The following is a 111,717-nucleotide window of genomic DNA, read 5'->3' on the forward strand; positions in this document are numbered from 1 at the left end:
ACACCTTCATGGCGATGGGGCGGGAAGGTTGGCAACCGCTCAGGCACGCTTTGTTCAAGCTTCTGTCCTCGACCGTGGATGCAGCGACGCAGGAGAAGGTGCGCGCCTGCATGCTGCCTTTGAGCGAGACCACCATGAAGATGCCGGTGGAGGTCCGCAACTACACGGACTTCTACACCTCCAGGCACCACGCGGTGAACGTCGGCCGCGTGATCCGACCTGAGAATCCGCTGACGCCCAACTTTCAGTGGTTGCCGATCGCCTATCACGGTCGGGCGTCGAGCGTGGTGCTGAGCGGAACGGGATTCCGCCGGCCCAATGGCCAGTCACGAACAGCCAACAACCAACCCCCTGCGTTTGGCCCATCTCGACGGCTCGATTTCGAGCTTGAAATGGGCTTCTTCGTTGGACCGGAAAACATGCTCGGGGAGCCCTTGTCGGTCTCGCAGGCACGCGACCGCATCTTCGGCATGTGTCTGCTGAACGACTGGTCGGCACGGGATCACCAGTTCTGGGAAATGGATCCGCTCGGGCCGTTCCTGGGGAAGAACTTCTGCACCAGTATTTCCCCATGGATCGTGACGATGGAGGCTCTGGAGCCGTACCGCGCAGCCTTCGATCGTCCCGCAACCGAGCCGCAGCCCTTGCCCTATCTGGATGACGCCACCGATCGCGCCAGCGGAAGCATCGATGTGCGTCTCGAGGTGTCGGTGCAGTCGCGGCGGCATCGCGCGCAGCATCTTCCGGGCGACCGCATCACTGCCACGAGCTTCCGCCATCAGTACTGGACCGTGGCTCAGATGCTTGCACAGCACACCGTCGGTGGCTGCAACCTGCAGAGTGGCGACCTCATGGGCACCGGCACCATCTCCGGTCCCACGCCGTCCGAAGCGGGTGCACTGGTCGAACTGAGCGTGGGTGGCACGCGCCCCGTGTCGCTTCCTGGAACCGGTGAGACGCGGACGTTTCTCGAAGATGGTGACAGCGTATCCATCAAGGGCTGGTGCGAGAAGCCAGGCTTCGCACGCATCGGTTTCGGCGAATGCCGGGGTGAGGTCTTGCCAGCAATCGACTTTGGAATGGCGTGAGCAAAGCTTATGAAATCGATCTTCGACAACGACCTGCCCAAAACGCCCGCCAACCACACGCCGCTGACGCCCATCGTTTTTCTCGAACGTTCGGCGGAGGTGTATCCGCAGCATCTCGCCGTTGTTCATGGGGACCTGCGGCAAACGTGGGCGCAAACCTACGAGCGATGCAGGCGCCTGGCCAGCGCGCTGCGGAAACGGGGGATCGGGCGCAACGACACCGTGGCGGTGATGCTGCCGAACACGCCTGCGATGGTGGAGGCGCACTTCTTCGTACCGATGGCCGGTGCCGTGCTCAACACGCTCAATACACGACTTGACGCGGAAACGATTGCCTTCATGCTGGATCATGGCGAGGCGAAGGTCGTCGTCGTTGATCCGGAATTCGCAGCGGTGATGGACGAGGCCATCCGTCTTCGCAAGAGCGTGAAGCCGCTGCTCGTGATCGATGCGGCAGACGCACTTTTTGCAGGACCGGGCAAGCGCATTGGCGATCTGACCTATGAGGACCTGGCTGCGGAGGGCGATCCGGCTTACGCATGGGAGCTCCCCGAGGATGAATGGGACGCCATCGCGCTCAACTACACGAGCGGGACCACGGGAAATCCCAAGGGAGTGGTCTATCACCACCGTGGCGCCGCTGCAAATGCGATCTCCAACATCCTGGAATGGGACATGCCCAAGCATCCGGTCTATCTCTGGACGCTGCCCATGTTTCATTGCAATGGATGGTGCTTTCCCTGGACGCTGGCAGCGCGCGCCGGCGTCAATATCTGCATGCGCCGGGTTGAAGCCACGGCGATCATCGAGTCGATCACGCGCCACGGCGTCACGCACTACTGCGGCGCTCCCGTGGTCCACAACCTGCTGGTGAACGTGCCCCAGGATCTGATGCGCGATCTGCCCCGCGGCGTCAAGGCCATGGTGGCCGGTGCAGCGCCGCCGGCTTCGATGATCGAGGGCATGGAACGCCTGGGCTTCGATCTGACGCATGTCTATGGGTTGACCGAGGTCTATGGCCCGGCGACTGTGTGCGCCAAGCACGACCGTTGGGACAGCATGGACATCGGTGAACGGGCTCAACTGAACGGTCGACAGGGCGTCCGCTATCACTTGCAGCAGGCCGCAACGGTGATGGACCCCCTCACCATGAGTCCAGTGCCTGCAGATGGCCAGACCATCGGTGAAGTCATGTTCCGCGGAAACATCGCGATGAAGGGCTATCTGAAGAATCCGGCGGCCACGCAAGAGGCATTTGCCGGCGGCTGGTTTCACACCGGGGACCTCGCGGTTCTGTATCCCGATGGGTACATACGGATCAAGGACAGGAGCAAGGACGTCATCATCTCTGGCGGTGAAAACATCTCGTCCATCGAGGTGGAAGACGTTCTCTATCGGCATGCCGATGTCCTGGCGGCGGCAGTCGTTGCCATGCCGGACAAGAAGTGGGGGGAGACGCCATGCGCGTTCGTTGAAGTCAAGGCCGGTTCGAGGTCGACACCGTCCGACATCGTGGCCCATTGCCGGAAGCATCTGGCAGCGTTCAAAGTACCCCGCACGGTCATATTCGGCGAGTTGCCCAAGACGTCCACCGGCAAGATTCAGAAATTCGAGTTGCGCGCCAAGGCTGGCTCGGTCAAGGCGATCACGGCTTCGGAGTCAGACACATGACGACACCGCTGCCATTTCACGCCCTTGATCCTTCGCTGTTCGAGCGTGCGCAATCTCTGCTCAATGAAGACTGGCTTGATAAAGACGCCGATCTGGCGTCTGTGCTTCCTGTGGTGCTGGCGCGTGGTGTCGGGCAGGACTGGCACAAGGCCGGCACCTTCCGTCACCACCTGGTGGGTGTGGCACGTTCGCTCTCGCAATGGCAGCAGCCGCGCGACGTGCGTCTGCTGGGGCTGCTGCACAGCGTGTATGGCAACGCGTTCGTCGACCTGGTCAAGTTCGACGCCGGCAGCGAGCGTGGCCGACTGCGCGAACGGGTGGGTGATGCCGCCGAGCACCTGGTTTACCTGTTCTGCACCGCCAGCCGTGCGCAGTTCACACAGCGCGTACTGGCCGGTGAGATCGATGCAGATGGCAGCGTGACGGTCGAACGCATCGGCCAGACCCAAGGCACCGTGCGCCTTGGCGCTGACGAAGTGGCGGCCTTTGTCATCGTCACCATGGCCGACTTCATGGAGCAGTGGTTTAGCTGGCAGGACGACATCTTCTCGGGCTTTCCGCAGGTGGCTCACCGGCCGCAGGCCGTGCACTGGATGGCATCGCTGTGGCCCGGGCCCATGCGGCCGAGTGCGCGCATGGTGCATCAGATCTCGCGGCTGGGCGAGGCACTGCAACACCCCGCGCTGCGCGACCTGTTGCCGCTGCCGCCGGTGTTCGCCGGCTGTACGCAGGGGCTGTCGGCGGCCGACGAAGCCGCGGCCACATCGCTTTACTGGTCGGTGATCCAGCAGGACCAGCCACTGGTGCAAGCCGACGCCGCCATCGCCGTGCTGGAGCAGGCCGTGCGCCACAACCCCTGGGTGGGTGAACCGCAGATGGTGCTGGCCCAGCTGTATCTGTCGGCCGGGCGTCGCGATGAGGCGCGTGTGGCCGCCGAAAGCGCGCTGCAGCTTTTCAGCCAGTGGGGCAACGCCTGGGACAAGCGCGTGCAATGGGAGGCCTGGGTGTCGTGGACGCGCATCCTGCTGCAGTCGGCCATCCACGACACATGGCCCGGGCGGCTGGACAAACTCAACAACCTGGCACTGCGGGGTTAGGGCATGTCTGGTCGGGCGGCAATCCAAAACCTCACCATCATCACGGGCGCCTCCAAGGGCTTGGGTCTCGCGATGGCCATGAGACTGCTTGGCCCCGACCATGCCTTGCTGTGCATCTCGCGCAGCACCAGCGGCGCCCTGGCTGCAGAGGCCGCGCTGCACGACGCACCACTGCAGCAGCTGTCTCTCGATCTGTCCGATGCCCGGGTCGCCGCCACGCACATACGCGCCTGGCTCGAAGCGCAGGAGCTTGGGTCACTGTCCACCGCGACGCTGATCAACAACGCCGGAACCGTGGGGCGGCCAGGACCGCTGGAGCAAGCCGAATCCGATGACCTGGTGCGCAGCCTCCGAGTCGGCCTTGAAGCGCCTCTCGTCCTGACGGCGGCGTTCCTCCACGCGACGCGGTATTGGCGGGTGCTTCGCAGGGTTCTCAACATCTCTTCGGGCCTGGGCAGGCACGCGATCGCAGGCCAGGGGTCGTACTGCGCGGCCAAGGCCGGCATGGACCATTTTTCCCGTGCGGTAGCCGCCGAAGAGGCAGCCAAGGCGCATGGCGCACGGATCGTCTCGCTGGCTCCCGGGGTGATCGACACGGATATGCAGTCGGTGCTGCGGCAGACGGACGCTGCGCTGCTGCCGGACAGGTCGCATTACGAGAGGCTCAAGGCGGAGGGACGACTGGATACGCCGGACAGCGCGGCGGAAAAGGTGCTCCGTTTCCTCTACAGAGCGGACTTCGGTAGCGCCGTGGTGGCCGGTCTGGGGGATGCGTGAGCCAAAACTCTTCTGTTTCTAATTTTCAACTCTCGAAAGATCCGATATGCCCATCGACGCACCAGGCAGAACCATCCCCGGCGCCATTCATCACCGTATCGCGGTCAACGGCACGCACCTTCACTGTGTGTCGCTCGGCTCCAGCGGTTCACCGATCCTGCTGGTCCACGGTTTCCCCGAGACCTGGTGGGCCTTCCATAACGTGATGCCGCTGCTGGCCGAGCGCCACCGCGTCCACGCGGTCGATCTGCGTGGCTTCGGCGATTCCGACCTGGCCGACGGCGGGTTTGACAGCACGGTCGCCGCTGAAGACCTCTACCAACTCATTGCGGCACTCGGCGAAGGGCCGGTGCACCTGGTCGCGCAGGACATCAGCGGCACGACCGCCTTTCGTCTCGCCGCCACGCATCCAGACGCTATCGCGAGTTTCACCGCCATCGAGTTTGGCCTGCCCGGGTTCGGCCTCGAAGCGTTTGCCGATGTGACCAACGGAGGTGCCTGGTACTTCGGCGTCATGGCCGCGCCAGGCATTCCGGACATGCTGCTGACCGGGCGGGAGACCGCGTTCGTGGGTGGTTACATGTTTCCGTCGTTGTGCGTGGTGAAGGACGCGATCGATCCCGGCGATGTCGCCGAGTTCGTGCGCACGTACGCGCGGCCTGGGGGGTGGAGCGGCGCAACCGGTCTCTACGCCTCAGTGCTCAGGGAAGGCGAAAAGATCGCTGCGCTTGCGCAGACCGGTTCGATCCGAGCGCCGGTGCTGGCGATCGGCGCCAGTGGCGGGTCCTTCACCGAACACACGATGAAGCGGGCCGCCCCCGGTACAACCGTTCGCTCAGTACAAATCGACGATGTCGGCCACTACGCTGCGATGGAAGCTCCCGAACGAGTGGCGAGCGCTATTCGCGACTTTGCAGAAGACGTGGACGGGGGCCGCGCGGTGCCCGCGTCCGCCGCCTGACGGCTTGGATGGCGTGCTCATTTAGAGGTTTCCACTGTTGAAACGCATCCTCAAATTTGAGGATGACTTCCTGCCGGCGGGTGCCTAACCTTCGACGGGGGAATCAATCGAGGAGTCGACAATGCCGACCGCCGTCTACGGGTTCGCTGTTGCCGTGTTCGAACGCGGCTGCCGTGCATGGCTGCTTGGGCTCGCCATGAGCCTGGTGGCCGGTTGCTCGGTACTGTTCATCTCTCCCCACGATCAGGCGGCCGTCGACCGTGTCGACCAGATCTCGAAATCGGTGCTCGGTTTCTACCAGGGCCTGTTGGACACCGCGCCTGCGCAGCGAAAGACGGCACTGGCATCCACGCTGGGCAAGTCGCAAGGCGACATAGAAACACAGATGCGGCTGCACCTGCTTCGTGAGCAGGCCAGAACGAAGAACGAGGACAGCGTTCGTATTGCATCGAACATGCTGGAGTCCTGGCAGAAGTTTGCTTCCAGCCATCTCGGCAGTGATCCAACCGCACTGACCAACGCAACGCTTGGCGTTGAGCGCATGGTCATGGAGCGCCATCTCGCTTCTGCGTTCAAGGCAGAGGAAGCCAAGAAATTCGGCGGAAGCTGATCGAAAGGACCGGCACCATGGCGTTCGATTTCGGTGACATCTTCAAGACGGCACTTCAGGCGGGGCTCAATGCAGCCAAGCCCGGCGGAAAACTGGCCGAGGATTGGGTGCGCGAAAGTGCGCAGGCCAACAAAAAGACGCTGGAGGCGATCGTGGTCGGCGTCGCGACGCGTCAGATCTCAAAGGAAACCGGCGCGATGCTGCTCGAAGAGAGCAAGCGCGCGCTTGAATCGGAGGCGGCAGCGCTCAAGGCCATCCTCAAAGCCTCGGCGCAGGCCGGGCTGAACGCCTTCTTCAAGTCCTTGACCGATGCGCTTTCAGCCGCGCTGAAGATCGCACTTTGAGTCGCAAGGAGCACGCCATGGCAACCGCCCAAGACTTGCTGAAACTGGCCCACCGCCATCTCAACGAAGCCTACGTTCTCGGCGCTTTCGCACCCAAGGACAACCCGAACTGGAAAGGTCCCTGGGATTGCGCGGAATTCGTCTCGTGGGTCATGTTCCAAACCACGGGCTTGCTGCTGGGCTGCACCAACAATTCCGACAACCCTTCGCGTGCCGATGCCTATTCAGGCGCGTGGGCGCGCGATGCCGCCGCTGCGAACCGGCCGGTGAGCATCGGCCAGGCCAAATCAACACCGGGCGCGGTGCTGGTGCGCAAACCGGCACCCAAGGCCATCGGTCATGTCGCGATTTCGCGAGGCGATGGCACGACGATCGAGGCGCACTCCGCCAGGCTCGGCGTCACGAATCAGAGCATCGACGGCCGGCGCTGGGATGCAGCCATGCTGCTTCCATTGATCGAGTACGCCGAGTTGCCCGAGCCGGCGGTGTGGTCGCCGCCAGCGGGCATCGTGTTGCGGCTGACGTTTCCACCCATGCACGGCGCACTCGTTGTCAAGTTGCAGCGAGCGCTGAAGAAACGGCGTTTCGATCCGGGCGACATCGACGGCGTGTTTGGTCCGCACACCGAGGCGGCCGTCCGCGCGTTCCAACTGAGCGAGCGGCTGGTGCCCGATGGAGAAGCCGGGAAAACGACGCTCGGCAGGCTGGGTGTGAAGCCTTAGCGGCTCAAGATCAGGAGGACGCGTGACATCACCTGACCCGAAAACCGAGCGCTGGACACAAGAGCTCGACAAGCTCAAGAAGGTCGCGAACGGTGATTACGCCGAGGCCAACCGCGAATGCGCAGAGCGCGTCCTGCTTGGTGTGGGGCCTGACAACTCGGCATTGCATCCTGCCGCCGGCGCCCGCATGGTCGTCAACATGCCTGCCGCACATGTGCCGGATTTCTGCGCCGCTTCGAAGCGCCCGGGCGTCAAGGCATACCTCAATACCTACGATCGCACGAACCCGAACCCAAATACGTCGAATAAACGCAAGCTGGTCGACGCCGCACTGCCGTTGCCGCAGGGTGTCAATTTTGAGGACATCTATTTCGGGGCCCTCGAACTCAATGGCTGTGGCGTTCGCTTTTACGGTGACATCACCCTGGTGCTGCGCGTCGAGAAAATCGATGCGAAGACGGTCATTCTTGATCGCAACTCCTACGATGTGACGCGCGCGCCGGCAAGTAATGACATCGCTGACGTGCCCGAGGACCAGCAGGCGCAGAAGCGGAAGTCTGTGCTGGCGTCCTGGAGCGGCGAATGGGCCCAGCATCTCGGCACCATGGCCACCATCAAGGTGATGCAGGCCATCGGTTCGACGGACAGACGCTGGACGACCGGACAGATATCTCAATCGCTGTGCAATGACGAGGACTACATCGAGGTCCTCAAGCAAGGTTCCTTCGGTGCGAGTGATCTTCAGGAAGCGCGCGTCAGCGCGGCCGACGCAGCGCACGACGCGTTGATCGCCAGCCGGATGTTGCGCCAGCCTGCGCCCCGCCTGGAATCGATGATCTGGCGAACTCGACGCCGGCGTGCCGAGGCCGCATTGCGTGCCGAAGGCGTGCCGGTGCGCATCGTGACCACCGAAGGCCGCGTGCGGGGCTGATGCCATGGCAACCCTCGACATGGATCGCCCCGGCGCTGAAAGTCATTGGCGTCTGGAGGCGCACGACCTGCGTGGTGGCTTTTCGTTTGCCACCTGTCGAGCGGCCGAGGGTTTTCACAGCGGGGGCAGCGACGACGCAGCGTATTTCATGGCTGCGCCGTCTTTCCTGCCTGAGCCCGTGACGGCAAGCACGGTGGCGCTGGCGGCAACGCGCGGTGGCTTTGAACATGGTCTTTTCCTGGCTGATGAGGTTGAAGCATCGTTCGAGAGTCTGTCTGCCGTGGTCGAATTTGTTCGCCGGGCCTATGTCGCCAGTTCAGGTGGCGATGAGCCCGACGGCAACGAGCCAGGGTCGCCCCGGCCCGAGCCACCGAACGAACCGTCGCGCGACGACATGGAGTGGCCCTCAGGGTCTCCCTCTGACGAAACGGTCGAATTTTCGCGACAAGCGTTGCTTCAAACGCTGTACTGGCAGGCGCATCAGATCGAAGTCGCCACGCCCGGCCAGTCATTTGACGCCGGGGAATATGCGTTGGGAGGCATCGCTTCGCCAACGAGTCTGGTGAGGGGATTTCTCGACGTATTTCGTGAGGTTCGGGAGCGGCAGCCTGGCGAGGGAGCCCCCTACGAGGTGATCTGGTGGGAGCAGTGGCAGCTTCTGGGATGTTGCATCAACCTGCTTGGACTGCGTCCTGCCTTGATCGAGCCGTCCACATGGCCGCATTGGAAGCCGGTGCGTGTCTACTTCGATCGCTTTGTCCGGAGTGCTCCCTGGGTGATGCCATTGCTCTCGGCAGGGATCCACGATGGATTCGATTTGATCGGTGCGCTGCCCGTGCCCAGGAGATTCATGCGGCTGCTCCCTGAAGGCCTCGATCGGTCTGCCGCAACGCTCCGGCATCTGCTGGTGGTTTTCGTTTCGTCACCCCATGTCGTGCTCGCGTTGAGTGACGAGGAGCGGGAAGCGGTGCTCGATCTTGTCTGCTTTGCTGCGGCGTGCGTGGTGGCGCCGACCCGGCTGCGCAGATCGCCTTGGCGCGGGCCTTGGAATACACAAAGGGACATGTTGCCCATCGAATCTGCGCAGCTCGCTCAGCTCGTCGCGGACGCGATGGCGTGGCTCGAAGAGCACCTGCCCACCAGGGTTTACGAAAGAAGGCTTGAAGACCGCATCCGCTCCATCGGGAATCAGCGGAGTCAGCGATACGAGCGGGTGGCGTGACGCAGCTCGGCAGACACTTTGGAGGACACAGATGATGCAACGCCTGTTCAGAAATCCCCGCAGCAATTCCGCTGCCGATGCAACCCCGCCGATGCCATCGGAAAACCGAATCGACCCCGAACAGGCCGACCTGCAGACCGCCAACCAGGCCTTGCTGCCTTTGCTGCTGCTGGGGTTGCTGGCTGCGGTGGGGCTGGGCTGGGTCTCCAACGCCATGAGCGCGGTGCTGTTGTGGTGCGTCGCCTGTCTGGCGGTGGGTGGAGCGGTGGGCTTCCTGTTTGGCATTCCGAAAGCGGGTTCGCAGGCAGCCGGCAAGCCCACCCATTCCGCAGGGCCAGAAGATTCCAGCAACGGCAGAAAACCGCGAGACGGCTCGGACAGGACACGACCGAACACGAACCTCGAGGAAGTCTCTGACTGGCTCACGAAGATCATCGTCGGTCTCACGCTCGTGAATCTCGGTGAGATACCCGACAAGGTGGGAGAGATCAGCAGCAACGCCGCAGCCATGCTGGGCACGGGGACGAGCGATGCTCGCTTTTCTGCCGCCACGGCGCTGATCGTCGGGTTCTCCGTGATCGGATTCCTCCTCGGGTACATCTACACGCGCTTGTTCCTCCAGGGGGCCTTCGGTCGATCCGATCTGCGCTTGCGAGACCACTTCGAGAAGGTGCTCGCGCAGGAACAGGCGAACGTGACGCCACCCCCGAAAGATATGAATCAGGCCGCCATGGCGCCGTCCGCGTCAGAAAGAGAATCCGCGGAGCGTGTCGCTCGCGCTGTACCCTCGGGTCAACCTGAGGCCGTGCTCGCACCGATGCGCGCACTCGCGGCAGAGTATGCGCAGGTGCGGCGCGAAATGCCGTTCGGGCCTGATCGCACGCGCCGCATGGCGGAGATCGCACAACGCATGCGTCAACTGGCCCTTGCCGCCAGGCCCTACCTGTCGCTGCTGATGCAGAGCAACGAACCCGGCGAGCGGCTGGCCGCCGTGGTTTGCCTCGAGATGGCCTTCGATCCGCAGCAGATCACCTGGTTGGCGGACCGCATCCACGAGGAAGCGGCATTCATTGGCTACCGGGCTGCGAGCTTGTTGCTGGGCCGTGCGAAAGTGGCGGGCCCACCCGAGCGCAAACGGATCAAGGAGGCCGTTGAAGCGGCGCTGAGCAAAGGCGTACAAGCCGAGGGAGAACGAGACAAGAAAGTGGAAGAACTGATGAAGGAGCTATCGCGCTGACCTGGCCAGGAACGCGGCCGACCCCGCGGGCGCGGCTTGGTGAAACAGGATGCTGCGCGCTTCCGGGGTCAGGGTGGAAGCACGGAGTTCCTTTCCAAGGGCCAGCCCTTTCCTGACCGCCGGCCGCTCCAGAAGCGCGTCGTGCCAGCGCTGCACATGGGGGAACCGTTGCAGTTCCACCTGTTGTGCCTTGTGGATGCGTATCCAGGGAAAGATGGCGATGTCGGCAATGGAATAGCTGGAACCCACCACGTAGGCGCCCGTGCGCGCCAGTTGTGCGTCGAGCACGCCATACAGGCGATCCACTTCGTTGCCGTACCGTTGAATGGCATACGGCATGGCTTCTGGGGCATACAGGCGAAAGTGGGCGTTTTGTCCGGCCATGGGCCCGAGCCCTCCCATCTGCCACATGAGCCACTGGAGCGTTTCGCAGCGCTTCCTGAGGTCGTTCGGCAGCAGGCGGCCGGTTTTCTCGGCGAGGTACATCAGGATGGCGCCGCTTTCAAAAACCGTCACGGGGGCATCACCATCCCGGGGCGCCTGGTCCACGATGGCCGGCATGCGGTTGTTGGGGCTGATGGCCAGGAACTCGGGGCTGAATTGCTCACCTTTCCCGATGTTCACGGGGATCAGCTGGTAGGGCAGGGCGCACTCTTCGAGCATGATGGAAATCTTCCACCCGTTCGGCGTGGGCCAGTAGTAGAGATCCACCATGAAACGTCCTTTCCGAGGCGGGCCTGGCGGTCATGTTCAGATGCCCAGGTGCTGTTGCAGTATTTCAGGCTGTGCATGCAGTTCGGCCGAACTGCCGTGAAACACCACCTGGCCCTTGACCAGGATCACGTTGCGGTCGGTGATCTGGGTGACGTGCTTCCAGTTCTTGTCGACGATCACGCTGCTGATGCCGCTCTCGCGGATCAGGCCGCAGATGCGCCAGATTTCGCGGGCGATCAGCGGGGCAAGGCCTTCCGTGGCTTCGTCCAGGATCAGCACGTCGGGGTTGGTCATGAGCGCGCGGCCGATGGTGAGCATCTGCTGTTCGCCGCCGCTGAGTTGCTGCCCGCCGTGGTTCAGGCGCTCGGCCAGGCGCGGAAAGATCTCCAGCACGCGCTCGAAGGTCCAGTCGCGCTGCCCCTGGTTGCCGGCGCGCGCCGACATCACCAGGTTCTCACGCACGCTCAGGTTGCCGAAGATGCCGCGCCCCTCGGGTACGTAGGCAATGCCCAGGCGTGCGATCGCGTAGGGCGATCGGCCCGTCATCGGCCGTCCCGCAATCGACACACTGCCGGAGCGCGGCTTGACGATGCCCATGATGCTTTTGAGCAGCGTGCTCTTGCCCATGCCGTTGCGCCCCATGAGGCCAATGGTCTCGCCGCGGGCGATATGAAAGTCGATGCCGCGCAGCACGTGGCTGGCGCCGTAGTAGGTGTGGATGTTCTGCGCGACCATCGGGAGGTCGCTCGACGGTTGAAGGCTGCTCATGCATGTTCCTCGCCAAGGTAGGCGGCTTGTACGCCCGCATCGGCGCGAACCTGGGCGGGCGTACCGCTGGCGATGATCTGGCCGTTGACCATCACGGTCAGTTGGTCGGCCAGTGTGAAGACGGCGTCCATGTCGTGTTCCACCAGCAGGATGCCGTGCCCCTTCTTGATGTTCAGGAGCAGGGCGACCATGCGCTCGGCCTCGGCAACGCCCATGCCGGCCAGTGGCTCGTCGAGCAACAGCACCTGCGGGGAGGTGGCGAGGGTCATGGCAATCTCCAGCTGGCGCTGCTCGCCGTGGCTGATGGTGCCGGCGATGCAGTGCTTCCGTGCCTGCAGGCCGGTCATCTCCAGCGCCTCTTCAGCGCGTGCCTGGATGTTGGCCAGCGTGTCGGCGCGTCGGAGCCAGCGCGCGGCGTGAGGCTGGCGCGATTGCGCGGCCAGGCGCACGTTTTCCAGGACGCTGAAGGGCAGGAAGATGTTGGTTTTCTGGTAGCTGCGACCCAACCCCTGGCGAGAGATTCTTTCGGGTGCCCAGCCGGTGACATCGGTGGCGCCGAGCCTGACGCTGCCCGAGGTGGGGAGAAGGTCGCCGGAAAGCAGGTTGGTCAGCGTGGACTTTCCCGCGCCGTTGGGGCCAATGACCGCGTGGATGTGGTTGCGCCAGAGATCGATGGAGACCGCGTCGACCGCCGCGAGTCCCCCGAACTTCTTGGTGAGCCGGCTTGCGCTGAGAAGGGCTTCAGCCACGGTCTGCCTCCCCGTGCCGCGTCCACTTCTGTACCAGGCCCAGAATCCCGCGCGGTGCAAACGACACCATCAGCACGATGAACAGGCCCATCCAGAGCTGCCAGTGTTTGCCGAAGCGGACACCGCCGATGGAGGGCAGGTCCTTGAAGACGTGCAGCAGGTATTCGAACGCAAATGCCCCGACGATGGCGCCGGCGAAATTGCCCGTGCCGCCCAGAATCACCATCATGATGGCGTGTGCGCTCATGTGAAATCCCATGAGCTCGGGATTGATGTAACCGGTCTGCGTGCCCCACAGGTATCCCGCCAGTCCCGCGAGGGCACCCGCCAGCGTGAAGGCCGAGAGCTTGTAGCCGAAGGTGCCGTAGCCCATGGCGCGCATGCGGTGCTCGTTGACGCGGATGCCCGCCAGCGCTCGGCCGAAAGGACTCCAGAGCAGACGGCGCAGGAACGCATACACCAGCAGCATCACGCCCAGTGTGAAGTAGTACAGCGTCCCCGTCATGTCGAGGTCAAAGGGCTTCCAGCCAAGGATGGCCGTGTCGGGCCTGAAATTGACGTAGAGGCCGTCGGAGCCGCCCAGGGCCTTGTTGTCGAAGAACAGGTAGAACACCATCTGCGCGAATGCCATGGTGACCATGATGAAATAGATGCCATGGGTGCGCACGACAAAGAATCCGATGACGAGCGCGGCGGCCCCGGAAGCCAGAACTGCCACAGGCAGCGACCACCACAGACTGATGGGTTCTCCCTCAGGCGTCAGAAACGCCATGGCATAGCCTGCCAGTCCGAAGAAGGCCGCATGGCCCAGCGAGACCAGTCCGGTCACACCTTGCAGCAGATCCAGGCTCATGGCAAAAATGGCCATGATCATCATCCGCGTGACCATCTGGGCGTAGAAGTCGGAGCCGACGAAGGGGAGGGCAACCAGGGCCATCAGGCCCAGGCCCAGTGCAACCTGCACGCCACGCGGCAGGATTTCGAGATGGGATTTTGTCGAACTCATTGTTTGAACAGGCCTTCTGGTTTCCAGAGCAAAACGGCCGCCATCAGCATGTAGACCAGCATGCCGGCCACGGAGGGCAACAGCACTTTTCCGAAGGTGTCGACAAAGCCGACGAGCAGGGCCGCGATCAGGGCGCCGCGCACCGAACCGATGCCTCCGATGACCACGACCACAAAGCACATGATGAGCACTTGCGATCCCATGTTGGGATAGACGCTGGCGATGGGCGAGGCGATCATGCCGGCGGTGGCGGCAAGGCCCACGCCGAGTGCAAACACCACGGCGTGGATCAGGTTGATGTTGATGCCCAGTGATTCGGCCATCTCGCGGTTGAAGGCACCCGCCCGGATCTTCATGCCGAGCCTGGTTCGCGAGATGAACAGGTAGAGGCCCACCGCCAGCGCAATGCATGCGCCCGACATGAAGAGCCGGTAGACCGGGTAGGAAAGAATGCCCGTCAGTGGCACCGAGGCGGCGAGTGCCTCGGGAATCGCCACGCCATGCACGTCGTCACCCCAGAGGATGGAGCGCAGTTCCTCGAAGATGTAGATGAGGCCGAAGGTGAGCAGCACCTGATCCAGGTGGTCGCGGTGGTAGAAGTGGCGAAACAGCAGCCGCTCCAGCGCCAGGCCGAAAGCGACCGCCAGCACGGCGCCGCCGATGATCGCCAGCGTGAAGCTGCCGGTCAGGCTGCTGAGCCACCAGGCCAGGTACGCACCCAGCATGTAGAAGCTGCCATGCGCCAGGTTGACGACACCCATGATGCCGAAAATCAGCGTCAGGCCGGCGGCCAGCATGAACAGCAGCAACCCGTATTGGACGCTGTTGAGCAACTGAATGAGGAAGTTGGCGAAGTCCAAGGTGCTTGAATGAAATGAATGACGGGTTCTTCTCTGGCCAGGGCGCGGCCCGCACCTTCGTGCGTTGACCGCGCGCAGCAGATGGTCAGGTCACATCGTGCAACCGGCACCGGAGTCGGCCAGCGCCTTGGCGGCAATGCCGATCACCTTGTTTTCCTTGTTCTCGACTCTGCGCAGATAGATGTCCTGCACCGGGTTGTGCGAGCGGCTCATGGTCCATTTGCCGCGAGGGCTGTCGATCTCTGCGGTTTCCAGGGCTTTGTACAGGGCTTGCTTGTTGCCGAGGTCGCCTTTGACGGCGTTGGCTCCCCGGATCAGCAGCAGCCCCGTGTCGTAGCCTTGCATGGCATAGACATCCGGCTGCATCTTGAAAGCCTGGGCATAAGCCAGGCGAAACTGCTTGTTGCGCTGGGTGGGCAGCACGTCGCTGTAGTGCATGGTGGTGATGATGCCGTCGGCGGCAGGTCCAGCGGCATCCAGCACACCTTCCGTCAGGAAGCCTGCGCCGTACAAGGGAATCTTGTCCTTCAGACCTGCGGCCGCATAGTCCCGAATGAACTTGGCGGCTCCACCGCCCGCAAAGAAACAGGCGACTGCGTCCGGCTTGATGGCCGCGATCTCGGTGAGAAGTGCCTGGAATTCGACTTGGGGAAAGGGCAGGCCCAGTTCCTTGACGATGGTGCCGCCCGCCTTGGCCAGTCCTTCCTTGAACCCCTCGAAGATTTCGTCGCCCCCCGCATACTTCCAGGTGATCCACACCACCCTCTTGTGGCCTCTTTCCACCATGGCAGGCCCCAGGGCAAGCGCAGATTGGGCGTTGCTGAAGGAAGCGCGGAACACATTGGGCGCGCAGAGGTTGCGTGTGGCGGCATGCACACCCGCGTTGGGAATCAGGTTCAGCACCCCGGTGCTTCGCGCCACGCGTTGAATGCCCAGCTGGACGCCGGAATGCACCGTGCCGACCAGCACATCGACCCTGTCACGCTGCACCAGCTTGTTGGCGTTCTCGATGCCTTTCGAGGGGTCCGACTCGTCATCGACCTTGAAGTATTCGATCTCGCGGCCGCCGAGTTTGCCGCCCTGTTCGTTGATCGCCAGACGGAAGCCGTTTTCAATGGCCACGCCGAGCTGTGCAAAGGTGCCGGTGTACGGCAGCATGAAGCCGACACGTGTACTGCCGGTTTGGGCGCGGACGAGGGCGGGCAGCAAGATGCCTGTGGAAGCGGCGCCAAGGACGGCAGCACTGCGAGTGAGGACGGTGCGACGGGAGGGGGAAGGGGCGGTCATGGGAAGGTCTCCTTTGTAGAAATGAGCATGGGTCAGGAAAAATAGAAGGGGGCGCAACACACTCCCTCCGGACTGGGCGCGGTATCCATCAACCGATACCAGGCGACGCCGTTGGCATCGTCAGAACACGCAACGACTTTCTGATGAAGCAAAAAATTCAGGCAGGCGATGCTTTCGCCAGTGGCCAGACCCAGCAACGCTCCATCGTTGTGGGGGATCGGCCGGGAAAACAGCGCTCCGAACACATCCACCGCACGCATGGGCTCTCTCAAAAGTTGTTTGAGCCGCTCAAGCGCCTGGTCCTGGGCGGCCAGCAGCGCATCGATGCGCGCGTGCAGTCCCCGAAAGCACTCGTTGTGCGCAGGCAGGACCAGCACGTCATCGGGCACCTCTCGCCGAATCTTTCTCAATGAGCGGTACCAGTCGGCCATCGGATTCGAGTCGGGCTCAAGGGGATAGACCGACACATTCGATGAGATCCTGGGCAACACCTGGTCGCCCGATATCAGGAGCTTGAGTTCCCGGCAATAGAAGCAGGCGTGCTCGGGCGAGTGACCGCTGCCAACGATCACACGCCAGCTGTGATCGCCAATCTTCAGTTCCTCACCATCCTCCAGCCGCCGGTAGCTGTCGGGCAGCGCATGGATGTGCTTGCCGAAATCCCCGAAGCGCGCGCGGTAGGTTTCGATGGCGGCTTCGCCCCAGCCGGCTCGGCGGTAGAACGCCGTCGCATCGATCGGTGCTTCTCGACCCGTGTCGGAAACAGTGACTCGGCAGGAAAGGTACTCCAGGCGTGTCATCCAGAGACGCACCTGGAACTTGCGGGTCAGCCAGCCGGCCATGCCAACGTGGTCGGGGTGCATGTGGGTCACCAGGACGCGGGTCAGGGCGTGGGCCTCGCCGGCGCTGGCGAACACGTCGCGCCATGCCTGCGCCGTCTCGGGGGAGCGCACGCCGGTGTCCACAAGCGCCCATCCTGCGCCATCGCTGATGGCCCAGAGATTGATGTGATTCAACGCATAGGGCAATGGCATGCGAATCCAGTGCACGCCCGGCGCGACCTCCATCGCCCGCGCATTCTCCGGCGGGCGATCGAACGGATAGGTGAGTGCCTGCATGAGTCAGGTGGCGCCAGGTTGATCGGCGGCACGCAGCCGGAAGCGCTGGATCTTTCCTGTCGCCGTCTTCGGCAGGTCAGGCACGAACTCGATCCAGCGCGGGCACTTGATGTGCGCCAGTTTCGAGCGCAGCAATTGGCGAATCGAATCCTGCAACGCCCCGTCCGGCACGTAGCCGCTGCGCAGCACGACATAGGCCTTGGGCTTGATCATCTGACGCTCGTCCGGCACCCCGATGACGGCGCATTCGAAAACGCTTTCGTGCTCCGCGAGGACGGATTCGATCTCGCCAGGAGACACCCAGACACCGCCAACGCGAAGCATGTCGTCGATGCGGCCGACATAGAAAAAGTTGCCTTGCGCGTCCTGGTAGCACTTGTCGCCCGTCAGCACGCCCCCGTCCCACATCGTGGCCAACGTCTTTTCCGGCTTGTTCCAGTAGGTCTGGGCAGCGGTGGGTCCTTTGACAAACAGGTTGCCGATCTCACCGATGGGCAGGGCCTGGCGTTGGTCGTCGAGGCATTGCGCCTCATAGCCCTTCACCAGCCTTCCGCAACTGCCTGGAACGACCGAGCCCGGCAGGTTGATCATGTACATGTGGGTCAGCTCGGTGGTGCCGACCCCATCCATGATCTCTTTGCCGGTGAACTCGAGCCATTGCCGGTAGAGCGCGGGTGGCAGCAACTCGCCCCCGCTGATGCAGTAACGCAGACGACTGCAAGCGGCCTTCACGGCATCCTGGTTCATCGTGCGCATCAGCTCCAGCATGCCGGCATACAAGGTGGGCACGGCCATCAGCACCGTGGGTTGCCGGGAAACAAGATGGTCAAGCACCACCTGTGGCTTGATGGCGTCTGGTTCGACGACGATCGCTGCGCCCACGCGCAGGGGAAAGTACACCTGGTTGCCCAGTCCGTAAGCGAAGAACATCTTGGGCGGGCAAAGAATCAGATCGGACCGCGCCAGGCCGAGCGTGCCCACTGCAAAGAGTTCCGTGGCCCAGTAGATGTGCTCGTGCGTGTGCACCACTCCCTTTGGGGCACCGGTGCTGCCGGAGCTGTAGAGCCAGAATGCGGCCTCGGCCGGGCTTCGCGGGCAGGTCTCGAGCGTCGTGGGCATCGCATCGACGGCAGGTCCGAAACTTCGATATCCCTCTGCATCGCCGTTGGCGACAAAGAGAAGGTTGGGAAAATCGTTGGCGTGCCGGATCTCGTCGATGCGCGCGACGAGTGACTGGTCGACGATGAGCGCCCGCGCTCCGCTGTCCCTGACGTAGTAGGCGTAGTCCGAGGCCTGGAGAAATGTGTTGATCGGGAGGCTGACCGCTCCAATCTTCATGGCGCCGAGGAAGGTCGCGACGAAGTCGAGTCCATCCAGCACGCTGAACATCACCCGGTCGCCCGGTCCGATGCCGTGTGACTGCAGCAACCGTCCAACCTGGCAGGCGCGTCGGTAGACATCGCCGAAAGAGAAGTTTCCGTCGCGCGTGATGAGGTAGGGCCGCTGTGCTTCTTCAGGCGCCATGCGCAATTCGAAAAGATAGTCGACAACGTTGCCCTTCAGGCCCGTTTCGAGCCTTTCCTGTTCTATGACTGCATTCATGGGGTCTCCATATCCTTCGTGGGTTGTTGCGGTTCGTGCTCTTTCGTCAGCACAGGTCTCACGGCAAGGTCGCAAGAAATCTTCGAAGCGCGTCCCGGCATGGCTCGGGTTGCTCCAGCTGCAGGAAATGGCCGGTTCCTGAAATGGCTTCGTAGCTCACAGCCGTTTCCTGATGGAGGCTCAACGATGCGAAACTCGGTACCTGCGCTGTGGAGAGACAGGGGTCTGAGGAGATCAGATGAACGGGGCAGGGCGGTCCGGCCACGGCATCCCAGGCGAAACGGCTGAGATTGGTCTGATAGATGTGCGCCTCGCGCTCCGGTGCGCAGTTCAACACCCAGGCGCCGCTGGTGAGATCGTGATGCAATGAGGCGCGCGCCATGTCGAGGGGGGCGGAATCGCGCCAGGCACCAAACAGCGAGCTGCGGCCAAAGCGTTCGGCCAGATCCTCAGGGCTTTCGTACGACGGCCGGCGATGGCGGGCTTTCTGGGCCAATGCCTGCACCTCCATCAGATGCCGTGCATCCAGCGGGTGACCCGGAGGAGGCGGAACGGGTGGGTCGAACAGCACGAGGGCGTCCCAGCGACGGCCGTATCGATGAGCCTGCAGCAGGCTCGTCACGGCACTCATCGAGTGAAAGACGCCGACGGTTTGGTGCTTTCCGCGGCGCTGTTCCAGCGTGCTCCACAGGCTCTCCAGGTCCGTCACGAGTTGTGGCCAGTGGTGCTGCTCTGCCGCACCGGGTTGACTCATGCCGTGACCACGAAAGTCAAAAGCGATGATCTCGAACTCGGCTCGCAATGCTTCCCAGAAGACGCGGTAGCCAAACACGGCCAGGCCATTGCCGTGGCTGATCACCAGGCGGTATTTCGCCTGAGCGTTCGGGAAGACCCGCGCGGCCAGAAGCGTGCCGTCGCTGGCCACGACAGACAACGGCTCACCGATGTCTGTCGTGTGTTCCGGTTGTGCATTCATGAGGTCTGGAACCGACAAGGCTGGGCTCATGTTCACACCTCGGAGGACAGGGCAGGCACGAACTTGTCGCAATAAATGTCCGCCGGAGAGAGCCCGCTGCGCTCCAGGACCGCCGTGGCCAGATCGACCATCGGCGGAGGACCACAAAGATAGGCCTGGGCGCCGAACTGCTCGCCCAGCTCGCTCTTCATGGCGTCCACGACCGTGCCGCGCCGACCCGTCCAGTCCGAGTTCTCGGGTTCTTCCGACAGCACCGGAATGAATTGCAGTTGCGGGTATTGCCCCGCCCATTGCTGCAGCTTTTCAGCACAGCCCAGTTCCTGCTTGTTGCGAGCGCCATAGAAGAGGATCAGTTGGCGCGAGGTTTCGCTCGCGAGCGCGGATTCCACGATGGACTTGATGGGTGCGAGGCCGGTGCCACCGGCCACAAAAATGGCCGAACCGGGATCGTCGGGGTTGAACACGTAGCTTCCAAAAGGACCCCGCAGACTCACGATGTCTCCGGCCGCCAGCTCGTGCCGTTGCAACAGTGAACTCACCTTGCCGCCAGGGTAGATGCGCACGAGAAACTCGAGCTGGGTGCTGCCTGGCAGATTGGAGGCTGAGTAGGATCGCGCACTCGACGTCCCGGGGGCAAACCACTCGAAGTACTGCCCACTCCGGAAATCGATCGGCGTGGGACACCGCATGGTCACTTGCGCAGTGCGCTCGCCAAACCAGGTGACTCGCTCGATCACCGCATCGAAGTGCTGAATCTGCGGCTGGCTGGTGGCGCGCAGCGGGACGTTGACGACGATGTCCGTTTCGGGATAGCACATGCACGTGAGGATCAGCCCATCACGACGCATCTCGTCACTGTAGATGGCCGGATCTGCGCCGGGCAGTTCGCGCACCTTTCCATTGACGAGGCGAGCCAGGCATTCGCCACACTCGCCAGACCGGCAGTTGTAGGGCAGAGGAACACCCTGTGTCAGGCACGCATCCAGAAGGGACTCCTCCTTGCGTGCTGCCACCACCTGGTCTGTGCCTTCAATTGCCAGAGAAAACATGCGCTGCTCCATTGCCTTGCAAGTCGTGTCGTCCGTGTTCGGGATCACCTTGCTCAGTAGGCGCGATCGGTGTCGTCCTGGTCGTCTCCCGAGGGTGACCAGATTTCCCGGAAGTCCTCCGGCAGTGGGATGCCCCAATCACCGGTGATGAAGGCGCGCACCTGCTGCCAGTAGATCGCGCGCATGTTCTCGTTGGTGTCCTGCTTGATGCCCCAGTGCCGGTAGCGCTCGTTCTTCGGCGAGTTGTCACCTCCGAAGGATTGCAGGCCCACCGGCAGCCATTTGCGCACGGCGGCCTCGACCTCGGCGCGCCCCTCTTCGCTCTGGAGCAGGTGCTTCACGGCGTCCATGCCGAGACCGACGTGGCCGTATTCTTCCTTGAGGGTTTCCTGCGCCGCGATGCGAAAGGGTTCGTATCTGCATTGCACGAAGTGCCGGAACTGATGTGCTGCCGCACGGTCAACGATCGCCAGGAACACGGCCTGGTCGGCCCATGATTCCATCGGCGTGTCGAAAGTCGAGAGGTGGCCTTTCTTGCGGGCGTATTCCTGCCAGTCGAGCCCGAGGTCGTCCATCAGTTTGCGGTAGCGCAAGTGATGGCCGTATTCCTCCATCACGGTGCGCGCCATCCGCAGCTTGAACTCGGGTGTTGGTGCGCGCAGGATGCTGCGTTCGAAGCAGTCGCCGCCGTACAACTCGCTGACGACGTGGATGTTGATGAGGTTGAGCAGCAGCTCGCGATACTCGGGGTCTCCGGACCAGAAGGCCTGGACGGCATCGGTCTGGGCAGCACCTGCGGGTGCCTGACTGGGGTTGGGGGAAGCAATGGCTTGCATCATGAATCCTTTGTGAGCAGGGAGTTGGTGGGTGTGATCGACCGTGCGCGACCGCTCAGTCGTAGAAATTGCGCCACGTGGTGCCAGCGTCAACGATGACGTTCTTGACCTCGGTGAAGTCGAACATCGTTTCGAACGCGTCCTCGCGCCCGAAGCCGCTGGCCTTGGAACCACCGAAGGCGGCGCCCGAGGGAAAGAGGTTGTAGCAATTGACCCAGACGCGGCCACTCTCTATGGCCTGCGCTGCGGCATGGGCCTGGGCCAGGTCGCGCGTCCAGACGCCAGCGGCCAGGCCCTGCTCGACGCCGTTGACCTCGTCGAGCATGGCGCGCTCGTCGCTCCACTCCGAGAAGGTGGCAACCGGGCCAAAGATCTCTTCGCGTTGCACGCGCCCGGCCGGGTCGAGGTTCTCGAACAGCATCGGCGCCATGAAAAGGCCTCTTGGGTACTTCTCCACGCGCACCTGGCGTTCGGCCGCAACCAGCTTTCCGCCCTCTTGCCGTGCGAGCTCGACATAGTCGTGCACCCGGTCGAAATGCACCTTCGAAGCGAGCGTTCCCATCTGGCTGGTGCTGTCGAAGGGATCGCCGATGCGCAGGCGGGCAATCAAGTCACGCAGACGGTCCTTCAACCCGGCGGCGATGCTGCTGTGCGCCAGAATGCGGCTGCCCGCCGTGCAGACCTGGCCCTGGTTGAGGAACGCACCCAGCGCAATGGCCTGCGCCGCGCGGTCCAGGTCGGCGTCGGGGTAGACGATCTGGGCGTTCTTGCCGCCCAGTTCCAGGGTCAGGCGCTTGAGTGTCGAGCTCGCACCCTCCATCACGCGACGGCCCGTCGCCGTCGATCCAGTCACCGAGATCTTGCGCACGCCCGGGTGCGCGACCAGCGCTGCTCCGGTCGATGTCCCGCGCCCGGTCACGACGTTCACGACGCCGGCGGGAAGGATCGCGGCCAGCAACTCGGCACTTTCCAGTGTGGTGAGGGGCGTGCTATCCGCCGGCTTGTAGACAACGGTGTTGCCTGTCGCGATCGCCGGAGCGATCTTGCCGATGAACATGTTGAGCGGGAAGTTCCAGGCGCCGATGATGCCGACCACGCCCAGCGGCGTGCGCTGGCCGTAGCTCGTGATGTCGCGCGTCACCGGCAGCAGCGTGCCTTCGAGGACGCGGCAGGCGCCAGCGTAGTAGCGCAACCGCTCTGCCGCCACCAGCACGTTGGCATGGCTCTCTCGGAAGGGCTTCCCGCAGTTGGTGGTCTCCAGCCAGGCAAGGCGATCGACGTTGGCGACCAGGGCATCCGCGCAGGCGTCCAGCAATGCCTGGCGCTTGCGTGCCGGAACCTGCGCCCAGGTCACGAAAGCGCGCTGTGCGGCCTTGACGGCGCGGTCGACGTCTTCGGCATCCGCGTCAGGAAAGCGGAACAGGCTCTCTTGCGTGAGTGGGCTGATGCACTCGAGCGTTTCGCTCGAGTGAGCGGATGTCCGCACGCCATCGATGAAGAGGTCGTAGTGCGGGCGAATGCTGAATTCCATGGACTTTCCTAGCGATGAAGAATGTGAACGGTGGCGACGGCCGAGTCGTTGCCCAGCAACCCTCCAGCCATCTGAGCGAGTCCTACCCGGGCGCCGTCGACCTGGGCGGCGCCCGCGCGTTGCATGAGTTGACGGCCGACCTCGACCAGCTGGGCAACGCCAGTGGCCCCGACCGGGTGGCCTCGGCTCGCCAGGCCGCCTGAAACGTTGACAGGCAGGCGTCCGCCGAGTGAGGTGTCGCCGCGTTCCACGTAGTCGACAGCTTCACCGCGGCCGATGAGGCCGATGTCTTCGATGTCGAGCAGTTCCTGCGGCGCAGTCGGGTCATGTACCTCGGCCAGCGACACATCGCCAGGCCCGATGCCCGCCGTCTCGAAGGCGAGGGAAGCGGCACGGGCAGTGGCGTTCGGCGCCATCGCATCGGCACCTGCTCCGCGCTGTGGCATGCCCCCCACGACGGCCGACGCGGCGATCACCGGTCCGCTGAGTCCATGTCGGCGCGCAAAGGGCCCACTGACAAGCACGAGAGCCGCTGCGCCATCGCAGATGCCGCCGCACATCGATCGCGTCAGCGGCGTCACCACGACACGATCGGCAAGGATTTCATCCACGCTGATCGGTTGGCGTTCTGCCGCTTTCGGATTCAGCCCCGCGTGGCGCCGATTCTTGGCGGCGGTCATCGCAAAATGGAACGCCTTCGCCTTGTGTTCGGCCATGTAGCGCAGGGCGCGCTCGGCGTTGAGATCCATGAACACCGAGCGCTCCGGACTGGTCGGCCGGCGATCAGAGGCGCTCGCCAGCGCGCTCATTGCCCGACTGCGATCGCTGTGAGTCATCTTCTCTGCGCCCAGCACCAGCACGCAGTCGTATTGACCATAGGCAATCGCGCTCCAGGCGAGCGACACAGCGTCGGACCCGCTCGAACAGGCGTTCTTGATGTTGTGAACGGGGATCGAATCGATGCCGGCATCTGCCAGGAGGACCTGGCCCAGCATCGTCTCTTGTCCCTGGATGAGGCCTCCCAATCCGTTCCCGACGAAGGCCGCCTGCAAGTCCTGGTGCTGCACGCCCGCATCTTGCAAGGCGGCATGGATCACCGGACGCGTCAGCGCTTCGAGAGTCGTGTCGATGAAGCGGCCGAAAGGACCAACCTCACCGCCTGCCAACAGCACTGTCTCGCGCGTGCCACCCGTCATGATGGGGTAACCTCCGCGGTGCCGCGTGCCGTCACCGTGCCATCGGTCTTTCGTGCGACCAGATCGATGCGAAGCACATCGGGGCTGGCCACATCGGCGACGGTCGCGATCAGTTGCAGCGGCTCGAGTGGAAACACGGGGGCGCTGAAGGACACATCCAGGTTCCTCAGCCGCGTGCTGCCGAACACACCGACCAGCAGCCGGGCGAACTGCGCCGTCGTCATCGGTCCTTGCTGGATCACCTGAGGAAAGCCGCAGCGATGGGCGAAGGCGTCGTCAACATGAATGGGATTCGGATCTTCGGTGGCCGCGGAAAACAGCGCGATCGTCTCGCGCGACGACCCCGGCACCTCGACATCGAACACAACGTCACCCGGCTTCATGACGCGCTCCGTTTGATCAGGCGCGTGGTTTCCCGCACGGCCAGCTCGCCACTGTCAGCGCGCCGATAGTCGTAGACCACGTCAGCGAACCACAGCACGCCGGACCTGCTGGCTTTTTCCGTGACCCGCTCTATGCGCACGCTGACGTCGAGAGCATCGTTCCAGCCGACAGGCTGGAACCACTCATAGCGCTGGCCGCCGTGCAGGGCCTGATGGCGAGGGATGTCGAGATCTCGGAACAGGTCGACACCGAGCTTCTCGCCGCGGAGAAAGATGAGATAGGTCAGCGGTACTTCGGCTGGGGCCTCGTCGAGGCCCAGCGCCTTCCAGTATTCGCGGCCGACCTGACGGTCTGGCGTCAGTCGATAGGGAGGGTAGCTTCGACCCTCATGTTGCTTTGAGATCACCGTGGTTTCTCCTTGATTTATTTACGACATCGTAAAAAATCAAGAGAGAAAGGTCAAGCGTTTTTTACTCGATCGTAAAATTATTCTAGAAACCGCCGGGGATTGAAGCGATCCCGTGGAGCGCGCACCTGGCGGTGGAGCGCTCGCGTTTCAGGCCGACATGTGCTCAACGTCTTGTGCGCTTTGAAGCCGTCGATGACTTCGCGTTCCGGGGCTCGAGACCCATGCTGAGCATGCCGAAGTAGGTGTCGATGATCTCGTCGATGGATGCCGACTTGCGTGGGTTGTACCAGCGAGCGAGCCAGTTGCACATGCCCAGAATGCCAAAGGCGACCATCTTCGGCTCGCCAGCCAGGGCCAGCTCTCCCTTTTGCTGCCCGGCTTCGATCAGGGCTGTCCACAAACGCTCGTACTCCTTCCAGATGCGCTGCATTGCAGCGCCGACCTCGCCGCCGCTGGTGATGCCATCGCGCAGGCTGATGGTCATTTCCAGGCAGTGCCGGTCGAAGCGTTTCAGGTGATTGTGGATCGCGGCGCGAAGCTGTTCGAGCGCGGGAGCATCGGTTGCCATCACTGCCTTCATGCCTTCTATAAGCCCTTCGGCTTGGGGGCCGATGATGGCGAGCAGGATTTCGGCACGGCTGCGATAGTAGTAGTACAAGGCTTCGCGCTTGATCCCGATGGCTTGCGCCACGTCGTCCAATGAGGTGTTGGTGTAGCCCTTGCGGTCGAAAAGCTCGGTGGCAGTGCGGAGAATGGATTCTCGTCGCAGGTCGGACTTGCGTGGCTTCGATGGAGGAATGTCGCCTGCCGGCGGGGTGTCGGCGATCTGCTTTTTGCGGGTTCGAGTGGAGGGGCGCGACGTTGTGCTCATAGAGAATCTGGGAGATGGCGGATTGCGTTGGCCTGAGATATTTTTATACAAATGTAAAAAAATTAGAAGAAGCTTGCTTGCAATGCGTCAATGTATTCTGAGGCGAGGTGGGTGGCCGGATGGGATGTGGGCAGCGCCTCTGGCTGGCAAGAGGAGGCAGGAGACGGTCGTACCGCGTTGGATGTCCTTATAACTCGCTTTGCGCGCAGATGCCTCGCAGGAAACCAGGGCCCGTTCACACTTTTTTCATCTTGGAAAAATGGAGTGAGCCCAGCCGATAAGCTGCATGAACCCTGGTGGATGCATGCGGCGCTGGCTCGCCGTTCCCGCGCGGCGCTTTTTCTTGAGTCGCCAGCGATCAACCCACTTCCACGGCCGAGTCACGAGTGCCTGGCAACCTGCTCTTGAAAGGCGGCAGCAGACGCTTGCAGGGATTTTCCGAGAATCTTGTAGTCGATGGCGTGGATGAAGAATCGGTGGCCTGCATCGATGCCAGCTGGCAGCTCGTCCATGCCATGGATGTAGGCACCTGTTGCGATGTGGCGATGCCGAGCTGCGCGCAGTGTGGCCTCCATGGCACGCAAGACCGTGGGATGTTTCAGTTCACCAGGCAGCCCGTACGAAGTGGCGAGGTCCGCGGGTCCGGCCATCACCCAGTCCACTGGACTGGTGTCAAGCACGTGGTCGATGTCTTCCACGATCTCACGGTCTTCCACCAGCCCCAGCGACAGCAGCGATGCGTTGGCGCGTTGGGCATACGTGGGAAAAGGGTCAAGGCCGAAACCCGCAGCCGCCACGCCCGTGCAAGTGGGCCGTGTGCCCTGCGGTGCATAGCGCATGGAGGCGAGCGCTTCCGCCACGCCCGAGCCAGCAAGGCCCAGGTGCGGGAAACATATGCCCTGCGCACCGCCGTCCAACAGGCGCGGCACGTCGGCCAGATGGCTCGCGCCCACGCGCACCAGCGCCGCAATGCCGGCCGCAGCGCACGAGCGCAAATGGGCTTGTATGCCGGGCAGGCCATTCAGGCAATGCTCCATGTCGAGCACCACAAAGTCGTAGCCCGCCTTCGCGTAGATGGCCGGGATGTTGGTGTCGGACGAAAACACGAACCCACCCAGAAGGAAGGGCCGAGCCGCTGCCAGGGCTTTGAGATCGAGAGGCGAGGCATTCATCGCGCCGTGATGCCACCGTCGACCGGAAGCATCGCACCGGTGATGGCGCTGGCCTGGTCGCTGACCAGGAAAGAGGCGGCCTGCGCAACTTCCTGAGGTTCGACAAAACGGCCCATGGGCACCCCCGCCATGTACTTGCTGGCGACCTCGGCGGGGTCGCTGGCGATGTGGCGCGTGCCATCGCGGAACAAGCGCGTGTCCACCGGACCTGGGCACACCGCATTCACGCGGATGTTTTCCGGCGCCAGTTCCAATGCCAGACTGCCAACCAGGCCGCCGATGCCGTGCTTGCTGGCGCCATAGGCGGTGTAGCCGGGCCGCGCGATCAGCGATTGCACAGAGGCGGTAAACAGGATGGCGCATTGCCGCACCCGGGCCCTTGCGCGCAGTGCCGGCAACGCTGCCTGCACCATGAGGAAGGGGCCCAACAGATTGACGCGAAGCACCTCCTCGATGCGCATGGCCTTCATGTCGCCGATGCCGCCTTGCGCGATCGTGCCGGCGTTGTTGTAGAGGATGTCGAGCTGGCCGAAGGCCTGCAATGTGGCATCCACTGCGGCCTGGTTGTCGGCTTCTGCGGTGTGGTTGCCCTGCACAAATCGGCAGGCATCGCCCAGATCTCGAGCCAAGGCTTCGCCGGCATCGCGGTTGAGGTCGGTGAAGGTCACGCGCGCGCCTTCCTCCACCCACTGCCGGACCGCGGCAGCGCCTATGCCTGCGGCGCCCCCGGTCACCAGCGCCACACGACCCTGCAACCGTTTCAATGATGTGCTCATGGTGACCGCCTCACATGGCCTGTATGGAGCCGGGAACATTGCGCTCCAGCTTCACCGCCCAGGGCGCCGAGCTCGTGCGGCGGAAATCCGGCGGCAGGATGCAGGGCGAGGTGTCAAAGCTGGCGAATTTCGCCGCCTCACCACGCACGATCTCGCCACACTGTTCGTTGGGCACAGGATTGGGCGTGTAGGGAAAGGAGTCGGCCGACGAATACACCGGCAACAGCAAGGGGCGCGGATGGTCGGATTCATTGGCTGCTGAACCGTGCACAACGCGACAGTTCACCAGCACGGTGCTGCCTGCCACGCCGGCGGCCAGCACCACGGACGATGGCGGTGGCCCATCGAGCGCGTTGGTGTCGATGCCGGTGAAGGTGCCTTTTTCGTCGTACATGGGGTGCAGCGCACCGCGGTTGCTGCCGGGGATGAAAGCCAGCGGCCCTTGCTCCAGGCCGCAGTCTTCCAGATAGATGCCAATGGTCACGGGGCTGAAGTCGGTGTGCGGCCAGGCTGGAATGTCCTGATGCCACTTGAAGCCGCCACTGCCCTTTTCGGACTTCACGTTCAGCTTGGCATGGTGGAACTTCACATCGGGGCCCACCACATCCGCCGCGAGGTCGGTCATCAGAGGATCGTTGAAGAATTCCCAGAACGCCGGATGACGGGCTTGCGGGTTGGCGATGCGATGCAGGCGCGGGTGCTCCGCGCTGTGGTTGGCGTCCAGCACGAAGGTGCCGTCGGAGCGCGTCACGTGGCGGCTTTCTTCGATCAGTTCGATCATCGCAGTTCGCAGGCGCTTGAGCCAGGCGGGCGGCACATAGGCGGGCAGGATGGCGTAGCCCTGCTCGAAGAAAGACCTGCGTTGCTCAGAGCTGAGTACTTTGCAGGCAAACGCCGTGACGTCAGATTCCTTCATGATGCGCTCCTGGATGGGTGGCGAAAGAATGCTGCCGCAGCGATCAGGACGGCAGGGGAGTGTGCGAATACATGGGCCGTCCGGGCGTTTCAACTTCTGCACGGAGGATGGTGCCGGTTTGCGACTCGGTGATGTACAGGTGGCGTCCGTCGGGACCGCCGAAGGCCACATTGGTCGTCAGGTGTCCGGCACAGGAATTCACCCGGTACAGCGGTTCGCCCATTTCGCTGAAGATCCATACGGCGCCCATGCCGGCGTGTGCCACCGCGAGTTGTCCGCGGGTATCCAGCGCCAGGCCATCCGGACCCGCGTGGCCGCCTGACATCTGGATGAAGACGCCAACCTTGCTGACACCGTTGCCCACCAGTGGCAGGCGCCAGATGGCGTTGGCGCGGGTCACTGCCACAAAAAGGCGCGTCTCGTCCAGGTTCATCACCAGGCCATTGGGGCTGGGAATGCCGCCCAACAGCAACTCCGGGTCCTGGCTTCCATGGCGGATGCGGAACACCCGGCCCGAAGGATCGTGCAGGCCGGACTGGCCCTGGTCCGTGAAGTACAGGTCGCCATTGGAGGCGAATACCAGGTCGTTGACGCCCTTGAAGCGCTCCAGCCGGTAGTGCGTGCACCACGGCTCGATGCGGCCTGTGGAGACGTCAAGCACCATGATGCCGTGGCGATAGTCGGCCACGAACGCGCGTCCATCGGGTGCGAATTTCAGACCGTTGGGCCATCCGTCGTACTCGACGACCGTGCTGAAGTCGCCTTGCGACGTCACGCGGAAGACGCGTCCCCAGGGAATGTCCACGCAGTAGAGATTGCCCGCGCGGTCGAAGGACGGTCCTTCGAGAAAGCAGTCGGCCTGGTGGCCGGAAAACTGCACGTTGTTGAACTCGCACACCTGGCCCGTCTTGCGCAAGTGATCGGGTACGCGCGCGAAGACCTCGGTGGCGACGTTTTTCGGAACAGCAAACAAAATGATGTCTCCTTGGGAACTACCTGAGCATCTGCTGGGGCAGCCAGAGGGCGATCTCGGGCCACATCACCAGCATGCCCAACAGGACAAACATCAGGATGTGGAAGGGGATGGTGCCCATGACCACATCGATGAATTTGCCGTCCCAGATGCTCTGGATGACAAACAGGTTGATGCCGATGGGCGGGGAGATGGCCCCCAGTTCAATGAACAGCACCAGCACGATGCCAAACCAGACCGGGTCCACGCCGTAGCTCTGAAGCACCGGGTAGAGCAGGGGCACGGTGATGACGATCATGCCCAGGCCCTCGACCAGACATCCCATCACCGTGTAGAGCACGAACAAGGCCAGGAAGAACTCAAGCCGCGAGAGATTGAGATCCACCAGGAACGCCGTGAAGTGTTCGCCCACGCCGCCTACGCTGATCGCGTAGGAAAAGACGTAGGCGGCAAACACGATGAACAGGATGTTGCCCGAGGCCTTGGCGGTGCGCGTGGTCGCTGCACGGATCACCTTCCAGCTGAGCTGCTTCATGAACGCTGCCAGGACGAGCACCAGAACGCATCCCAGTGCGGCGGCCTCGGTGGGCGTGACGATGCCTGCGTAGAGCGATCCCATGGTCAGCAATATGAGGATCACCACCGGAAAAATGTCCACCAGGGCGGTCCAGAGTTCTCGCGCGTCGAGCACGCCCTGTTCCACGGGTGCAATCTCGGGTTTGGTGATGGCGCGCACGGCGATGTAGGCCATGAACATGGCTGTGAGCAGCAAGCCTGGCACCACACCTGCCATGAACAGTTGTGACACAGAGGTCTCGGTGAACGAGGCGTAGATGATCATCACCAGGCTGGGTGGCAGCAGGATGCCCAGGGTGCCGCCAGCGGCCAGCGAGCCAGCGGCCAGAGGCCGGTCGTAGCCCCGCTGGATCAGCTGTGGCAGCGCAACACTGCCGATGGACGATGCAGTAGCAACGCTGGAACTGCTCATGGCACCGAACAGTGCGCAACCTGCAATGTTGGTTTGCAGCAGGCCGCCAGGAACACGCGAGACGAGTCTGGACAGGCCTCGGTAAACCCGTAAAGTCATGCCACTTTCCTGCATCAACTCGGCCATCAGCAGGAACAAGGGAATGGCGGTGAGGATGAAGCTGTTCATGCTTCCCCATGACACCAGCCCGAGTCCCTTGAGCGCGTCCAGTCCCCCCAGCATCATCAGGTAGACGATGCCAGGCGCGGCGATGGCGAAAGGAATGGAAACGCCCACCGCCAGCAAGGCCAGGAACAGCGCGAAGACGACGATGATCTGCCATTCGGGGCTCATGGCTTGACCTCCGGCTGGACGGGTCCGCGCAGCCAACGCCAGCCAAAGCGCAAGGTGCGCAGCAGCGACCAGGCGAGCCCGGCAAGTCCGATGACGACCACGCTCTGCGGGATCCACAGTTCGATATCCAGGCCGTTTTGCGACATCTCCCCGGAGCGCCAGCTGTTGCCAACCAGGCGCGACATCTGCCACAGCAGAACACCGGTGCAGAAAAGGCAGAGCAGGTCGAAAGCGATCGTGCTGCGAATCCGATCGCGCAGAGACAAGCGCGCCTGAATGAATTCGACCTGATGGAACACCTTGTGCACGTGGCAGGCAGCCAGGCTGAGAAAGGTCAGGGCGATCAGCAGGTAGCCGCCGATCTCGTCGGCCAGGCCGAAGGAGTGGTGGAAGAGCGTGCGCGCCACGACCTCGGAAAACGTCAGAACCATCATCGACCACAAGGCCAGTTCGCTGGCGCGAAGCAGGGTGGTCTCCACCCAGCTGGCGGGCACCGACGGCGCCAGATGGCCGATGTCTTGCGCCGCCCCAGGGGAGGCGCTGGCCGCTGGAACGGCCTCAAGCGGGGGTCGCTCCATGTCAACGTCCCAGCGCTGCACGTACCTTGGCCAGGGCTTCAACCGCTTCTGGTCCTTTGGACTTGGCCCACTGGTCCCAGTAGGGTTTGATCGCCGCCTCGGCCTCGCTGACCTCTGCGGCGGTGGGCACCACGAACACCATGCCGTCCTTGGCCATGGTCACCGCCCGCTCTTTTTCGTCCAGCAAAAATTGCCTGGACAGGTTCTCGGAAATTTCCGTCGCCTTCTGCTTCATCGCGGTCTGAACCTCGGGCTTGAGTTTCATGAACTCGGCCTTGTTGGCGATGATGTGGCCGTTGATGTGGCCCGTGGGGAGCTGGTAGTTGTACTTGAGCTGGTCTTTCCACATGTAGGCTCCGCCCGAGCTTGCGGTGAGCGAGCCGTCGACGACACCGCGTTCCAGTGCCGTGGAGACCTCCGCGGTCCCCATGGTGATGGACACGCCGCCCAGGCGCCTGGTGAGTTCGCCCAGCTCGGGGCTGGGTGTGCGCAGCTTCTGGCCTCGCACGTCCGCCAGGGAGGCGATCTTCTTGCGCGACCAGAAGGTTTGCTGCGGCCACACGTAGGTGCCCAGCATGACGATGCCGCGCTTGTCGTAACCGCGCTCGATGTACGGTGTCATCACGGCCAGTGCCTTCTGCAGATCGGATTCATCGCGGATCATGAGCGGCAGGCGCAGCAGATCCCCAATGGGCATGGCGCCAGCCATGAAAGCGTCGTCGCCCATCTGCACCACGTTGTCGGCCACCGCGGCGCCGATGTTGGCGGCGTTGATTTGCAGCGTGCCTCCCAGGTGTACGCGGATCTTCAGCTCGTTGTTCGTGAACCTGGCCATTTCCTCGGACAGCTTCATGTTGGCTTGCGCTGCCGAGTTGGCGGGCACGCTCATGTAGGTGTAGAGGTTCCAGGCCTGCGCGGCGGCAAGCTGAGGCAAAACCGCGCCCACCGCCACGGCGAATGTGGCCATGAGGGTTTTCGATGTCGTCTTCCATCCGTTCATGTCTTGTCTCCTGTTCTTCAAAAGAAGTTGATCACACGCTGCTTACCCATCCGTTGGCGACCCACGCCTGCGGAATTTCTATCTGCTGTTCCAGCAGCATCTGGCCGTGGGCCTTGCCCTGCGGGTCGTAGCGCAGCGATGCCACGCCACCGCCGCCCAGGGCCTCATGCAGCAGGAAGTTGAAACCATGCACGCCCGGCCAGTCGAAGCGTTCCACCTTGCCTTTGACCAGCTTTCGCATGTGCTCGGCCACGGAAGCTTCCGTCAATTGGCGCTCCAGTTCGGGAAAGAACTCTGGGCGGCGCGCGATGACGGAGATGTTGGAGATGTCTCCCTTGTCGCCGCTGCGAGCAAAAGCCAGTGCCACCAGTGGCACGCTCACGCGCGGACCCGCAGGCGTTTCCGCGGGACGGCCCGCAGGCTTGGTGGTGGCAGGTGCGGGGGATGATGGCGCGGGCACCCACGCCGCTGGCACGTCCAGGGTCCGGCCCTCGAAGTGGATCTGCACCTGGTGCAGCGCCTTGGGCACGAGGAAGGAAAACAGCCGGACCATGGGTTGCACTTTCGGCCGGCCGCCGAACACGCCGGCAACGCCCTGCACCGTACCCGTGGAAGCGGGATAGATTTCCTTGGAGAAGATCTCCAGCGCGCGAGCCTGAGGGTGGCGCACCGCCACTTTCAGCACCACCTCTCGGCGGCCGGCCTCGGGCGGTGCGTCGGCATACGATTCCTCCGCGCCCAACAACTCCACGGAAGTCTCGGCGTATGCGCCCAGGCCTTCGCGCTCGAAGATGTTCGACGTGCGCTGGAGGATGGCTGCGCCGACCGCGCGCGCCTTGGGCACGGCCTCGCGGCCCTTGATCAACAGGGTGGCCAATGCGCGGTAGCCGTCCTGCCATGTGCCGCTGACCTTGTAGTAGGGCGTTGGGGGCTTGCCCTTGATGTTCGTGACGTCCACGGTCTGCGCGTCCACCTGGCGCAGTTGCACCTGGGTGAGATCGCACACGACGTCGGGCAGGATGTAGTTGGCCGGGTCACCTGTTTCGTAGGTGATCTGCTCGGCCACCGTGGCGACACTGACCAGACCACCCGTGCCAGGGGGCTTGGTGACCTGGAACGAGCCGTCGCTGCGGCATTCGGCAATCGGAAAGCCGATGTTGGCCCAGGAGTCCGCCACTTCACGCCAGTCGGTGAAGAAGCCGCCAGTGCTCTGGGGGCCGCATTCAATCACGTGGCCGGCCAGCGTGCCACCGGCCAGGGCATCCAGGTCCTGTGCGGTCCAGCCGAACTCATGGATCAACGGGCCGACCGCAAGGGCGCTGTCGGCGCAACGGCCGGTCACCACGATGTCTGCGCCTTCTGCCAGGGCCTGGGCAATCGGGAAAGCACCCAGGTAGGCGCTGGCCGTCAGCAGGGGGGGAATGGGCTGGCCGGTCGTCATTTCCACCACGCCCTTGTTGCGCAGATCGTCCAGGAATGGCATGGCATCGTCGCCCACCACCGCAGCGACACGCAACGCCACACCGCGGCGTTTCAACTCTGCCTCGATCGCGTCGCAGCAGGCATGCGGGTTGACCCCACCGGCGTTGCAAACCACCTTGACGCCACGGCTCTTGAGTTCGGAGGCCAGCGGTCCCACCACCTCATTGACGAAGTCGGTGGCATAGCCGAGCTCGGATTTCCTGGACCGCGCGCGGGCCATGATGGACATCGTCACTTCGGCCAGATAGTCCAGCGCCAGGTACTGGATGTTGCCCTGGGTGACGAGCTGGCGCGGCCCTTCGGCGCTGTCGCCCCAGAACCCGGAGCCCCCACCGATGCGAATGGTTTTTTCAGTCATGTGTGGCGATCTTCGTAAACGTTTTCCAGAAAAAGAAGGGTGGGAAGCTCAGGCGCCTGTCCATCGCGGGGCGCGCTTTTCCGCAAAGGCACGCGGCCCTTCCAGGGCATCGGCGCTGCGATAGACCGGCTCGAACAGATCCGTGGCCGCGCGCGCAGCCTGTGCGCTGGTCATTTCGGTCGACATGCGGACCATGGCACGGCAGGCCTTCACACTCAGCGGCGCGTTGGCTGCGATCTCGTTGGCCAGTGCCAGTGCCGCATCCATCAGCTGAGGCCCGGGCACCACCTGGTTGACAAACCCCAGCTCGTGCAGGCGTTCGGCGCTGAAGGCTCGGCCGGTCATGAGAATCTCGGCCATCACGCGTTGGGGCAGCATGTGAGCCAGCGGCCACGCCCACGGCGCACCACGCCCCACCTTGACCTCCGAGATGGCGAATTTCACACCCTCGGCCGCCACGCACAGGTCACAAGCCTGGGCGAACCACCAACCTCCGGCCATGGCCACGCCGTTGACGGCCGCGATCGTGGGCTTGCTGACGGGAACGGTGTCGCCAGGAATGGGAAAGTAGCCAGGCGGCGGCACACCCAGCGAACGCTCGCGCGCCTCCTTCAGGTCCATGCCGGCACAGAACGCCTTGTCACCCGCCGCGGTCAGAATGGCCACCCGGGCCTCGGGATCGGCTTCGAAGCGCCGCCACGCATCGAAAAGGCCACTGCGCATGGCCTCATTGATGGCGTTGCGCTGGTCAGGCCGATTCATGGTGATCACCACCACCTGCCCGCGCACGTCGTAGAGGACGGCATCGCTCATGGTGTCACCGCCGCGCCTTGCGCACCTTGCAGTTGATCGATCTGCTCCGCCGTCAGACCAGCCTCTGCCAATACCTCGCGCGTGTTTTCCCCCAGCCGCGGCGCATGGCGGCGCACCTGGAAAGGTGCCTTTCCAAAACGCACCGGTGCCCGCACCACACGGTAGCTGCCCTCGGTGGGGTGCTCCCCCACTTCAAAGAGGCCGACGGATTTCACATGCGGATCCTCATGCATGCGGTTCAGGCTGAGCACCGGCATGCAGGGAATGCTCACCCCATCGCAGAAATCGACCCACTCGCTGGTGGTGCGCCTGGCCGCCTCACGCTCGATCAGCGTGTAGAGGACTTCGACTTGCTGAGCGCGGTCCGCATGGGTGCGGTAGCGCGGATCGCCTTTGAAGTCCTGATGGCCCGTGAAGTCGAAGAAGTCGTCCCAGTTGCGGTCGGAATACGGCAGGATGCACACATGGCCGTCCAGCGTGCGGAAGGGTTTTCGGAACCGGTTGAGCACGCGGTGAAAGCCGATGCCGCCAATGGGGGGGACGAAGGCGCCGCCGCCAAAGTGCTCAATCAGCATGAATTCGATCGAGGTCTCGAACATCGGGACCTCCACTTCCTGGCCGCCACCGCCCATGGCACGTTGGTAGAGTGCAGCGCTCACGGCGTAGGCGATGGCCTGGCCCGCCAGCTTGTCGCAGACCACGGTGGCGGCATACGCCGGTTCGCCGTGGATCTGTCCCGCAAGATCGGCCAGGCCGCAGCAGGCCTGGATCATGTCGTCGTACGCGGCCTTGTCCGAGTACACGCCGCCGACGCCGAAACCATAGGCACCGCAATAGATCAGTTGCGGATTGAGCTTTTGTACGGCGGCGTAGCCGAAGCCCAGGCGTTCGATGGCCTTTGGCCGCATGTTGTGCACCAACACGTCGGCCTGTGAAATCAAAGTGCGCAGCGCATCAGCGCCTTCGGGACTTTTCAGGTCCAGCACGATGCTGCGCTTGTTGCGGTGCAGGTGCATCACCTGCCCGGACATGCCATGGGTTCGCAGCGGCCGGTAGTTCCGCAACACATCGCCTTCCGGGCTCTCGACCTTGATCACGTCGGCACCGAGGTCGGCGAGGATGTGCGTTCCGAACGGGCCCATGATCACGCCCGTCAGATCCAGCAGCTTGACGCCCGTCAGCGGCCCGTGCGCAAATTTCTCGGTCATTGAATCATTGCTCCAGTCTTGAAGTTCGAAGTGCTTCAGTAGGATTTGGGAAGGCCCAGCACGCGCTCGGCAATGAAGCAGCGGATGAGCTCCGGACTGACCGGGGCGATGCGCGTGATCATCACTTCGCGCAGGTAGCGCTCCACGTGGAATTCCTTCGAATAGCCATACCCGCCATGGGTCATGACTGCTTGCGTACAGGCCTTGAACCCGGCCTCTGCACCCAGGTATTTCGCCGCGTTCGCCTCGGCGCCACAGGGTTGGCCGGCGTCGTAGAGTTCGGCAGCGCGGTCCACCATCAGTTGCGCGGCAGACAGTTCCATCCAGCATTCGGCCAAAGGGTGCTGGATGGACTGGTTCATGCCGATCGGCCGACCGAACACCACGCGTTCATTGGCATAGCGGGTCGCGCGGTTCAGTGCTGCAAATCCCAGGCCGACCGCTTCTGCAGCAATCAGGATGCGCTCGGGGTTCAGTCCGTGCAGGATGTAGCCGAATCCCTGGCCTTCTTCACCGATGCGGTCTTCCACCGGCACCACCAGTTCGTCGATGAAGACCTGGTTGGAGTCGACGCACTTGCGCCCCATCTTGTCGATCACCCGCGCTTCGATGCGGCTTCTGTCCAGATCCGTGAAGAAGACGCTGAAGCCGTCGGTTGGCCGCTTGCATTCCTCCAGCGGCGTGGTGCGCGCCAGGATGAGGATTTTTCCCGCACGCTGCGCCAGCGAGGTCCAGACCTTTCGGCCGTTGATGACGTAGCTGTCACCTCGGCGCACGGCGCGTGTCTTGATGTGGGTGGTGTCGAGTCCGGCATCGGGCTCCGTCACGGCGAAGGCCATGAGGTCTTCGCCCCGGATCATCGGGGGCAGGAAACGCTGCTTTTGCTCCTCGTTTCCAAACAACGCCACCACCTTCATGCCCCAGATGTAGGCGTGGATGGCGGAGGCGCCGCTCATGCCGGCCCCTGACTCCGCCACGGCGCGCATCATCGCCGCCGCTTGCGCGATGCCCAGTCCACTGCCGCCATAGGCCTCCGGCATGGCAATGCCGAGCCATCCTCCTTCAGCCATGGCCTGCTGGAACTCCACCGGATACTGCCCATCCTTGTCGCGCGCCAGCCAGTAGGCGTCGTCAAACCTCGCGCACAGCGCCAGCACGGACTCACGGATTTCGGCAATGGCATCGGCGTCGGGCTTCAAGAAGGTCTCCATGGCTGGTGTTTTCCGGCATTCCTTTATTGGAACGACGTTCTCTTTAAAGAATATAGTTCTGTATTTGGAATGTCAATCGAGATGCACGATAAACTTGCAGGGACTTACCCTTACACGTCCATTCATGAGCAAGCCTTCCGCCGAGATTGACGATGACGCCCGCGGCTCCGCGCCGCGCTCTCCTGTGCGCGTCATGCAGATCCTCTACACACTCGCGCAGCACCCCGAGGGTGTGGCGCTGGGCACGCTGAGCCAGCAACTCAAGATGCCCAAGACGACGCTGTTCAATCTGCTGCGTTCACTCGAGGGCGGCGGCTATGTGGCCTCGGAAGGAGGGCGGCACCGCGTGGGCATTGAAGCCATGAAGCTGGGTGCCGCGTTGCAGCACAGCCAGAGTTTCCCGGAGAACCTGCGGCCGGTGTGTGCGCGCCTGGGCACGGTGACGGGCGAGACGGTCATGATCGGCACGCTTTCCGACGACGCCACCGAAGTGCATTTCTCCATGGTGATGGAGGCGCAGAACCCCCTGCGCTTCAATGTGCGGGCGGGCCAGCGCTGGCCGTTGTACGCGTCTGCTCAAGGCCATGTCCTTCTCGCCTTCATGCCTGCCGAGAGACAGAAGGCTTACCTTGCTTCGGTCAACATGACACGGTTGACCGCCACCACCATCACCACGCGCAAGGCACTCTCGTCGGTGCTGCAGAAGACACGCACCGACGCATTGGCCATCAATGTCAACGGCATGATCGATGGCGTGATGGGCATCTCAGCCCCCATCTTTGATCGCAGCGGCAGCGTCGTTGCGGCGCTGGCAGTGACCGCGCCCACGGCACGCCTGCAGTCCAAGCAGGCCGTGATCGAGCCCGCCACGAAGAGCGCGGCTGAGGAAATGTCGCGGGTTCTGGGTTACGGTGGCGTCTATCCGCCTGCCAAGACCGTCTGACGTCAGAGCGCTGCGGTCAATCCGGGTACCGCTTCGAACAGGTCGGCTTCCAGGCCATAGTCGGCGACGCTGAAGATGGGCGCCTCCGGGTCTTTGTTGATCGCCACGATCACTTTGGAGTCTTTCATGCCGGCCAAGTGCTGGATGGCACCCGAAATCCCGGCGGCTACATAAAGCTGCGGCGCCACAATCTTGCCTGTTTGTCCCACCTGCCAGTCGTTGGGTGCATAACCGGCATCCACCGCAGCGCGGCTGGCGCCCAGGGCCGCGCCCAGTTTGTCGGCCAGCGGTGTCATGACCGCGGTGAATTTCTCGTTGCTGCCCAACGCCCGACCTCCCGCGACGACGATCTTGGCGGCGGTGAGCTCCGGCCGGTCGCTCCTGGCGATCTCGGCCCCCACGAATCGACTCTTTCCCGCATCGGCGACTGCAGCCACGCGAGTCACGACGGCATGGCCGCCGCTGGCCTCAGCAGCGTCGAACCCTGTGGTCCGCACGGTGATGACTTGCATGCGATCCAGCCCCTGCACCGTCGCGATGGCGTTGCCGGCGTAGATGGGACGTTCAAAGGTGTCGGGGCTGTTCACCTTGCTGACATCGCTGATCTGGGCCACGTCCAGCCTCGCTGCCACGCGCGGAGCGATGTTCTTGCCATGGGCCGTAGCAGGGAAAAGGATGTGGCTGTAGTTGCCGGCGATGTCCAGCACCTGGGCCGCGACGTTCTCGGCCAGGCCATGGGCCAGGTGCGTGGCGTCAGCGTGGATGACCTGGGAGACGCCGGCCACCCGCGAACTTGCCTCGGCGACCGCAGCGGCGTTGTGACCCGCGACGAGAATGTGGACCTCGCCGCCGCACTGAGCCGCTGCGGTCACCGTGTTAAGCGTGGCACCCTTGAGGTGCTCGTTGTCGTGTTCTGCGATCACAAGTGCGGTCAAGTTCGTCTCCCTCAGATGACTTTGGCTTCGTTCTTCAACCTGGCCACCAGGGTGGCGACGTCGGGGACCTTGACCCCCGCCGAACGCCTCGGCGGCTCCACGACCTTGAGGACCTTGATGCGGGGCGACACATCAACGCCCAGGTCTTCAGGCTTGAGGGTGTCGATCTGCTTTTTCTTGGCCTTCATGATGTTGGGCAGGGTCACGTAGCGTGGCTCGTTCAGGCGCAAGTCCGTCGTGACGACGGCGGGAAGGTCGATCTCCAGCGTTTCCAGGCCTCCATCGATTTCCCGAGTGACCTTCGCTTTCTCTCCGACGATTTCCATCTGCGAGGCGAACGTGGCCTGCGCGATGCCGGCCAGGGCGGCGACCATCTGACCGGTCTGGTTGCAGTCGTCATCAATGGCTTGTTTGCCAAGGATGATCAGGCCAGGCTGCTCCTGGTCCATGACGGCCTTCAGCAGCTTGGCCACGGCCAGAGGTTGAAGATCTGCGGCGCCTGTGTCCACCAGGATGGCGCGGTCCGCGCCAAGGGCCATGGCGGTGCGCAAGGTCTCCTGGCATGTCGCCGGACCACAGGAGACGGCGATGACTTCCGTGGCGACTCCTCTTTCCTTCAGGCGCACCGCCTCTTCCACGGCGATCTCGTCGAAGGGATTCATGCTCATCTTCACGTTGGCGATGTCCACACCGCTTTGGTCCGACTTCACGCGGACTTTCACGTTGTAGTCCACCACGCGCTTCACTCCAACGACGACTTTCATTCGTTTTCCAGTTCGACCAGATGACCCACGCGCTCCGTGGTCTCGATGAACTCCTCGAGCATGTCGTAAATGACCTGCTTGCACGAGGTCTCGGCCGTCATGAGGCCCACGATCTGACCCACGGGGTAGGTCAGGAATTCGGGGTGGCGCGCCCGTTCCATGCGCAGGCGCGGTTCGGTGTTGAGCACGGTCTGCCATGGCATGGGCAGGGTCTTGAGCGCGCCGGGCTGTTCCCAGGCTTCCGTCAAGCGGCTGCGCAGCATGCGCGCGGGTTTGCCGGTGCGCGACCTGGTCTGCACCGCGTCTTCCGATTTGGCGCCAAACAGCAGCGCCTTCATCTCGGGCTCGAGTTCGCTCTCTTTCGTGCCCAGCCAGATGGAGCCGCACCACACCCCTTGCGCGCCGAGCGCAAAGGCGGCTGCCATCTGTCGGCCGCGTCCCACGCCGCCTGCGGCGATGACGGGCATGGGTGCCACGGCATCCACCACCTCGGGCCACAGCACCATCGAGCTTACTTTTCCGGTGTGGCCAGCGGCTTCCGTGCCTTGCGCGATCACCAGGTCCAGACCAGCGGCCTTGTGCCGGCGCGCGTGCTCCACCTTGCCGGTCATCGCGCCCACCTTGATGCCACGCGAATGCAGCAATTCCACGAAATGGGCAGGCGGCACCCCCAGCGCACTGACGAAGAGCTTGATGTTGGGGTGGCGCAGCGCCACTTCCAGCAACTGGTGCGCGTGCTCGGGTGTCATGTGCAGTTGCGCGATCTCGTGGTCCAGCAAGGCCTCTCGTTCGCCCGGTGGCAAGGGTGGAATGCCCGCTTCGTCGCACACGTCGCGCATGAATTTGACGTGCTCGGGTGGCAGCTTGCGAAAGTCCAGCTTCTCCTCACCCACGGTTTCGTAGTTGCCAGGCAGCAGCAGGTTGATGCCATACGGTTTGTCGCCCACCTGCTGGTCGATCCAGGCCAGTTCATGCTCCAGCGCCTCGGCGCTGTAGTAGGTCGTGCCGAGGACGCCCATGCCTCCGGCACGGGAGATCTCGGCCACAACGTTGCGGCAATGGGAGAAGCCGAAGATCGGCACATCGATCCCGAACATGGGACACAGAGAGGATTGCATGGTGCTTTTGCTGTTGGGTTGAAGGAATGGGGGGCGCGCTTATTCCTTGGGAATGCCAGCGGCGCGAATGATCTGGCCCCACTTCTCGGCGTCGGCGGCCGTGAACGCCAGCATCTCGGCAGGCGTGGTGACATAGCGGGACATGCCACCTGCGGTGTAAATCCGCGCGTCGGCCTCTGGTCTGGAAGCGGCGCGGACGAAGAGCTTGTTCAATCGCTCCAGCGTGGCCGGTGGTGTGCCCGCGGTGGTGGACAAGCCCAGCCAGTTGGCCAGTTCGTAGCCAGGCACACCGGCTTCTGCCATGGTGGGCACGTCCGGGAAGGTGGGAAAACGGATGGCGTTCGTGACAGCCAGTGCGTGCACGGTACCGGCGCGGATGAAGGGACCCGCTGTTCCCACGTCCACGATGGCCCATTGCACCTGGCCAGCGATCAAGTCGTTGATGGCCAGGGGGCTGCCCCGGTAGGAAACGTTCTCGGAGTTCAGCCCCGCCATCTGTTTGAGCAACTCGCCCGGCACGCGCAAGCCTGGGCTGCCGCTGGCCATGAACACCTTGCCGGGCCTGGCCTTCACATACGCAATGAACTCCGCCAGGTTCTTGACCGGCAAATCCTTGTTGACGATCAGGATAAGCCAGCCTTTGCCCAGCGGCGTGACCGGCGCCAGGTCCTTTTGCGGATCGTAGGGCAGCTTGTTGAACAGGTGAGGATTGGCCGAATGCGTCGTGGAGCCGCCGAGCAAAAGGGTGTGACCGTCTGGGGGTGCACTGGTCACGGCCTGCACGGCAATGAAACCCGATCCACCCGGCCGGTTGTCGACGATGACGGGCTGGCCCGTTTCTTCGCTCACATAGTTCCCCACCAGACGCGCGAGGGCGTCGGAGCCACTGCCTGCAGAGAAGGGCACGATGATCCGAAGCGGCTTGGTCATGAAGCTGTCGGGCTGCTGGGCCACCGCAAACGAGGTAATGGACAGGGCGCCCAGGCTTGCGAGCACGGATCTGCGTGAAACTTTCAACTCATGTCTCCTTGAAATCACCATGAATACGGGGTCTGTGCCCCGCGCCGCTATCCGAGGACGATCGATCTTGATGATCGATCAGTCGTTCCTATAAAGGAACGTCCTTCTCTTATAAGAATATCGCAAAGGACACATGACGACGTCAGGGTAAACACCGTGATCGGGAAATGCGGCGGTGCAGGGCCGTGTGGAGGTCCATCTCCTCCAGCGTGCAGTGCTCGGTTTCGATCAGGAAGTTGCCCCCGTCGGGGCTGGCGTTGCGGGCATGGATGCCATGCCCTGGCCGGATTCAGGCGCCGGCAGGACGCTGGCGACCCAGCTTGCGGTACACCGTGGCGCGGCTGATGCCGAGTGCGCGTGCCGCTTCCTTCACGTTGCCACGCGCGTCGTCCACCGCCTTGCGGATGAGGGCGGTTTCCATGTCCTTGAGCGGAATGCCGTGCGCGGGCAGGCCGCCGCGTTCGCCGTTGCGGTTCAGTTGCACCAGCACGCACAGCCGCAGGCCGGACCACAGCGGCACTTCGAACGCACCGCGCTGTGCGCGGGCGGCATCAAACAGCGCCTCCATGGGCACGGCAAAGAGGTCGCTGCAATGGCCGGGGACCATGCCGGGGCCGATGCCCAGCATCTCGGCCGCCGAGCGGTTGAGCGCGGTCACCTGGCCGTCGCCATCCAGGCCCACCAGGCCGTCGCTGTCGTCGCCGATCACGCGGCCTGGCCAGTTCATGCACAGCAGCAGGCGGTGCGGTCGGCCGAGCGTGAGCGCGTTCTCGATGCTGCGCGCCGATTGCGTCACCAGGTGCTTGAGCGCGGGCTGTTCGATCACGTTCACACCGGTCAGGTCAAGCATGCCCACGCACTGGCCGTCGGGCCCCCAGATGGGCGCGCCGGCGCAGCTGTAGACGCTGGTGTCGTCGTAGAAATGTTCACCCCGGTGCAGCCACACGGGCTGCAGTTCGGCCAGGGTGGTGCCGATGGCAGTGGTGCCCACCGCGCGTTCGGACAGATCCACGCCCACGCGGGCGATGTTCGCTGCAAGAGGGTTCTGGCGGTCCACCGGGCCGTTGACATCGATCACCGTGCCGCGCGCGTCGGTGAGGATGGAGAAGTAGCGCGTGTGCGCCATGGCGCGCGTGAGCGACTGGATGACCGGCGCGGCCGCGCGCAGCAAGGGCTGGTTGGCCTCGATGGCGTGGCGCATGTGCGCGGCGGTGACGGCGTCGAAGGCGATGTGTTGCTGGGGCTGGAACCCCAGGTCCAGGCAGCGGCGCCAGGAGCGTTCCACCCAGGGCGCGAGCAGCGGCGGTGTGAGCGGTGCACGAGACTCCAGCACCGCCTTGCGCGCCTGCTCGATCAGGGCAAGCCGTTGCTGGTGGGGAACTGGTGGCTGGGGCTGTGGGGTCACGATCGGCTTGGGGGTGGCTGGGCGGGCGGGCCGGGCTGCAGGATCGGGGGCGAGATTCTCATTAAAGCAGCGTTTGTGCGCCAGCGCACACGCCTGAGCGGGGTGCTCGGGTTAACCCGGCCAGCGCCACGACCAGCGGGTCTCTTTCACCAATGCCTCCACGTCGGCCGGGGTGTCCAGGTCGCGCGTGTAGTGCGGGTTCTCCACCGTCCACAGGCGAACCGCCTCGGGGTGCGCCGCGCGCCACTGGCGCAGGCTGGGCTGCAGCGGCGTGCCGGTCAGCGCGGCGCGCACCTGCGCGTCAAAGATCACCGGGTGACCGGGTTGTCCGTACACCATGGGCACCTGCACGCGAATGCCGGTGTCGCGCGCCTTGAAGGCGTCCAGCGCGGCCTGTACGTCCTCGCCATCCACCATGGGCTGATCGGCCAGCAGCACCACGATCTGCTTCACATCGCTGGCCAGCGCGCGCAGGCCGGCACGCAGCGACGAGGCGGTGTCGTCTTCCGGGCGCGGGTTGATGACGCAGAGGGGGGCAATGCGGTCAGGCAGCTGTGCCACGTGGGCCTGAATATCGTGCGCGTGGTGGCCGAGCACCAGCACCAGGTCGTGCCGCGCCTTGCCGCGCAGCGGCTGCAGTTGAGTCAGCAGGCGTTCCAGCAGGGTCTTGCCTTCCAGCTGCAGCAGGCATTTGGCGATGCCACCCATGCGGCGCCCGGCACCGGCGGCGAGGATGACAAAGCCCGTCTTCATGGGGAGACAAAGCAGGTGGGGGAGGAGGGTACGTTGGCTTCCTGCGAATTCTTGGCACTGGCCACGTCCATGTCGCGCGGGAGCGGCACGCCGTTCTTCACCGCCAGCACCTCGGCCATGATGCTCACGGCGATCTCGGGCGGCGTCTTGCTGCCGATGTAGATGCCGATGGGGCCGCGCAGGCGCGCCAGGCTTTCAGTTGTCTGTTCGAAGTGCTCGATCATGCGGGCATGGCGCGCTTCGTTGTTGCGCCGCGAGCCAATGGCGCCCACATAGAACGCGTCGGTTTCCAGCGCTTCGAGCAGTGCCAGGTCGTCGAGCTTGGGATCGTGCGTGAGGGCGATGACGCAACTGCGGCGGTCGACCCGGAAATCGCGAACCACGTCGTCGGGCATGTCGGTGACCAGCGTGACACCGGGCACCGACCACGCGGTGCGGTATTCCTCGCGCGGATCGCACACGGTCACGGCAAAGCCGCTGAACAGCGCCATGGTGGCCAGGTACTCGGTGAGCTGGCCGGCGCCGATGAGCAGCATGCGGTATTCGGGGCCGAAGGTGTTGCTGAGCACCCGGTCGTCGTCGATGAGTGCAGACGGCGCTTCGGCCGCACGCAGCGACACGCGGCCGGTGGACAGCTCGGTGCGCCGCTCCATCATCTGACCACCGGCCAGGGCCTGTACCAGTTCCGCGAGCGACGCGGCTTCGGGGTTGAACTCCAGCACCAGTTCCAGCGTGCCGCCGCAAGGCAGGCCGAAGCGGTGGGCTTCGTCTGCGCTCACGCCGTACTTCACGCGCTCGGGCGTGCCGTCGGGAATTTCGTGGGTGATGCCAGCCGGCACCGTGCTGCCCTGCACGGCGCCATGCGCGCGGCTGTAGCGGTAGATCAGGTCGTCTTCGATGCAGCCGCCCGAGACCGAACCCACCACAGCGCCGGTTTCGGACAGGGCCATGATGGAGCCCACGGGCCGGGGTGAGGAGCCCCACGTGCGCACCACGGTGGCGAGCAGGGCGCGCTGGCCCTTCTCGCGCCAGCCCTGTAGCGTGCGCAGCACGGTGACGTCGAGGTTTTCCAATTGGGCGTCCTTCAGTTTCTGGTAGCGAGGTAGATGGCCACGGCGCCCACCACCACGATGGCGGCCCAGGCCCAGGTGGGCAGGCCGCCCGAAGCCGCAGGTGCGGGCGGGGGGGCCGCCACCACGTCGCCGGCCGCAACCGCAGCGCTCGGGTAACGGCGCTGCAGCTCTTCGTCGAAGCGGCGGAAGAAATCTTCGGCCAGCGATTTGGCGGCGCCGTCGATCAGGCGCTGCCCCAGTTGCGCAATTTTGCCACCCACCGTGGAGCGCACGGTGTAGCTGAGTTCGCAGCCGGTGGGCGTGGGCTTGAGCGACACGCTGGATTCGCCTTTGCCGAATCCGGCCACGCCGCCCTGCGCGTCGAAGCTGAGCTTGTACGACTCGGGCGGCACGATGTCGGAGAGCACCACGCGGCCGTTGAAACGCGCGGAGACCGGGCCGATCTTGAGCGCGGTGCCCACGGCATAGGTGTTGGGTTCGGTGGGTTCGAATTTCTCGCAACCCGGGATGCAGGTCTTGAGGATCTCGGGGTCGTTGAGGGCCTCCCAGGCCTGTTGTTGGGTCACGGCGAGCGGCCGGCTGCCTTGCATTTCCACGTTGGTATCTCCTGTCAGGACGAAATGTTGAATGAAATCGGGGGCGTCAGCCGCGTTGCATGAGCGATGCCATGGAGCGCGCGAGGTCTTCGAGCCGGCTCAGGTTGTGCACCGCCAGCATGCCGTGCGCGTGGCGGTGCAGCACGCTGGCACCGCTGGCCAGTGGCGCGTAACCATCGAAACGCAGCAGGGGGTTGAGCCAGAGCAGTTGCCGCGTGTGGCGGCCCAGCCATTGCAGTTCCTGTTCAAGCACTTCGGGCGTGCCGGTGTCGAGCCCGTCGGTGATCAGCAGCACCACGGTGCGCCGGCCCACCAGGCATCGGGTGTGGCGCTCGCGCAGTTGCGTGAGCGATGCGCCCAGGCGCGTGCCACCGGCAAAGTCGTCGATGGCGGCGTTGGCCATGGCCAGCATCTCGTCGGTGTCGCGGTGGCGGAAGGCGGCGCGCAGGTCGGTGAGGTCGGTGCCGAAGGCAAATGCCGCGCGAGGGGTGCCGCGCGTGGCCTGGTGCAGGAAGGCGAGCAGCAGGCGGGCGTAGCGCTCCATCGAGCCGGAGATATCGACCAGGATCAGCAGCGGCAGCGGCTGGCGGCGCCGGCTCAGGCGAGGCAGTTCCAGCAGTTCGCCGTCGTGCCGGCGGGCCTGCTGCATGGCGCGCGGCCAGTTGGGCCGATGGCCGCGCGTGCCGGCGCGCTCGCGGCGGGAACGGAACGGCGGCAAGGGCAGGGGGATCTGCCGCACCAGTTGTTCGACGAGGCGGAATTCGCTGGCCGACAAGCCGGCAAAGTCGGCGTGGCGCAGCCGCTGCTGGTCGCTCGCGGTCATGGCGGCATCGAACTTGAGTTCGGTCTCGCCCTGGTTCGGCGTGCGCGCCTTGAGGCCAGCCACGCTCAACGCTTCCTGCACGCGCGCCTTGCGCCGCACCGGGTGGGCTTTGGCGGCCTTGGGCAGCATCTGCGCCAGCAGTTGCTGCGCGAGTTCGGGGTTGCGGAAGAAGGCGTCGAACATCTCGCCGAACACGCCGATGTCCTGCTGGCGGCTGATCAGCACGGCTTCGAGCGCCGCGCGCAGGTCGTCCTTGCGCTCCACGCCCACCGCCTGCGCCGCCGTGATGGCCAGCACCACGCGGCTGCTGTCCACCGGCACGCCGGCGCGGCGCAGGGCGCGGCCAAAGGCGGTGATGTGGTCCGGGAATTTTCCGCTGCGTGCGTCGCCGAGGATCATGGCGGGACCCTAGAGGGGTTCGGGCTCCAGCAGCTTGTCCAGCATCGGCAGTAACGCAGCCACGTCCTCGCGCTGCTTGAACAGGATGCCGGCGGTGTCCTGGATCACCTCGGGGTCGAGCGTGAGGGTGTCCAGCGCCACCAGGGCCTTGGCCCATTCCACGCTTTCGGCGATGCCGGGGCTGCGCTGGAAGGCATTGGCGAACGGCTGGTTGCGCAGGCGCGAGACGAAGCGCGTGACCTGCTCGGTGAGTTGCGCGCTGGCCTCGGGCACCTGGCTCTTGACGATGGCGAGTTCGCGTTCGCGCTCGGGGTAGTCCAGCCACTGGTAGAGGCAGCGGCGCTTGACGGCGTCATTCAGGTCGCGGGTGCGGTTGCTGGTGAGGATGGTCAACGGTGCGGCCACGGCCTTGATGGTGCCGAGCTCGGGAATGCTGACCTGGTATTCACCCAGGTACTCGAGCAGGAAGGCTTCGAAAGGTTCATCGGCGCGGTCGACCTCGTCGATCAGCAACACGGCGCCGGGCTCGGGCGTCTGCAGCGCCTGCAGCAAGGGGCGGCGGATCAGGTAGCGCGCCTGGTAGACCTCGCGCTCGATCTCGTCGGGTGTGGACATGGCCTGCGCGGCGCGCATGTGCAGCAGCTGCGCGGTGTGGTTCCATTCATAAAGCGCTTCTCGCTGCTCCATGCCGTCGTAGCACTGCAGGCGCAGCAGCGGGCGACCGAGCACTTTCGCGAGCGCCTTTGCGAGTTCGGTCTTGCCCACGCCGGGTTCACCTTCCAGCAGCAGCGGGCGTTGCAGTCGCATGGCGAGAAACACGGCGGTGGCCAGCCGCCGGGGTGCGTGGTAGCCCACGCCTTGCAGGGCGTGGGTGAGGCCGTCGATGGAATCGGTTTCGGGCAAACCGGTCATCCATTCGCCTGCCGCACGGCGGCCTGCGTCTGCACCGTGACCAGGTGCGCGCGGTAGGCGGCGCTGGCATGCAGGTCGCCGTTCATCTCGCTGGCGTCCACCTTCACGCCGGCCACGGCCTCGGGGGTGAAGCTCTTTGCCAATGCCGCTTCCAGGCCGGCGTGGCGGAACACGCCGTTGCCGGTACCGGTGACGGCCACGCGCGGACCCGATGGCGTGAGCGCCACGAACACACCCACCAGTGCGAAGCGCGAGGCCGGCTGGCGGAACTTGGCGTAGGCTGCCTTGGTGGGCACGGGGAAGCGGATGGCTGTGATGAGTTCACCCGGTTCCAGCGCGGTGGTGTAGAGGCCCTGGAAGAAGTCGTCGGCGGCGATCTGGCGCCGGTCGGTCACCACGGTGGCGCCCAGGCCCAGCACCGCGCTGGGGTAGCAGGCGGCCGGATCGTCGTTGGCCACCGATCCGCCGATGGTGCCGCGTGCGCGCACCTGGCGGTCGCCAATGCCGTTGGCCAGCGCAGCCAGGCCCGGAATCAGCTTCTTCACATCGGCGTTGTCGGCCACCTCCTGGTGGGGGGTCATGGCGCCGATCACCAGCGTCTGGCCCTCGACCTTGACGCCGCGCAGTTCGGACACGCCGCCGAGGTCGACCAGGTTTTCAGGGCGCATGAGGCGTTGCTTCATGGAAGCGATCAGCGTCTGGCCACCGGCCAGGGCCTGAGCACCGCCGGCTGCCAGGCGTTTGGCGTCGGCCAGGGTCTTGGGTTGTTCGAGCGTGAATGCGTACATGGTCGGTCTCCTTACTTCTTCGCCGATTGAATGGCTTCCCACACACGGCTGGGGCTGGCCGGCATGTCCAGTTCCTTCACGCCCAGGGGCGCGAGCGCATCCAGCACGGCGTTGATCACCGCGGGTGGTGAACCGATGGCGCCGGCCTCGCCGCAGCCTTTGGTGCCCAGCGGGTTGGTGGTGCAGGGCGTGACCACGTGGCCGAGCCGGAAGTCCGGCACGTCGTCGGCGCGCGGCATGGCGTAGTCCATGAAAGAGCCGGTGACGAGCTGGCCGGTTTCGCGGTCGTAAACGCAGTTCTCCAGCAGCGCCTGGCCAATGCCTTGCGTCAGGCCGCCATGCACCTGGCCCTCGACGATCATCGGGTTGATGATGGTGCCGAAGTCGTCCACGGCGGTGAAGCGGTCGATGCGCACCACGCCGGTGTTGGGGTCCACCTCCACTTCGCAAATGTGCGTGCCGGCGGGGAAGGTGAAGTTGGTCGGGTCGTAGAACGCGGTCTCGTTCAGGCCCGGCTCCAGCTTGTCCAGCGGGTAGTTGTGCGGCACGTAGGCGGTGAGCGCGACCTGGCCGAAAGTGACCTTCTTGTCGGTGCCCTTCACGGTGAATTCGCCGTTGGCGAAGTCCACGTCGGCATCGCCGGTCTCCATCAGGTGGGCGGCAATCTTCTTGGCCTTGGCTTCGATCTTGTCGAGCGCGCGCATGATGGCCGCGCCACCCACCGAGATGGAGCGTGATCCATACGTGCCCATGCCGAAGGGCACGCGGCCGGTGTCGCCGTGCACGATGTCGACCTGGGACGGGTCCAGCCCCAGGCGCGAGGCCACCACCTGCGCGAATGTGGTCTCGTGCCCCTGGCCATGGCTGTGCGAACCGGTGAACACCGTGACGCTGCCGGTGGGGTGCACGCGCACCTCGCCACATTCGAAAAGGCCGGCGCGCGCGCCGAGTGCACCCGCCACGTTGCTGGGCGCGAGACCGCAGGCCTCGATGTAGCTGCTGTAGCCCACGCCACGCAGCAGGCCCTTGGCCTTGGAAGCGGACTTGCGCTGCTCGAAGGTGGCCATCTCGGCCAGTTCGTTGGCCTTCACCATGCAGGCCGGGAAATCGCCCGTGTCGTACTGCAGCGCCACCGGGGTCTGGTACGGGAACTCGGTGATGAAGTTGCGACGGCGGATCTCGTCCTGCGACAGACCGGTCTCCCACGCGGCCCGGCTCACGATGCGCTCGAGCAGGTAGGTGGCCTCGGGCCGTCCGGCGCCACGGTAGGCGTCCACCGGCGAGGTGTTGGTGAACCAGGCATCCACTTCCACATAGATCTGCGGTGTCTTGTACTGGCCCGCGAGCAGCGTGGCGTACAGGATGGTGGGCACCGCGGTGGAGAAGGTGGAGAGGTAGGCGCCGAGGTTGGCGTCGGTGTGCACCCGGAAGGCGAGGAACTTGCCGTCCTTGTCGAGGGCCAGCTCGGCGTGGGTCACGTGGTCGCGGCCGTGCGCGTCGCACAGGAAGGCCTCCGAGCGGTCGCAGTTCCACTTGATCGCGCAGTTGAGCTTCTTGGAAGCCCAGGTCAGGCACACATCTTCGGCGTACAGGAAGATCTTGGCGCCGAAGCCGCCGCCCACGTCGGGCGCGATCACGCGCACCTTGTGCTCGGGCAGGCCGAGCACGAAGGCCGTCATCAGCAGGCGTTCCACGTGCGGGTTCTGGTTGGCAACGTACAGCGTGTAGTCGTCGCCGGCGCGGTTGTAGCTGGCGATGGCCGCGCGCGGCTCCATCGGGTTGGGTGCGAGACGGTTGTTGATCAGGTCGATCTTGGTCACGTGCGCGGCGCCGTTGAAGGCGGCGTCCACCGTGCCCTTGTCACCGATGGCCCACTTGTAGCAGTGGTTGTCAGCGGCGGCTTCGTGCAGCGCGGGCGCGCCTGCCTTCATGGCATCGCGCACGTCCACCACGGCGGCCAGCGGCTCGTAGTCCACGTCCACCAGTTCGGCGGCGTTCTTGGCGTTTTCCAGTGTGTCGGCCACCACCATGGCCACATGGTCGCCCACATAGCGCACCTTGCCGAAGGCCAGGATCGGATGCGGCGGCTCCTTCATCGGCTGGCCGGCGGTGTCGGTGATGAGCCAGCCGCAGGGCAGGCCATTGACCTTGTCGGCGGCGACGTCGTTGCCATCGAGCACGCCGATGACGCCCGGCGCTTTCAGTGCGGCGGCCTTGTCGATCTTGCGGATGTTGGCGTGGGCGTGCGGCGAGCGAACGAACACCGCGTGGTGCATGTTGGGCAGCACGATGTCGTCGGTGTACTGACCGGCACCGGTGAGGAAACGGTAGTCCTCCTTGCGCAGCAAGGATTCGCCGATGTGGGGGAGTTTGGAGAAGTCGGAAGCACCCATGATGTTTCTCCTTCAGGCCTTCATGGCTGCAGCACCCTGCTGCACGGCCTTGACGATGTTCTGGTAACCCGTGCAGCGGCAGAGGTTGCCTTCCAGCAGTTCCCGGATCTCGGTCGCGCTCGCGCCGGGGTTGGATTTGCACAGGCTCACCGAGCTCATCACCATGCCGGGGGTGCAGAAGCCGCATTGCAGGCCGTGGCATTCCTTGAACGCGTTCTGCATCGGGTGCATGGTGCCGTCGGCACTCGCCAGGCCTTCGATGGTGGTGACTTCGGTGCCGGCCACCTGGGCCAGCAGCACGTTGCAGGACTTGACCGCGCGGCCGTCCACCATCACGGTGCAGGCGCCGCACTGGGCGGTGTCGCAGCCGACATGGGTGCCGGTGAGCTTGAGTTGCTCGCGAAGGGTCTGCACCAGCAACTGATGGGGTGGCGCATCGACGGTCACGGCCTTGCCGTTGACCCTGAGTTGAACCTGCATGCTTGTCTCCTGTTTTGGGTGGGGGCGCCGACAGTTGAGCACGCTGGTTCCCGCCGGGTTTGCGGGTTAACCCTCAATTCGCGGGGAGGGCCTCAATCATTCTCAAATTGAGACTTGGCGCTCGGCCGGGCCTACTTGGGCCGTGGGCGCTGAAGCCTTGGCTGTACGGTCTGGAGACGGCCGGCTCGCAGATGGACCACCGCCTGAGCCACGGCAAGTGCTACGTTGCGCGTTTCGGCCTGGACTTCGGTGTCTTTGTCCAGCGTGTCGTGGCTGTTGTAGTACGGCTCGTAGTAGCCGATGAAACGGTCCAGTCGAGCTGGCGCACCGGCGTCGATCAGGCCCATCCAGTCCAGCCAGTCGCACAGCGAGCGGCGGGATCCCTCGATGCCGGCCACGTCGCCGTGCACCACCAGGCCGTAGGCCCGGCCAGCCAGGTGCTGGGGGTAGTCCCAGCCCGCTTTCTCGATGGCTTTGGCCTTCTCGGGTTTCTTGCCACCGGTGGCGGTGGGGTCCGGGTTGCCGCCATCGGCACACACCAGCCGGTCGATCATGAGCTTGAGGGGGCTCGGGCTCTGGTACCAGTAAACCGGCGTGACGATGATCACCGCGTGCGCGGCCACCCACCGTTCGTAAATCTCGGCCATCCAGTCGTGCGTCTGGTTCAGGGCGTGATTGGGGTAGCAGCTGCAAGGCCAATGGCACAGCGGCATGGCCGTGGACACGCAACCCTTGCAGGGGTGGATGTGCAGGGCGTATTCAGAAGTGATCAGGCTCAGGTCCAGCACGTCGGTCTCGATCTGCTGCTGTGCCAGCGCCTCTCGCGCGATCTCGGTGAGCCGGAAAGACTTTGAGATTTCACCCGGGCAGGTGCCGTCGTTGCGTGCGGAGCCACAGACCAGCAGCACGCGCGAAGGGGTGTCGGGCAGCGCCCAGCGGGCTTGCGCCGCGTCGATGCGCTGTCGGGTGGCGATCCATTCGGACGACAGGTCGTAGTCCGGGTCGGCGTAGCCAGGGCCGGCCTTTTGTGTCACCGGCGCCTTGCGGCCCTCGGTGTACGCGTCCCAGGCAATGGACTCCAGGCGCTCGATGCTGGCGTCCTCGGCGCGAAAGGCCGGGTCCATGAAGAAAGCGCGGTAGCGTTCGGAGAACCGCTCCCGCGACATGGGTTCAGGTGCCTGTCCTTTTCGAATGCGGGTCATGCGGAGTCCGATGCAGTGGCTGGAATGCCCACTGTGGAAGCCGTGCAGGGCGAACGTCTGTTCGCTGGCGCACCCTCAGAGCTGACCGGTGGCGCGGGTGGGCTCGGCCTGGTAGCGCAGGCTGACCACGCGGTCTTCGACGACCAGCAGGTGCACGCTGGCCCTGCGGTACGACCATTTCCGGTCGATGCCGGGGATCACGTTGTCCTGCCGGCTCCTGGTGCTGATTTCCAGCCCGTAGCGCGAGCGCAGTGAAGCGGTGAGGCGCTGGGCGATGGCACGCGCCTCGCTGGCCGTTTCTGCCTGCGACCGCAGGGTGATGCCCGTCAGCCTGTCCTGCTCGAACTCGAACGCCACCGCGAACACCGCACCCACCAGTTCATGCCGGGGAATCTCCAGCAGCACCGGGCCACGCGATGCGGGGCGCGCCTCGGGAACCAACGCCACCACTTCGTTGGGCGAGGCGCCAGCGGGCACGCCGCTCCACAGCAATTGCGCCGAGGCGGTGGGGGCCAGCAGAAGGAGGGCGGTAGACAGCAGGAACTTGAGCATGTGGGGCGTTGGACCACGCCAGCGCCACAAAGTTTTCAGTGGGCGCTGGTGGCACCGGGGATTGTGCGTTCAAAGTGCATGGTCCAGTTGATTTCCCAACTGCTGCCGCCATCGGCCGAGAACGCCTGTTCCCAGTGGGGCGTTGGCGTGTGGGTGCCAGTCCAGCGGAACCGCACGCGGATCGGGCGGCCATCCAGCACGTCGTCCGCATAAAAGGTACCCACTCCCGCATCGAATGCGCCCACCACGGGCACGTCGAGCCGGCCGGGGTGTCGGCCATCGAGCCACCAGATGGACCAGCGGCCCGTGCTCGCGTCGTGCGTGCGCAGCGTGGTGGCGCGGTAGCTGCCGTCCGGCAGGTGCAGCAGGTTGTCGTCTACATTGCCGGCACCGCCGAGCACCGGCCAGACGCTGCACTGGCCATCGAAGGTCTGCCAGTCATTGCTGCCGCACAGTCGTTCTTTCAAACGCCGGTGCGTGACCTGCCACTGGCCGTGGAGGAAATCGAAGTCGTGTGGGCTGGAGTGGGTCATGACGGGTTTCCTTTCAGAGCGTGGCGTGCAAGGCCGAGCGTGACGTGGGCACCAGGCGGTGGCCCTCGGCCGGGTGGGCGAGCCAGGGGGCGAGCGCGGGCTGGGCGTTTCGGGCCCACGCACCACTGCGGGCGAAAGCGTCGAACGCGTCGGCGTGATCGAACAGGGCCAGCCCCACCAGCACGGGCTCGCCCTCGCGCACCGGCAGGCGCCGGTAGTTGTTGGGGCTGTGTTCCGTGACATACCAGCCGATCCGCCGCGCGCCGCCTTGCCGCAGCACCGGTGACAACACCTCGCGGCACAGGGCCAGCAGATCGCTGCCAGCCGGTGCATGAAGAGGGAACACGGTGGCGTCGAGCAGGCCCGCGGGCTGGTCGGTGGCACCGGGTGCGGCGCGAGCGGATTTCGCGCCGTCGATGCCGGCGCCGGCCCACGCCGGCCGCAGCAGGAACACGTCGTCCGAATCCACCATGGTGGCGTTGGCCGCGTCGCGGTGGGCCTGCCATACAGGGCCGCCGTAGAACGCGTCCAGGCCGGCAGCGCGTTCAGTCATATCGGCAAAACCACGCAACCAGACGAAGCGGTTCTCGTCGTCGAGGTCGCGGAACTGCCCGATCACGCGCAGGCCCAGCGCTTCCTGCGTTTCGATGAATTCGCGGTCGAACAGCTCGATGAGCGCCTCACGCTGTCCGGGGTGCAGCGTGTAGCGGCGCAGTTCGACGATGGGGGATTCGGTCATGGGCGCAGCTCCTGAAAAAACGATAGGCCGATGATGCGCGGCATAACCTGACAAGGCGTGTCATGTTTAAATCCGGTTCATGCAAGCCAGCCGTCTTCTCTCCATCCTCATGCTGCTGCAGGCGCGTGGGCGCATGACGGCGGGCGCCCTGGCCGAGGCCATGGAGGTGTCCGAGCGCACCATCCTGCGCGACGTCGACCAGCTCTCGGCCGCTGGCGTGCCGCTGTGGGGCGAGCGCGGGCGCCAGGGCGGCTTCCAGTTGCGCGAGGGCTGGAGCACCCAGCTCACCGGCATGACCGAGCCCGAGGCGCACGCGCTGCTGCTCGCCGGTCTGCCGGGGCCCGCCACCGAGCTGGGCCTGGGAGCGGCCGCGGCCTCGGCGCGCCTGAAGATGGTGGCCAGCCTGCCCAGCGGTTGGCGCGAGCAGGCCGATCGCGTGGGGCAGCGCCTGCACATCGACCCGGTGGACTGGTACCGCGCGCAGGACGCACCGAAGTTCCTGCGCGAGGTGGCCGACGCGGTCTGGCGCGCGCGTCGCATTCAGGTGCGCTACGAAAGCTGGAAGGGTGAAGCCTTGCGGATGCTGGAACCGCTGGGCCTGGTTCTCAAGGCCGGTGCCTGGTACCTGGTGGCGCGCCCAGCCGGCACCACCGCGAGGGCTGATGCCGTGCGCATTTATCGGCTGGCAAGCCTGCTGGAACTCAAGCTGGGTGCGACCTTCCGGCGACCCACAACCTTTGATCTGGCGCGCACCTGGCAGGCGTCTGCTGCGCGCTTCGAATCGGAACTGCGTTCGGTGGAGGTGCGAGCCCGCGTGACGCAGCGCTGCCGCAAGTGGCTGGCGAATGCGCGCATGCCTTTCAGCGACGAGGGGGGTGACGAGGTGACGGTCCGCGTCGAATCGGTGGAGCAGGGTGCCAGGCAGTTGCTGGCCTTTGGCGATGAGATCGAGGTGCTGTCACCACCCGCGTTGCGAGAGCGCATGGAGCAGCAGGCGGCGGCGGTGCTGGCTCGGTACAGGAAGCGCTGAGGCTTCAGGTGCCTGGTGGCAGATGGATGCCCTTGAGCAACTGCCGCATTGAATCCCCCACCTCCTTGCTGCTCGGCGGGGGAAGACGGCCGCTTTCAATCAAGCGAGCCACCAGCAGCAGCAAGGTGTCCACATCGAAGGGTTTGGGCAGGAAGGCGTCGTAGTCACGGAAGACCTCGCGCACCACGTCTTCGCTGGTGGCGCTCATGAAGATGAAGGGGGTGTGGGTGAGGCTGGCATGGCGGCGCACCGCCTCACCCAGTTCTCCCCCGTTCATGGTCGGCATCATGAAGTCGGACAGGATCAGTGCGGGTTTCTCTCCTTGCAGAAGGTCCATCGCGGCCTTTCCGTTTGAAGCGATCGCCACCCGATATCCGGCGGATTCCAGCAGCATCTGCAGGACTTCCGCGTTGCCATATTCGTCTTCGACGACCAGGACCAGTTTCATCGACCCGGCCCGTTCATGCACTGGAAGGCCGGCTGTCCGACACGGCGATGTGCACGTCAACGGCAGTGCGGTTGGGATGGCTGCCCCTCACTTTGGTCATGTCGAGCATGCGCCGCCGGCCTTGCGCCGTATCGGTGGATGGACTCCCAAAGGTAAAGGCATTGTCGAACAGGCCCACGATGCCCTCAGCCAGGGGCGTGCCCGCGGCAATCGACAAGGCTGCAGGGTCGACGGTGAACAGCGAGGTCACACCACGTCGACGGAGTTCGCACAGCAGACGGCCCAGGAACCGGTAGCCGCGCTCCGGGAAAGCCAGCGTGTCGGCAAGGCCTGCAACGCCGTCGACGACCAGGCGACGGACATGAAGCTCGTCCACCAGGCGAAGTATCTTGTGCCCTATTTCGTCCATGGATTCGTCTTCCAGTCCAAGGGGTTCCATGAACAAGGCGCCGGAGTCCACCGCCTCGCCAATGGACAGGCCGAGGTTGGCTCCGGCGCGCTGCAGATCCTGGGCAACTTCCGTACCTGACATCAGAAGACCCGTCTCATTCGAGGTTGCACACGACGCGAATGCCAGGGCCACCGTGGTCTTGCCCGTCCCGCTGTGCCCAATGACAATGGAGGCGCTGCCAGCCAGCAGTCCTTCTTCCTGCAGAGCCGCATCCAGCGCGGGCAGGCCGGTCGAGACGTGCTCAATGGCCTGTTTCACGTCCCATTCGTCGAGTGGCAGGCTTTCCAGCCTCGGAAAAAATTGCAGCCCTTTGCGGGTAATGCAGAACGTATGACTGCCCCGGATGACCTGGCTGCCGCGGAATTTGCGCACCTGCATGCGCCGCTCGGCACGCCAGTGAAAGCTGTGGTCTTCAAAGGCAAAAATGCCGTCGACCATGGTCTGTTCGGCGCTCATGGCGTTGCCATTGCCGCTCGTCAGCACAAGGCAAGTGCACGACATCGCGCTCACCAGGCTCTGCAACTCGTGAACGAACTGCCGCACGGATTCATCGGCGTTCGGCGCGCCGCGGTGCACCACCAACCCATCGATGATCAGCAACGAAGCTCCGTGGCGCGCCAGTTCGGCGCGAAGCAGTCCCTTGACACCCTTCAGCCCATCCTTTTCGAGTTCCCGGTAGCCGCTGATGTAGAACACCTTCGAGTTGACCTGCTGCCGGTCGAAGAAGTCCTGCCCCTCCATGTGTTGCAGCATCCGCGAGTGAGACTCGGCGAGCATCGTGACGTACAGGGTGCGAACGTCGGTCTGTGCAAAGGTGTAGGCGATCTGATTGGCCAGCGTGGTCTTGCCGACGCCGGGAGGACCTTCAAGGATGTACACCCCACCCGCAAAGAGGCCACCGTGAAGGATCTCATCCAGGCCTCGGACCAGGGTCGGCAATCTTTTCATGCTCATCGGGAGAGGGTGATTCATGGACTTTGTTTTGGTATCAACGAAGGATACGGTACGTATCCCCTGCGCAGAGAGTATGTCCGTGCCGGACCGCGAAGTGCAGCGTCAGGCCGCGGTGAACCAGAACGCCGCTGTGCGCATGCCCACCCAGGTGAGCATCAGCGAGCCGAACAGGTGCAGCGCCGAGGTGCCGATGGCCAGGGCGAAGCGGCCGTGTTGAAGCATGGCGATGACCTCGACCGAGAAGGTGGAGAAGGTGGTGAGCGCACCCAGGAAACCGGTGATCACCGCCAGCCGCCAGACGGGGTCGATCTGTGTCTGGCTCTGGAAGAACACCACCGCCACGCCGATCACGTAGGCGCCGATCCAGTTCGCCGCCAGCGTGCCCCAGGGCAGCACGGCGGCGCCGTGGTTGAGCCACAGACCCAGCCGCCAGCGGGCGAGTGCGCCGAGCACGGCCCCGATGGAGATGGCGATGACGCTGTGCATGAAGGCAGCTGATCAGGGGTCAGAACGGCGGGCCGTCGTCGTCCGCGTCGGCGGTAACGGCTTCTCGTTCCACTGGCGGTGCGGCAACGGCTTCGGCACTGGTTGGCGCAGCGCCGAACGCCATCTCGCCACCCAGCGCCTCCATCAGTTCGGGCAACAGCTTCTGCAGCTCGCCGGTCGAGAGCGCCACATCGGCATCGAAGCCGTTCTCGTCCTCGCTGCCCCGGTCTTCGAAAACGCCTTCGAGGAAAGCGAACTTCTTGAGCTGCAGGGATTCGGTGAGCATGAAACCGATGCGGCCTTCCCAGCTCATGGCCAGGCGCGTGGGCAGCTTGCCCTCAAGGATGTGCTTGCGAACCTCGTCGGTGGCGAGGTCATGGCGCGTGAACTTCACGGCCGATTTTTCTTCGTCGGCGGACTTGAGCTCGCACTCGCGCTCCACCGCGAAGCCGCCCGGCCATTCGTCGGGCGTGGTGGCGGAGAGCCATTGCGTCATGGCGGTCTGGGGCGTCACGGCCGTCTGCAGCAGGGTGATGGCCAGGCCGTCGAAGGCGCGCACCAGGGCGGTGACCACTTCGTCGAGTTTGCCCTGGCTGCTGGCGTCCGTCACCAGCCAGCCGTTTTCCAGGTCGATCCACACCCAGGCGGAAGATTGCCGCTCGAAGGCCTGGGGCAGCAGAGCAAGCAGCGCGTCTTCACGCAGTGCCTTGGTTTCCTTTTTGCCCGGCTTGCGGCCGGTGGTGGCCTCGATGTGGTCGGCCGCTTCCTGGGCCTTCTTGCGCACCACGGAGCCGGGCACGCCCTTGGTCTCGATCATCAGCTTGAGGATGCGTTGCCCTGCCACGGATTCCACCAGTGGGCCATGGGCCTCACCGCGCGGCTCCACCCAGCCGACCGACTTGTCCTGGGTGGCGCCGCAAGGCACGAAACGCGCCGCGTCCAGAGCGGCCTCCATCGATTCCAGCGTCGCGGCCCAGCCGGGCGCGATGCGGTAGATCGTCACATTCTTGAACACAGGGATACCTTCAAAAAAACAAGCCCTGCACCCGGATTGGGTGCAGGGCCTGCCTATCTTAGAGGATGGCGTTGGCCTACATCCGCGATGGCAGCCAGCTCACGACTTGTGGGAACCACCAGAGGAGGAGGAGCGCCAGCACCATGATGAAGAAGTAGGGCAGGCACACCCGCGCGATCCAGGTGATTTCCCGCTTCGTCATGCCTTGCAGCACGAACAGGTTGAAGCCCACTGGTGGCGTGATCTGCGCCATCTCCACCACGATCACCACGAAGATACCGAACCAGATCAGGTCGATGCCGGCAGCGGTCACGGTAGGCAGGATCACGCCCATGGTGAGCACGATCATGGAGATGCCGTCCAGGAAACAGCCGAGCACGATGTAGAACAGCGCCAGCGCCAGCAGCAGCACACCGGGCGTCAGGTTCAGGCTGGTGACGAACTCGGCCAGGTGGCGCGGCAGGCCGATGTAGCCCATCGACAGCGTGAGGAACGCCGCGCCCGCCAGGATGAGCGCGATCATGCAGTAGAGGCGCGTGGCGCCCATCAGCGAATCGCGGAAGGTGGTCCAGTTCAGCGAGCCCTGGGCGGCCGACAGGATCAGCGCGCCCACCACGCCCACGGCCGCCGCCTCGGTGGCCGTGGCGATGCCGGTGTAGATGGTGCCGATCACGCCGCCGATGAGCAGGATCACCGGGATCAGGTGGCGCGATTCACTGAGCTTCTGCATGAAGCTCATCCGCGTGTCGCTCAGTGGCACCTTGTCGGGATTGAGCAGCGCCCAGACCATCAGGTGTCCGCTGAACAGTGCGGCCAGCATCAGGCCTGGCAGCACGCCCGCCACAAAGAGCTTGGCAATCGAGACCTCGGCCGCCACCCCGTAGACGATCATGATGATCGAGGGCGGGATCAGCAGGCCCAGCGTGCTCGCACCGCCAAGCGAACCCACGATCTTGTCGGGCGGGTAGCCACGCTTGGTGAGCTCGGGGATGCTCATCTTGCCGATGGTGGCGCAGGTGGCGGCCGACGAGCCCGAGACCGCCGCAAAGATGGTGCTGCCCAGGATGTTGGTGTGAAGCAGCCGACCTGGCAGGGCATTCACCCAGGGCGCCAGGCCACGGAACATGCTTTCCGAGAGCTTGGTGCGAAACAGGATCTCGCCCATCCACACAAACAATGGCAGGGCCGTGAGCGTCCAGCTGCTGGCCGAGCCCCAGATGGTGAGGGCCATGGCGTCACCCGCCGGGCGCGATGAAAACACCTCCATGCCGATCCAGGCCACGCCCGCGAGCGTGAGCCCGATCCAGACGCCGCTGCCCAGCAGCACGAAGAGCGAGACGATCAGCAGGGTGGTGATGACCACTTCATTCATGGCGCGTCTCCACACTTTCATGCGAGCGCTTGCGCCTGAGCTCCAGCACCCATTCGTCGAGCAGCGCGATCAGCAGCACGGTGGTGCCCACGCCCATGAGGATTTGCGGTATCCACAGCGGCGTGGCATCCGCCGAGGTGGAGATGTCGTGGAACTGGTGCGACTGCCAGGCCAGCCGCCAGGCGTAGACCGCCAGCAGCCCGGCGAGCACCACCGCCACCGACAGCGCCCACAACTCCAGGCCGCGCCGCGCGCCGCCGGTGAGCTTGCCGATGATCAGCGTGACCCGGATGTGTTCGCCGCTCTTGAGTGTGTGTGCCAGAGCGAGGAAACCGGCGCCCGCCATGGCGTAGCCCGCGTAGGCGTCGGTGCCGGGCACATAGAACTGCAGCGCGCGGCCCAGCATGGACAGCAGCACCATGACCAGCACACCGATCATGAAAAGCGCGGCCAGCCAGGCCGCACCGGAGTAGAGCGCGTCGAGGAGTCGGCGCATTTACTTCCTGTAGGCGTCGAGCATGGCCTGGCCTTCGGGCGTCTTCTCGAGCCATTCCTTGACCATCACTTCACCCACCTTCTGCATGTCGGCCCGCAGCGTTGCCGAAGGAGGCTCCACCGACATGCCATTGGCCTTGAGCACGGCCAGGGTGTCCGCATTGACCTTTTCGGACGCCTTCCAGCCGTTGGCCTCCGCATCGGCAGCGGCCTTGAGCACCGCATCTTGAGTGGCCTTGTCCAGCGCGTCGAAAGCGCGCTTGTTCACGATCACGGCATTCTTGGGCAACCAGGCCTGAACGTCGTAGTAGTACTTCAGGTGTTCGTAGAGCTTGCTGTCCACACCCGTCGCACCCGAGGTCATGTTGGCTTCCACCACACCGGTGGCCAGTGCCTGCGAAAGTTCGGCGGCCTGCACGGTGACGGGTTGGGCACCCACCAGTTCGGCGATGCGCGCGGTGGCCGGGTTGTAGGCGCGCCATTTGCTGCCCTTGAGGTCGGCGGCGCTGTTCACCGGCTTCTTGCTGTAGATGCCTTGCGGCGGCCAGGCGACGGCGTAGAGCAGCATCATTCCCTGCTCGCCCAGTTTCTTCTCCAGGATGGGTTTCTGCGCCTTGTAGAGCTTCATCGCATCGGCGTAGCTGGTGGCGAGGAAGGGCTGGCCATCCGCACCGAACATCTGCCATTCATTCTGATAGGCCGACAGCAGGATCTCGCCGACCTGGGCCTGACCGCCCTGCACGGCGCGCTTGATCTCGGGGGCCTTGAACAGCGAAGCGCCGGGGTGCACGGTGATTTGAAGCTTGCCGCCGGTGGCCTTGTTCACGTCAGCCGCAAACGCGGCGAGGTTGACGGAATGGAAATTGGTGGCGGGATAGGCCGCAGGCAGATCCCACTTGGTCTGGGCGTGGGCGGCGGTGCTCAGAACGAGCGCCGCGGCGAACAAACCGAATTGGTGCTTCATGGTTTCTCCGGGACAATGGTTGAATGAGAAGGAAACCGAGCATAAATGCAAATAGTGGGCCAGGTATCAGGGTGTTTTCCCCGGGGATGGCGCCGTGAACCTGCGATTCGTTGAAGCGTTTTATTGGGTGGCCTCGCTCAAAAGCGTCACTCGCGCTGCCGAGAAACTCTTCCTCACGCAGTCGGCCATGTCCAGTCGCATCGCTGCGTTGGAAGAGGAGTTGGGGGTGCTGCTGCTCGACCGGCGCGACAAACAGTTCCGTCTCACGGTGGCCGGCACCCGATTCTTCACCTATGCACAGCGGCTGCTGGAGCTGCAGCGCGAGGCCAAGGCCGAGATGGGCTCGGGCGCGCCGTTGGCGGTCTCGCTGCGCATCGGTGCCATCGAGTCGGTGCTGCATTCCTGGCTGATTCCCTGGATCGAGAAACTGCGGGCTGAGCACCCGGGCCTCGCACTGGAGCTCACGGTGGAAACCACGCCCATCCTGGTCGAGCAGGTGCAGCGCGGCACGCAGGATCTGGTGTTTGCCGCGCTGCCGGCTGCGGCCGATGGGGTGCGCAGCCGAAGCCTGCCCGCCATGGAGATGGTCTTCATGGGCCACGCCGCGCGCCACCGCAAACGCCGCTACAGCCTGGAAGACCTGGCCGCGCTGGAGCTGCTCACCTTCCAGCGTGGCTCGCACCCGCACGTGGCCTTGCTCGATCTCTACCGCCATGCGGGCCTGGAGCCTGGCCGGGTGCACACGATCTCGTCGATCTCGGCCATGGTGCAACTGGTTCAGGGGGGCTTTGGCGTGGCCACACTGCCACTCAACGCCGTGCGGCGCATGCAGAACCACCCCGATCTGCGAGCCCTGGCATGCAACACGCCGCTGCAACCGCTGCCTATCCATGCCAGCTACCGCACCGACCCAACCACAGACGCGGTGGAGACCGTGGTGAAGTCCGCGCTGGCCTTTGCGGACGCCCAGTTCGATGGCAGGGCGCGGGGTTCGCGTGCACCATCGGGGCGCACTGCGCCCCGTTCCAGAGCATCGAAAAAATCGATGAGCTGAGCGAAAAATTTTGAATTTGAACTGAACGCACCTGAACTCCACAATCCGCCCAACGTCATCACGGTGACATGCGGACAACAAAGGAGTCGCGGTGGATTCAGATTCGGACATGGCCCAGGCGGCGCGCGAAAGCGCAGGGAAGGTGCGCGAGCGCATCCGCCGGGGCCTCTGGACTTCACACACCAGCGGCCTGGCAGACGAGCATGTGCAGGGCAATGTGGTGATCCTGCCGCAGTCGCTGGCGGGCGATTTTCTTCGCTACTGCCAGCGCAATCCCAAGCCCTGCCCGTTGTTGGCGGTGTCCGAGCCCGGCGAGTTCAACCTGCCTTCGCTGGGGACCGACATCGATATCCGAACCGACGTGCCTCGCTACCGCGTCTGGCGCCACGGTGAACTGGTCGACGAGCCGACCGACATCATGCCGCTGTGGCGCGAGGATCTGGTCAGCTTTGTCATCGGTTGCTCGTTCTCTTTTGAGCAGGCACTGCTTGAGGCCGGTCTGCCGTTGCGCCATGTGGAGCAGGGCCGCAACGTGGCCATGTACCGCACCAGCATTGCCACCGACGCGGCGGGTCCGTTCAGCGGCCCGCTGGTGGTCACCATGCGCCCGCTGCGCGCCTCGGCCGTGATCCGCGCGGTGCAGGTCACCTCGCGCTTTCCCAATGTGCATGGAGCGCCGGTGCACATCGGCGATCCAACGCTGATCGGCATCTCGGACCTCGCCCGCCCGGACTACGGCGATGCGGTGGAAGTGATGCCCGATGAACTGCCGGTGTTCTGGGCCTGTGGCGTCACGCCGCAGGCCGCGATCCAGCAGGCCCGCCCCGAGTTCTGCATCACCCACGCCCCCGGCGCGATGCTGATCACCGACCTTCTCAACCACCAGCTAGCCAGTTTCTGAACCAGGAGCCACCGATGAAAAACATGATGTTCTGCCTCTCTGCCGTCGCGTTCGCCTGTGCCGCTTCGGCCCAGACCAAATGGGACCTGCCCACGGGTTACTCGGCCAACAGCTTCCAGACCCAGAACGTGCAGCAGTTCGCCAGCGAGGTGGACCAGGCCACGGGCGGCAAGCTCAAGATCACACTGCACCCCGGTGGTTCGCTGTACAAGGCCAACGAGCTCAAGCGCGCGGTGCAGACTGGCCAGGTGCCGGCGGCCGAGTTCATCCTCTCGGGCGCGGCCAACGAAAACCCGCTGTTCGGCGTGGACTCGATTCCCTTCCTGGCCACCAGCTACAGCGCGGCGCGCCGCCTGTACGAAGCCGCCAAGCCAGCGCAGGACAAGCTGCTGGCCTCGCAGGGCATGAAGGTGCTCTTTACGGTGCCATGGCCGGGGCAGTCGCTGTACTCCATCAAGCCCGTGAACACCCCGGCCGACCTGGCGGGTACCAAGATGCGGGCGTACAACCCTGCCACCACGCGCATCGCGCAGTTGCTCAAGGCGCAGCCGGTCACCATCCAGCTCGCTGAATTGCCGCAGGCGCTGGCCACGGGTGGCGTGCAGAACTTCCTGACATCCAGTGCCAGCGGTGTGGAAAGCAAGCTGCACGAACAGGTGAAGTACTTCTATCCGGTCAGCGCGTGGCTGCCGCGCAATGCCACGGTGGTGAGCCAGAAGGCCTTCGACGCACTGGACAAGCCCACCCAGGACGCCGTGCTGAAGGCGGCCGCCGCCGCAGAGCAGCGTGGCTGGGTCACCAGCGAGCGGCTCGATGGCGAGTTCATCAAGGAACTTGGTGCGAAGGGCATGACGATCGCGGCGCCATCGGACACCATCAAGAAGGAACTGGCCGCCATTGGCGATGCCATGACAGCCGACTGGATCAAGACCGCCGGGCCTGAAGGTCAGGCCGTCATCGACGCCTACCGCAGCCGCTGACGCGCCTGCGCGTGGCGGGCGCCTTCACCCGCCACGTTTTTCCGATCCGATCCTTTCAACCGAACCAGGAGCGTACGGTGGCTCGACTCGTCTCGAATTTTTACCAGGGGTTGCTCTTCCTTTCCTGCCTGTCGATGGTGGCCGCATTCTGCACGGTGCTGCTCGGCGTGGTGGCGCGCGAGGTGCAGTGGGACATTCCCGGCCTCGATGCCTATGCGGGCTACGCCATCGCGTGCTCGTTGTTCCTGGCGTTGCCGTCCACCCTTCGGCAGGGCGAGCACATCCGCGTGACGCTGGTGCTCGACCGCCTGCCGACCAGGATGCGCGCGGTGCTCGAGTGGGCCTGTCTTCTGCTGGGGCTGGCGATCGCGCTTGCTCTGGCCTGGTACGCCATGCGGCTGGCCTGGGTTTCCTGGACCACGCACGATGTGTCTGCGTCAGCCGACGCCACGCCGTTGTGGATCCCACAGCTCGGCATGGTGCTCGGCTGCATCGGCTTTGCGCTGGCGTTCGGCCAGGCCCTGCTGATGCGCTGGCGTGGCCAGCATTTCATTGCGACTGCCGCTGAAGCTGCACGCACCGAATAAATCCACTTCAAGGAACCGCCATGGATGTTCTGATCGCTGTCGCCTTGATGGCGCTGCTCTTCACGCTGCTTGGCTCCGGCCTGTGGATCGGTCTCTCGCTTCTGGGCGTCGCCTACATCGGCATGGAGCTGTTCACCTCCCGTCCGGTGGGCGACAGCATGATGCTGACCATATGGGGTGCCACGTCGAGCTGGACGCTCACGGCGCTGCCCTTGTTTCTGTGGATGGGCGAAATACTTTTCCGAAGCAAGCTGTCGGACGACATGTTCAAGGGGCTCGCGCCCTGGCTGGACCGCCTGCCGGGGCGGTTGCTGCACACCAACGTGGTCGGTTGCACCATCTTTGCCGCCATCTCCGGTTCGTCGGCCGCCACCTGCGCGACCATCGGCAAGATCACGCTGCCAGAGCTCAAGAAGCGCGGCTACCCGGACGACATCTCGGTGGGCACGCTGGCGGGTGCGGGCACGCTCGGACTGCTCATTCCACCCTCGATCATCATGATCGTGTACGGCGTGGCGGCCAACGTGTCGATCGCCAAGCTGTTTCTCGCGGGCGTCCTGCCCGGGCTGATGCTGGCTGCGTTGTTCATGGGTTACATCATGGTGTGGGCGCTGCTGAACAAGGACAAGGTGCCTGCGGCGGATGCGCCCACGACATTCCTGCAGAAGCTGTACGCCTCGCGTCACCTGATCCCCGTGGTGTCGCTGATCGGTCTGGTGCTCGGGGGCATCTACAGTGGCATCGCCACCGCCACGGAAGCCGCGGCGCTCGGTGTGGGCGGTGCGTTGCTGCTCTCGATGATCGAAGGTTCGCTGAACTGGACCCGCTTCAAGGAGGGTCTGGTGTCCGCCTGCCGCATCTACTGCATGATCGGTCTCATCCTGGCGGGCGCGGCCTTCCTCACGCTGGCCATGGGGTTCATCGGCCTGCCGCGCCACCTGGCCGAGTTCATCGGCGCACTGCAACTCTCCCCCTTTGCGCTGATGCTGTTGCTGGTGGTGTTCTTCATCGTGCTGGGGTGTTTCCTGGATGGCATCTCCATGGTGGTGCTCACCATCGCCGTGCTGCTGCCCACCGTGGAAGCTGCAGGGTTCGATCTCATCTGGTTCGGCATCTTCATCGTGCTGGTGGTCGAGATGGCGCAGATCACTCCCCCGGTGGGCTTCAATCTGTTCGTCATTCAGGGGCTCACCCGGCGTGAAGTCACCTGGATCGCGCGCACCGCGCTGCCGCTGTTCTTCCTCATGCTGGTGGCGGTGCTCATCACGTATTTCGTGCCCGATGTGGTGCTGTGGCTCCCGAGGCACATGCAGGGGTGAAGGGCTGAAGAGCCTGCAACAGCAATCAACGGTAAAGTTCCTCACCATGCAAGACAAGACATCTCCCCTGGGCAGCCGCTGGCAATTCTGGATCGATCGTGGAGGTACCTTCACCGACATCGTGGGCAAGCGGCCCGACGGTTCGCTCGTCACCCACAAGCTGCTTTCGGAGAACCCCGAGCAATACCGCGATGCCGCGGTGGCCGGCATCCGCCACCTGCTGGGGCTCAAGGCCGGTGAGCCGGTGACGCCCGAGCAGGTGGAGTGCGTGAAGATGGGGACTACCGTGGCCACCAACGCCTTGCTCGAGCGCAAGGGCGAGCCCACGCTGTTGGTGACCACAAGGGGGTTCCGCGATGCGCTGCGCATCGCTTACCAGAACCGGCCACGCCTGTTCGACCGGCGCATCGTGTTGCCCGAGCTGCTTTACAGCGACGTGATCGAGGCGCAGGAACGCCTCGGCGCCCAGGGCGACGTGCTTCAGCCGCTGGACGAATCAGCACTGCGCATCGATTTGCAGGCGGCCCATGCTCGCGGCTTGCGCAGCGTCGCCGTGGTCTTCATGCACGGCTACCGTTTCACCACGCACGAGGCGGCAGCGGCGCGCATCGCCCGCGAAGAGGGTTTCACGCAGGTGAGCACTTCGCACGAGACCAGCCCCATGATGAAGTTCGTCAGCCGGGGCGACACCACTGTGGTCGATGCGTACCTCTCGCCGATCCTACGCCGCTACGTGGAGCAGGTGGCCAGCGAGATGCCAGGCGTGAAGCTGTTCTTCATGCAGTCTTCGGGCGGACTCACCGACGCACATGCCTTCCAGGGCAAGGACGCCATCCTCTCCGGCCCGGCGGGCGGTATCGTGGGCATGGCGCGCACGGCGCAACTGGCTTTTGCCGACGCTGCTGTCAAAGGCGGTTCGGTCAAGGTGATCGGCTTCGACATGGGCGGCACGTCCACCGATGTGTCGCACTTCGCAGGTGAGTTCGAGCGCGAGTTCGAGACGCAGGTGGCCGGCGTGCGCATGCGCGCGCCCATGATGAGCATCCACACGGTGGCCGCAGGTGGTGGCTCCATTCTCGCGTTCGATGGCGCGCGGTTTCGCGTCGGACCCGAGAGCGCGGGCGCCAACCCCGGGCCAGCCAGTTACCGGCGCGGTGGCCCACTGGCCGTGACCGATGCCAACGTAATGACCGGCAAGATCCAGCCGCGCCACTTTCCCAAGGTGTTCGGGCCGCAGGCCAACGAGTCGCTCAGCCTGGACGCTGTGAAGGCGAAGTTCGGAGAGCTCGCGCAGCAGACGGGACGGGAGCCCGAGGAGGTGGCCGAGGGCTTCATCAACATCGCGGTGCAGCAGATGGCCAATGCGATCAAGAAGATCTCGGTCGCGCGCGGTTACGACGTGACCCGTTACACGCTGCAATGCTTCGGCGGCGCGGGCGGCCAGCATGCCTGCCTGGTGGCCGACGCGCTGGGCATGACGCGGGTGTTCGTGCACCCATTGGCTGGCGTGCTCAGCGCCTACGGCATGGGCCTGGCCGATCAGAACGTGATTCGCGAGCAGGCGGTCGAACTCCCGCTGGTGGCCGATTCGCTCCCCACAGTGGTGGACAAGCTCGATGCGCTCGCTGCCACGGCTCAGGCCGAACTGGGCAGCCAGCAGGTCAATGCCGGCGCGGTGCAGGTGCACCGGCGCGTGCATGTGCGTTACGAAGGCAGCGACGCCGCGCTGGTGGTGCCGTTCGGGGACCTCACCACCATCCAGGCTGGCTTCGAGGCCGCCTACCGTCAACGCTTCGCCTTCCTGATGCAGGGCAAGCGCCTGGTGGTGGAAGCGGTGTCGGTGGAAGCCGTGGTGGCAGGCGATGCGCCTCACGAGCCACGCCATGAAACCCACGAGCCGCGCGAAGTGCCCCGGCGCGAAACCGTGCGCATGTACTCGGGTGGTCAGTGGTTCGACGCCGCACTGGTGGTGCGTGAGGATCTGCGGCCCGGCGATGTGATCCCCGGCCCGGCGATCATTGCCGAAAAGAACGCCACCACGGTGGTGGAACCGGGCTGGGAGGCGGTGCTCACCGCACTCGATCACCTCGTGCTGGACCGCCGCATTCCCCGCACGACCGCGTACGCGGTGGGCACCACGGTGGACCCGGTGCTGCTGGAAGTGTTCAACAACCTCTTCATGAACATTGCCGAGCAGATGGGCCTGCAACTGCAGAACACCGCCTACTCGGTGAACATCAAGGAACGGCTCGACTTCTCGTGTGCTTTGTTTGACGCCCAGGGCAATCTGATCGCCAACGCGCCGCACATGCCCGTGCACCTGGGCTCCATGGGCGAGAGCATCAAGACGGTGATCCGCGAGAACACCGGAAAGATGCAGCCCGGCGATGTGTACGTGCTCAACGACCCTTACCACGGTGGCACGCACCTGCCGGACGTGACCGTGATCACACCGGTCTACCTCGGTTCATCAGGTCACGGCACGCCGCTGTTCTACGTGGGCAGCCGTGGCCACCATGCCGACATCGGCGGCGCCACGCCGGGCTCCATGCCACCGTTCTCCACGCGCATCGAGGAAGAGGGCGTGCAGATCAACAACGTGAAGCTGGTCGATCGGGGCGTGCTGCGCGAGGCCGAGATGGTGGCGTTGTTGCAGAGCGGTGAATACCCCTCGCGCAACCCGCAGCAGAACATGGCCGACCTCAAGGCCCAGATTGCGGCCAACGAGAAAGGCGTGCAGGAGCTGCGCAAGATGGTCGAGCAGTTCGGGCTGGACGTGGTGCAGGCCTACATGCGCCATGTGCAGGACAACGCGGAAGAGTCGGTGCGCCGCGTCATCACACGCCAGAAAGATGGTGCGTACACGCTGCCGCTGGACAACGGCGCGCAGATCCAGGTGGCGGTGCGCGTGAACACCGCGCAACGCAGTGCCGAGATCGATTTCACCGGCACGTCGGCGCAACAGCTGAACAACTTCAACGCGCCCACGGCTGTGTGCATGGCGGCCGTGCTCTACGTGTTCCGCACGCTGGTGAACGACGATATCCCACTCAACGCGGGCTGCCTGAAACCCCTCAAGGTCGTCATTCCGCCGGGCTCCATGCTCAACCCGAACCCACCCGCTTCCGTGGTGGCCGGCAATGTGGAGACCTCGAGCTGCATTACCAACGCGCTGTACGGTGCGCTCGGCGTGATGGCCGCGAGCCAGTGCACCATGAACAACTTCACCTTTGGCAACGCGGCGCACCAGTACTACGAAACCATCTCGGGTGGCAGTGGCGCCGGCGAGGGTTTCGACGGCACAAGCGTGGTGCAGACCCACATGACAAATTCACGCCTGACCGATCCCGAGGTGCTCGAGTTCCGGTTCCCCGTGCGGCTGGAGAGCTACGAGATCCGTGAAGGCTCGGGCGGTGCAGGCCAATGGAAGGGCGGCCATGGCGGCGTGCGCCGCGTGCGTTTCCTGGAAGACATGACGGCCAGCATCCTCTCCAATGGCCGCCTGCATGGCGCCTTCGGCATGGCGGGTGGTCAGGCCGGGCAGGTAGGCATCAACCGGGTGGTGCGTGTCGATGGCTCGGTGGAAGAGCTGGCTCACATCGGTCAGGCAGAAATGAAACCTGGCGATATCTTCGAGATCCACACCCCGGGAGGCGGGGGCTACGGAAAGGCGTAGTCACAGCTCCTCTACCCGGCGGGCGGGATAGCTGTCCCAGGCCTGGCAGCCGGGGCATTGCCAGAAATGCTGGCGCGCTTCGAAGCCACAGGCCGCGCAGCGGTAGCGCCGCAGTGGCGCGCTGGCTTGCTCCAACGACAGCTTCACGCGCTCCTGGGCCTCAGGGTTCGAAAGCGTTTCACCGGCCAGCCATTGCGCCGTGATCACCAGCGAGGGCTCTCGTTCCAGGTGCCTCAGGTAGTGCGCGCGCACCTCGGTGGGGTCGTTGCTCAGGCTGGCCAGGGCTTCGGTGATGTCGATCGATGGCGCGCGCGACTGCGCTTCCTGCAGCAGCAGAATCGCTTCGCTCTGTCGTCCGGTCTGGCGGGCAAGATCGGCCAGTGTGCCGGCGGCCAGTGGCATGCCTTGCGGCGCATGCTTGTGCAGTTTGCTCAGGGCCTCGAAGGCACCCTGCGCGTCGCCCCGCAGCGCCTTTTGTCCTGAGAGTGCCATCCAGCCCCGCGCGAGCTGTGGAGCCTTTTGCACGGCTTCTTCGAGCAGTGCGATGGCCTTCGTCTGGTCACCACCGCGCTGGGCCAGTTCGGCTTCTTCGCAGAGGTAGTGCGAGAGCCGGCCAGAAAAACTGCCTTGTTCGGCCTCTTCGAGTTTTTGCGCAATCTCCTTGGCGCGCGGCCAGTCGCGGGACCGTTCGTAGATGCCCAGCAGCGCCAGCAGCGCCTCGCCTTCGAAGGCCGAGCCCTCGAGCTTGTGCAGCGCGCTCTCGGCCCGGTCGAGCAGCCCCGCCTTGAGAAAATCCAGCGCGAGCGCGTGTTGAGCACGATCGCGGTCCTTGCGGCTGATGTCGGCGCGCGAGAGCAGGTGCTCGTGCACGCGCACGGCACGGTCGTAGTCGCCACGGCGGCGAAACAGGTTGCCCAGGGCGAAGTGCAGTTCGGCGGTGTCGGGGTCGCCCTGCACTGCCTCGATGAACGCATCGATGGCCTGATCCTGCTGCTCGTTGAGCAGGTGGTTCAGGCCACGGAAGTACGCCTTGGGAGCCTGACGGCTTTCCATGCGCCACTGCCGCAGATCGAGTCGGGAGGCGGCCCAGCCCATGGCAAAAGCCAGCGGAAGGCCCCACAGCAGCCAGGTGAAATCAAAGTCCATGCCGGCGGTCGTTCGTGTCAGGGAGCAGGGTGGAGTCGGCTTCGAAGGTCGTGCTGGCCAGCATGGAGTTGCTGGCCGCCTGGCGCCGCGCCTTCTTGGCGCGCAGCCAAAGCGGCAGCATCACGGCCACGCCGAGAAAGACCCCCGCCACCAGAGCGATCAGGATCACCAGCACCAGGGGTGCCTGCCAACTGGCGCCAAAGAACAGGTGCAGTGTCACGCTTTCCTGGTTGTTCAGTGCGAAGGCGAACAGCACAAAAAAAATGGCTGCGTTGAGCAGCCACATCAGGTATTTCACGTCGTCCCCTTTGTGGTGGGGCGATTGTAGCGATCAGGTTGCCCGGTCAACGGTGCCTGATTACTCCGGGTTGGCAGGATCGCGTCCCAGGATCTCTGCGGTCTTGGCATCCACCTGTTCGCGCAGGGCCTTGCCCGGCTTGAAGTGCGGCACGCGTTTTTCCGGAATCATCACGCTCTCGCCCGAACGCGGGTTGCGCCCGATGCGGGGTGAGCGGCGATTGACCGAGAAGCTGCCAAAGCCCCGGATCTCGATCCGGTGTCCCTTGACCAGGGCATCGCCCATGGCGTCCAGGATGGCCTTGACGGCGAACTCGGCGTCGCGGTGCGTGAGCTGGCCGAAGCGGCTGGCAAGGGCTTCAACGAGGTCGGAGCGTGTCATGTCAGGGTTTCAGCGAGTGGGCATCGAACACCTGGCAATGGGGCGTCGAGCAGGGGGTATCCCGCTCGACGCCCGTCGCCGGGCGTCCGACAGGCCGATCAGCCGTTGTTGTTGTCCAGCTTGGCGCGCAGCAGAGCGCCCAGGCTGGTGGTACCGGCGTTCTCACGGGAAGACTGCTGGCTCAGGCTGGCCATGGCTTCCTGCTGGTCGGCGGCGTCCTTGGCCTTGATGGACAACTGGATGTTGCGCGTCTTGCGGTCGATGTTCACCACCACAGCGGTGACTTCGTCGCCTTCCTTCAGCACGTTGCGCGCATCTTCCACGCGGTCACGGCTGATTTCGCTGGCGCGCAGGTAACCCAGCACGTCTTCACCCAGGTCGATCTCGGCACCCTTGGCGTCCACAGTCTTGACCTTGCCGGTCACGATGGAACCCTTGTCGTTGACCGACACGAAGGTGGTGAACGGGTCGCCGTCGAGTTGCTTGATGCCCAGGGAGATGCGCTCGCGCTCCACGTCGATGGCCAGCACGATGGCTTCAACTTCCTGGCCCTTTTTGTAGTTGCGCACGGCGGCTTCGCCGGTTTCGTTCCAGGACAGGTCGGACAGGTGAACCAGGCCGTCGATGCCGGCAGCCAGACCCACGAACACGCCGAAGTCGGTGATCGACTTGATCGGGCCCTTCACGCGGTCGCCGCGCTTGGTGGCTTCAGCGAACTCGTGCCAGGGGTTGGCACGGCACTGCTTCATGCCCAGCGAGATGCGGCGCTTGTCTTCGTCGATGTCGAGCACCATGACTTCGACTTCGTCGCCCAGCGACACCAGCTTGGAAGGGGCCACGTTCTTGTTGGTCCAGTCCATTTCGGAAACGTGCACCAGACCTTCGATGCCCGGCTCGAGTTCCACGAACGCGCCGTAGTCGGCGATGTTGGTGATCTTGCCGAACATGCGCGTGCCTTGCGGGTAACGGCGCGAAACGCCCATCCACGGGTCGTCGCCCATCTGCTTCAGGCCCAGCGAGACACGGTGCTTCTCGGTGTCGAACTTGAGGATCTTGGCGGTGATTTCCTGACCAGCCTGCACCACTTCGCTCGGGTGGCGAACGCGGCGCCATGCCATGTCGGTGATGTGCAGCAGGCCGTCGATGCCACCGAGGTCCACGAACGCACCGTATTCGGTGATGTTCTTGACCACGCCGTGCACGATGGCGCCTTCCTTCAGGGTGTCCATCAGCTTGGCGCGCTCTTCGCCCATGGAGGCTTCCACCACGGCGCGGCGGCTCAGCACCACGTTGTTGCGCTTGCGGTCCAGCTTGATGACCTTGAATTCCAGGGTCTTGTTTTCGTAAGGGGTCAGATCCTTGGTGGGACGGCTGTCAACCAGCGAGCCCGGCAGGAAGGCGCTGATGCCGTTGACCATGACCTTGAGGCCGCCCTTGACCTTGCTGGAGGTGGTGCCGGTGACAAATTCGCCGGACTCGAGGGCTTTTTCAAGGGACATCCAGGAAGCGAGGCGCTTGGCCTTGTCGCGCGAGAGCAGCGTGTCGCCGAAGCCGTTTTCCACGGAGTCGATGGCGACCGCCACGAAGTCGCCCACCTGCACTTCGAGTTCACCCTGGTCGTTCTTGAATTCGGCGAGTGGCACGTAGGCTTCCGACTTCAGGCCGGCGTTGACCACCACGTGGCTGTGTTCGATGCGAACGACTTCAGCGGTGATGACTTCGCCCGAGCGCATTTCGGCGCGTTTGAGGGATTCTTCGAACAGGGCGGCAAAAGATTCAGACATTGAATTTCCTAAAACCACTTGGCGTCGGTGCAACAACCACAGGGATGCGGCTGGAACGGATGCGGCGCTTGAGTGGTGTTGACGTTGCGGTGCGAAACACCGCGGGGTTGAGTGAAAGAACCATCAGGCATGCGGGCTGGGAACGCCCGGCGGTGCCGTCTGGGCCATGTGTGAGTGCGATCAAGGACTGCTTGAAAACACCGTTCTGCCTTGCCACCAGTCAAACACCCGCTGCACCGATTCCTCGATGTCCAGTCCGGAGTTGTCCAGTTCCAGGGCATCTTTGGCGGGCTTGAGGGGTGCGTGCAACCGGGAAGCATCCCGTTGATCGCGCGCCCGCAGGTCCGCCAAAAGACTGTCGATGTTAGCAGCAATTCCCTTTGAAATCAACTGCTTATGGCGCCGTTCGGCGCGCTGCTCGGCCGAGGCCGTGAGAAACACCTTGAGCGGGGCGTCCGGAAAGATCACGGTGCCCATGTCGCGGCCATCGGCCACCAGGCCCGGCAGGCGCCTGAAGCCATGTTGCAGCCCGAGCAGGGCGTCGCGCACCGCCTGGACGGTCGAGACCCGCGAGGCCGCCATGCCAGCAGCCTCGGACCGCACGGCATCGGTCACATCCTGGCCATCCAGCAAGGTGCGCTGGCTCTCAAAACGCACGTTCAGTCCAGCAGCCAGTTCACCCAGGCGCTTGGCCAGCGTGGCGTCTTTCAGATCGTCATCCGCGATGGAGAGTCCGGCCCTGGCCGCTGCCAGGCCCACCAGACGGTACAGGACGCCCGAATCCAGCAGGTGGTAGCCCAGCCGGTCTGCCAGCTCGGCCGAGAGGGTGCCTTTGCCTGAGGCGCTGGGTCCGTCGACACAGATGACGGGGATGTGCCTGGTTTCTGCCTGGCAGACCTCGAACAGCGTCTCGAAGTAGTCGGGAAAGGTCTTGCCCACGCACTTCGGGTCTTCGATTCGAATGGGCAGGCCGGCCGGGTTGAAGGCGGCCAGCGAGAAGCACATGGCGACTCGGTGGTCGTCGTAGGTATGGAGGGCCTGGGTGCGCCATTGCGACGGGTTGGCTGGTGGCGTGATGCGGATGAAGTCAGCGCCTTCCTCGACGGTGGCACCGAGCTTGCGGCCTTCGTTGGCCATGGCAGCAATGCGGTCGGTCTCTTTCACGCGCCAGCTGGCGATGTTGCGCAGCGTGGTCGTGCCCTCGGCATACAGCGCCATCACCGCCAGCGTCATGGCGGCGTCGGGAATGTGGTTGCAGTCCAGGTCGATGGCCTTGAGTGGCCAGGCGCCGCGACGGATGTGCAGGCGATTGGCTTCGCCCGAGATGTCTGCGCCCATCAGTCGTGCAGCTTCGACAAACCGGATGTCGCCCTGGATGGACGAAAGGCCCACGCCCTCGATGGTGATGCCATTGGTGCCCGGCGTGGCGGGCGCGATGGCACCCAGGGCAATGAAGTAGCTCGCGGACGATGCATCGCCCTCCACGGCGATCTGCGCGGGCGACTGGTAGCGGCTTCCCGCCGGAATGGTGAAGCGTTCCCACCCGTCGCGCCGCACCCGCACGCCGAAGCGCTCCAGCAGGTTCAAGGTGATCTCGATGTACGGGCGCGAAATGAGCTCACCCACCACCTCGATGACGATGTCCTGTGATTGCGCGACCAGGGGCAGGGCCAGCAGCAGTGCAGTGAGAAACTGGCTGGACACATCACCCCGGACGCGGATCGCCTGATCCAGCTTCAGCAGATGCACTGCACCGTCACCAAGCTGCAGCGGCGGGTAGCCTTCGTGTGCGAGGCACTGCACCGGGCAGCCGAGTTGGCGCAGGGCGTCGACCAGGTCGCCAATCGGGCGCTCGTGCATGCGGGCAACGCCGCTCACTTCGAAGGCGCCGCCCTCGCGTGCTGCCAGCAGCGCGAGCGAGGCGGTGAGTGGCCGCATGGCCGTGCCGGCGTTGCCAAGGAACAGGCTGGCCTTGCGCACGGGCAGTTTCCCCCCGAGTCCGTGCACGCGCAAGGCGCCTCCGGGCTGTGGCTCGATGCGGCAACCCAGTTGCACCAAGGCCTCGAGCATCACACGGGTGTCGTCGGAATCAAGCAGGTCCAGAACGTCGGTGTGGCCCGTGCTCAACGCCGCCAGCAGCAGCACACGGTTGGAAATGCTCTTGGAGCCCGGCAGGCGCACACGCCCACCGGCGCTGCAAAGCGGCGGAATGTCGAGGTGATCGATGGAGTACATGCGCTTGGGGATGCGGCCGGCGCCAGAGGCGGCGCTCAGCTTCGGGGCTTGATGGCGGTCATGCGCCAACGCGTACGGGCGCTGCTGGCTTGCTCGATCAGGGCTTCAAGGGCGTCGGGGTTGTCGGCGTTGATGGCAGTTTCCAGTGCATGCAAGGCACGCTGGAAATGGCGCGACTGGGCCAGCAGCTCTTCGCGGTTGGACATGAGGATGTCACGCCACACGGCAGGCTCACTCGCCGCGATGCGGGTGAAATCGCGGAAGCCTGGGCCAGCGAGCGTGAGGAAATCCTGGCCCGAGCCCTGGCCCTGGATGGCGTTCATGAGCGCGAAGGCCACCATGTGCGGCAGGTGGCTCACGGCGGCATAGGCCGCGTCGTGCGCTTCAGGGGTCATCTGCTTGACCTGACAACCCAGCGCCGTCCAGAGTTGCTGGGCTTTTTCCAGTTGCTTCGGCAGGGTGCGCTCGATCGGGGTGAGGATGACCTGGCGGCCCTGATAGAGGTCGGCGTCGGCGTGTTCCACACCAGCGACCTCCTTGCCTGCGATCGGATGGGCCGGCACAAACACGCCAACCTGGTCCTTCAAAACGCGGCGCGCGGCGTCGATCACTTCTCGCTTGGTGGAACCCACATCCATGATGAGCACTTCGCCGCGCACCAGGTGGCGGATGGCCTTGAAGGTGGCTTCCGTGGCGGCCACCGGCACGGCCAGCAGCACGAGGTCTGCGCCCGAGACGGCGAGCAAGGCGGAAGGCGCTTCGACGTCGATCACGCCGAGCTGGCGCGCCCGTTCGGTGGTGGAAGGCGACTTGCTGTAGCCCACAACGCGTTTGACCAGTCCCGCACGCTTGAGGGCCAGCGCGAACGAGCCGCCCATCATGCCGCAGCCGATCAATCCCAATTGTTCAAACATTATTCGTTCACCGGGTATGCGCCCAGCACCTTGTAGAAAGCGCAGAGACCCTGAAGTTCTTGTAGTGCGGCGGCCACGTGAGGCTGTGATGGGTGGCCGGCAATATCGATGTAGAAGTAGTACTCCCACTGCCCGGACTTGGCCGGGCGCGATTCGAAGCGTGTCATGGACACGCCATTGTTCTTGAGTGGCACGAGCAGGTCGTGCACGGCACCGGGCCGGTTGGGAACCGAGACCACGAGGCTGGTGCAATCGCGCCCGGACGCCGGTGGCATGGCGAGAGTCTGGGGCAGGCTGATCACCGCGAAGCGGGTGCGGTTGTAGGCCTCATCCTGGATCGCATGGGCCACGATGTGCAAGCCGAACTGCGCCGCCGCGCGTTCGCTGGCCAGGCCCGCCCAGGTTGGGTTGGTGGCCGCGAGCCGCGCACCCTCGGCGTTGCTGGAGACGGCACGCCGCTCGGCGTTGGGCAGATGTTGGGAAAGCCAGTTCTGGCATTGGGCCAGCGCCTGGGGATGCGCCATAACCACTTCGATGCCGTCGAGCGTGTTGACCTGGCACAGCAGGTTGTGGCGGATCAGCAGGCTGACCTCGCCGACCACGTGCACGGGCGAGCGCAGGAAGAGGTCCAGCGAGCGTGCGACCACGCCTTCGGTGGAGTTCTCCATGCCCACCACGCCGAATTGGGCCGTGCCTGCGGCCGTGGCATGGAACACCTCGTCGAAGTTGGCGCAGTAGATCAGGTTGGCAGCGCTGCCGAAAAACTCGATGGCCGCCTGTTCGCAGAAGGTGCCCTGCGGGCCCAGCACGGCCACGCGTTGCGGTGCTTCCAGCGCGAGGCAGGCCGACATGATCTCGCGCCAGATCGATGCCACGTGCTGGTTGAGCAGCGGCCCCTGGTTGGCACCCTGGATCTTCTCGATGACCTGGGCCACGCGATCGGGCCTGAAGAACGGCGAGCCCTCCCGGCGCTTGATATCGCCAACCTGCTCGGCCACGCGCGCGCGCTGGTTGAGCAGGTTGAGCAGTTGCTGGTCGAGCGCGTCAATCTGCACGCGCAGGACCGCCAGGGCATCGGACTGGGTGGGTTGGGTCATTGTGTTCAGGCCTGTGTCTTTTCGAACTGCCGCATGTAGCTCACCAGCGCCTGCACACCTTCCAGGGGCATCGCGTTGTAGAGGCTGGCACGCATGCCGCCTACCGACTTGTGGCCCTTGAGCTGCAGGAGGCCGGCGGCCTTGGCGCCCGAGAGAAAGGCTTCGTTGCGCGACTCGTCGCGCAGGAAGAAGGGCACGTTCATGCGCGAACGGCAGTCGCGTGCGACCTTGTTCTCGTAGAACTGCGACTGGTCGATGTAGTCGTAGAGCAGGGCGGCCTTGGCAATGTTGCGCGCTTCCATGGCGGCTACACCCTGGTGCCCGCCTTCGGTCTGGCGCTTGAGCCACTGGAACGTGAGGCCGGCCATGTAGATGGCAAAGGTGGGAGGCGTGTTGTACATGGAGTGGTTGTCGGCCACAGTCTTGTAGTCGAAGGCGCTCGGGCAGATGGCCAGCGCATGACCGATCAGGTCTTCCCGCACCACCACCAGGGTGAGGCCAGCAGGCCCCAGGTTTTTCTGGGCGCCGCCAAATGCCAGGCCCACGCGCGACCAGTCCACAGGGCGGGAGGCCACATGCGATGAAAAATCGATCACCAGGGGTGCGTTGGAGCCGAGCGCCTTGAGGTCGGGCAATTCGTGCACTTCGATGCCGTTGATGGTCTCGTTGCTACAGAGGTGCACGTAGCTCGCGTCCTGGCTGAGTTGCCAGGTAGTGGCGTCGGGCAATCGCGTGTGCCCATCGGCCTCATTGCTCGCCACCACGTGTGTCGGCGCATAACGCCGCGCCTCCTTTAGAGACTTCTGACTCCAGCTGCCAGTGATCACGAAGTCCACCGTTTTGCTGCGCGAAAGATTTAACGGCACGATGGCGTTTTCGCCCAGGCCGCCACCCTGCATGAACAGGATGCGGAAATTCGCCGGCACCGAGAGCAGTTCACGCAGGTCGGCTTCTGCCGCTTCGAGAATCCTGCCGAACTCCTGGCCTCGGTGGCTCATCTCCATGACGCTCATGCCACTGCCTTGCCAGTCGAGCATTTCGCTGGCGGCGTGTTGCAACACTTCGGCCGGCATGGCCGCCGGCCCGGCGGAGAAGTTGTAGGGCCGTGGGGTCACGGCTCGCTGCCCGGCTCGTCGAGCTCGTTGGCATCACCCGCTTCCGGCACGTTGGCGTCGTTCTCCACAATGCGCTGCAGACCCGAGAGCTCGGAGCCTTCGTCCAGCGCGATGAGCGTCACGCCCTGCGTGGCACGGCCCATCTCGCGGATCTCGGAGACGCGGGTGCGCACCAGCACGCCCTTGTCGGTGATCAGCATGATTTCGTCGTCGGTGTGCACCAGCGTGGCGGCCACCACCTTGCCATTGCGCTCGCTTTGCTGGATCGCGATCATGCCCTTCGTACCCCGGCCATGGCGGGTGTACTCGGTGATGGGTGTGCGCTTGCCATAGCCATTGATGGTGGCGGTGAGCACGCTCTGTTGCTCGTCTTCGGCCACCAGCATGGCGATCACGCTCTGCGTGTCCTCGATCAGCATGCCCCGAACGCCACGCGCATTGCGGCCCATGGGGCGGACGTCGTTTTCATCGAAGCGAACGGCCTTGCCGCCATCGCTGAAAAGCATCACGTCGTGCTGCCCGTCCGTCAATGCCGCGCCGATGAGGAAATCACCTTCGTCGAGGTCCACGGCAATGATGCCGGCCTTGCGCGGGTTGCTGAACTCGTCGAGCGCAGTCTTCTTCACGGTCCCCATGGACGTCGCCATGAACACATAGCTGTCTGAGGGGAAGCTGCGCATTTCACCTGTGAGTGGCAGCACCACGTTGATCTTCTCGCCTTCCTGCAGCGGGAACATGTTGACGATCGGGCGGCCGCGGGAGCCGCGTGAACCCGCCGGCACCTCCCACACCTTGAGCCAGTACAGCCGACCCCGGTTGGAGAAACACAGGATGTAGTCGTGCGTATTGGCAATGAAGAGCTGGTCGATCCAGTCGTCTTCCTTGGTCGCCGTGGCTTGCTTGCCTCGCCCGCCGCGCTTTTGCGCGCGGTATTCCGAAAGAGGCTGGCTTTTGATGTAGCCGCTGTGGCTGAGCGTGACCACCATGTCGGTCGGCGTGATCAGGTCTTCCGTGGCCAGATCCTGCGCGTTGTGCTCGATCTCGCTGCGGCGTGCGCCCAGCTTGGTCTGACCGAATTCCTGTTTCACCGCAGTGAGCTCATCACCAATGATGGTGGATACACGCTCGGGTCTGGACAGGATGTCGAGCAGATCGTCGATCTCGCCCATGACTTCCTTGTACTCGGCCACGATCTTGTCCTGCTCCAGACCGGTCAGCCTCTGCAGGCGCATCTGCAGGATTTCCTGGGCTTGCGTTTCCGAGAGGCGGTACAGGCCGTCACCCCCCATGCCGAACTCTCGCTCCAGACCCTCCGGCCGGTAGTCATCGGCGTTGATCACACCGCCGTCGGCGCGCGTGCGGGTCAGCATCTCGCGTACCACCTGGCTGTCCCAGGGGCGCGCCATCAGCTCGCTTTTGGCCACTGGCGGCGTGGGCGATTCGCGGATGATGCGAATGAACTCGTCAATGTTGGCGAGCGCCACCGCCAGGCCTTCCAGCACATGGCCGCGTTCCCTTGCCTTGCGAAGATTGAACACCGTGCGGCGTGTGACAACTTCTCGGCGATGTTCCAGGAAAACCTGGATCAGGTCCTTCAGGTTGCACAGCTTGGGTTGGCCATCAACCAGCGCCACCATGTTGATGCCGAAGGTGTCCTGCAATTGCGTCTGTTTGTACAGGTTGTTGAGCACCACCTCCGGTACTTCACCGCGCTTGAGTTCGATCACCAGTCGCATGCCCGACTTGTCGGATTCATCCTGAATGTGGCTGATGCCCTCGATCTTCTTTTCATGCACCAGCTCGGCGATGCGTTCCTGCAGCGTCTTCTTGTTGACCTGATAGGGCAGCTCGTCGACGATGATCGCCTGGCGCTGACCGCGGTCGATGTCCTCGAAATGGCATTTCGCGCGCATGACCACGCGGCCTCGGCCCGTTCGGTAACCGTCCTTGACACCATTGATGCCATAGATGATGCCGGCCGTGGGGAAATCAGGCGCGGGGACGATCTCCATCAATTCGTCAATGGAAGCTTCGGGCGTTTTAAGCAGATGGAGGCAAGCATCCACAACTTCGTTGAGGTTGTGGGGCGGGATGTTCGTCGCCATGCCCACCGCGATACCGGCGGAGCCGTTGACCAACAGGTTGGGCAGGCGCGAGGGCAGCACCGAGGGCTCTTGCAGCGAGCCGTCGTAGTTCGGAATGAAGTCGACCGTTTCCTTGTCGATGTCGTTCAGCATTTCGTGCGCGATCTTGGTCAGGCGCACTTCGGTGTAACGCATGGCCGCTGCGTTGTCGCCGTCTACCGAGCCGAAGTTGCCCTGACCATCCACCAGCATGTGGCGCAGCGAGAAGGGCTGGGCCATCCGAACAATGGTGTCGTAGATCGCGCTGTCGCCGTGCGGATGGTACTTACCCATGACGTCACCCACGATGCGGGCACTCTTCCGGAATGGGCGATTCCAGTCGTTGTTCTGCTCGTGCATGGCGTACAGCGCGCGGCGGTGCACCGGTTTCAGTCCATCGCGCGCGTCGGGCAACGCCCGGCCCACAATCACGCTCATTGCATAGTCGAGGTAACTGCGCCGCATCTCCTCTTCAAGACTGATGGGCAGGGTCTCTTTGGCGAACTGTGTCATGTGCGGTGGCTTGAGTGCGGTGGAGGGCCGAAAGGCAGCTCATGATTTTAAGGCGCACGTATGCACACGCTTGGCGCGACATTTTGTTGTGCCACGACAACGAATGAGGCAACACGGGTCTTCGTCCTACAGAGCCGCACTGGGCGCCCCGGTTGGCGTATCGGCGCTTGTGGCACAATAAATTCCAGCGTTTTTAGTGGTGGTCACTACAAGCGTCGTTCTTGTTACGCAGTCTGTCTGCGGCTTATATAGAGGAAAACCATGAAAAAACTCAACAAAGTGGCAATGCTGTTTGCAACCGCCGCCATGGCAACCGCCGCCGGCGCCCAAACCATCGACAACTGGCGCAATGGCACCAGCGAGCTGGCCTGGAAAAACGGTACAAACGAACTTTGCTGGCGCGATGCCAGCTGGACGCCTGCCACTGCGGCTCAAGGCTGCGACGGCGCGATCGTCCCTGTGGCCGCACCGGCTCCGGCGCCTGCCGCTGCACCTGCTCCCGCACCCGCCGCGGCTCCCGCACCGGCACCTGCTCCGGCACCCGCACCGGCACCCGTCGCCTCCAAGGTGACCTACGCCGCTGACGCCTTCTTCGATTTCGACAAGGCCGTCCTCAAGCCTGAAGGCAAGGCCAAACTGGACGATCTGGCCGGCAAGGTCTCCGGTATCGCTCTGGAAGTCGTGATCGCCGTGGGTCACACCGACTCCACCGGTGCCGCTGGTTACAACCAAGCCCTGTCCAACCGCCGCGCTGAAGCCGTCAAGGCCTATCTGGTGAGCAAGGGCATTGAAAGCAACCGCATCTACACCGAAGGCAAGGGCCTGACCCAGCCAGTGGCTGACAACGCCACCCGCGAAGGCCGTGCCAAGAACCGTCGCGTGGAAGTGGAAGTGGTCGGTACCCGCAAGAACTGATTCACTTCAGCTTCGACCCTGAAAACCGCGCTTCGGCGCGGTTTTTTCTTGTGCTGACGATAATCGAGCGATGAATCCACACATCAATGCCGATCCCGCCGAACTGGCCAAGTTCTCCGAACTTGCCCATCGCTGGTGGGACCCTGAAAGCGAGTTTCGTCCCCTGCATCAGATCAACCCGTTGAGGCTTGGCTGGATTGAAGGATTGGTTCCCCTGGCGGGAAAAAATGTGGTCGACATCGGTTGTGGAGGCGGCATCCTGTCCGACGCCATGGCACGCAAGGGCGCCCATGTCCTGGGGATTGACCTTTCGTCGAAGGCCTTGCGGGTGGCGCAGTTGCACGCGCTGGAGGCGGCCACGGCCCAGGTGCGCTACGAGGAGATCAGTGCTGAAGCGCTGGCCCTGGAGCGACCGGGTGAATTCGATGTGGTGACCTGCATGGAGATGCTTGAACACGTGCCCGATCCCTCTTCTGTTGTCAAAGCGTGCTCTACGCTCGTCAAACCGGGTGGTTGGGTCTTCCTCTCGACGATCAACCGCAATCCAAAGTCTTTTCTGTTCGCCATTCTGGGCGCGGAATACGTTCTGCAGTTGTTGCCCAAGGGTACGCACGAATTCGCCAAATTCATCCGTCCCAGCGAACTGGCCGCCCATTGCCGTGCTGCCGGATTGGAGCTCTCGCAAACCCGTGGGATGGAATACAACCCGCTGACGCGTCGATATTGGCTCAGTGGTGACACCAGCGTGAACTACCTTCTGGCCACGCGTCGCCCATGACGGGTCGTATTTTTCGAGGCGTGCGTGCGGTGCTGTTTGACTTGGACGGCACCCTGATTGACAGCGCTCCCGACCTGGGTGCGGCGGCAGACGGCATGCGACTGCGCCGAGGCATGTCCTCGCTGCCACTGGACCGCTATCGACCCCTGGCGGGTTCGGGTGCCCGGGGCATGCTGCTTGCGGCCTTCGGCGTGACACCTGAACACGCCGACTACGAAGCTCTGAAGGTGGAATTTTTCGCTGCCTACACGGAATGCCTGTTGCAGCGCACCCAGCCCTTTCACGAGGTGCAGGAAATGCTCGGGTTGCTGCAGGAGCGTGGGTTTGCCTGGGGTGTGGTGACCAACAAGTCGCAGCGCTTCACAGGTCCTATCACGCAGGCAATGCCGTTGTTCGCAACAGCCTCCGCCATCGTGAGTGGTGACACGACGCCGCATGCCAAGCCGCATCCGGCCCCCTTGCTGGAAGCCACCCGGCGAATGTCCGTGTCGCCAGCCGAATGCATTTATGTCGGCGACGATGAGCGCGACATTCTTGCCGGGCGCGCGGCAGGTATGGGAACGGTGGCGGCGCGATATGGCTATCTGGGGGCTGGGGCAGATGTGGCCGCTTGGGGTGCCAGCGCCGAAGTGTCTTCTCCACTCGAGCTCTTGAATTTACTGGAAGTGGCTTAAACTCAAGTGCTTGGGGCTGCACCGGTTTCGACGTGGGTTCGGACGCGCAGCAGGGCATGTCGAGGTTCTGTCACCTCGTAAATCCGCAGAAAAAAACCAACTGCAAACGACGAACGTTTCGCACTCGCCGCTTAAACACCGGTGAGCCTCGCAACAGCAGGCCGATGGGCTGGGCAAGGGGGTCGCAAGACCTCCCGGCTGCGAGGATATTTACATCGGCTGGCTTTGCGTCGGGCACCTTGGCGCAGAGTGAGATTCAAGGATGCTGGCTTCCCGTTTAGCGTGCCACTGCGCGACTCGGGCGGCGAGACTCAAAACAGACGGCTACACATGTAGAACTGCTCGAAGAAGGCTTGCGGACGGGGGTTCAAATCCCCCCAGCTCCACCATTTGGCCCGACAAAGACCGCCAGGCACTCAAGCCTGGCGGTCTTTGTCTTTTCCACGCGTGCGCAGGCGCTTTCTTCTGACGCGTCGTGTGTTCAGGATCCAGATTCCGCTGATCAGAAAGTACACGATGAGGGCGCTGGTCGCGGCAATGATCGAGAGCCCCACGGCCAGCGGCTTGCCTACCGTGCGCAAGCGCTCCAACCAGTGCGCCATGCGCTCGCCAGTGCTCTTGCGCTGGACTTCCGGCGGCTCGTCGTGAACTTCCGCCAACCTTTGCTGCGCCTCGATTTCCGTGATGGCGCGCTCGCCCAGCACCACTTTGCCCAAACGGTAGGCGCCGTAGTACACCGGCCCGAACGTGACCGGGTTCGAGACCAGCGTGCTGGCCACCGCCATGGGCAGGTTCGCGCGCAGCAGCACGGCCCCTGCTGCGGAGGCGGGTATCTGCGCCACGGGAATCAGCAGCCCGAAGAAAATGCCCAGCGCAACCCCCAGTGCGATCCCTTTCCGGCTGAAGTGCCACAGCGCAGGGTGCAGGAGCACCGGACCCATCCAGCGCAGCCATCGGTTGTTGCGCAGCGCTTCGGGCGTGGGCAACCACTTTCTGAATTTTTCTCTCATGCGGGTGGCCGGGTAGGTCGTGTTTCGAGCAGCGACAATCGCCGAATCATGATGCAGTTGCAGGACATACTTTTTTCGCAGGGCTTTGGTACCCGCCGCATTTGCAGCGGGCTGGTGCAGCAGGGACTGGTGGTGGTAGGAAACGATTCGGTGCCCTGCACCGACCCTGCAGCGACATTTGAAGAGAACGGCCTGGAGTTCCGGGTGCGGGGCGAAGTCTGGCAGTACCACGCCGTTGCGTATCTGATGCTGAACAAGCCCGCAGGTTTCGAGTGTTCTCAAAAACCCAGCACGTACCCGAGCGTCTATACCTTGCTGCCAGGCCCCTTGCGCACGCGCGGTGGGGGGGCGGCTGCCGGTGTCCAAGCCGTGGGTCGACTGGATCAGGACACGACGGGACTTTTGCTGATGTCGGACGACGGCAAGTTCATTCACCGCATGACCTCGCCGCGCCATCACGTGCCCAAGGTTTACGAGGCGCAGGTCAAGCACCCGCTGGACGATCGGCAACTGAAGAGATTGCTTGATGGTGTGGTGCTGGATGACGATCCCCACCCGGTGCGCGCGCAGGCCTGTTCAGCGGTGAACGAGCACCACCTGCGCATGACGCTCACCGAAGGAAAGTACCACCAGGTCAAGCGCATGGTGGCTGCGGTCGGCAATCGGGTGGAGTCGCTTCACCGCTCCGAGATCGGGAATCTCGCACTGACGCCTGAGTTGCCAGAAGGCCGTTGGCGCTGGCTGTCCCCCAGCGAAGTGGCTGCACTAACTCAGAAAGTGGCGAAACCTTAGAGCAGATCGCCCTTGCGGCTGTCCAGTGGCATGAGGAAGGAGTTTTCCTGCCACTGCGAGTTGAAGTCGCTGCGCGGAAAATCGCTGCGCGGCTCGCCCGTGGTGCTGTTGGGCCAGTTCGAAAGCGGTCCGAAGTCGCTGTTGCGGTTGCTGCGCTGACGGGTGAGCACGGTGCGCAGGTTGGCTTGTGCCGCGATGATGGCGCGCTCTTCCATCTCGCGTTCGCGCATGGTCTGGCTCAGCGTCGATTCGCCCAGGAACTCGGCGCGAATCTCGGCAACCGTGGGCAGGCTGTTGGAGCGCACGACCCAGTAGGGCAGGCCGCATTGGGTGAGCAGCGAGTGCTTGAGGGTGCGGGTGCTGCGCGGCAGGCCAGCACTGCCGGGCACGTCCAGGCAGCCCAGCACGCGGCCATCAGACCGGCACACGGTGAAGGTGCAGTACACGCCGCCAAGCAACTTGTACCACTCCATGCCCTGCTCCTTGTCGCGCGGCAAGGTGAAGCGCGTGACCGGCAGCTTGATCATGACGTGATGGTCGTAGAAGGCGCGGGCCAGCCAATGCCACACCCGGGCTTCTTCGCTGTTGGCGAGGGCACGCGTGCTCAACGGCCAATGTTTCGGAATTCGCCTGCGCTCACGGGCTTGCCGGTCCGTCCACCAGCGATGCAGCAGCGCACCCAGGGCCAGCAGAGCGGGCGCGAGCACGGCGAGCAGCCATGGATTGGTCCAGTGATTCATGATGATGAGGTCAGGTCGATCAATTTGTATCAAAGTGTAGGGGCTGGCCAGTAAAACGGGGGGGTCTGTCGTTTGCCCGCACGAGATTGGCGTGAATTCCTTGGTGTTTGACCATCCTTTCGCGCTCGGTTCAGCCTGTTGCTTCCAGAAACGAGAGGACGGCGGCCATCAGCGCATCGGGCTGATCCCGGTGCGGGCTGTGGCCGCAGTCGTCCAGTTCGACACTGCGGGCCTGTGGCGTTGCGGCTTCAATGGCACGGAGTTGAGCCAGCGTGCCGTATTCATCACGCATGCCCTGGATCAGGAGGAGGGGTGCCCGGATTTGCTGGCATTCCGGGCGGATGTCGAAGGTGGCAAAGGCCGGACTGAGCCAGACGTCGTTCCATTGCCAGAAAGCGTTGTCCACATCGGCGTGGTACCGCGCCAGGCGTTGGCGAAGTCCACTTTCGCCCGCGGGGTCGTCTTCATAAAGCCGTTTGGCTTCTGCAATCGCGCGCAGGGCCACATCTTCGACCACCACGTGCGGCGCCATGGCCACGCAGGCTGTTACAGGGTGCCTGCTGGCGTGCAGCAACGCGATGGTGGCGCCGTCGGAGTGCCCGATCAGGACCGGGGGCTGCGACAGACCCAGACCCTTCAGCAACGCGGGCAGGACCTGCCCGGCTTCACGGTGCATGTAGTCGGGCCCGTGCCGTCCTCGGGTCCAGAAGCCGTCCTGCCCGGGTGCGCCGCGGACATCGGGGATGGGGTCCGATCGCCCGTATCCGCGGCGGGAGTAGATCCATCCGGCTCGCCTGCTGGCAGCGCAGAGTTCGGCTGGCCAGTCGCGCCCACGTTGCCGCCACATGGCCACGCTGCCCAGGCCCTCGTGCAGGAAGACAAGGGGTGCCTGATCGGCCGGTCCGGGGATGTGCGTCAACTCCAGGCCGACGCCTTCAATCTCGATGCGGTTCATGCGCAGATCGTACCCATCCCGCCGACGGGTACACCGCACGAATGGATGTATTCTTGCCGCCATGTCCCTGCTTTTTGATTCCTTCTGGCGCGCCGTGGTGTATTGCATCCACCCGCGTGTGATCGCTTTGTCGATCCTCCCGCTCATCCTGATGGTGGCGCTGTCGTTCGGCCTGGGCTACTTCTTCTGGGAGGGCGCTGTGGCCTCGGTTGCCGCGTGGCTCGAAGCCTTCGGGATGGTGCAGACCTTCCTTTCCTGGCTCGAGCAGGTGGGGGCCGGTTCTCTGCGAATGGTGTTCGCGCCGCTGCTGGTGCTGGTGCTGGCCACGCCGCTGATTGTCTTGTTGTGCCTGTTGCTCGTGGCCATGTTCATGACACCGGCCATGGTCGACATGGTGGGCCAGCGCCGTTTTGCCGGTCTGGAGCGCAAGCAGGGCGGCTCGCTGGTGGTCAGTGTGCTGTGGTCGCTCGGCTCCACGCTGCTGGCCGTGGTGGTGCTGGTGTTGTCCATGCCGCTGTGGCTGGTGCCACCCCTGGTGCTGATCCTGCCGCCACTCATCTGGGGTTGGCTCACCTACCGCGTGTTCGCTTTCGATGCGCTTGCCACGCACGCCAGCAGCGAAGAAAGAAAAGTCATCATGCGCGAACACCGGGGCACTTTGCTCTTGATGGGCGTGCTCAGTGGCTACCTGGGCGCTGCGCCGAGCTTGCTGTGGGCCTCTGGCGCGATGTTCATTGCCATGGCGCCGGTCCTCGTGCCGGTGGCCATCTGGATCTACACGCTGGTATTTGCCTTCGCCTCCCTCTGGTTCGCGCATTTCTCGCTCGCCGCGCTGCAACGCCTGCGCGCCAAGGCGCCGGTGGATGTGCCGGCCGCTGAACGGGTGGATCCGGCCTTCTTGCCCGGCCCCTCCGATGCCCCCCTGCAGCCACCAGCGGCGCCGGGTGGCACGCCGCCTACCCAGTTCCCCACATCGCCATGACGAGCGAACTCGGCCTCATCATCGTTGGCGATGAAATCCTGTCAGGAAAACGCAGCGACAAGCACCTGCCCAAGGTCGTCGAACTGCTTGCGCGACGGGGGATGTCGCTCACCTGGGCGCGGGTGGTCGGGGACGATCGAAAGCGCATCACCGACGCGCTTCGCGATGCATTTGCCGACTCTGATGTGGTTTTCTGTTGTGGCGGTATCGGCGCTACCCCGGACGATCACACGCGGCAGTGCGCCGCCGCCGCGCTTGGCGTGGAACTGGCCTTGCACCCTGAGGCGCGAGACCTGATCGAGGCGCGCATGCGCGACACGGCCGCTGAGCGCGGCGAGACATTCGATCCCACCCGTGCTGACAACGTGCATCGCTACAACATGGGCGTGTTCCCGGTGGGCTCACGCATCATCCAGAACCCGTACAACAAGATTCCAGGATTCAGCTGCGATGGACTGGGCGGCGGTACGGTCCATTTCCTGCCTGGGTTTCCGGTGATGGCGTGGCCCATGATCGAATGGGTGCTGGACCACCAGTACCTTCATCTCCAGCGCCAGGGGATCTGGCTGGAGCAGTCGGTGATCGTCTTCGGTGCCATGGAAGCGGCTCTTACACCACTCATGGAGCAGATCGAAAAGGCCCATTCGGTAAAGGTGTTCAGCCTGCCCAGCGTGGACCATCCCGAATTCGGCCGCCACATAGAACTGGGTGTAAAAGGGGCCGCCACGGCGGTGGCTGCCGCCTACCAGGATCTGCTGGCAGGCCTGCGAGAGCATGGAGCCAGCACGGGCCCTGAAATGGTGCGTCGCTGAAATGCACAACTTCGGTGCATCATGAGGTGAGCGCACCGTTAACGGGCGCCTGGCTCGCCGGAGACTCCGCTTGGTGCAGGTTGGGCCCTGAATCATCCCCCGGAATCGACGCCATGACCCTTTGTGGCGCATGGGCTGCGCCATAATCCGGGGCGCCAGGCGGGGCGGCGCCCAAGCGGTATCCGCTGGTGGCACAAATACTGCTTGATTGCAGCGTCGTTTTCAATTCCCAACTCACCCAGCTACAGGAGTATTTGATGGCCAAGACCGTCGCAGATGTGATGCAGATCGTGAAGGACAACGAGGTCAAGTTTGTCGACTTCCGCTTCACCGACACCCGGGGCAAGGAACAGCACGTGACCGTGCCTGTGTCCCACTTCGACGAAGACAAATTCGTTTCGGGCCACGCTTTTGACGGTTCCTCGGTGGCGGGCTGGAAGGGCATTGAAGCCTCGGACATGCAACTCATGCCCGACCCCAACACCGCCAACATCGACCCTTTCTTCGAAGAAACCACGCTGTTTCTGCAGTGCGACGTGATCGAGCCGGGCGACGGCAAAGCCTATGACCGCGACCCGCGTTCCATCGCCAAGCGCGCCGAGGCCTACCTGAAGGCCTCCGGACTGGGCGACACCGCCTACTTCGGACCAGAACCCGAATTCTTCATTTTCGACGGCGTGCGCTGGAGCAACGAGCCCGGCCGCGTGTTCAGCGAGATCGAAGAGTACGAGGCCCCCTGGAACAGCGGTTCCAAGCTGGAAGGCGGCAACCGCGGCCACCGTCCCACGGTCAAGGGCGGCTACTTCCCGGTGCCCCCGGTCGACAGCACGCAGGACATGCGCGCCGAGATGTCGCTGATTCTCGAATCGCTGGGCATCCCGGTCGAAGTGTTCCACCACGAAGTGGCGGGCGCTGGCCAGAACGAGATCGGTACCAAGTTCAGCACCCTCGTTGAGCGTGCCGACTGGACGCAGGTTCTCAAGTACGTGGTGTGGAACGTTGCCAATGCCTACGGCAAGACCGCGACCTTCATGCCCAAGCCCTACGCTGGCGACAACGGCTCCGGCATGCACGTGCACCAGTCGATCTGGAAAGACGGCAAGAACCTGTTTGCTGGCGACGGCTACGCCGGCCTGAGCGAATTTGCCCTGTACTACGTCGGCGGCATCATCAAGCATGCCCGTGCGCTCAACGCCATCACCAACCCCGGCACGAACTCTTACAAGCGCCTGGTGCCCGGCTTCGAAGCCCCGGTGAAGCTGGCCTACTCGGCCCGCAACCGCTCGGCCTCGATCCGCATCCCGTATGTGGCCAATCCCAAAGGCCGCCGCATCGAGGCTCGTTTCCCGGATCCTTCGGCCAATCCCTACCTGGCTTTCTCGGCCCTGATGATGGCTGGCCTGGATGGCGTGGAAAACAAGATCCATCCCGGCGAAGCCGCCACGAAGGACCTCTACCACCTGCCCCCGGAAGAAGACAAGCTGGTGCCCACCGTGTGCCACAGCCTGGACCAGGCGCTGGAGTACCTGGACAAAGGCCGCGGCTTCCTGACCAAGGGTGGCGTGTTCACTGACTCCATGCTCGACGCCTACATCGAACTCAAGATGGGCGAAGTCACGCGTTTCCGCATGGCGCCGCACCCGGTCGAATTCGACATGTACTACAGCCTCTGATGGTGGGACCCGCCAGGCCTGGCGGGGTCTTCCTGAGCTTCTTGAGGGGACCGCACTTGCGGTCCCTTTTTCGTGGTCCTGGCGGCTCACAGCCACCGTTCAGGCGCGACGGCACTTTTTCGCGGGTTTTTCGGTCATACTGATTTGCGCATGTTGCTCGTGCGTGTAGCCCTCACCGTCTCGCTGGAGTTGCCGTGTTTCCGAAGCTTTCGCCCTTCCACACCATTCGCCTTCTGGCCCTTGCTGCGCTGGCGTCGGGTTCCGCCCATATTCAGGCCCAGGGCAGCATTTACCGCTGCGGCAACGAATACACCAACGATGCCCAGGTCGCCAAATCCAGGGGCTGCACCTTGATGCAGGGCGGCAACATCACCATCGTGGAAGGCACCAAGGTCGCACCGGCCGCTGCGCGCGCGACGCCTGCCGCTTCCCCGCGCAGCGGTGGCGAGCGGGTGGACTCATCGGCCCAGCGGGCTCGGGACAGCGATGCCCGGGTCATTCTTGAGGCGGAGCTTCGCAAGGCCGAGGAGCGGCTGGCTCAGGCGCGCAAAGAGTACGCCAATGGGGAGCCTGAGAAGCAGGGCATTGAATCGCGCAACTACCAGCGTTACCTGGATCGCGTGGCCGAGCTCAAAGCAGCCGTGGGGCGCGCCGAGAACGATGTGGCGAGCATCCAGCGCGAGCTCGGGCGTGTCGGCGTTTCCCCCAACAGCTCGGGTTCTGCATCAAAATAGGTGGCTTGAAAAAGTCCACGCCACCCCCTCGTCTCCCTGCGGATTCACCCCGCTCCAGCTCCCACTCCGTCAGCCCGCGCAAGCCGGTGACGGCGCCTTCCCGGTTTCAGTCACTCGACCTGCTGGCCACGCTCGTGGCAGTGGTCGACCAGCATGGCGCAGTGCAGTTCGCGAATGCGGCGCTGGAGGACGCGCTGGGCATGTCTCGGCGCAGCATTGCGGGCACGAAGCTGCAGGACTGTTTCACCGAGCCAGCCTTGCTGGAGAACGCGTTGCATGGCGCCAGCGGCAACCATTTCGCGGCATTGCGCTACGACGCCTGGCTCAAGCGCCTGAACCACGATGCGCTGCCGGTGCACGTGGTGGTGGCCCAGACCGACAACCCGGGCGAGGTGGTGGTGGAGTTGTTGCCGCTGGAACAGCAGGCAAGACAGGAGCGCGAAGAGCGCCTGATCGACCAGGCGCAGGCGAACAAGGAGCTGATCCGCAATCTCGCACACGAGATCAAGAACCCACTCGGTGGCATTCGCGGTGCGGCCCAGTTGCTGCAGATGGAGCTCGATTCGCGCGAGCTCATCGAGTACACCCAGGTCATCATCCATGAGGCCGATCGCCTCCAGTCGCTGGTGGACCGCCTGCTCGCTCCCCACCGCCGACCACACGTGGTTGGCGACGTGAACATTCACGAAGTGTGCGAGCGGGTGCGTTCCCTGATCCTGGCCGAGTTCCCCAAAGGCCTGCGCGTCGTGCGCGACTACGACACCTCGATTCCCGAGTTCCGGGGCGATCGTGAGCAGCTCATTCAGGCGGTGCTCAACATCGCCCACAACGCAGCTCAAGCCCTGGGCGACCGCATTGCGGCCGGCGATGCGCGCATCGTGTTTCGCACGCGCGTGGGCCGACAAGTGACATTTGGCAAACAGCGCTATCGGCTGGCACTGGAATTGCATGTGATCGACAACGGGCCTGGTGTTCCAGACTCGATCAAGGATCGCATCTTCTACCCGCTGGTGTCGGGGCGCGATGGTGGTTCCGGCCTGGGGCTGACGCTGGCACAGACTTTTGTCCAGCAGCACCATGGCCTGATCGAGTGTGAGAGCGTGCCCGGGGAGACGGACTTCAAACTCCTGATCCCTCTGCCTTAGACCGATCATCGACACACGACAGCCGAGCGCCGCGCCACAGGAAAGGGAAGACATCTACATGAAGCCGATCTGGATAGTGGACGACGATCAATCGATCCGCTTCGTGCTCGAGAAAGCGCTGCTGCGCGAGAACCTGCCCACCCGCAGTTTCACCAACCCGCAGGACGTGCTCAAGGCCCTGTTGGACACGCCCGAGAGCGAAGGCCCGCAGATCCTGGTGAGCGACATTCGCATGCCTGGCGGATCCGGGCTGGAGCTGCTGGAGCGCGTGAAGGAGAAGCTGCCCGGCCTGCCCGTGATCATCATGACGGCGTTCTCCGACCTGGACAGCGCGGTGTCGGCGTTCCAGGGCGGTGCTTTCGAATACCTGCCCAAACCCTTTGACCTGCCCAAGGCGGTGGAGTTGATCCACCGGGCGGTGGAGGAAAGCCAGCGCGAGGAAGTGGCCGAGGAGCGCATGACAGCTGCGCCAGAGATGCTGGGCCAGGCCCCCGCCATGCAGGACGTGTTTCGCGCCATTGGCCGCCTGAGCCAGAGCCAGGTCACGGTGCTCATCACCGGCGAGTCGGGTTCAGGCAAGGAACTGGTGGCGCGTGCACTGCACAAGCATTCGCCGCGCTCCGGCGGGCCTTTCGTGGCCATCAACACCGCAGCCATACCGAAGGACTTGCTGGAGTCCGAACTGTTCGGCCATGAGCGCGGCGCGTTCACCGGTGCGCAGACCATGCGGCGAGGCCGCTTCGAACAGGCCGAGGGGGGCACGTTGTTCCTCGACGAAATCGGCGACATGCCCTTCGACCTGCAGACGCGGCTGCTGCGGGTGCTGTCCGACGGCCATTTCTATCGGGTGGGTGGCCACAGCGCCGTTCGCGCCAATGTGCGCGTGATTGCCGCGACCCACCAGAACCTGGAGCAACGCGTCAAGGAAGGCGTGTTCCGGGAGGATTTGTTCCACCGTCTCAACGTGATTCGACTGCGCTTGCCGGCGCTGCGCGAACGGCGTGAAGACGTGCCCATGCTCACGCGCTTCTTCCTGCAGCAGAGCGCGCGTCAGCTGGGTGTGGAGCCCAAACGCATTTCGGAAGCAGCGCTCAGGCTGCTCGGCACGTTCGACTTCCCCGGCAATGTGCGCCAGCTTGAAAACGTGTGCCATTGGCTCACGGTGATGGCGCCGGCGCAGATGGTCGAGGTCAAGGACCTGCCGCCCGAGGTGCTGAGCATGGCGGGAACCGTGGCGTTGGCTGGTGCGCCTGTGGTGACACCAGCGTCCACGCCGGCGCCGGTTTTCCAGTCCGCCGTTCCACTGCCGGAACCTGAAGGTGTATCCGAATCGGTCGTTCCATCGGGTGAAGCCGCTGCCACATCCGCAGCGGCGTTGCCCGGTGCAACGCTGGCCTGGGAAAGCGGCCTTCAGGCCGAGGCGCTGTCATTGCTGGAAGAAGGCCGCACCGACGTGTGGGACGTGCTCACCCGCCGTTTCGAAACGCGCCTGATTCAGACGGCGTTGGCCAACACGCGCGGGCGCCGCATCGAAGCCGCACACAAGCTTGGCATTGGCCGAAATACCATCACGCGCAAGATCCAGGAACTCAATCTAGAGTGACCACCACCGGCGCGTGGTCGCTGGGCTGAGGGTTCTTGCGCGGTGCGCGGTCGATGGTGCAGGCCGTCACGCGGGGCCGCAGCGCGTCGCTCACCAGGATGTGGTCGATGCGCAGCCCGCGGTTCTTCTGGAAACCGAGCATGCGGTAGTCCCACCAGGAATAGCTTTTCTCGGGCTGCTCGAACAGGCGGTAGGCGTCCGTGAGCCCCAGCTTCAGCAGGTCCTGGAAATGCTGGCGCTCTTCCACCGTGTGGTGGATCGTGTCCTTCAAGCCCACGGGGTCGAAGGAATCGCGGTCTTCCGGCGCCACGTTGAAGTCGCCCAGCAGCACCAGGCGTGGATGCGTCTTCATCTCTTCGCCCAGCCAGCGGTGCAGCGCTTCCAGCCAAAGCATCTTGTAGGCAAACTTCTCGGTGCCGGGTGCCTGCCCGTTGACGAAGTAGCAGTTCACCATTCGCAGCGGACCTTCGGGCGTGTCCAGCGTGGCGGCGATCACGCGCGACTGCGGATCGTCGTGGCTTGGGATGTTGCGCACCACATCGCTCGGCGGCGTGCGGGTCAGGATGGCCACGCCGTTGTAGGTCTTCTGGCCAAACACCGCCGCGTGGTAGCCCGCTTCCTTGAGCGCGTCGTAAGGAAATTTCTCGTCCACCAGCTTGAGTTCCTGCAGACCCAGTGCGTCGACAGGATTGGCCGCCAGCCAGTCCAGCACCTGGGGCAGGCGGATGGTGAGTGAGTTGATGTTCCAGGTGGCGAGTTTCATGGCTCAGCGTTCACGGGTGTAGGTGACAAAGGCGAACGGCAGGCCGTTGGCCGAGGTGTGGTGTTCGCGCGCGGTTTCGCGCCACTCCGGCCCGAAGCTCGGCGCGTGCGCATCGCCTTCGAACGCCTGTGCAATCTCGGTGACCACAGCGTTTTGTGCCAGGGGCATGGCGGCCGCGTAGATCTGTGCGCCACCGATTACCCATGCGTCTGTGGTGCCCGCCGGGCACAGTGCCATTGCTTCCTGCACCGAGCCCGCATGCAAGGCCCCCTCGGCCTGCCAGGCGGGGTCGCGTGTGACGACGATGTTGGTGCGGCCGGGCAGCGGGCGGAAGCGGGGTGGGATCGAATCCCAGGTCTTGCGACCCATGATCACCGGGCTGCCAAGCGTGGTTCTCTTGAAGTGCGCCAGGTCCTCCGGCAGGTGCCAGGGCAATTGGTTGCCGCGACCGATCACGCCGTTCAAAGCGCGAGCGAAGATGAGGTGCAGGCGTGGACTCGTCACACCGCCACCGGCGCCTTGATGGCAGGGTGATGCTGGTACTCCAGGATCTCGAAGTCGTCGATCTCGTAGTCGAAGATCGACGCCGGCCGGCGCTTGATGCGCAGCGTGGGGTAGGGGTGCGGCGTGCGCGAAAGCTGAAGCGCCACCTGCTCGGTGTGGTTGCTGTAGATGTGGCAGTCGCCACCGGTCCAGATGAATTCGCCCACCTCCAGGTCGCACTGCTGCGCCAGCATGTGCGTGAGCAACGCGTAGCTGGCGATGTTGAACGGCACGCCGAGGAAGATGTCGGCGCTGCGCTGGTAGAGCTGGCAACTGAGCTTGCCATCGGCCACGTAGAACTGGAAGAACGCGTGGCAGGGCATGAGCGCCATCTTGTTCAGGTCGGCGACGTTCCAGGCACTCACGATGATGCGGCGCGAGTCGGGGTTGGTCTTGAGCTGTTTCACCACCTCGGCAATCTGGTCGATGTGACCACCGTCGGGCGTGGGCCAGCTGCGCCACTGCACGCCGTACACCGGGCCGAGGTCGCCGTCGTCGCGTGCCCATTCGTCCCAGATGGTGCAGCCACGCTCCTGCAGCCACTTCACGTTGGAGTCGCCGCGCAGGAACCACAGCAGCTCCACGATGATGGCTTTGGTGAACACCTTCTTGGTGGTGATCAGCGGAAAACCTTCTTTCAGGTCGAAGCGCATCTGATGGCCGAACACGCTGGTGGTGCCGGTGCCGGTGCGGTCGGTCTTTTCCACGCCGTGCGTGAACACGTGGCGCATGAAGTCTTCGTATTGGGATCGGATGGGGCGCGGGCTCATGGGCGTAGGCTGGTCTGGATGCCCGGCAGGACGGGCGAAGGCGCGGTGATGCGTTGGTCGAAGGGGTGTTGCTGCAGGGCGAACACCTCCTGGATGCGGCGGATGTAGCCCTGGGTTTCGGGGTAGGGCGGCACACCACGGAAACGCTCCACGGTGCCCTCGCCGGCGTTGTACGCGGCCAGCACCAGCGGCACGTTGCCCTGGAAATAAGCCAGCAGCCACTGCAGGTACGACAACCCGCCCCGGATGTTCTGCTCGGCATCGAAGGGCTTGTTCACGCGAAAGCGGGTGGCGGTCTCGGGGATGAGCTGCATCAACCCCTGGGCGTTCTTGTCGGACAGCGCGTTGACGTCGAAATTGGACTCGGCGCGGATCACCGCGAAAGCCAGGCCGGGCTGGATGCCAAACTGCGGCGCGAGCTTGTAAACGATCTTCATGATGCGCTGTTTTTCGGGCGTGTTAACCAGTTCGCGGTAGCGCGTCGTGATGGCCGCCATTTCTTCCGCCTGTTGCGCCTCGCGCAGGGCCTGGTCGGTCTTCATCTGTTCGTTGCGCTCGGCCTGCAGCACGCAGTCGGGCTTGTCGGCCGGCACGTTCAGGCGCTTGAACAGGTTCTCCGCGTGCGCGTCGCCCAACAGCGCCGCCCGTGCATACCAGTACGACGCGTAACCGTCGTGGCGCGGGACGCCGCGACCGTTGGCATGGAACCAGCCCAGTTTGTAGGCGGAGAAGACGTCACCCGCCAGGGCGGCGCGGCAGTACAGTGCGATGGCGGCCGGGATGTCGCGTGTCACGCTCTCACCCTGCTCAAGCGCCCGTGCCTGTTCCTGCCAGGCCTGGCGCTCGCTGGCTTCTGCGGCATGTACCGAAGCCGTGGTGCAGAGCGTCCATGCCAGCAGCAGGTGAAGGAGGGTTCGGGCTTTCATGGGCTGACGAGCACGCGGCCAGGGTTCATGGTCTGTTGGGGATCCAGCGCCTGCTTGATGGCCCGCATGAGGCCCAGGGCGACCGGGTCTTTGTAGTGCGGCAGGTGCCCCGCCTTGAGGCTGCCCACACCGTGCTCGGCGCTGATCGAGCCATGGTAGCGGGCGACCGCGTCGAAAACCAGTCCGTTCACGCGCGTTTCCTGCTCGGCCAGGAATTTTTTGGCATCTTCGCCCTCGGGTGCCTGCACGTTGTAGTGCAGGTTGCCGTCGCCCAGGTGGCCGAAGTTCACCAGACGCACGCCAGGCACCTCGCGCTGCAGCAGGGCGTCGGTCTCGGCACAGAAGGCCGGAATGGTGGACACGGGAATGCTGATGTCGTGCTTGATGTTCAGGCCTTCTTCGGCCTGTGCCAGTGGGATGCTCTCGCGGATGTGCCAGAGGCCCTGCGCCTGCGAGAGGCTTTCCGCCACCACGGCGTCGCTCACCAGGCCCTGGTTGAAGGCGGTTTCCAGCAGGCGTTCGAACTGCTCGCGCGCGTGCGTCTCCGATTCGCTGTCGCTGTTTTCCAGCAGTACGCAGTAGGGACTGTCGCGCCAGAGCGGCGTGCGCAGGTTCGGGAAGTGTTTGTCCACCAGGCTCAGGGCGAACTGGCCCATCACTTCGAACCCGGTAAGCCCGGCACCCAGATGCTGATGCGCCAGGCCCAGCAGCGAGACCGCTGCGTCCAGGCTGGGCAGGGCGGCCCAGGCCGTGAGCTGGGCCGCAGGCAGTGGGTAGAGCTTGAGCGTGGCGGCGGTGATCACGCCCAGCGTGCCTTCGCTGCCGATGTACAGGTCGCGCAGGTCGTAGCCGGTGTTGTCCTTGCGCAAGCCGCTCAGGCCATTCCACACCTCGCCCTGCGCGGTGACCACTTCCAGCCCCAGGCAGAGGTCGCGCGCGTTGCCATACCGCACCACCTGCGTGCCACCGGCGTTGGTGGCCAGATTGCCGCCGATGGTGCAACTGCCCTCGGCGGCCAGGCTGAGGGGCAACAGGAAACCGGCTTGTCGCGCATGCTCCTGCAAGCTTTGCAGCACGCAGCCGGCCTCCACCGTCAGGGTGAGGTTGGCCGCGTCCAGGCCACGCACGGCGTTCAGGCGCGTGAGGCTGAGCACCACCTGCGTGCCGCTGTCGTCGGGCACCGAACCCACCACGAGGCCGGTGTTGCCGCCCTGCGGCACGATGGACACGCCCGCAGCGGCACACGCCCGCACCACCTCGGCCACTTCGGCGGTGCTGCCGGGACGCACCACGGCGAGTGCCCGGCCATGGACGCGCTTGCGCCAATCCTGTTCCCAGGCGCTCAGGTCGGCCCCGGGATCGTCGTGGGTGAGCACCTGCGCCGCTCCCACCGCCTGACGCAGCGCGGCCAGCAGGGTGGACTGGCGTTCGCTCATGGTGCGGCGGGTGAGGACGGTGCGTTGGCGCTGGCCACGTCGGCCGCCACGGCTTCCTTGCCGGCTGCGCGCAGGCGCATGCGCACGTGCAGCGCGCAGGCCATGAACAGCACCACGCACAGCAGCACCTGGCCCAGCGCCAGCAGTGCACTCAGGCCCGATTCGCTCGTGGCGCGCACCGCGCCTTCGGTGAAGTACAGCCATACCAGCAGGCTCACCCAGCGGTAGGTGTACATGCGGTTCTTGAGCAGGCCGGCCAGCGGCACCGTGAGCGGCAGCACCTTCAAGGCCCACCAGGATCCACCTTCGCGCAGCGGGGCCAGCCAGAGCTCCCAGGCCAGGCCCAGGACGATCAGGCCGAGCAGGCTGCCCACGGCCAGCCAGCGCGTGAGGCGAACCTTCGGCGACGGGGGGATGGGCAGGGGCGAGGGGGAAACGTGGGGCAGGGACATGGCGATGGCGGGCGGGAGGCAGGTGGCATGATACCGGGATGACCCTGAACGAGCGCCTTCGCTCCATCGAAACCCTGGCCCGGGATCTGTGGCGCGACGCCCTGAATTTCCCCTGGGCCAACACGGCCATCACGCTGCGCGAGCGCTTCCGCGAAGACCGCCTGGGCGTCACCGCCAGCAGCCTGACCTTCACCACCACCATTTCGCTGGTGCCGCTGTTCACCGTGGCGCTGGCCATCTTCAGCGCCTTTCCGATGTTCGATCGCCTGCAGGTCACGCTGCAGCGCTGGCTGGTGCAGAGCCTGGTGCCGCCCGACATTGCCAAGCAGGTGCTGAGCTACCTCAACCAGTTCGCCAGCAAGGCCGGGCAGATGGGCTGGGCCGGTGCCCTGGTGCTGCTGGTGACGGCGCTGGCGCTCATCCTCACCATCGACCGCAAGCTCAACGACATCTGGCGCGTGCGGCAGTCGCGCCCGCTCACCCAGCGCATCCTGGTGTACTGGGCGGTGCTCACACTCGGGCCGTTGCTGCTGGCGGGCAGTTTGACAGTGACTTCCTATGTGCTGGGCGCCTCGCGCGGCGTGGTCTCCACCATGCCCGGGGGTGTGCGCCTGCTGCTGGAATCCGTGCAGCTCGCCATCGTCACCTTCGGCCTGGCGGCGCTCTACCGCTACGTGCCCAACACGCGGGTGCGCTGGAGCCATGCGCTGGTCGGTGCGCTGTTCGTCGCCGCCGGGCTCGAAGTGGCCAAGAAGCTGCTCGCCTGGTACCTGGCGCAGGTGCCCACCTACTCGGTGGTCTACGGGACTTTTGCGACCGTGCCGATCCTGCTGGTGTGGTTCTACGTCGCCTGGGTGATCGTGCTGCTGGGCGCGGTCGTGGCGGCCTACCTCCCAAGCCTGCTTTCAGGCATAGCCAGGCGTGGCGACACCCCTGGCTGGAGCTTCCAGCTGGCGCTGGAACTGCTCTACCAGCTGCACACGGCGCGCGACAGCGAGCCCAAGGGACTGAGCCTGCAGGCGCTGGCCCAGGTGCTGCGGGTGGACCCGCTGCAGCTCGAAGAGCCGGTGGCCGCGCTGGTGGCGCTGGACTGGCTGGGTCGGCTCGACGAGGACGCCGAGCGTTATGTGTTGCTGGTCGATCCCGATGTCACGCCCATGTCGCGGCTGGTCGAACGCCTGCTGCTGGCCCAGCAACCGCACACGGAGCAATTCTGGTTCGCGAGCCATTGGGCTCGCATGACCCTGCGTCAAGCCTTAGGGCAGCACTGAGTCGGTGCTGAAAGGCGCGTGCAGGAAGCCCCGGAAACGGGCACGCCCGCCACGCACGGGGGGGTGCACCAGGCGGTAGTTCGGGAAGCGTTGCAGGAACCGGCCGATCGCGATGCGGCCTTCGAGCCGCGCCAGGCTCAGCCCCGCGCACTGGTGGATGCCGAAGCCGAACGCGAGGTGCTTGTTGCCCTCGCGCGCCAGGTTCATCACTTCGGGGTCTTCGAACTGCGCCGGGTCGCGGTTGGCTGCGCCGATGCACAGCGTCACCAGCGTGCCGGCGGGCAGGTCCACCCCACCCACCTGTGTGTCGCGAAGCGCGCGGCGGTTGCTCAACTGGTTGGACGACTCGAAGCGCAGGAACTCATCCACCGCGCGGCTGAGCACCACCTCCTGCGCCGCTTCGTCACCGCGCGCCTCTGCCAGTGCATCCAGCAGCCAGGCCTTGGCGTCCGGGTGCTCCTGCAATGCGATGAGCCCGTTGCCGATGAGGTTGGTGGTGGTCTCGTGTCCCGCGTTGAGCAGGAAGATGCAGTTCTGCAGCAGCTCTACTTCGCTCAATTGCTCGCCGCCGGCCTCGCCCTGGATCAGGCGCGTGAGCACGTCGCGCTCGGGGTCGCCCGGTTGCCGGCGGCGCGCCGCCACCAGGGTGCGCAGGTAGGCCAGCATGTCGGTCACGCTCTGGTTGCCCAGGGCTTGCTGGGTCGGCGTCAGCGTGGGCTCGAGCGCTCCCAGGATGGCCAGCGACCAGGCGCGCAGTGGCCCACGGTCCGCGTGGGGAATGTCCAGCAGGTTGCCGATGATCTCCACGGGAATGGCCGATGCGAAGTCCTCGATCAGGTCGCCGCCGCCACGCGCCTGCAAATCATCGAGCAGGCTGTCGACGAGTGCGACGAGCCCGGGCTCCATGCCGGCAATGGCGCGACGCGTGAGCGCACCCATGATCAGGCGGCGCACCCGCGTGTGCAGGGGCGGGTCGTTGAACACCAGGCTCGTGGTGTGGTGTTCGAAGAGCGCAGAGCCGGCGCCGTACTTCGGCGCGAACTCCACCTGCTTGTCCGAACTGAAGGCCTGCGCGTCGCGGTACACCGCCATCAGGTCCGCGCAGCGTGTGAGGAACACCGAGCCGTCGGGCATGCGGCGAACGGGCTGCGTTTCCCGCAGCGCCGCATAGACCGGGTATGGATTCGCAAGGAAGTCGGGCGTCAGGGCTCGCAGATCAAATTGTCGCGCGATATCGAGCGCGCGCTCGCGGCTCATGGCCGGGGTGATGGATTCGATCATGGGATCAGCGGCGTGGGCGTGTCAGCGGCGCAGGAAATCGTGGATGGTCTGCAGCGTGGCCTCCGGCGTTTCGGTCATCTGGTGATGACCCACCGGCAGGCTCACGGTGGTGACTGCCTTGCCAGCTTCGCGCGCTGTCTGCTGAAGCGCCTGCGCGGCCTTCGGCTGCGTCATCTGGTCCTGCGCACCCAGCAGGAACAGCACCGGGCAGGTGATGGCGCGGATGGCCGCATCGCCGCCTGCGTAGCTGTCGCAGGCCACGAAGCCACGGTGGAACACATTCACTTTGGCGTTGCTGCGCAAAACGCGCCGGCCCAGGGCCAGGCTGGAGCCGTAGACCCAGGTGCCAGGTCCGAGAGCGGACGGTGGCGCGGCCAGCGTGCTGCGCGAGAAGACATTCACCATGTGCAGCGCTTTCTCAGGCTCGTTCAGGGACGCCTCGATCAGCGCCGGTGAGACCTTCATCGGGAAGGCCGTGCCGACCAGCACCAGGTGGCTCGCGCGGCCCTTCAGCCGGCTGGCGGCTTCCAGTGCGATCAGCGACCCCCAGCTGTGGCCCACCAGTGCGGCCCTCTGCACGCCCGCGGCGTCGAGCAGGGCAGCCACAAACGCTGCCGCGTCCTCCACCGAGGCCGGCGCCTCACCTTCGCTGCGGCAGTGCCCCGGCAGGTCGACCGCGAGCACGTTCCAGCCGTGGTGGGCCAGGTAGCGGCTCTGCAGGATCCACACGCTGTGGTCGTGCACCACGCCGTGGATGAAGACGACGGTGGGCTTGGCGGCATCGAAGGGCTTGCCGCCGGTGTAGCAGTAGGTGCGGGCGCCGTTGACGGTCAGTTCCATGATCAGGTCCCCGCTTTCTCGGCCGCCTTCAGCGCGCGTTTCAGGTCCTCGATGAGATCGTCCGGGTCCTCCAGTCCGATCGAGAGGCGGATCGTGCCCGGACCGATGCCGCCGGCAGCCAGCGCCTCGTCGCTCATGCGGAAGTGCGTGGTGCTGGCCGGGTGGATCACCAGCGAGCGGCAGTCGCCCACATTGGCCAGGTGGCTGAAGAGCTTGAGCGCTTCAATGAAGGCCTTGCCCTGCTCGCGGCTGCCCTTGATGTCGAAGCTGAACACCGAACCCGCGCCCCTGGCGCCGAAGCGCAGCAGCTTTTCGGCCAGCGCGTGGCTCGGGTGTGTTTCCAGCAGCGGATGGCCCACACGGCCCACCAGCGGGTGGCTGGCAAGGAACTGCACCACCTTTTCAGTGTTGCCCATGTGGCGATCCATGCGCAGCGAGAGCGTCTCGATGCCCTGGAGGATCAACCACGCGCTGTGCGGGCTCATGCAGGCGCCGAAATCGCGCAGGCCTTCGCGTCGCGCACGCAGCAGGAAGGCGCCCACCGTGCTTTCTTCGCTGAAGACCATGTTGTGGAAGCCTTCATAGGCCTCCGTGAGCTCGGGAAATTTCCCGGAGGCTTCCCAGTCGAAACTGCCCGCGTCCACCACCACGCCACCAATTACCGTGCCATGGCCGCTGAGGAACTTGGTGGCCGAGTGGTAGACGATGTCCGCCCCCAGGCCGAACGGCTGGATGAGGTAGGGCGTGGTCAGCGTCGAATCCACCAGCAGGGGCACGCCGGCTTCGTGTGCGATCTGTGAAACGGTGGGGATGTCCAGCACGTCCAGGCCAGGGTTGCCCACGGTTTCGCCGAAGAACAGCCTGGTGTTGGGCCGAACGGCGTTGCGCCAGCCGTCGATGTCACCGGGCTTCACGAACGTGGTCTCGATGCCGAAGCGGCGCATGGTGTAGTGCAGCAGGTTCTGGCTGCCGCCATACAGCGCGGTGCTGGCCACGATGTGCGAGCCTGCCCCCATGAGCGTGGCCACGGCAAGGTGCAGCGCGGCCTGGCCGCTGGCGGTCGCGATGGCGCCGATGCCGCCTTCCAGCGCGGCCATGCGCTGCTCGAACACCGCGTTGGTCGGGTTGCTGATGCGGCTGTAGACGTGGCCCGCGCGCTCCAGGTTGAACAGGGCCGCAGCGTGATCGCTGGATTCGAAGACGAACGACGTGGTGAGGTGGATCGGCACGGCGCGTGCGCCTGTGGTGGGGTCGGGCGCGGCGCCGGCGTGCAGCGCGAGGGTGTCGAAGCCGGGGTCTGAATAGCCGGGCATGGGAAATGTCTCCTGAGCAGTGGATTCGAAAACGACCCGGCACGCGCAGCGGCGAAGCGTGGGGTTTTTCGGCATTGTGGGCTATATTGCACAAACGCCAGCGCTGCTGGAGACACGTTGAAGTGAAGACAAGCCGAGGAGAACAGCCATGAAAGTCAGCGACATCCTGCGCGTCAAGGGCGGCACGCTTTACACCATCCAGCCCGAGGAATCCCTGGAACGCGCGGTGGACACCATGTCGCAGTTCGACATCGGCTCGCTGGCCGTGATGGACCATGGCGACCTGGTGGGCATGCTCACTTTTCGCGAGGTGATCCACACGCTGGCCAAGAACGGTGGCAACCTGGGCGGCAAGACGGTGCGCACCGTGATGGACGACCATCCTATGAGCTGCACCCCCGAGACCGAGCTGGACCAGGTGCGTCCCATGATGCTGGAGCGGCACACCCGCTACATGCCGGTGATGGATGCCAAGATGCTGATGGGCGTGATCAGCTTCTACGATGTGGCCAAGGCCGTGGTGGACAGCCAGAATTTCGAGAACCAGATGCTCAAGGCCTACATCCGCGACTGGCCAGCCGAGGAGGAAAGCGGCAAGAGCGAGCCCAACTTCCCCTGAAGTATTCGCCACCCGATCATGAAAAACGCCCCGATACCGGGGCGTTTTTCATGCGGTGCTGGCGTGGATCATCTCCCTGACGCGGGGATAGATCTGCTGATTCCAGCGCCGGCCGCTGAACACGCCGTAGTGGCCCACGCCGGTCTGCACATGGTGGGTCTTCATGTAGGGGCGCACACTGCTGCACAGGTCTTGCGCGGCCACGGTCTGGCCGATCGAGCAGATGTCGTCGCGCTCGCCTTCCACCGTCATGAGTGCGGTGCGGCGGATGGCGGCCGGGTTTACGGTGCGGCCGTTCCAGGTGAGCACGCCGCGCGGCAGGTCGTAGGTCTGGAACACCTTCTCCACCGTCTCCAGGTAGAACTCGGCCGGCAGGTCGTTGACCGCGAGGTACTCCTCGTAGAACTCCTGAATCACGCCGGCTTCCTCGGTTCGTCCGGCGAGCAGGTGGTCGTAGATGTTGCGGAACGATTGTTTGTGCCGGTCCGGGTTCATGCTCATGAAAGCCGTGAGCTGCACGAAGCCCGGGTACACGCGGCGCATGAAGCCCGCGTGCGGCAGCGGCACGTGGCTGATGAGGTTCTTCTCGAACCACTCGATGGGCTTGCTGGTGGCCAGGCGATTGACCTCGGTGGGGTTGACGCGGCAGTCCACCGGGCCGGCCATGAGCGTGAGGCTGCGCGGCTGCGCCGGGTTGTCGTCTTCCGCCATGATGGCCGTGGCGGCGAGCGCGGCCACGCAGGGCTGGCACACCGCCACCATGTGGCTGCCCGGACCCACGGCTTCGGTGAAGCGGATCATGTAGGTGATGTAGTCGTCGAGCGAGAAGGCGCCATGGCGCAGCGACACGTCGCGAGCGTTGTGCCAGTCGGTGATGTAGACGTCGTGGTCCTGCAGCAGCGTGCGCGCGGTTTCGCGCAGCAGTGTGGCGAAGTGGCCCGAGAGGGGCGCCACCAGAATCACCTTGGGCTGGGGCTCGGCGCCTTCCTTGCGAAAGCGCAGCAGGGTGCCGAAGGGCAGGGTGAGCACCGTTTCCTCTGTCACGGCGTACTCACGCTCGCCCACCGTGATCTGGTCGATCTTGTAGGGCGGTCGCGAGTGTGTGAGCCGCATGCGCGAGATGACGTCGCAGGCGGCAGCCACCTTGCGCATGAGCGAGCCTTCGGTTTCCTTGAGCCAGAGGGAGGCACTCAGGTGCTGGGCCGTCAGGCGCAGAGGGGAGATCAGGTCGGACTGAAGTTGATAGGCCTGATACATCATGGTGCTTTCCTGGGGGGAACGTACCTGGATGCAGGCAAGTTGTGGGCCAGCCACGCACCGCACCGGGTCGGTGCACGCCGAAGGCACCGAGGTGGCACAGCCCTTGCTCTTCCTGGTGCCCAAGAGGAGCGTTCCATGGCCAAAGCGGTACTCACGATCAGCAGCAAGAACTACGGTGCCTGGGCCTTGCGTGGCTGGCTGATGGCCCGGCTGGCCAAGCTGGATTTCACCGAGAAGGTGATCTCGCCGGACGATCCCGCCATGAAGGCGGAAATGCTGCTGCTGTCGGCTTCCATGCGCGTGCCGGCGCTGGAGCACGAGGGCATCCATGTGTGGGACACGCTGGCCATTGGCGAATACCTCAACGAAATCAAGCCCAAGGCCGGCCTGCTGCCGGCGGATCGCGCTGCGCGGGCACACTGCCGCGCGATCTGCGGCGAGATGCACTCGGGCTTCTCGGCCATGCGGTCCTCGCTGCCGATGAACATCAAGGCCTCGTTCCCGGGCTTCAAGCTCTGGTCGCGCGCGCGCACCGATATCGACCGGGTCGAAGCCATCTGGATCGAGTGCCTTTCGACCTATGGCGGCCCCTACCTGTTTGGTGACAAGCCCTGCATTGCGGACGCGATGTTCGCGCCGGTGGTGACGCGTTTCATCACCTACGAAGTGGAAATCGCAGAGGCTTGCGTGGCGTATTGCGACACGATCATGGCCTTGCCGGCGATGAAGGAGTGGGTGGCGGCTGCCGAGCTGGAGCCTGATGACATCGATGAGCTGGACGCCGAGTTCTAATGGGGCCCACTGACCAGCACCTCGCGCTAGGACTGGGCGCTTGGGTGCTCGGCGCAGCGAAATAAAGGAGGAGGGGCCGAAGGCCCCGGGGGACATTCGCGGAGCCGAGTACCCAAGCTCCCAGGCCCACCACAAAACCTAAACCCAAGGCGTCGGCTTCGGAATCTCGCAAACCGGGTCGACCGGCACCGACTTGAAATCCGCCGGCGAAACGATTTCCAGGTATTCCATGTCGGGCGAATAGTCGAACAGGTAGTGGCGGATGCCAGGGCGCTGGTGCACCACGTCGCCGGCCTCCACCAGCGTGACCTGTTCTTCATACATGAACTTGGCCCAGCCCTTGATCATGATGACGATCTGGAAGTCGGCTTCGTGGATGTGCCAGCCGGTGCCGCCATCGGGCGGCATGTTGGCTTTCACCAGGTGTGCGATCACCTTGCCGTGGGTGGCAGCGGCGATGCCCAGGTCGCGGTAGAGGAAGAAGTCGCGCAGGCCGCCGCGCACGAACTCGGTATCGCCGGGCTTGACGTGGGAAAACAGCGTGGAGGTTCTGTCGAGCATGGGAGCGCTCCTTTCTGGTGTTTCACAGCGATGATCTGCTGCGGTGCAGCACGAAGCACGAAGTGTTCCTGTTCCGTGCGCGCCTGTCCGGCCCGAAACAGGTTCGACCACGCACCAGACTGGCTCAACGGCGCACCAGCCTGCCTCAGGGATAATCGGGCCGCATGAGCGGCAACACCTTCGGCACCCTGTTTTGCGTCACCAACTTCGGTGAATCCCACGGCCCGGCCATCGGCTGCGTCATCGATGGCTGCCCACCCGGCATGGGGCTGAGCGAGGCCGACATCCAGCCCGACCTGGACCGCCGCCGCCCAGGCACCAGCAAGTTCGTCACCCAGCGCAACGAGCCCGACACCGTGGAAATCCTCAGCGGTGTGTATGAAGGGAAAACCACCGGCACGCCCATCGCCCTGCTGATCCGCAACACCGACCAGCGCAGCAAGGATTACGGCAACATCCTGCAGACCTTCCGCCCCGGCCACGCCGACTACACCTACTGGCAGAAGTTCGGCATCCGCGATCCGCGCGGGGGCGGGCGCAGTTCGGCGCGCCTCACCGCGCCCACTGTGGCCGCTGGCGCGGTGGCGAAGAAGTGGCTCAAGGAACGTTACGGCACCACTTTCCGTGGCTGCATGGCGCAGATCGGCGAGATCGCCATTCCGTTCGAGAGCTGGGACCACGTGCCCCACAACCCGTTCTTCGCCCCCGTGGCCGACGTCTCGGCGCTGGAGGACTACATGAACGAGTTGCGCAAGAGCGGCGACTCGTGCGGTGCGCGCATCCGCGTCACGGCGCAGGGCATGCCCGTGGGCCTGGGCCAGCCGCTGTACGACCGGCTCGACGCCGACATCGCCTACGCCATGCTGGGCCTCAACGCCGTCAAGGGCGTGGAGATCGGCGCCGGCTTCGCCAGCGTGGCGCAGCGCGGCAGCACGCATGGCGACAGCCTCTCGCCCGAAGGTTTCAAGGGCAACAACGCCGGTGGTGTGCTCGGCGGCATCAGCACCGGACAGGACCTCGAAGTGGCCATCGCCATCAAGCCCACCAGCTCCATCCTGGTGCCGCGCGAGACCATCGACACGGCGGGGCAGTCCACCGACATCATCACCAAGGGCCGCCACGATCCCTGCGTGGGGATCCGCGCCACGCCCATCGCCGAGGCCCTGCTGGCCCTGGTGGTGATGGACCATGCGCTGCACCACCGCGCGCAGTGCGGCGACGTGCAGCTGCCCACACCCGACATCGCAGCGCGCGCGCGTGGTGGCTGACCGCCGGCACCTGTTCGCGTTTTCCTGGCTCAGCGCGAGCTACTTCGCGCACATCGGCTTTTTCAATCCCTACCTGCCGCTCTGGCTCAAGGACCTCGGGTTCAGCCTGATCGCCATCGCGGTGCTCACCTCGGTGCAGTCGGCCACGCGGCTGTTTGCGCCGTACTTCTGGGGCACCTGGAGCGACCACACCGGTGAACGCGTGCGGCTGCTGCGCTACGGTGCCACCGCCGCCTTGCTGCTGTCACTGGGGCTGTGGGTGGACGGCGGCATCGTGTGGCTCTTCCTGGTGCTGCTGCTCATGTTCAGCCACACCAGCGGCATGATGCCCATGAGCGAGGCGGCACTGGCGCATCTGGTCAGCCGGGACGGCGCCTTCGATCCCCGGCGCTACGGCCGCGTGCGCCTCTGGGGCTCGCTGGGCTTCCTCCTCACCGTGGTGGCCGCCGGCTTCTGGTTCGAACGCTTCGGGCTTGGCGGCTTCCCGGGCTGGGCGCTGGCCACGCTGGCGGCGGTGGCGCTGAGCACCTGGCTGCTGCCCGATCTGCGCGATGCGCCGCATCCGGATGGCGAGGCCCGACCCCGCGTCTGGCCCGTGTTGCGCCAGCCAACGGTGCGGTGGTTCTTCGCCTCCCTGTTCTTCCATGTGCTCGCGCACATCTTCATCTACATCTTCTTCTCGCTGTACCTCGATTCGCTGGGCTACAGCAAGACGGTGATCGGCCTGTTCTGGGCGGTCTCCGTGCTCATCGAGATCGGCTGGTTCTACGCGCAGGGTCGCTGGCTGCCCTTGCTCTCGCTGCCGGGTTGGCTGGTGCTGGCCGCCACCCTGATGGTGCTTCGCATGACGCTGACCGCGAGCCTGGCCCACGTGTGGCCCGTGCTGCTGTTTGCGCAGGCCCTGCACGCCATCACCTTCGCGGCCCACCACACGGCCTGCATCGCCTTGATCACGCAGCATTTCCCCGGTCGACTTCGCGGCCGCGGCCAGGCGCTCTACAGCGTGCTGGGCTACGGCGTGCCGGGCGTCACCGGCGGGCTGGTGGGCGGCATGGTCAGCTCGGCGCTGGGGCTGGCCAGTGTGTTCTGGCTGGCTGGGGCCTGCGCGGTGGCGGCGGGGCTGTGCGCGTTCAGGGCTTGGGCGCTGCAGCGGCGCTCGCCTTAGCCTTGCGCGCCAGGCCTTCGATGCCCAGCAGGTAACCGTCGGTCCCGAACCCCACCACGATGCCGGCGGCCACGGGCGAGATGTACGAGTGGTGGCGAAACGCTTCGCGGGCGTGCACGTTGGAGATGTGCACCTCGATCACGGGCAGGGGTTTGACGCCGGCGATGGCGTCGTGCAGGGCGACCGAGGTGTGGGTGTAGGCCCCGGCGTTGAACAGCACGCCGGTGATTTCCCCGGCCTTGAAGCGCCGGCCGGCCTCATGAATCTTGTCGATCAGCGCGCCTTCGTGGTTGCTCTGGAAGGCTTCGAGCTCGAAGCCCAGCTTCTGCGCATGGGCGCGACTTTCGTTTTCCACGTCGGCCAGGGTGGTGTACCCGTAGGTGGCGGGTTCGCGCGTGCCCAGCAGGTTGAGGTTGGGGCCGTTGAGCAGGAGGATGGTGGGCATGGTCGTTCCTGAGTGAGGATGCCATTAAACCAGTGGCACGGTGAGCCGTTCGATGACGGCGCGGGTATCGGGGCGCACGCCGCGCCAGATCGTGAAGGATTCGGCGGCCTGTTCCACCAGCATGCCCACGCCGTCGGCCAGGGTGGTCACGCCTGCAGCGCGGGCCTGGCGCAGGAAGGGCGTGAGCCCTTTGCCGTAGACCATGTCGTAGGCCAGTGCGCCGGGAGCAAAGATGCTGTCGGGCAGGGGCAGTGCCGCCTGCGTGAGGCCGGCGGAGGTGGCGTTGATGATCAAGTCGAAACTTTCGCCGTGCAGTTCGTCCAGCCCACCGGTCTGCAATGCCGTGTGTGCGGCGAAGGCGCTGCGCAGGGCGTGGGCTCTCGCGGCGGTGCGGTTGGCCACGGCAAACAGGGCAGGGCGCTCGGCGGCAATGGGCAGGATCGCGCCGCGCGTGGCGCCCCCCGCACCGAGCAGCAGCACGCGCTTGCCGGCCAGCCGATGGCCCAGGTTGCGCTGCAGGTCGTTGACCAGGCCCACGCCATCGGTGTTGTCGGCGTGCACGCGGTCACCCACGAACTTCAGGGTGTTGGCGGCACCGGCCAGCCGCGC

The 111,717-nt window shown here is 64.5% G+C and carries 110 protein-coding genes and 1 other RNA gene (2 of these 111 running past the window's edge); 35 read left to right on the forward strand and 76 right to left on the reverse strand.

The annotated features are described in order from the left end of the window. From fahA to ACTIF6_RS12495, 11 genes are all read left to right on the forward strand, one after another. Positions 1-1,088 carry the 3' portion of a fumarylacetoacetase gene (gene fahA, locus ACTIF6_RS12445; protein ID WP_439588302.1) on the forward strand. It extends 244 nt beyond the left edge of the window, so 1,088 of the gene's 1,332 nt are visible here — the last part of the coding sequence; the start codon falls outside the window, past its left edge; the stop codon is at positions 1,086-1,088. A gap of 9 nt (positions 1,089-1,097) precedes the next feature. Beyond that, positions 1,098-2,759, forward strand: coding sequence for an acyl-CoA synthetase (locus ACTIF6_RS12450; RefSeq protein WP_439588303.1), 1,662 nt, complete (start codon positions 1,098-1,100; stop codon positions 2,757-2,759). Next, positions 2,756-3,856 carry a DUF6817 domain-containing protein gene (locus tag ACTIF6_RS12455; protein WP_439588304.1) on the forward strand — a complete coding sequence of 367 codons (1,101 nt, stop codon included), beginning with the start codon at positions 2,756-2,758 and terminating at the stop codon, positions 3,854-3,856. Before ACTIF6_RS12450 ends, ACTIF6_RS12455 begins: the two co-directional genes overlap by 4 nt. A gap of 3 nt (positions 3,857-3,859) precedes the next feature. After that, positions 3,860-4,633 carry an SDR family NAD(P)-dependent oxidoreductase gene (locus ACTIF6_RS12460; RefSeq protein ID WP_439588305.1) on the forward strand — a complete coding sequence of 258 codons (774 nt, stop codon included), beginning with the start codon at positions 3,860-3,862 and terminating at the stop codon, positions 4,631-4,633. A gap of 46 nt (positions 4,634-4,679) precedes the next feature. Next, a complete protein-coding gene (locus ACTIF6_RS12465; protein ID WP_439588306.1) occupies positions 4,680-5,594 on the forward strand; it encodes an alpha/beta fold hydrolase in 915 nt (304 codons plus the stop codon). 121 nt (positions 5,595-5,715) lie between these two features. Next, on the forward strand, positions 5,716-6,204 hold the full coding sequence (locus tag ACTIF6_RS12470; protein WP_439588307.1) for a hypothetical protein: 489 nt from the start codon (positions 5,716-5,718) through the stop codon (positions 6,202-6,204). A 17-nt stretch (positions 6,205-6,221) separates the two neighbouring features. Next, the gene (locus ACTIF6_RS12475; protein WP_439588308.1) at positions 6,222-6,548 is read left to right on the forward strand and encodes a hypothetical protein; all 327 of its coding nucleotides are present in this window, start codon (positions 6,222-6,224) and stop codon (positions 6,546-6,548) included. 17 nt (positions 6,549-6,565) lie between these two features. Further along, positions 6,566-7,270, forward strand: coding sequence for a peptidoglycan-binding protein (locus ACTIF6_RS12480; RefSeq protein WP_439588309.1), 705 nt, complete (start codon positions 6,566-6,568; stop codon positions 7,268-7,270). Positions 7,271-7,292: 22 nt separating this feature from the next. Further along, a complete protein-coding gene (locus ACTIF6_RS12485) occupies positions 7,293-8,201 on the forward strand; it encodes a hypothetical protein (protein ID WP_439588310.1) in 909 nt (302 codons plus the stop codon). Positions 8,202-8,205: 4 nt separating this feature from the next. Then, entirely contained in the window at positions 8,206-9,423 is a 1,218-nt protein-coding gene (locus tag ACTIF6_RS12490; RefSeq protein WP_439588311.1) for a hypothetical protein, read from the forward strand. Between the two features lie 91 nt (positions 9,424-9,514). Then, entirely contained in the window at positions 9,515-10,660 is a 1,146-nt protein-coding gene (locus ACTIF6_RS12495) for a hypothetical protein (protein WP_439588312.1), read from the forward strand. Here ACTIF6_RS12495 and ACTIF6_RS12500 read toward each other — a convergent pair. The 27 genes from ACTIF6_RS12500 to ACTIF6_RS12630 all read right to left on the reverse strand — a co-directional run bounded on the left by ACTIF6_RS12500 (position 10,649) and on the right by ACTIF6_RS12630 (position 37,824). After that, positions 10,649-11,374, reverse strand: a complete 726-nt coding sequence (locus tag ACTIF6_RS12500) for a glutathione binding-like protein (protein WP_439588313.1) — start codon at positions 11,372-11,374, stop codon at positions 10,649-10,651. The genes ACTIF6_RS12495 and ACTIF6_RS12500 overlap by 12 nt on opposite strands. Before the next feature lie 36 nt (positions 11,375-11,410). After that, positions 11,411-12,142 (reverse strand): ABC transporter ATP-binding protein, encoded by a 732-nt coding sequence (locus ACTIF6_RS12505; RefSeq protein ID WP_439588314.1) that lies wholly within the window; start codon positions 12,140-12,142, stop codon positions 11,411-11,413. Next, a complete protein-coding gene (locus tag ACTIF6_RS12510; RefSeq protein ID WP_439588315.1) occupies positions 12,139-12,891 on the reverse strand; it encodes an ABC transporter ATP-binding protein in 753 nt (250 codons plus the stop codon). The genes ACTIF6_RS12505 and ACTIF6_RS12510 overlap by 4 nt, the downstream gene beginning before the upstream one ends. After that, on the reverse strand, positions 12,884-13,897 hold the full coding sequence (locus tag ACTIF6_RS12515; RefSeq protein ID WP_439588316.1) for a branched-chain amino acid ABC transporter permease: 1,014 nt from the start codon (positions 13,895-13,897) through the stop codon (positions 12,884-12,886). Before ACTIF6_RS12515 ends, ACTIF6_RS12510 begins: the two co-directional genes overlap by 8 nt. Further along, positions 13,894-14,757 (reverse strand): branched-chain amino acid ABC transporter permease, encoded by an 864-nt coding sequence (locus ACTIF6_RS12520; protein WP_439588317.1) that lies wholly within the window; start codon positions 14,755-14,757, stop codon positions 13,894-13,896. The genes ACTIF6_RS12515 and ACTIF6_RS12520 overlap by 4 nt, the downstream gene beginning before the upstream one ends. 90 nt (positions 14,758-14,847) lie before the next feature. Then, complete coding sequence (locus ACTIF6_RS12525; RefSeq protein WP_439588318.1) at positions 14,848-16,044, reverse strand: ABC transporter substrate-binding protein; 1,197 nt, start codon at positions 16,042-16,044, stop codon at positions 14,848-14,850. A 32-nt stretch (positions 16,045-16,076) separates the two neighbouring features. Continuing rightward, entirely contained in the window at positions 16,077-17,162 is a 1,086-nt protein-coding gene (locus ACTIF6_RS12530) for an MBL fold metallo-hydrolase (protein WP_439588319.1), read from the reverse strand. 3 nt (positions 17,163-17,165) lie between these two features. Beyond that, positions 17,166-18,764 carry a benzoate-CoA ligase family protein gene (locus tag ACTIF6_RS12535; protein ID WP_439588320.1) on the reverse strand — a complete coding sequence of 533 codons (1,599 nt, stop codon included), beginning with the start codon at positions 18,762-18,764 and terminating at the stop codon, positions 17,166-17,168. Between the two features lie 58 nt (positions 18,765-18,822). Next, positions 18,823-19,689, reverse strand: a complete 867-nt coding sequence (locus ACTIF6_RS12540) for an alpha/beta fold hydrolase (RefSeq protein WP_439588321.1) — start codon at positions 19,687-19,689, stop codon at positions 18,823-18,825. 83 nt (positions 19,690-19,772) lie between these two features. Next, positions 19,773-20,789 carry a 2Fe-2S iron-sulfur cluster-binding protein gene (locus ACTIF6_RS12545; RefSeq protein WP_439588322.1) on the reverse strand — a complete coding sequence of 339 codons (1,017 nt, stop codon included), beginning with the start codon at positions 20,787-20,789 and terminating at the stop codon, positions 19,773-19,775. 53 nt (positions 20,790-20,842) lie between these two features. Further along, positions 20,843-21,628 carry a Phenylacetic acid catabolic protein gene (locus ACTIF6_RS12550; RefSeq protein WP_439588323.1) on the reverse strand — a complete coding sequence of 262 codons (786 nt, stop codon included), beginning with the start codon at positions 21,626-21,628 and terminating at the stop codon, positions 20,843-20,845. 52 nt (positions 21,629-21,680) lie between these two features. Further along, the gene (locus tag ACTIF6_RS12555) at positions 21,681-23,156 is read right to left on the reverse strand and encodes an aldehyde dehydrogenase family protein (RefSeq protein ID WP_439588324.1); all 1,476 of its coding nucleotides are present in this window, start codon (positions 23,154-23,156) and stop codon (positions 21,681-21,683) included. 8 nt (positions 23,157-23,164) lie between these two features. Continuing rightward, on the reverse strand, positions 23,165-24,352 hold the full coding sequence (locus tag ACTIF6_RS12560; RefSeq protein WP_439588325.1) for a thiolase family protein: 1,188 nt from the start codon (positions 24,350-24,352) through the stop codon (positions 23,165-23,167). Next, entirely contained in the window at positions 24,349-24,735 is a 387-nt protein-coding gene (locus tag ACTIF6_RS12565) for a MaoC family dehydratase (protein WP_439588326.1), read from the reverse strand. The genes ACTIF6_RS12560 and ACTIF6_RS12565 overlap by 4 nt, the downstream gene beginning before the upstream one ends. Continuing rightward, positions 24,732-25,142 carry an FAS1-like dehydratase domain-containing protein gene (locus ACTIF6_RS12570; protein ID WP_439588327.1) on the reverse strand — a complete coding sequence of 137 codons (411 nt, stop codon included), beginning with the start codon at positions 25,140-25,142 and terminating at the stop codon, positions 24,732-24,734. The genes ACTIF6_RS12565 and ACTIF6_RS12570 overlap by 4 nt, the downstream gene beginning before the upstream one ends. A gap of 166 nt (positions 25,143-25,308) precedes the next feature. Continuing rightward, entirely contained in the window at positions 25,309-26,016 is a 708-nt protein-coding gene (locus tag ACTIF6_RS12575) for a TetR/AcrR family transcriptional regulator (RefSeq protein ID WP_439588328.1), read from the reverse strand. Positions 26,017-26,396: 380 nt separating this feature from the next. Next, entirely contained in the window at positions 26,397-27,188 is a 792-nt protein-coding gene (locus ACTIF6_RS12580; protein WP_439588329.1) for an HpcH/HpaI aldolase family protein, read from the reverse strand. Further along, positions 27,185-27,964: an SDR family NAD(P)-dependent oxidoreductase gene (locus ACTIF6_RS12585; RefSeq protein ID WP_439588330.1), complete on the reverse strand. Its 780-nt coding sequence runs from the start codon at positions 27,962-27,964 to the stop codon at positions 27,185-27,187. Before ACTIF6_RS12585 ends, ACTIF6_RS12580 begins: the two co-directional genes overlap by 4 nt. A gap of 10 nt (positions 27,965-27,974) precedes the next feature. Beyond that, positions 27,975-28,880: a phytanoyl-CoA dioxygenase family protein gene (locus ACTIF6_RS12590; protein ID WP_439588331.1), complete on the reverse strand. Its 906-nt coding sequence runs from the start codon at positions 28,878-28,880 to the stop codon at positions 27,975-27,977. A gap of 43 nt (positions 28,881-28,923) precedes the next feature. Then, positions 28,924-29,853: an SMP-30/gluconolactonase/LRE family protein gene (locus ACTIF6_RS12595; protein ID WP_439588332.1), complete on the reverse strand. Its 930-nt coding sequence runs from the start codon at positions 29,851-29,853 to the stop codon at positions 28,924-28,926. A gap of 19 nt (positions 29,854-29,872) precedes the next feature. Beyond that, complete coding sequence (locus tag ACTIF6_RS12600) at positions 29,873-31,174, reverse strand: TRAP transporter large permease (RefSeq protein WP_439588333.1); 1,302 nt, start codon at positions 31,172-31,174, stop codon at positions 29,873-29,875. Next, positions 31,171-31,752, reverse strand: a complete 582-nt coding sequence (locus tag ACTIF6_RS12605; RefSeq protein WP_439588334.1) for a TRAP transporter small permease — start codon at positions 31,750-31,752, stop codon at positions 31,171-31,173. The genes ACTIF6_RS12600 and ACTIF6_RS12605 overlap by 4 nt, the downstream gene beginning before the upstream one ends. Position 31,753: 1 nt before the next feature. Beyond that, a complete protein-coding gene (dctP, locus tag ACTIF6_RS12610; protein WP_439588335.1) occupies positions 31,754-32,752 on the reverse strand; it encodes a TRAP transporter substrate-binding protein DctP in 999 nt (332 codons plus the stop codon). Positions 32,753-32,783: 31 nt separating this feature from the next. Next, on the reverse strand, positions 32,784-34,592 hold the full coding sequence (locus tag ACTIF6_RS12615; protein ID WP_439588336.1) for an acyclic terpene utilization AtuA family protein: 1,809 nt from the start codon (positions 34,590-34,592) through the stop codon (positions 32,784-32,786). A 48-nt stretch (positions 34,593-34,640) separates the two neighbouring features. After that, positions 34,641-35,405, reverse strand: coding sequence for an enoyl-CoA hydratase/isomerase family protein (locus ACTIF6_RS12620; RefSeq protein ID WP_439588337.1), 765 nt, complete (start codon positions 35,403-35,405; stop codon positions 34,641-34,643). Further along, positions 35,402-36,613: a CaiB/BaiF CoA transferase family protein gene (locus ACTIF6_RS12625; RefSeq protein ID WP_439588338.1), complete on the reverse strand. Its 1,212-nt coding sequence runs from the start codon at positions 36,611-36,613 to the stop codon at positions 35,402-35,404. Before ACTIF6_RS12625 ends, ACTIF6_RS12620 begins: the two co-directional genes overlap by 4 nt. Before the next feature lie 35 nt (positions 36,614-36,648). Next, complete coding sequence (locus ACTIF6_RS12630; protein WP_439588339.1) at positions 36,649-37,824, reverse strand: acyl-CoA dehydrogenase family protein; 1,176 nt, start codon at positions 37,822-37,824, stop codon at positions 36,649-36,651. Between the two features lie 124 nt (positions 37,825-37,948). Here ACTIF6_RS12630 and ACTIF6_RS12635 point away from each other — a divergent pair, with 124 nt between their 5' ends. Further along, the gene (locus tag ACTIF6_RS12635) at positions 37,949-38,767 is read left to right on the forward strand and encodes an IclR family transcriptional regulator (protein ID WP_439588340.1); all 819 of its coding nucleotides are present in this window, start codon (positions 37,949-37,951) and stop codon (positions 38,765-38,767) included. A gap of 2 nt (positions 38,768-38,769) precedes the next feature. Here the strand turns inward: ACTIF6_RS12635 and ACTIF6_RS12640 are convergent, their stop codons facing one another. The 17 genes from ACTIF6_RS12640 to ACTIF6_RS12720 all read right to left on the reverse strand — a co-directional run bounded on the left by ACTIF6_RS12640 (position 38,770) and on the right by ACTIF6_RS12720 (position 55,252). Further along, positions 38,770-39,702: an electron transfer flavoprotein subunit alpha/FixB family protein gene (locus tag ACTIF6_RS12640; protein ID WP_439588341.1), complete on the reverse strand. Its 933-nt coding sequence runs from the start codon at positions 39,700-39,702 to the stop codon at positions 38,770-38,772. Between the two features lie 11 nt (positions 39,703-39,713). Further along, the gene (locus tag ACTIF6_RS12645; protein WP_439588342.1) at positions 39,714-40,466 is read right to left on the reverse strand and encodes an electron transfer flavoprotein subunit beta/FixA family protein; all 753 of its coding nucleotides are present in this window, start codon (positions 40,464-40,466) and stop codon (positions 39,714-39,716) included. Beyond that, complete coding sequence (locus tag ACTIF6_RS12650; RefSeq protein WP_439588343.1) at positions 40,463-41,584, reverse strand: NAD(P)H-dependent flavin oxidoreductase; 1,122 nt, start codon at positions 41,582-41,584, stop codon at positions 40,463-40,465. Before ACTIF6_RS12650 ends, ACTIF6_RS12645 begins: the two co-directional genes overlap by 4 nt. 39 nt (positions 41,585-41,623) lie before the next feature. Continuing rightward, positions 41,624-42,601 (reverse strand): Bug family tripartite tricarboxylate transporter substrate binding protein, encoded by a 978-nt coding sequence (locus ACTIF6_RS12655; RefSeq protein WP_439588344.1) that lies wholly within the window; start codon positions 42,599-42,601, stop codon positions 41,624-41,626. A gap of 292 nt (positions 42,602-42,893) precedes the next feature. Next, positions 42,894-44,009: a helix-turn-helix domain-containing protein gene (locus ACTIF6_RS12660; protein WP_439588345.1), complete on the reverse strand. Its 1,116-nt coding sequence runs from the start codon at positions 44,007-44,009 to the stop codon at positions 42,894-42,896. Between the two features lie 111 nt (positions 44,010-44,120). Beyond that, complete coding sequence (locus ACTIF6_RS12665; RefSeq protein WP_439588346.1) at positions 44,121-44,762, reverse strand: nucleotidyltransferase family protein; 642 nt, start codon at positions 44,760-44,762, stop codon at positions 44,121-44,123. Next, complete coding sequence (locus tag ACTIF6_RS12670) at positions 44,759-45,835, reverse strand: XdhC family protein (protein ID WP_439588347.1); 1,077 nt, start codon at positions 45,833-45,835, stop codon at positions 44,759-44,761. Before ACTIF6_RS12670 ends, ACTIF6_RS12665 begins: the two co-directional genes overlap by 4 nt. A gap of 11 nt (positions 45,836-45,846) precedes the next feature. Continuing rightward, the gene (locus ACTIF6_RS12675; protein ID WP_439588348.1) at positions 45,847-46,431 is read right to left on the reverse strand and encodes a CoxG family protein; all 585 of its coding nucleotides are present in this window, start codon (positions 46,429-46,431) and stop codon (positions 45,847-45,849) included. A 46-nt stretch (positions 46,432-46,477) separates the two neighbouring features. Further along, positions 46,478-47,653 carry a vWA domain-containing protein gene (locus ACTIF6_RS12680; RefSeq protein ID WP_439588349.1) on the reverse strand — a complete coding sequence of 392 codons (1,176 nt, stop codon included), beginning with the start codon at positions 47,651-47,653 and terminating at the stop codon, positions 46,478-46,480. Between the two features lie 9 nt (positions 47,654-47,662). Next, complete coding sequence (locus ACTIF6_RS12685) at positions 47,663-48,565, reverse strand: AAA family ATPase (protein WP_439588350.1); 903 nt, start codon at positions 48,563-48,565, stop codon at positions 47,663-47,665. Beyond that, the gene (locus ACTIF6_RS12690) at positions 48,562-49,353 is read right to left on the reverse strand and encodes an FAD binding domain-containing protein (protein ID WP_439588351.1); all 792 of its coding nucleotides are present in this window, start codon (positions 49,351-49,353) and stop codon (positions 48,562-48,564) included. Before ACTIF6_RS12690 ends, ACTIF6_RS12685 begins: the two co-directional genes overlap by 4 nt. 11 nt (positions 49,354-49,364) lie before the next feature. Beyond that, entirely contained in the window at positions 49,365-51,746 is a 2,382-nt protein-coding gene (locus ACTIF6_RS12695) for a xanthine dehydrogenase family protein molybdopterin-binding subunit (protein ID WP_439588352.1), read from the reverse strand. Between the two features lie 12 nt (positions 51,747-51,758). After that, positions 51,759-52,226, reverse strand: a complete 468-nt coding sequence (locus tag ACTIF6_RS12700) for a (2Fe-2S)-binding protein (protein WP_439588353.1) — start codon at positions 52,224-52,226, stop codon at positions 51,759-51,761. A gap of 131 nt (positions 52,227-52,357) precedes the next feature. Then, positions 52,358-53,428 (reverse strand): flavodoxin family protein, encoded by a 1,071-nt coding sequence (locus ACTIF6_RS12705; RefSeq protein WP_439588354.1) that lies wholly within the window; start codon positions 53,426-53,428, stop codon positions 52,358-52,360. A 75-nt stretch (positions 53,429-53,503) separates the two neighbouring features. After that, complete coding sequence (locus tag ACTIF6_RS12710; protein ID WP_439588355.1) at positions 53,504-53,980, reverse strand: hypothetical protein; 477 nt, start codon at positions 53,978-53,980, stop codon at positions 53,504-53,506. A 35-nt stretch (positions 53,981-54,015) separates the two neighbouring features. Further along, on the reverse strand, positions 54,016-54,513 hold the full coding sequence (locus ACTIF6_RS12715; protein ID WP_439588356.1) for a DUF1579 domain-containing protein: 498 nt from the start codon (positions 54,511-54,513) through the stop codon (positions 54,016-54,018). Positions 54,514-54,526: 13 nt separating this feature from the next. Further along, positions 54,527-55,252 (reverse strand): NIPSNAP family protein, encoded by a 726-nt coding sequence (locus ACTIF6_RS12720; RefSeq protein ID WP_439588357.1) that lies wholly within the window; start codon positions 55,250-55,252, stop codon positions 54,527-54,529. A 79-nt stretch (positions 55,253-55,331) separates the two neighbouring features. Here ACTIF6_RS12720 and ACTIF6_RS12725 point away from each other — a divergent pair, with 79 nt between their 5' ends. After that, positions 55,332-56,282, forward strand: coding sequence for a helix-turn-helix transcriptional regulator (locus ACTIF6_RS12725; RefSeq protein ID WP_439588358.1), 951 nt, complete (start codon positions 55,332-55,334; stop codon positions 56,280-56,282). 4 nt (positions 56,283-56,286) lie between these two features. Here ACTIF6_RS12725 and ACTIF6_RS12730 read toward each other — a convergent pair whose 3' ends face one another. From ACTIF6_RS12730 to ACTIF6_RS12760, 7 genes are all read right to left on the reverse strand, one after another. Then, positions 56,287-56,730, reverse strand: coding sequence for a response regulator (locus ACTIF6_RS12730; RefSeq protein ID WP_439588359.1), 444 nt, complete (start codon positions 56,728-56,730; stop codon positions 56,287-56,289). A 13-nt stretch (positions 56,731-56,743) separates the two neighbouring features. Next, the gene (locus ACTIF6_RS12735; RefSeq protein WP_439588360.1) at positions 56,744-58,135 is read right to left on the reverse strand and encodes an RAD55 family ATPase; all 1,392 of its coding nucleotides are present in this window, start codon (positions 58,133-58,135) and stop codon (positions 56,744-56,746) included. A gap of 102 nt (positions 58,136-58,237) precedes the next feature. Then, the gene (gene crcB / locus ACTIF6_RS12740; RefSeq protein WP_439588361.1) at positions 58,238-58,621 is read right to left on the reverse strand and encodes a fluoride efflux transporter CrcB; all 384 of its coding nucleotides are present in this window, start codon (positions 58,619-58,621) and stop codon (positions 58,238-58,240) included. 19 nt (positions 58,622-58,640) lie between these two features. After that, complete coding sequence (locus ACTIF6_RS12745; protein ID WP_439588362.1) at positions 58,641-59,636, reverse strand: recombination-associated protein RdgC; 996 nt, start codon at positions 59,634-59,636, stop codon at positions 58,641-58,643. 76 nt (positions 59,637-59,712) lie between these two features. Then, entirely contained in the window at positions 59,713-61,008 is a 1,296-nt protein-coding gene (locus tag ACTIF6_RS12750) for a TRAP transporter large permease (RefSeq protein WP_439588363.1), read from the reverse strand. Then, positions 61,001-61,504 carry a TRAP transporter small permease gene (locus ACTIF6_RS12755; protein WP_439588364.1) on the reverse strand — a complete coding sequence of 168 codons (504 nt, stop codon included), beginning with the start codon at positions 61,502-61,504 and terminating at the stop codon, positions 61,001-61,003. Before ACTIF6_RS12755 ends, ACTIF6_RS12750 begins: the two co-directional genes overlap by 8 nt. Further along, a complete protein-coding gene (locus ACTIF6_RS12760) occupies positions 61,505-62,467 on the reverse strand; it encodes a TRAP transporter substrate-binding protein (RefSeq protein ID WP_439588365.1) in 963 nt (320 codons plus the stop codon). Positions 62,468-62,561: 94 nt separating this feature from the next. Here ACTIF6_RS12760 and ACTIF6_RS12765 point away from each other — a divergent pair, with 94 nt between their 5' ends. The 6 genes from ACTIF6_RS12765 to ACTIF6_RS12790 all read left to right on the forward strand — a co-directional run bounded on the left by ACTIF6_RS12765 (position 62,562) and on the right by ACTIF6_RS12790 (position 70,984). After that, on the forward strand, positions 62,562-63,521 hold the full coding sequence (locus ACTIF6_RS12765; protein ID WP_439588366.1) for a LysR family transcriptional regulator: 960 nt from the start codon (positions 62,562-62,564) through the stop codon (positions 63,519-63,521). 109 nt (positions 63,522-63,630) lie between these two features. Beyond that, on the forward strand, positions 63,631-64,422 hold the full coding sequence (locus ACTIF6_RS12770; RefSeq protein ID WP_439588438.1) for a putative hydro-lyase: 792 nt from the start codon (positions 63,631-63,633) through the stop codon (positions 64,420-64,422). A gap of 14 nt (positions 64,423-64,436) precedes the next feature. Further along, the gene (locus ACTIF6_RS12775) at positions 64,437-65,402 is read left to right on the forward strand and encodes a TRAP transporter substrate-binding protein (RefSeq protein WP_439588367.1); all 966 of its coding nucleotides are present in this window, start codon (positions 64,437-64,439) and stop codon (positions 65,400-65,402) included. A gap of 77 nt (positions 65,403-65,479) precedes the next feature. Continuing rightward, positions 65,480-65,989 carry a TRAP transporter small permease gene (locus ACTIF6_RS12780; protein ID WP_439588368.1) on the forward strand — a complete coding sequence of 170 codons (510 nt, stop codon included), beginning with the start codon at positions 65,480-65,482 and terminating at the stop codon, positions 65,987-65,989. A gap of 20 nt (positions 65,990-66,009) precedes the next feature. Continuing rightward, positions 66,010-67,308 (forward strand): TRAP transporter large permease, encoded by a 1,299-nt coding sequence (locus ACTIF6_RS12785; RefSeq protein WP_439588369.1) that lies wholly within the window; start codon positions 66,010-66,012, stop codon positions 67,306-67,308. A gap of 46 nt (positions 67,309-67,354) precedes the next feature. Further along, a complete protein-coding gene (locus ACTIF6_RS12790; RefSeq protein WP_439588370.1) occupies positions 67,355-70,984 on the forward strand; it encodes a hydantoinase B/oxoprolinase family protein in 3,630 nt (1,209 codons plus the stop codon). On the opposite strand, the gene lapB is transcribed toward ACTIF6_RS12790, so the two are convergent. The 9 genes from lapB to gyrA all read right to left on the reverse strand — a co-directional run bounded on the left by lapB (position 70,985) and on the right by gyrA (position 82,590). Next, the gene (gene lapB / locus ACTIF6_RS12795; RefSeq protein WP_439588371.1) at positions 70,985-72,130 is read right to left on the reverse strand and encodes a lipopolysaccharide assembly protein LapB; all 1,146 of its coding nucleotides are present in this window, start codon (positions 72,128-72,130) and stop codon (positions 70,985-70,987) included. Further along, the gene (locus tag ACTIF6_RS12800; RefSeq protein ID WP_439588372.1) at positions 72,120-72,428 is read right to left on the reverse strand and encodes a LapA family protein; all 309 of its coding nucleotides are present in this window, start codon (positions 72,426-72,428) and stop codon (positions 72,120-72,122) included. The genes lapB and ACTIF6_RS12800 overlap by 11 nt, the downstream gene beginning before the upstream one ends. A gap of 60 nt (positions 72,429-72,488) precedes the next feature. Beyond that, positions 72,489-72,809, reverse strand: a complete 321-nt coding sequence (locus ACTIF6_RS12805) for an integration host factor subunit beta (protein ID WP_439588373.1) — start codon at positions 72,807-72,809, stop codon at positions 72,489-72,491. Positions 72,810-72,907: 98 nt separating this feature from the next. Then, complete coding sequence (gene rpsA / locus ACTIF6_RS12810; protein WP_439588374.1) at positions 72,908-74,593, reverse strand: 30S ribosomal protein S1; 1,686 nt, start codon at positions 74,591-74,593, stop codon at positions 72,908-72,910. A gap of 180 nt (positions 74,594-74,773) precedes the next feature. Then, a complete protein-coding gene (locus ACTIF6_RS12815) occupies positions 74,774-76,828 on the reverse strand; it encodes a bifunctional 3-phosphoshikimate 1-carboxyvinyltransferase/cytidylate kinase (RefSeq protein WP_439588375.1) in 2,055 nt (684 codons plus the stop codon). Positions 76,829-76,863: 35 nt separating this feature from the next. Next, entirely contained in the window at positions 76,864-77,742 is an 879-nt protein-coding gene (locus ACTIF6_RS12820; protein WP_439588376.1) for a prephenate dehydrogenase, read from the reverse strand. Beyond that, positions 77,742-78,839: a prephenate dehydratase gene (gene pheA, locus ACTIF6_RS12825; RefSeq protein WP_439588377.1), complete on the reverse strand. Its 1,098-nt coding sequence runs from the start codon at positions 78,837-78,839 to the stop codon at positions 77,742-77,744. Before pheA ends, ACTIF6_RS12820 begins: the two co-directional genes overlap by 1 nt. Before the next feature lie 5 nt (positions 78,840-78,844). Next, entirely contained in the window at positions 78,845-79,912 is a 1,068-nt protein-coding gene (gene serC / locus ACTIF6_RS12830; protein ID WP_439588439.1) for a 3-phosphoserine/phosphohydroxythreonine transaminase, read from the reverse strand. A gap of 38 nt (positions 79,913-79,950) precedes the next feature. Then, positions 79,951-82,590 carry a DNA gyrase subunit A gene (gene gyrA, locus ACTIF6_RS12835; RefSeq protein ID WP_439588378.1) on the reverse strand — a complete coding sequence of 880 codons (2,640 nt, stop codon included), beginning with the start codon at positions 82,588-82,590 and terminating at the stop codon, positions 79,951-79,953. A 261-nt stretch (positions 82,591-82,851) separates the two neighbouring features. Between gyrA and ompA the strand changes: the two genes are divergently transcribed. The 4 genes from ompA (at position 82,852) to ssrA (ending at position 85,346) form a co-directional block, all read left to right on the forward strand. Further along, the gene (ompA, locus tag ACTIF6_RS12840; RefSeq protein ID WP_439588379.1) at positions 82,852-83,505 is read left to right on the forward strand and encodes an outer membrane protein OmpA; all 654 of its coding nucleotides are present in this window, start codon (positions 82,852-82,854) and stop codon (positions 83,503-83,505) included. A gap of 70 nt (positions 83,506-83,575) precedes the next feature. Beyond that, a complete protein-coding gene (gene ubiG / locus ACTIF6_RS12845; RefSeq protein WP_439588380.1) occupies positions 83,576-84,283 on the forward strand; it encodes a bifunctional 2-polyprenyl-6-hydroxyphenol methylase/3-demethylubiquinol 3-O-methyltransferase UbiG in 708 nt (235 codons plus the stop codon). Between the two features lie 8 nt (positions 84,284-84,291). Next, entirely contained in the window at positions 84,292-84,957 is a 666-nt protein-coding gene (locus tag ACTIF6_RS12850) for an HAD-IA family hydrolase (protein ID WP_439588440.1), read from the forward strand. A gap of 12 nt (positions 84,958-84,969) precedes the next feature. After that, positions 84,970-85,346, forward strand: a transfer-messenger RNA (tmRNA) gene (ssrA, locus tag ACTIF6_RS12855). A gap of 27 nt (positions 85,347-85,373) precedes the next feature. Here ssrA and ACTIF6_RS12860 read toward each other — a convergent pair. Then, complete coding sequence (locus tag ACTIF6_RS12860) at positions 85,374-85,967, reverse strand: DUF2062 domain-containing protein (protein ID WP_439588381.1); 594 nt, start codon at positions 85,965-85,967, stop codon at positions 85,374-85,376. Between the two features lie 51 nt (positions 85,968-86,018). Here ACTIF6_RS12860 and ACTIF6_RS12865 point away from each other — a divergent pair, with 51 nt between their 5' ends. Continuing rightward, entirely contained in the window at positions 86,019-86,759 is a 741-nt protein-coding gene (locus tag ACTIF6_RS12865; RefSeq protein ID WP_439588441.1) for a pseudouridine synthase, read from the forward strand. Here ACTIF6_RS12865 and ACTIF6_RS12870 read toward each other — a convergent pair. Both ACTIF6_RS12870 and ACTIF6_RS12875 read right to left on the reverse strand, forming a co-directional pair. Further along, on the reverse strand, positions 86,756-87,499 hold the full coding sequence (locus ACTIF6_RS12870) for a hypothetical protein (protein WP_439588382.1): 744 nt from the start codon (positions 87,497-87,499) through the stop codon (positions 86,756-86,758). The two genes, ACTIF6_RS12865 and ACTIF6_RS12870, sit on opposite strands and share 4 nt — an antisense overlap. A gap of 130 nt (positions 87,500-87,629) precedes the next feature. Beyond that, entirely contained in the window at positions 87,630-88,454 is an 825-nt protein-coding gene (locus ACTIF6_RS12875; protein ID WP_439588383.1) for an alpha/beta fold hydrolase, read from the reverse strand. Between the two features lie 61 nt (positions 88,455-88,515). On the opposite strand from ACTIF6_RS12875, the gene ACTIF6_RS12880 reads away from it, so the two are divergent. From ACTIF6_RS12880 to ntrC, 6 genes are all read left to right on the forward strand, one after another. Then, complete coding sequence (locus tag ACTIF6_RS12880) at positions 88,516-89,436, forward strand: EI24 domain-containing protein (RefSeq protein WP_439588384.1); 921 nt, start codon at positions 88,516-88,518, stop codon at positions 89,434-89,436. Beyond that, positions 89,433-90,248, forward strand: a complete 816-nt coding sequence (locus ACTIF6_RS12885) for a competence/damage-inducible protein A (RefSeq protein WP_439588385.1) — start codon at positions 89,433-89,435, stop codon at positions 90,246-90,248. The genes ACTIF6_RS12880 and ACTIF6_RS12885 overlap by 4 nt, the downstream gene beginning before the upstream one ends. Before the next feature lie 257 nt (positions 90,249-90,505). Next, on the forward strand, positions 90,506-91,921 hold the full coding sequence (glnA, locus tag ACTIF6_RS12890; protein ID WP_439588386.1) for a type I glutamate--ammonia ligase: 1,416 nt from the start codon (positions 90,506-90,508) through the stop codon (positions 91,919-91,921). Between the two features lie 194 nt (positions 91,922-92,115). Next, the gene (locus tag ACTIF6_RS12895; protein WP_439588387.1) at positions 92,116-92,655 is read left to right on the forward strand and encodes a hypothetical protein; all 540 of its coding nucleotides are present in this window, start codon (positions 92,116-92,118) and stop codon (positions 92,653-92,655) included. 86 nt (positions 92,656-92,741) lie between these two features. Beyond that, positions 92,742-93,800, forward strand: coding sequence for a nitrogen regulation protein NR(II) (glnL, locus tag ACTIF6_RS12900; protein ID WP_439588388.1), 1,059 nt, complete (start codon positions 92,742-92,744; stop codon positions 93,798-93,800). A gap of 58 nt (positions 93,801-93,858) precedes the next feature. Further along, positions 93,859-95,403: a nitrogen regulation protein NR(I) gene (ntrC, locus tag ACTIF6_RS12905; RefSeq protein WP_439588389.1), complete on the forward strand. Its 1,545-nt coding sequence runs from the start codon at positions 93,859-93,861 to the stop codon at positions 95,401-95,403. Here ntrC and xth read toward each other — a convergent pair. Genes xth through ACTIF6_RS12935 form a run of 6 tightly spaced genes read right to left on the reverse strand, consistent with a single transcriptional unit; the run spans position 95,390 to position 100,293 of the window. Next, positions 95,390-96,166 carry an exodeoxyribonuclease III gene (gene xth, locus ACTIF6_RS12910; RefSeq protein ID WP_439588390.1) on the reverse strand — a complete coding sequence of 259 codons (777 nt, stop codon included), beginning with the start codon at positions 96,164-96,166 and terminating at the stop codon, positions 95,390-95,392. The genes ntrC and xth overlap by 14 nt on opposite strands. A gap of 3 nt (positions 96,167-96,169) precedes the next feature. After that, the gene (locus tag ACTIF6_RS12915) at positions 96,170-96,670 is read right to left on the reverse strand and encodes a dihydrofolate reductase (protein WP_439588391.1); all 501 of its coding nucleotides are present in this window, start codon (positions 96,668-96,670) and stop codon (positions 96,170-96,172) included. Beyond that, a complete protein-coding gene (locus ACTIF6_RS12920; RefSeq protein ID WP_439588392.1) occupies positions 96,667-97,479 on the reverse strand; it encodes a thymidylate synthase in 813 nt (270 codons plus the stop codon). Before ACTIF6_RS12920 ends, ACTIF6_RS12915 begins: the two co-directional genes overlap by 4 nt. After that, positions 97,476-98,405, reverse strand: coding sequence for a transglycosylase SLT domain-containing protein (locus ACTIF6_RS12925; RefSeq protein WP_439588393.1), 930 nt, complete (start codon positions 98,403-98,405; stop codon positions 97,476-97,478). The genes ACTIF6_RS12920 and ACTIF6_RS12925 overlap by 4 nt, the downstream gene beginning before the upstream one ends. Continuing rightward, the gene (locus tag ACTIF6_RS12930) at positions 98,402-99,841 is read right to left on the reverse strand and encodes an FAD-binding oxidoreductase (protein WP_439588394.1); all 1,440 of its coding nucleotides are present in this window, start codon (positions 99,839-99,841) and stop codon (positions 98,402-98,404) included. Before ACTIF6_RS12930 ends, ACTIF6_RS12925 begins: the two co-directional genes overlap by 4 nt. After that, on the reverse strand, positions 99,838-100,293 hold the full coding sequence (locus tag ACTIF6_RS12935; RefSeq protein ID WP_439588395.1) for a DUF2069 domain-containing protein: 456 nt from the start codon (positions 100,291-100,293) through the stop codon (positions 99,838-99,840). The genes ACTIF6_RS12930 and ACTIF6_RS12935 overlap by 4 nt, the downstream gene beginning before the upstream one ends. Before the next feature lie 38 nt (positions 100,294-100,331). Here ACTIF6_RS12935 and ACTIF6_RS12940 point away from each other — a divergent pair, with 38 nt between their 5' ends. Next, positions 100,332-101,564: a YihY family inner membrane protein gene (locus ACTIF6_RS12940; protein ID WP_439588396.1), complete on the forward strand. Its 1,233-nt coding sequence runs from the start codon at positions 100,332-100,334 to the stop codon at positions 101,562-101,564. Here ACTIF6_RS12940 and ACTIF6_RS12945 read toward each other — a convergent pair. From ACTIF6_RS12945 to ACTIF6_RS12955, 3 genes are read right to left on the reverse strand one after another with little or no spacing between them, the layout of a single operon-like run. Beyond that, on the reverse strand, positions 101,550-102,845 hold the full coding sequence (locus tag ACTIF6_RS12945) for a cytochrome P450 (protein ID WP_439588397.1): 1,296 nt from the start codon (positions 102,843-102,845) through the stop codon (positions 101,550-101,552). The two genes, ACTIF6_RS12940 and ACTIF6_RS12945, sit on opposite strands and share 15 nt — an antisense overlap. A 21-nt stretch (positions 102,846-102,866) precedes the next feature. Next, positions 102,867-103,685, reverse strand: coding sequence for an alpha/beta fold hydrolase (locus ACTIF6_RS12950; protein WP_439588398.1), 819 nt, complete (start codon positions 103,683-103,685; stop codon positions 102,867-102,869). Positions 103,686-103,687: 2 nt separating this feature from the next. Beyond that, positions 103,688-104,998: an O-acetylhomoserine aminocarboxypropyltransferase gene (locus ACTIF6_RS12955; protein WP_439588399.1), complete on the reverse strand. Its 1,311-nt coding sequence runs from the start codon at positions 104,996-104,998 to the stop codon at positions 103,688-103,690. A 148-nt stretch (positions 104,999-105,146) separates the two neighbouring features. On the opposite strand from ACTIF6_RS12955, the gene ACTIF6_RS12960 reads away from it, so the two are divergent. After that, positions 105,147-105,617 (forward strand): CBS domain-containing protein, encoded by a 471-nt coding sequence (locus tag ACTIF6_RS12960; protein WP_439588400.1) that lies wholly within the window; start codon positions 105,147-105,149, stop codon positions 105,615-105,617. Positions 105,618-105,665: 48 nt separating this feature from the next. Here the strand turns inward: ACTIF6_RS12960 and ACTIF6_RS12965 are convergent, their stop codons facing one another. Further along, on the reverse strand, positions 105,666-106,877 hold the full coding sequence (locus tag ACTIF6_RS12965; RefSeq protein WP_439588401.1) for a polyhydroxyalkanoate depolymerase: 1,212 nt from the start codon (positions 106,875-106,877) through the stop codon (positions 105,666-105,668). Between the two features lie 135 nt (positions 106,878-107,012). Between ACTIF6_RS12965 and ACTIF6_RS12970 the strand changes: the two genes are divergently transcribed. Next, entirely contained in the window at positions 107,013-107,669 is a 657-nt protein-coding gene (locus tag ACTIF6_RS12970; protein WP_439588402.1) for a glutathione S-transferase, read from the forward strand. Between the two features lie 138 nt (positions 107,670-107,807). On the opposite strand, the gene ACTIF6_RS12975 is transcribed toward ACTIF6_RS12970, so the two are convergent. Then, entirely contained in the window at positions 107,808-108,230 is a 423-nt protein-coding gene (locus tag ACTIF6_RS12975; RefSeq protein WP_439588403.1) for a cupin domain-containing protein, read from the reverse strand. A 164-nt stretch (positions 108,231-108,394) separates the two neighbouring features. On the opposite strand from ACTIF6_RS12975, the gene aroC reads away from it, so the two are divergent. Then, positions 108,395-109,498 carry a chorismate synthase gene (gene aroC / locus ACTIF6_RS12980; protein ID WP_439588404.1) on the forward strand — a complete coding sequence of 368 codons (1,104 nt, stop codon included), beginning with the start codon at positions 108,395-108,397 and terminating at the stop codon, positions 109,496-109,498. Further along, positions 109,419-110,663: an MFS transporter gene (locus ACTIF6_RS12985; protein WP_439588405.1), complete on the forward strand. Its 1,245-nt coding sequence runs from the start codon at positions 109,419-109,421 to the stop codon at positions 110,661-110,663. The genes aroC and ACTIF6_RS12985 overlap by 80 nt, the downstream gene beginning before the upstream one ends. Here ACTIF6_RS12985 and aroQ read toward each other — a convergent pair. Continuing rightward, a complete protein-coding gene (gene aroQ / locus ACTIF6_RS12990) occupies positions 110,629-111,108 on the reverse strand; it encodes a type II 3-dehydroquinate dehydratase (protein ID WP_439588406.1) in 480 nt (159 codons plus the stop codon). The genes ACTIF6_RS12985 and aroQ overlap by 35 nt on opposite strands. 24 nt (positions 111,109-111,132) lie before the next feature. Beyond that, positions 111,133-111,717, reverse strand: partial view of a shikimate dehydrogenase gene (aroE, locus tag ACTIF6_RS12995; protein WP_439588407.1) — the 3' portion only. It continues 237 nt past the right edge of the window; the window shows 585 of its 822 coding nt (coding positions 238-822); its start codon lies off the right edge, out of view — the gene reads right to left on this strand; its stop codon occupies positions 111,133-111,135.

The sequence above is a fragment of the Hydrogenophaga sp. genome, assembly GCF_051860785.1.
In the GTDB taxonomy this organism is placed as follows: domain Bacteria; phylum Pseudomonadota; class Gammaproteobacteria; order Burkholderiales; family Burkholderiaceae_C; genus Hydrogenophaga.

Excerpts from the sequence above, each read along its gene's own strand:
- ACTIF6_RS12450 (WP_439588303.1), top strand. The coding sequence starts at position 1,098 with ATGAAATCGATCTTCGACAACGACCTGCCCAAAACGCCCGCCAACCAC.
- ACTIF6_RS12455 (WP_439588304.1), top strand. The coding sequence starts at position 2,756 with ATGACGACACCGCTGCCATTTCACGCCCTTGATCCTTCGCTGTTCGAG.
- ACTIF6_RS12460 (WP_439588305.1), top strand. The coding sequence starts at position 3,860 with ATGTCTGGTCGGGCGGCAATCCAAAACCTCACCATCATCACGGGCGCC.
- ACTIF6_RS12465 (WP_439588306.1), top strand. The coding sequence starts at position 4,680 with ATGCCCATCGACGCACCAGGCAGAACCATCCCCGGCGCCATTCATCAC.
- ACTIF6_RS12470 (WP_439588307.1), top strand. The coding sequence starts at position 5,716 with ATGCCGACCGCCGTCTACGGGTTCGCTGTTGCCGTGTTCGAACGCGGC.
- ACTIF6_RS12475 (WP_439588308.1), top strand. The coding sequence starts at position 6,222 with ATGGCGTTCGATTTCGGTGACATCTTCAAGACGGCACTTCAGGCGGGG.
- ACTIF6_RS12480 (WP_439588309.1), top strand. The coding sequence starts at position 6,566 with ATGGCAACCGCCCAAGACTTGCTGAAACTGGCCCACCGCCATCTCAAC.
- ACTIF6_RS12490 (WP_439588311.1), top strand. The coding sequence starts at position 8,206 with ATGGCAACCCTCGACATGGATCGCCCCGGCGCTGAAAGTCATTGGCGT.
- ACTIF6_RS12495 (WP_439588312.1), top strand. The coding sequence starts at position 9,515 with ATGCCATCGGAAAACCGAATCGACCCCGAACAGGCCGACCTGCAGACC.
- ACTIF6_RS12500 (WP_439588313.1), bottom strand. The coding sequence starts at position 11,374 with ATGGTGGATCTCTACTACTGGCCCACGCCGAACGGGTGGAAGATTTCC.
- ACTIF6_RS12505 (WP_439588314.1), bottom strand. The coding sequence starts at position 12,142 with ATGAGCAGCCTTCAACCGTCGAGCGACCTCCCGATGGTCGCGCAGAAC.
- ACTIF6_RS12515 (WP_439588316.1), bottom strand. The coding sequence starts at position 13,897 with ATGAGTTCGACAAAATCCCATCTCGAAATCCTGCCGCGTGGCGTGCAG.
- ACTIF6_RS12525 (WP_439588318.1), bottom strand. The coding sequence starts at position 16,044 with ATGACCGCCCCTTCCCCCTCCCGTCGCACCGTCCTCACTCGCAGTGCT.
- ACTIF6_RS12530 (WP_439588319.1), bottom strand. The coding sequence starts at position 17,162 with ATGCAGGCACTCACCTATCCGTTCGATCGCCCGCCGGAGAATGCGCGG.
- ACTIF6_RS12535 (WP_439588320.1), bottom strand. The coding sequence starts at position 18,764 with ATGAATGCAGTCATAGAACAGGAAAGGCTCGAAACGGGCCTGAAGGGC.
- ACTIF6_RS12545 (WP_439588322.1), bottom strand. The coding sequence starts at position 20,789 with ATGTTTTCTCTGGCAATTGAAGGCACAGACCAGGTGGTGGCAGCACGC.
- ACTIF6_RS12550 (WP_439588323.1), bottom strand. The coding sequence starts at position 21,628 with ATGATGCAAGCCATTGCTTCCCCCAACCCCAGTCAGGCACCCGCAGGT.
- ACTIF6_RS12555 (WP_439588324.1), bottom strand. The coding sequence starts at position 23,156 with ATGGAATTCAGCATTCGCCCGCACTACGACCTCTTCATCGATGGCGTG.
- ACTIF6_RS12560 (WP_439588325.1), bottom strand. The coding sequence starts at position 24,352 with ATGACGGGTGGCACGCGCGAGACAGTGCTGTTGGCAGGCGGTGAGGTT.
- ACTIF6_RS12565 (WP_439588326.1), bottom strand. The coding sequence starts at position 24,735 with ATGAAGCCGGGTGACGTTGTGTTCGATGTCGAGGTGCCGGGGTCGTCG.
- ACTIF6_RS12575 (WP_439588328.1), bottom strand. The coding sequence starts at position 26,016 with ATGAGCACAACGTCGCGCCCCTCCACTCGAACCCGCAAAAAGCAGATC.
- ACTIF6_RS12580 (WP_439588329.1), bottom strand. The coding sequence starts at position 27,188 with ATGAATGCCTCGCCTCTCGATCTCAAAGCCCTGGCAGCGGCTCGGCCC.
- ACTIF6_RS12585 (WP_439588330.1), bottom strand. The coding sequence starts at position 27,964 with ATGAGCACATCATTGAAACGGTTGCAGGGTCGTGTGGCGCTGGTGACC.
- ACTIF6_RS12590 (WP_439588331.1), bottom strand. The coding sequence starts at position 28,880 with ATGAAGGAATCTGACGTCACGGCGTTTGCCTGCAAAGTACTCAGCTCT.
- ACTIF6_RS12600 (WP_439588333.1), bottom strand. The coding sequence starts at position 31,174 with ATGAGCCCCGAATGGCAGATCATCGTCGTCTTCGCGCTGTTCCTGGCC.
- ACTIF6_RS12605 (WP_439588334.1), bottom strand. The coding sequence starts at position 31,752 with ATGGAGCGACCCCCGCTTGAGGCCGTTCCAGCGGCCAGCGCCTCCCCT.
- dctP (WP_439588335.1), bottom strand. The coding sequence starts at position 32,752 with ATGAACGGATGGAAGACGACATCGAAAACCCTCATGGCCACATTCGCC.
- ACTIF6_RS12615 (WP_439588336.1), bottom strand. The coding sequence starts at position 34,592 with ATGACTGAAAAAACCATTCGCATCGGTGGGGGCTCCGGGTTCTGGGGC.
- ACTIF6_RS12620 (WP_439588337.1), bottom strand. The coding sequence starts at position 35,405 with ATGAGCGATGCCGTCCTCTACGACGTGCGCGGGCAGGTGGTGGTGATC.
- ACTIF6_RS12625 (WP_439588338.1), bottom strand. The coding sequence starts at position 36,613 with ATGACCGAGAAATTTGCGCACGGGCCGCTGACGGGCGTCAAGCTGCTG.
- ACTIF6_RS12630 (WP_439588339.1), bottom strand. The coding sequence starts at position 37,824 with ATGGAGACCTTCTTGAAGCCCGACGCCGATGCCATTGCCGAAATCCGT.
- ACTIF6_RS12635 (WP_439588340.1), top strand. The coding sequence starts at position 37,949 with ATGAGCAAGCCTTCCGCCGAGATTGACGATGACGCCCGCGGCTCCGCG.
- ACTIF6_RS12645 (WP_439588342.1), bottom strand. The coding sequence starts at position 40,466 with ATGAAAGTCGTCGTTGGAGTGAAGCGCGTGGTGGACTACAACGTGAAA.
- ACTIF6_RS12650 (WP_439588343.1), bottom strand. The coding sequence starts at position 41,584 with ATGCAATCCTCTCTGTGTCCCATGTTCGGGATCGATGTGCCGATCTTC.
- ACTIF6_RS12665 (WP_439588346.1), bottom strand. The coding sequence starts at position 44,762 with ATGAAGACGGGCTTTGTCATCCTCGCCGCCGGTGCCGGGCGCCGCATG.
- ACTIF6_RS12680 (WP_439588349.1), bottom strand. The coding sequence starts at position 47,653 with ATGATCCTCGGCGACGCACGCAGCGGAAAATTCCCGGACCACATCACC.
- ACTIF6_RS12685 (WP_439588350.1), bottom strand. The coding sequence starts at position 48,565 with ATGACCGGTTTGCCCGAAACCGATTCCATCGACGGCCTCACCCACGCC.
- ACTIF6_RS12690 (WP_439588351.1), bottom strand. The coding sequence starts at position 49,353 with ATGTACGCATTCACGCTCGAACAACCCAAGACCCTGGCCGACGCCAAA.
- ACTIF6_RS12695 (WP_439588352.1), bottom strand. The coding sequence starts at position 51,746 with ATGGGTGCTTCCGACTTCTCCAAACTCCCCCACATCGGCGAATCCTTG.
- ACTIF6_RS12700 (WP_439588353.1), bottom strand. The coding sequence starts at position 52,226 with ATGCAGGTTCAACTCAGGGTCAACGGCAAGGCCGTGACCGTCGATGCG.
- ACTIF6_RS12705 (WP_439588354.1), bottom strand. The coding sequence starts at position 53,428 with ATGACCCGCATTCGAAAAGGACAGGCACCTGAACCCATGTCGCGGGAG.
- ACTIF6_RS12710 (WP_439588355.1), bottom strand. The coding sequence starts at position 53,980 with ATGCTCAAGTTCCTGCTGTCTACCGCCCTCCTTCTGCTGGCCCCCACC.
- ACTIF6_RS12715 (WP_439588356.1), bottom strand. The coding sequence starts at position 54,513 with ATGACCCACTCCAGCCCACACGACTTCGATTTCCTCCACGGCCAGTGG.
- ACTIF6_RS12720 (WP_439588357.1), bottom strand. The coding sequence starts at position 55,252 with ATGACCGAATCCCCCATCGTCGAACTGCGCCGCTACACGCTGCACCCC.
- ACTIF6_RS12725 (WP_439588358.1), top strand. The coding sequence starts at position 55,332 with ATGCAAGCCAGCCGTCTTCTCTCCATCCTCATGCTGCTGCAGGCGCGT.
- ACTIF6_RS12730 (WP_439588359.1), bottom strand. The coding sequence starts at position 56,730 with ATGAAACTGGTCCTGGTCGTCGAAGACGAATATGGCAACGCGGAAGTC.
- ACTIF6_RS12735 (WP_439588360.1), bottom strand. The coding sequence starts at position 58,135 with ATGAGCATGAAAAGATTGCCGACCCTGGTCCGAGGCCTGGATGAGATC.
- crcB (WP_439588361.1), bottom strand. The coding sequence starts at position 58,621 with ATGCACAGCGTCATCGCCATCTCCATCGGGGCCGTGCTCGGCGCACTC.
- ACTIF6_RS12750 (WP_439588363.1), bottom strand. The coding sequence starts at position 61,008 with ATGAATGAAGTGGTCATCACCACCCTGCTGATCGTCTCGCTCTTCGTG.
- ACTIF6_RS12755 (WP_439588364.1), bottom strand. The coding sequence starts at position 61,504 with ATGCGCCGACTCCTCGACGCGCTCTACTCCGGTGCGGCCTGGCTGGCC.
- ACTIF6_RS12760 (WP_439588365.1), bottom strand. The coding sequence starts at position 62,467 with ATGAAGCACCAATTCGGTTTGTTCGCCGCGGCGCTCGTTCTGAGCACC.
- ACTIF6_RS12770 (WP_439588438.1), top strand. The coding sequence starts at position 63,631 with ATGGCCCAGGCGGCGCGCGAAAGCGCAGGGAAGGTGCGCGAGCGCATC.
- ACTIF6_RS12775 (WP_439588367.1), top strand. The coding sequence starts at position 64,437 with ATGAAAAACATGATGTTCTGCCTCTCTGCCGTCGCGTTCGCCTGTGCC.
- ACTIF6_RS12785 (WP_439588369.1), top strand. The coding sequence starts at position 66,010 with ATGGATGTTCTGATCGCTGTCGCCTTGATGGCGCTGCTCTTCACGCTG.
- ACTIF6_RS12790 (WP_439588370.1), top strand. The coding sequence starts at position 67,355 with ATGCAAGACAAGACATCTCCCCTGGGCAGCCGCTGGCAATTCTGGATC.
- lapB (WP_439588371.1), bottom strand. The coding sequence starts at position 72,130 with ATGGACTTTGATTTCACCTGGCTGCTGTGGGGCCTTCCGCTGGCTTTT.
- ACTIF6_RS12805 (WP_439588373.1), bottom strand. The coding sequence starts at position 72,809 with ATGACACGCTCCGACCTCGTTGAAGCCCTTGCCAGCCGCTTCGGCCAG.
- rpsA (WP_439588374.1), bottom strand. The coding sequence starts at position 74,593 with ATGTCTGAATCTTTTGCCGCCCTGTTCGAAGAATCCCTCAAACGCGCC.
- ACTIF6_RS12815 (WP_439588375.1), bottom strand. The coding sequence starts at position 76,828 with ATGTACTCCATCGATCACCTCGACATTCCGCCGCTTTGCAGCGCCGGT.
- ACTIF6_RS12820 (WP_439588376.1), bottom strand. The coding sequence starts at position 77,742 with ATGTTTGAACAATTGGGATTGATCGGCTGCGGCATGATGGGCGGCTCG.
- pheA (WP_439588377.1), bottom strand. The coding sequence starts at position 78,839 with ATGACCCAACCCACCCAGTCCGATGCCCTGGCGGTCCTGCGCGTGCAG.
- serC (WP_439588439.1), bottom strand. The coding sequence starts at position 79,912 with ATGCCGGCCGAAGTGTTGCAACACGCCGCCAGCGAAATGCTCGACTGG.
- gyrA (WP_439588378.1), bottom strand. The coding sequence starts at position 82,590 with ATGACACAGTTCGCCAAAGAGACCCTGCCCATCAGTCTTGAAGAGGAG.
- ompA (WP_439588379.1), top strand. The coding sequence starts at position 82,852 with ATGAAAAAACTCAACAAAGTGGCAATGCTGTTTGCAACCGCCGCCATG.
- ubiG (WP_439588380.1), top strand. The coding sequence starts at position 83,576 with ATGAATCCACACATCAATGCCGATCCCGCCGAACTGGCCAAGTTCTCC.
- ACTIF6_RS12860 (WP_439588381.1), bottom strand. The coding sequence starts at position 85,967 with ATGAGAGAAAAATTCAGAAAGTGGTTGCCCACGCCCGAAGCGCTGCGC.
- ACTIF6_RS12865 (WP_439588441.1), top strand. The coding sequence starts at position 86,019 with ATGCAGTTGCAGGACATACTTTTTTCGCAGGGCTTTGGTACCCGCCGC.
- ACTIF6_RS12870 (WP_439588382.1), bottom strand. The coding sequence starts at position 87,499 with ATGAATCACTGGACCAATCCATGGCTGCTCGCCGTGCTCGCGCCCGCT.
- ACTIF6_RS12875 (WP_439588383.1), bottom strand. The coding sequence starts at position 88,454 with ATGAACCGCATCGAGATTGAAGGCGTCGGCCTGGAGTTGACGCACATC.
- ACTIF6_RS12880 (WP_439588384.1), top strand. The coding sequence starts at position 88,516 with ATGTCCCTGCTTTTTGATTCCTTCTGGCGCGCCGTGGTGTATTGCATC.
- ACTIF6_RS12885 (WP_439588385.1), top strand. The coding sequence starts at position 89,433 with ATGACGAGCGAACTCGGCCTCATCATCGTTGGCGATGAAATCCTGTCA.
- glnA (WP_439588386.1), top strand. The coding sequence starts at position 90,506 with ATGGCCAAGACCGTCGCAGATGTGATGCAGATCGTGAAGGACAACGAG.
- ntrC (WP_439588389.1), top strand. The coding sequence starts at position 93,859 with ATGAAGCCGATCTGGATAGTGGACGACGATCAATCGATCCGCTTCGTG.
- xth (WP_439588390.1), bottom strand. The coding sequence starts at position 96,166 with ATGAAACTCGCCACCTGGAACATCAACTCACTCACCATCCGCCTGCCC.
- ACTIF6_RS12920 (WP_439588392.1), bottom strand. The coding sequence starts at position 97,479 with ATGAGCCCGCGCCCCATCCGATCCCAATACGAAGACTTCATGCGCCAC.
- ACTIF6_RS12925 (WP_439588393.1), bottom strand. The coding sequence starts at position 98,405 with ATGAAAGCCCGAACCCTCCTTCACCTGCTGCTGGCATGGACGCTCTGC.
- ACTIF6_RS12930 (WP_439588394.1), bottom strand. The coding sequence starts at position 99,841 with ATGAGCGAACGCCAGTCCACCCTGCTGGCCGCGCTGCGTCAGGCGGTG.
- ACTIF6_RS12935 (WP_439588395.1), bottom strand. The coding sequence starts at position 100,293 with ATGTCCCTGCCCCACGTTTCCCCCTCGCCCCTGCCCATCCCCCCGTCG.
- ACTIF6_RS12940 (WP_439588396.1), top strand. The coding sequence starts at position 100,332 with ATGACCCTGAACGAGCGCCTTCGCTCCATCGAAACCCTGGCCCGGGAT.
- ACTIF6_RS12945 (WP_439588397.1), bottom strand. The coding sequence starts at position 102,845 with ATGATCGAATCCATCACCCCGGCCATGAGCCGCGAGCGCGCGCTCGAT.
- ACTIF6_RS12950 (WP_439588398.1), bottom strand. The coding sequence starts at position 103,685 with ATGGAACTGACCGTCAACGGCGCCCGCACCTACTGCTACACCGGCGGC.
- ACTIF6_RS12955 (WP_439588399.1), bottom strand. The coding sequence starts at position 104,998 with ATGCCCGGCTATTCAGACCCCGGCTTCGACACCCTCGCGCTGCACGCC.
- ACTIF6_RS12960 (WP_439588400.1), top strand. The coding sequence starts at position 105,147 with ATGAAAGTCAGCGACATCCTGCGCGTCAAGGGCGGCACGCTTTACACC.
- ACTIF6_RS12965 (WP_439588401.1), bottom strand. The coding sequence starts at position 106,877 with ATGATGTATCAGGCCTATCAACTTCAGTCCGACCTGATCTCCCCTCTG.
- ACTIF6_RS12970 (WP_439588402.1), top strand. The coding sequence starts at position 107,013 with ATGGCCAAAGCGGTACTCACGATCAGCAGCAAGAACTACGGTGCCTGG.
- ACTIF6_RS12975 (WP_439588403.1), bottom strand. The coding sequence starts at position 108,230 with ATGCTCGACAGAACCTCCACGCTGTTTTCCCACGTCAAGCCCGGCGAT.
- aroC (WP_439588404.1), top strand. The coding sequence starts at position 108,395 with ATGAGCGGCAACACCTTCGGCACCCTGTTTTGCGTCACCAACTTCGGT.
- ACTIF6_RS12985 (WP_439588405.1), top strand. The coding sequence starts at position 109,419 with ATGCGCTGCACCACCGCGCGCAGTGCGGCGACGTGCAGCTGCCCACAC.
- aroQ (WP_439588406.1), bottom strand. The coding sequence starts at position 111,108 with ATGCCCACCATCCTCCTGCTCAACGGCCCCAACCTCAACCTGCTGGGC.